Source organism: Ruegeria sp. B10 (assembly GCF_056539825.1).
In genome coordinates this window covers 1-115343 of record NZ_JBQFVP010000002.1, presented here as the reverse complement: position 1 = coordinate 115343, position 115343 = coordinate 1, and the positions used below count along the sequence as shown (strand labels likewise).

At 58.7% G+C, this 115343-nt stretch carries 104 protein-coding genes, 1 tRNA gene and 1 pseudogene (1 of these 106 running past the window's edge); 46 read left to right on the top strand and 60 right to left on the bottom strand.

Annotated features, from left to right (window positions below; translation table 11 throughout):
• The 5 genes from ACR0J4_RS02900 to ACR0J4_RS02880 form a co-directional block, all read right to left on the bottom strand.
• On the bottom strand, positions 1–1563 hold the 5' portion of the coding sequence (locus tag ACR0J4_RS02900) for a formate dehydrogenase subunit alpha (protein WP_170642134.1). 1332 nt of this gene lie to the left of the window's left edge; only the first 1563 of its 2895 coding nucleotides appear in the window; it begins with the start codon at positions 1561–1563; its stop codon lies beyond the left edge, outside the window.
• Between the two features lie 133 nt (positions 1564–1696).
• Positions 1697–1885 (bottom strand): ubiquinol-cytochrome c reductase iron-sulfur subunit N-terminal domain-containing protein, encoded by a 189-nt coding sequence (locus tag ACR0J4_RS02895; protein WP_170376587.1) that lies wholly within the window; start codon positions 1883–1885, stop codon positions 1697–1699.
• Positions 1886–1943: 58 nt separating this feature from the next.
• Positions 1944–2555 carry a TorD/DmsD family molecular chaperone gene (locus tag ACR0J4_RS02890; RefSeq protein WP_170551332.1) on the bottom strand — a complete coding sequence of 204 codons (612 nt, stop codon included), beginning with the start codon at positions 2553–2555 and terminating at the stop codon, positions 1944–1946.
• A gap of 3 nt (positions 2556–2558) precedes the next feature.
• Positions 2559–3131: a DUF3306 domain-containing protein gene (locus ACR0J4_RS02885; RefSeq protein WP_170551330.1), complete on the bottom strand. Its 573-nt coding sequence runs from the start codon at positions 3129–3131 to the stop codon at positions 2559–2561.
• The gene (locus ACR0J4_RS02880) at positions 3128–3682 is read right to left on the bottom strand and encodes a DUF3305 domain-containing protein (RefSeq protein WP_170469868.1); all 555 of its coding nucleotides are present in this window, start codon (positions 3680–3682) and stop codon (positions 3128–3130) included. The genes ACR0J4_RS02885 and ACR0J4_RS02880 overlap by 4 nt, the downstream gene beginning before the upstream one ends.
• Positions 3683–3944: 262 nt before the next feature.
• Here ACR0J4_RS02880 and ACR0J4_RS02875 point away from each other — a divergent pair, with 262 nt between their 5' ends.
• Positions 3945–5900 (top strand): 4Fe-4S binding protein, encoded by a 1956-nt coding sequence (locus ACR0J4_RS02875; protein ID WP_170642130.1) that lies wholly within the window; start codon positions 3945–3947, stop codon positions 5898–5900.
• Here ACR0J4_RS02875 and ACR0J4_RS02870 read toward each other — a convergent pair.
• Positions 5894–6622 (bottom strand): hypothetical protein, encoded by a 729-nt coding sequence (locus tag ACR0J4_RS02870; RefSeq protein WP_170642128.1) that lies wholly within the window; start codon positions 6620–6622, stop codon positions 5894–5896. The two genes, ACR0J4_RS02875 and ACR0J4_RS02870, sit on opposite strands and share 7 nt — an antisense overlap.
• A 108-nt stretch (positions 6623–6730) precedes the next feature.
• On the opposite strand from ACR0J4_RS02870, the gene ACR0J4_RS02865 reads away from it, so the two are divergent.
• The 3 genes from ACR0J4_RS02865 to ACR0J4_RS02855 are packed head-to-tail and all read left to right on the top strand — an operon-like array spanning position 6731 to position 8963.
• Positions 6731–7792 carry an Mrp/NBP35 family ATP-binding protein gene (locus ACR0J4_RS02865; protein WP_170642126.1) on the top strand — a complete coding sequence of 354 codons (1062 nt, stop codon included), beginning with the start codon at positions 6731–6733 and terminating at the stop codon, positions 7790–7792.
• Positions 7789–8484 (top strand): biotin/lipoate--protein ligase family protein, encoded by a 696-nt coding sequence (locus ACR0J4_RS02860; RefSeq protein ID WP_170642124.1) that lies wholly within the window; start codon positions 7789–7791, stop codon positions 8482–8484. The genes ACR0J4_RS02865 and ACR0J4_RS02860 overlap by 4 nt, the downstream gene beginning before the upstream one ends.
• Entirely contained in the window at positions 8484–8963 is a 480-nt protein-coding gene (locus ACR0J4_RS02855; RefSeq protein ID WP_170642122.1) for a DUF6505 family protein, read from the top strand. Before ACR0J4_RS02860 ends, ACR0J4_RS02855 begins: the two co-directional genes overlap by 1 nt.
• A 6-nt stretch (positions 8964–8969) precedes the next feature.
• Here ACR0J4_RS02855 and ACR0J4_RS02850 read toward each other — a convergent pair whose 3' ends face one another.
• From ACR0J4_RS02850 to acs, 8 genes are all read right to left on the bottom strand, one after another.
• Complete coding sequence (locus ACR0J4_RS02850; protein WP_170642120.1) at positions 8970–9470, bottom strand: flavin reductase family protein; 501 nt, start codon at positions 9468–9470, stop codon at positions 8970–8972.
• Between the two features lie 89 nt (positions 9471–9559).
• On the bottom strand, positions 9560–10972 hold the full coding sequence (locus tag ACR0J4_RS02845; protein WP_170642118.1) for an exonuclease domain-containing protein: 1413 nt from the start codon (positions 10970–10972) through the stop codon (positions 9560–9562).
• A gap of 2 nt (positions 10973–10974) precedes the next feature.
• Positions 10975–11493, bottom strand: coding sequence for a PRELI/slowmo family protein (locus tag ACR0J4_RS02840; RefSeq protein ID WP_170551312.1), 519 nt, complete (start codon positions 11491–11493; stop codon positions 10975–10977).
• 84 nt (positions 11494–11577) lie between these two features.
• Positions 11578–13401 (bottom strand): DUF294 nucleotidyltransferase-like domain-containing protein, encoded by a 1824-nt coding sequence (locus ACR0J4_RS02835; RefSeq protein WP_170551309.1) that lies wholly within the window; start codon positions 13399–13401, stop codon positions 11578–11580.
• A 102-nt stretch (positions 13402–13503) separates the two neighbouring features.
• On the bottom strand, positions 13504–15288 hold the full coding sequence (locus ACR0J4_RS02830) for a sodium:solute symporter family protein (protein ID WP_170551306.1): 1785 nt from the start codon (positions 15286–15288) through the stop codon (positions 13504–13506).
• A gap of 15 nt (positions 15289–15303) precedes the next feature.
• A complete protein-coding gene (locus tag ACR0J4_RS02825; RefSeq protein WP_170376639.1) occupies positions 15304–15588 on the bottom strand; it encodes a DUF4212 domain-containing protein in 285 nt (94 codons plus the stop codon).
• A 181-nt stretch (positions 15589–15769) separates the two neighbouring features.
• Positions 15770–16453: an adenylate kinase gene (locus tag ACR0J4_RS02820; protein WP_170376643.1), complete on the bottom strand. Its 684-nt coding sequence runs from the start codon at positions 16451–16453 to the stop codon at positions 15770–15772.
• Positions 16454–16460: 7 nt separating this feature from the next.
• Positions 16461–18425, bottom strand: coding sequence for an acetate--CoA ligase (gene acs, locus ACR0J4_RS02815; protein WP_170642116.1), 1965 nt, complete (start codon positions 18423–18425; stop codon positions 16461–16463).
• A 416-nt stretch (positions 18426–18841) separates the two neighbouring features.
• Between acs and dctP the strand changes: the two genes are divergently transcribed.
• Genes dctP through ACR0J4_RS02800 form a run of 3 tightly spaced genes read left to right on the top strand, consistent with a single transcriptional unit; the run spans position 18842 to position 21953 of the window.
• Positions 18842–19858 (top strand): TRAP transporter substrate-binding protein DctP, encoded by a 1017-nt coding sequence (gene dctP, locus ACR0J4_RS02810; protein WP_170551300.1) that lies wholly within the window; start codon positions 18842–18844, stop codon positions 19856–19858.
• A 58-nt stretch (positions 19859–19916) separates the two neighbouring features.
• Complete coding sequence (locus ACR0J4_RS02805; RefSeq protein WP_170642114.1) at positions 19917–20546, top strand: TRAP transporter small permease; 630 nt, start codon at positions 19917–19919, stop codon at positions 20544–20546.
• Between the two features lie 3 nt (positions 20547–20549).
• The gene (locus tag ACR0J4_RS02800; protein WP_170747286.1) at positions 20550–21953 is read left to right on the top strand and encodes a TRAP transporter large permease; all 1404 of its coding nucleotides are present in this window, start codon (positions 20550–20552) and stop codon (positions 21951–21953) included.
• Positions 21954–22210: 257 nt separating this feature from the next.
• Here ACR0J4_RS02800 and ACR0J4_RS02795 read toward each other — a convergent pair whose 3' ends face one another.
• Together ACR0J4_RS02795 and rocF are read right to left on the bottom strand one after the other, a co-directional pair.
• Positions 22211–23254, bottom strand: a complete 1044-nt coding sequence (locus tag ACR0J4_RS02795) for an ornithine cyclodeaminase (protein WP_170642110.1) — start codon at positions 23252–23254, stop codon at positions 22211–22213.
• Positions 23254–24174: an arginase gene (gene rocF, locus ACR0J4_RS02790; protein ID WP_170642108.1), complete on the bottom strand. Its 921-nt coding sequence runs from the start codon at positions 24172–24174 to the stop codon at positions 23254–23256. Before rocF ends, ACR0J4_RS02795 begins: the two co-directional genes overlap by 1 nt.
• 87 nt (positions 24175–24261) lie before the next feature.
• On the opposite strand from rocF, the gene ACR0J4_RS02785 reads away from it, so the two are divergent.
• Entirely contained in the window at positions 24262–24690 is a 429-nt protein-coding gene (locus ACR0J4_RS02785) for an Lrp/AsnC family transcriptional regulator (RefSeq protein WP_170469819.1), read from the top strand.
• Between the two features lie 87 nt (positions 24691–24777).
• Positions 24778–27381 carry a bifunctional lysylphosphatidylglycerol flippase/synthetase MprF gene (gene mprF / locus ACR0J4_RS02780; protein WP_170642106.1) on the top strand — a complete coding sequence of 868 codons (2604 nt, stop codon included), beginning with the start codon at positions 24778–24780 and terminating at the stop codon, positions 27379–27381.
• A 104-nt stretch (positions 27382–27485) separates the two neighbouring features.
• On the opposite strand, the gene ACR0J4_RS02775 is transcribed toward mprF, so the two are convergent.
• The 4 genes from ACR0J4_RS02775 to ACR0J4_RS02760 all read right to left on the bottom strand — a co-directional run bounded on the left by ACR0J4_RS02775 (position 27486) and on the right by ACR0J4_RS02760 (position 31456).
• Complete coding sequence (locus ACR0J4_RS02775) at positions 27486–29048, bottom strand: efflux transporter outer membrane subunit (protein WP_170642104.1); 1563 nt, start codon at positions 29046–29048, stop codon at positions 27486–27488.
• 11 nt (positions 29049–29059) lie between these two features.
• Complete coding sequence (locus tag ACR0J4_RS02770; RefSeq protein WP_170551281.1) at positions 29060–30205, bottom strand: HlyD family secretion protein; 1146 nt, start codon at positions 30203–30205, stop codon at positions 29060–29062.
• 21 nt (positions 30206–30226) lie between these two features.
• Entirely contained in the window at positions 30227–30583 is a 357-nt protein-coding gene (locus ACR0J4_RS02765; protein ID WP_170376673.1) for a DUF3302 domain-containing protein, read from the bottom strand.
• Between the two features lie 108 nt (positions 30584–30691).
• Complete coding sequence (locus ACR0J4_RS02760) at positions 30692–31456, bottom strand: DeoR/GlpR family DNA-binding transcription regulator (protein WP_170551278.1); 765 nt, start codon at positions 31454–31456, stop codon at positions 30692–30694.
• A 179-nt stretch (positions 31457–31635) separates the two neighbouring features.
• Here ACR0J4_RS02760 and glpD point away from each other — a divergent pair, with 179 nt between their 5' ends.
• A complete protein-coding gene (gene glpD / locus ACR0J4_RS02755) occupies positions 31636–33225 on the top strand; it encodes a glycerol-3-phosphate dehydrogenase (protein ID WP_170642102.1) in 1590 nt (529 codons plus the stop codon).
• Between the two features lie 36 nt (positions 33226–33261).
• Here glpD and ACR0J4_RS02750 read toward each other — a convergent pair whose 3' ends face one another.
• From ACR0J4_RS02750 to metG, 3 genes are all read right to left on the bottom strand, one after another.
• Entirely contained in the window at positions 33262–36399 is a 3138-nt protein-coding gene (locus tag ACR0J4_RS02750; protein ID WP_170642100.1) for an efflux RND transporter permease subunit, read from the bottom strand.
• Positions 36400–36402: 3 nt separating this feature from the next.
• Complete coding sequence (locus tag ACR0J4_RS02745; protein ID WP_170642098.1) at positions 36403–37581, bottom strand: efflux RND transporter periplasmic adaptor subunit; 1179 nt, start codon at positions 37579–37581, stop codon at positions 36403–36405.
• 247 nt (positions 37582–37828) lie between these two features.
• Entirely contained in the window at positions 37829–39547 is a 1719-nt protein-coding gene (metG, locus tag ACR0J4_RS02740; RefSeq protein WP_170642096.1) for a methionine--tRNA ligase, read from the bottom strand.
• Between the two features lie 257 nt (positions 39548–39804).
• On the opposite strand from metG, the gene ACR0J4_RS02735 reads away from it, so the two are divergent.
• Positions 39805–40539: an OB-fold-containig protein gene (locus ACR0J4_RS02735; protein ID WP_170642094.1), complete on the top strand. Its 735-nt coding sequence runs from the start codon at positions 39805–39807 to the stop codon at positions 40537–40539.
• 25 nt (positions 40540–40564) lie between these two features.
• Here ACR0J4_RS02735 and ACR0J4_RS02730 read toward each other — a convergent pair whose 3' ends face one another.
• The 6 genes from ACR0J4_RS02730 to ACR0J4_RS02705 form a co-directional block, all read right to left on the bottom strand.
• A complete protein-coding gene (locus ACR0J4_RS02730; RefSeq protein ID WP_170642092.1) occupies positions 40565–41785 on the bottom strand; it encodes an MFS transporter in 1221 nt (406 codons plus the stop codon).
• A gap of 83 nt (positions 41786–41868) precedes the next feature.
• Positions 41869–42462, bottom strand: coding sequence for a YceI family protein (locus ACR0J4_RS02725; protein WP_170642091.1), 594 nt, complete (start codon positions 42460–42462; stop codon positions 41869–41871).
• 60 nt (positions 42463–42522) lie between these two features.
• Positions 42523–43134, bottom strand: coding sequence for a hypothetical protein (locus ACR0J4_RS02720; protein ID WP_170642089.1), 612 nt, complete (start codon positions 43132–43134; stop codon positions 42523–42525).
• Positions 43135–43182: 48 nt separating this feature from the next.
• Positions 43183–43764: a TIGR02281 family clan AA aspartic protease gene (locus ACR0J4_RS02715; protein ID WP_170642087.1), complete on the bottom strand. Its 582-nt coding sequence runs from the start codon at positions 43762–43764 to the stop codon at positions 43183–43185.
• Between the two features lie 39 nt (positions 43765–43803).
• Entirely contained in the window at positions 43804–44424 is a 621-nt protein-coding gene (locus ACR0J4_RS02710; protein ID WP_170642085.1) for a MarC family protein, read from the bottom strand.
• Positions 44421–46274: an ABC-F family ATP-binding cassette domain-containing protein gene (locus ACR0J4_RS02705; RefSeq protein ID WP_170642083.1), complete on the bottom strand. Its 1854-nt coding sequence runs from the start codon at positions 46272–46274 to the stop codon at positions 44421–44423. Before ACR0J4_RS02705 ends, ACR0J4_RS02710 begins: the two co-directional genes overlap by 4 nt.
• A gap of 108 nt (positions 46275–46382) precedes the next feature.
• Here ACR0J4_RS02705 and ACR0J4_RS02700 point away from each other — a divergent pair, with 108 nt between their 5' ends.
• Both ACR0J4_RS02700 and ndk read left to right on the top strand, forming a co-directional pair.
• Positions 46383–47585, top strand: a complete 1203-nt coding sequence (locus ACR0J4_RS02700; protein ID WP_170551253.1) for a multidrug effflux MFS transporter — start codon at positions 46383–46385, stop codon at positions 47583–47585.
• A 115-nt stretch (positions 47586–47700) separates the two neighbouring features.
• Positions 47701–48123, top strand: a complete 423-nt coding sequence (gene ndk / locus ACR0J4_RS02695; RefSeq protein ID WP_170551250.1) for a nucleoside-diphosphate kinase — start codon at positions 47701–47703, stop codon at positions 48121–48123.
• A gap of 56 nt (positions 48124–48179) precedes the next feature.
• On the opposite strand, the gene ACR0J4_RS02690 is transcribed toward ndk, so the two are convergent.
• Entirely contained in the window at positions 48180–48527 is a 348-nt protein-coding gene (locus tag ACR0J4_RS02690) for a TfoX/Sxy family protein (RefSeq protein ID WP_170551246.1), read from the bottom strand.
• Between the two features lie 131 nt (positions 48528–48658).
• Between ACR0J4_RS02690 and ACR0J4_RS02685 the strand changes: the two genes are divergently transcribed.
• Genes ACR0J4_RS02685 through ACR0J4_RS02675 form a run of 3 tightly spaced genes read left to right on the top strand, consistent with a single transcriptional unit; the run spans position 48659 to position 51393 of the window.
• On the top strand, positions 48659–50170 hold the full coding sequence (locus ACR0J4_RS02685) for a CHAD domain-containing protein (RefSeq protein WP_170642081.1): 1512 nt from the start codon (positions 48659–48661) through the stop codon (positions 50168–50170).
• A 3-nt stretch (positions 50171–50173) separates the two neighbouring features.
• The gene (locus ACR0J4_RS02680) at positions 50174–50929 is read left to right on the top strand and encodes a ParA family protein (RefSeq protein WP_170642079.1); all 756 of its coding nucleotides are present in this window, start codon (positions 50174–50176) and stop codon (positions 50927–50929) included.
• Positions 50926–51393, top strand: a complete 468-nt coding sequence (locus ACR0J4_RS02675; protein WP_170642077.1) for a CYTH domain-containing protein — start codon at positions 50926–50928, stop codon at positions 51391–51393. The genes ACR0J4_RS02680 and ACR0J4_RS02675 overlap by 4 nt, the downstream gene beginning before the upstream one ends.
• On the opposite strand, the gene ACR0J4_RS02670 is transcribed toward ACR0J4_RS02675, so the two are convergent.
• The 9 genes from ACR0J4_RS02670 to ACR0J4_RS02630 form a co-directional block, all read right to left on the bottom strand.
• Positions 51390–52754 carry a sensor histidine kinase gene (locus ACR0J4_RS02670; protein WP_170642076.1) on the bottom strand — a complete coding sequence of 455 codons (1365 nt, stop codon included), beginning with the start codon at positions 52752–52754 and terminating at the stop codon, positions 51390–51392. The two genes, ACR0J4_RS02675 and ACR0J4_RS02670, sit on opposite strands and share 4 nt — an antisense overlap.
• Entirely contained in the window at positions 52747–53427 is a 681-nt protein-coding gene (locus tag ACR0J4_RS02665; protein WP_170376721.1) for a response regulator transcription factor, read from the bottom strand. Before ACR0J4_RS02665 ends, ACR0J4_RS02670 begins: the two co-directional genes overlap by 8 nt.
• A 180-nt stretch (positions 53428–53607) precedes the next feature.
• Positions 53608–55044 carry a Do family serine endopeptidase gene (locus ACR0J4_RS02660; protein WP_170642075.1) on the bottom strand — a complete coding sequence of 479 codons (1437 nt, stop codon included), beginning with the start codon at positions 55042–55044 and terminating at the stop codon, positions 53608–53610.
• Positions 55045–55793: 749 nt separating this feature from the next.
• A complete protein-coding gene (locus ACR0J4_RS02655) occupies positions 55794–56393 on the bottom strand; it encodes a nucleotidyltransferase family protein (RefSeq protein ID WP_170642074.1) in 600 nt (199 codons plus the stop codon).
• Between the two features lie 31 nt (positions 56394–56424).
• On the bottom strand, positions 56425–58842 hold the full coding sequence (locus ACR0J4_RS02650) for a GcvT family protein (RefSeq protein ID WP_170642073.1): 2418 nt from the start codon (positions 58840–58842) through the stop codon (positions 56425–56427).
• Positions 58843–58934: 92 nt separating this feature from the next.
• Entirely contained in the window at positions 58935–60242 is a 1308-nt protein-coding gene (locus ACR0J4_RS02645) for an HlyC/CorC family transporter (RefSeq protein WP_170376728.1), read from the bottom strand.
• 63 nt (positions 60243–60305) lie between these two features.
• Entirely contained in the window at positions 60306–61259 is a 954-nt protein-coding gene (locus ACR0J4_RS02640) for a tyrosine recombinase (protein WP_170642072.1), read from the bottom strand.
• Positions 61259–62782 (bottom strand): hypothetical protein, encoded by a 1524-nt coding sequence (locus tag ACR0J4_RS02635; protein ID WP_170642071.1) that lies wholly within the window; start codon positions 62780–62782, stop codon positions 61259–61261. Before ACR0J4_RS02635 ends, ACR0J4_RS02640 begins: the two co-directional genes overlap by 1 nt.
• Complete coding sequence (locus ACR0J4_RS02630) at positions 62772–62921, bottom strand: hypothetical protein (protein WP_170376734.1); 150 nt, start codon at positions 62919–62921, stop codon at positions 62772–62774. Before ACR0J4_RS02630 ends, ACR0J4_RS02635 begins: the two co-directional genes overlap by 11 nt.
• Before the next feature lie 79 nt (positions 62922–63000).
• Here ACR0J4_RS02630 and ACR0J4_RS02625 point away from each other — a divergent pair, with 79 nt between their 5' ends.
• Together ACR0J4_RS02625 and aroB are read left to right on the top strand one after the other, a co-directional pair.
• The gene (locus tag ACR0J4_RS02625) at positions 63001–63588 is read left to right on the top strand and encodes a shikimate kinase (protein WP_170642070.1); all 588 of its coding nucleotides are present in this window, start codon (positions 63001–63003) and stop codon (positions 63586–63588) included.
• Positions 63589–64701: a 3-dehydroquinate synthase gene (gene aroB / locus ACR0J4_RS02620; RefSeq protein ID WP_170642069.1), complete on the top strand. Its 1113-nt coding sequence runs from the start codon at positions 63589–63591 to the stop codon at positions 64699–64701.
• Positions 64702–64710: 9 nt separating this feature from the next.
• Here aroB and ACR0J4_RS02615 read toward each other — a convergent pair whose 3' ends face one another.
• On the bottom strand, positions 64711–65781 hold the full coding sequence (locus ACR0J4_RS02615) for a site-2 protease family protein (protein WP_170642068.1): 1071 nt from the start codon (positions 65779–65781) through the stop codon (positions 64711–64713).
• Between the two features lie 18 nt (positions 65782–65799).
• Positions 65800–66303 (bottom strand): single-stranded DNA-binding protein, encoded by a 504-nt coding sequence (ssb, locus tag ACR0J4_RS02610; RefSeq protein ID WP_170642066.1) that lies wholly within the window; start codon positions 66301–66303, stop codon positions 65800–65802.
• 203 nt (positions 66304–66506) lie between these two features.
• Here ssb and ACR0J4_RS02605 point away from each other — a divergent pair, with 203 nt between their 5' ends.
• Positions 66507–67085, top strand: a complete 579-nt coding sequence (locus tag ACR0J4_RS02605; RefSeq protein ID WP_170376744.1) for a lytic transglycosylase domain-containing protein — start codon at positions 66507–66509, stop codon at positions 67083–67085.
• Between the two features lie 81 nt (positions 67086–67166).
• Here ACR0J4_RS02605 and ACR0J4_RS02600 read toward each other — a convergent pair whose 3' ends face one another.
• The 5 genes from ACR0J4_RS02600 to miaA all read right to left on the bottom strand — a co-directional run bounded on the left by ACR0J4_RS02600 (position 67167) and on the right by miaA (position 74907).
• Positions 67167–69254: an ABC transporter ATP-binding protein gene (locus tag ACR0J4_RS02600; RefSeq protein ID WP_170642064.1), complete on the bottom strand. Its 2088-nt coding sequence runs from the start codon at positions 69252–69254 to the stop codon at positions 67167–67169.
• Between the two features lie 92 nt (positions 69255–69346).
• Positions 69347–70810, bottom strand: coding sequence for an ABC transporter permease (locus ACR0J4_RS02595; protein ID WP_170642062.1), 1464 nt, complete (start codon positions 70808–70810; stop codon positions 69347–69349).
• A 13-nt stretch (positions 70811–70823) separates the two neighbouring features.
• Positions 70824–71870 (bottom strand): ABC transporter permease, encoded by a 1047-nt coding sequence (locus ACR0J4_RS02590; RefSeq protein WP_170376750.1) that lies wholly within the window; start codon positions 71868–71870, stop codon positions 70824–70826.
• Positions 71871–71991: 121 nt separating this feature from the next.
• The gene (locus ACR0J4_RS02585) at positions 71992–73662 is read right to left on the bottom strand and encodes an ABC transporter substrate-binding protein (protein ID WP_170642060.1); all 1671 of its coding nucleotides are present in this window, start codon (positions 73660–73662) and stop codon (positions 71992–71994) included.
• A 351-nt stretch (positions 73663–74013) separates the two neighbouring features.
• The gene (miaA, locus tag ACR0J4_RS02580; protein ID WP_170642058.1) at positions 74014–74907 is read right to left on the bottom strand and encodes a tRNA (adenosine(37)-N6)-dimethylallyltransferase MiaA; all 894 of its coding nucleotides are present in this window, start codon (positions 74905–74907) and stop codon (positions 74014–74016) included.
• A gap of 85 nt (positions 74908–74992) precedes the next feature.
• Here miaA and pyrH point away from each other — a divergent pair, with 85 nt between their 5' ends.
• From pyrH to ACR0J4_RS02510, 14 genes are all read left to right on the top strand, one after another.
• Complete coding sequence (pyrH, locus tag ACR0J4_RS02575) at positions 74993–75736, top strand: UMP kinase (protein ID WP_170469717.1); 744 nt, start codon at positions 74993–74995, stop codon at positions 75734–75736.
• A 48-nt stretch (positions 75737–75784) separates the two neighbouring features.
• The gene (locus ACR0J4_RS02570; RefSeq protein WP_170642056.1) at positions 75785–77011 is read left to right on the top strand and encodes an aminotransferase class V-fold PLP-dependent enzyme; all 1227 of its coding nucleotides are present in this window, start codon (positions 75785–75787) and stop codon (positions 77009–77011) included.
• 48 nt (positions 77012–77059) lie between these two features.
• Positions 77060–78484: a cryptochrome/photolyase family protein gene (locus ACR0J4_RS02565; protein WP_170642054.1), complete on the top strand. Its 1425-nt coding sequence runs from the start codon at positions 77060–77062 to the stop codon at positions 78482–78484.
• Positions 78485–78553: 69 nt separating this feature from the next.
• A complete protein-coding gene (locus ACR0J4_RS02560; RefSeq protein ID WP_170642052.1) occupies positions 78554–79762 on the top strand; it encodes an SAM-dependent methyltransferase in 1209 nt (402 codons plus the stop codon).
• Between the two features lie 16 nt (positions 79763–79778).
• Positions 79779–80219, top strand: coding sequence for a TrgA family protein (locus ACR0J4_RS02555; protein WP_170551180.1), 441 nt, complete (start codon positions 79779–79781; stop codon positions 80217–80219).
• Between the two features lie 31 nt (positions 80220–80250).
• The gene (locus tag ACR0J4_RS02550) at positions 80251–81366 is read left to right on the top strand and encodes an NUDIX domain-containing protein (protein WP_170642050.1); all 1116 of its coding nucleotides are present in this window, start codon (positions 80251–80253) and stop codon (positions 81364–81366) included.
• A gap of 68 nt (positions 81367–81434) precedes the next feature.
• Positions 81435–82469 carry a cysteine synthase A gene (locus ACR0J4_RS02545; RefSeq protein WP_170642048.1) on the top strand — a complete coding sequence of 345 codons (1035 nt, stop codon included), beginning with the start codon at positions 81435–81437 and terminating at the stop codon, positions 82467–82469.
• Positions 82469–84883, top strand: a complete 2415-nt coding sequence (locus ACR0J4_RS02540; RefSeq protein ID WP_170642046.1) for a DUF3772 domain-containing protein — start codon at positions 82469–82471, stop codon at positions 84881–84883. The genes ACR0J4_RS02545 and ACR0J4_RS02540 overlap by 1 nt, the downstream gene beginning before the upstream one ends.
• Positions 84884–84991: 108 nt before the next feature.
• Positions 84992–85081 (top strand) — tRNA-Ser (locus ACR0J4_RS02535).
• Positions 85082–85218: 137 nt separating this feature from the next.
• Positions 85219–85809: a YrbL family protein gene (locus ACR0J4_RS02530; protein ID WP_170642044.1), complete on the top strand. Its 591-nt coding sequence runs from the start codon at positions 85219–85221 to the stop codon at positions 85807–85809.
• Between the two features lie 102 nt (positions 85810–85911).
• Positions 85912–86775: a DUF1989 domain-containing protein gene (locus ACR0J4_RS02525; RefSeq protein WP_170747287.1), complete on the top strand. Its 864-nt coding sequence runs from the start codon at positions 85912–85914 to the stop codon at positions 86773–86775.
• Positions 86776–86796: 21 nt separating this feature from the next.
• Positions 86797–87636 (top strand): glycosyltransferase family 25 protein, encoded by an 840-nt coding sequence (locus ACR0J4_RS02520; protein WP_170642040.1) that lies wholly within the window; start codon positions 86797–86799, stop codon positions 87634–87636.
• A gap of 125 nt (positions 87637–87761) precedes the next feature.
• Complete coding sequence (locus ACR0J4_RS02515; RefSeq protein WP_170551168.1) at positions 87762–88130, top strand: group I truncated hemoglobin; 369 nt, start codon at positions 87762–87764, stop codon at positions 88128–88130.
• Positions 88127–89185 carry an adenylate/guanylate cyclase domain-containing protein gene (locus ACR0J4_RS02510; RefSeq protein ID WP_170642038.1) on the top strand — a complete coding sequence of 353 codons (1059 nt, stop codon included), beginning with the start codon at positions 88127–88129 and terminating at the stop codon, positions 89183–89185. The genes ACR0J4_RS02515 and ACR0J4_RS02510 overlap by 4 nt, the downstream gene beginning before the upstream one ends.
• Positions 89186–89188: 3 nt before the next feature.
• Here ACR0J4_RS02510 and ACR0J4_RS02505 read toward each other — a convergent pair whose 3' ends face one another.
• The 9 genes from ACR0J4_RS02505 to guaA form a co-directional block, all read right to left on the bottom strand.
• Complete coding sequence (locus tag ACR0J4_RS02505) at positions 89189–89806, bottom strand: TetR/AcrR family transcriptional regulator (protein ID WP_170487400.1); 618 nt, start codon at positions 89804–89806, stop codon at positions 89189–89191.
• Between the two features lie 111 nt (positions 89807–89917).
• Entirely contained in the window at positions 89918–90787 is an 870-nt protein-coding gene (gene ppk2, locus ACR0J4_RS02500) for a polyphosphate kinase 2 (RefSeq protein ID WP_170551164.1), read from the bottom strand.
• 49 nt (positions 90788–90836) lie between these two features.
• Positions 90837–91790 (bottom strand): alpha/beta fold hydrolase, encoded by a 954-nt coding sequence (locus tag ACR0J4_RS02495; RefSeq protein WP_170639139.1) that lies wholly within the window; start codon positions 91788–91790, stop codon positions 90837–90839.
• Positions 91780–92697 carry a homoserine O-acetyltransferase MetA gene (metA, locus tag ACR0J4_RS02490; protein ID WP_170642036.1) on the bottom strand — a complete coding sequence of 306 codons (918 nt, stop codon included), beginning with the start codon at positions 92695–92697 and terminating at the stop codon, positions 91780–91782. The genes ACR0J4_RS02495 and metA overlap by 11 nt, the downstream gene beginning before the upstream one ends.
• Positions 92698–92732: 35 nt before the next feature.
• On the bottom strand, positions 92733–93605 hold the full coding sequence (locus tag ACR0J4_RS02485) for an ATPase (protein WP_170642034.1): 873 nt from the start codon (positions 93603–93605) through the stop codon (positions 92733–92735).
• A gap of 50 nt (positions 93606–93655) precedes the next feature.
• Complete coding sequence (locus ACR0J4_RS02480; RefSeq protein WP_170638851.1) at positions 93656–94552, bottom strand: DMT family transporter; 897 nt, start codon at positions 94550–94552, stop codon at positions 93656–93658.
• Positions 94553–94655: 103 nt separating this feature from the next.
• A complete protein-coding gene (locus tag ACR0J4_RS02475; protein ID WP_480554550.1) occupies positions 94656–95729 on the bottom strand; it encodes an OmpP1/FadL family transporter in 1074 nt (357 codons plus the stop codon).
• A gap of 220 nt (positions 95730–95949) precedes the next feature.
• Positions 95950–96855, bottom strand: a complete 906-nt coding sequence (locus ACR0J4_RS02470; protein ID WP_480668286.1) for a DMT family transporter — start codon at positions 96853–96855, stop codon at positions 95950–95952.
• Positions 96856–96952: 97 nt separating this feature from the next.
• Positions 96953–98512, bottom strand: coding sequence for a glutamine-hydrolyzing GMP synthase (gene guaA / locus ACR0J4_RS02465; protein WP_170642033.1), 1560 nt, complete (start codon positions 98510–98512; stop codon positions 96953–96955).
• Between the two features lie 170 nt (positions 98513–98682).
• On the opposite strand from guaA, the gene ACR0J4_RS02460 reads away from it, so the two are divergent.
• Both ACR0J4_RS02460 and ACR0J4_RS02455 read left to right on the top strand, forming a co-directional pair.
• A complete protein-coding gene (locus ACR0J4_RS02460) occupies positions 98683–99381 on the top strand; it encodes an MgtC/SapB family protein (protein WP_170470543.1) in 699 nt (232 codons plus the stop codon).
• Between the two features lie 135 nt (positions 99382–99516).
• On the top strand, positions 99517–101061 hold the full coding sequence (locus tag ACR0J4_RS02455; protein WP_170642031.1) for a trimethylamine methyltransferase family protein: 1545 nt from the start codon (positions 99517–99519) through the stop codon (positions 101059–101061).
• Here the strand turns inward: ACR0J4_RS02455 and ACR0J4_RS02450 are convergent, their stop codons facing one another.
• Positions 101062–101361, bottom strand: coding sequence for a DUF6477 family protein (locus tag ACR0J4_RS02450; RefSeq protein WP_170458051.1), 300 nt, complete (start codon positions 101359–101361; stop codon positions 101062–101064). It lies immediately after the preceding gene.
• Between the two features lie 241 nt (positions 101362–101602).
• Between ACR0J4_RS02450 and ACR0J4_RS02445 the strand changes: the two genes are divergently transcribed.
• Together ACR0J4_RS02445 and ACR0J4_RS02440 are read left to right on the top strand one after the other, a co-directional pair.
• Positions 101603–102685 carry a DUF6456 domain-containing protein gene (locus ACR0J4_RS02445; RefSeq protein ID WP_170642492.1) on the top strand — a complete coding sequence of 361 codons (1083 nt, stop codon included), beginning with the start codon at positions 101603–101605 and terminating at the stop codon, positions 102683–102685.
• 47 nt (positions 102686–102732) lie between these two features.
• Positions 102733–103656, top strand: a complete 924-nt coding sequence (locus ACR0J4_RS02440; RefSeq protein ID WP_170551147.1) for a LysR substrate-binding domain-containing protein — start codon at positions 102733–102735, stop codon at positions 103654–103656.
• 47 nt (positions 103657–103703) lie between these two features.
• On the opposite strand, the gene ACR0J4_RS02435 is transcribed toward ACR0J4_RS02440, so the two are convergent.
• Complete coding sequence (locus ACR0J4_RS02435; protein WP_170642029.1) at positions 103704–104252, bottom strand: peroxiredoxin; 549 nt, start codon at positions 104250–104252, stop codon at positions 103704–103706.
• A gap of 262 nt (positions 104253–104514) precedes the next feature.
• Here ACR0J4_RS02435 and lipA point away from each other — a divergent pair, with 262 nt between their 5' ends.
• Positions 104515–105465, top strand: coding sequence for a lipoyl synthase (gene lipA / locus ACR0J4_RS02430; RefSeq protein WP_170642027.1), 951 nt, complete (start codon positions 104515–104517; stop codon positions 105463–105465).
• Positions 105462–106604, top strand: coding sequence for an amidohydrolase (locus ACR0J4_RS02425; RefSeq protein WP_170642025.1), 1143 nt, complete (start codon positions 105462–105464; stop codon positions 106602–106604). Before lipA ends, ACR0J4_RS02425 begins: the two co-directional genes overlap by 4 nt.
• 8 nt (positions 106605–106612) lie before the next feature.
• Here ACR0J4_RS02425 and hpt read toward each other — a convergent pair whose 3' ends face one another.
• The gene (hpt, locus tag ACR0J4_RS02420; protein ID WP_170642023.1) at positions 106613–107149 is read right to left on the bottom strand and encodes a hypoxanthine phosphoribosyltransferase; all 537 of its coding nucleotides are present in this window, start codon (positions 107147–107149) and stop codon (positions 106613–106615) included.
• Positions 107150–107222: 73 nt separating this feature from the next.
• On the opposite strand from hpt, the gene ACR0J4_RS02415 reads away from it, so the two are divergent.
• Together ACR0J4_RS02415 and ACR0J4_RS02410 are read left to right on the top strand one after the other, a co-directional pair.
• The gene (locus ACR0J4_RS02415) at positions 107223–107669 is read left to right on the top strand and encodes a type II toxin-antitoxin system RatA family toxin (RefSeq protein ID WP_170642021.1); all 447 of its coding nucleotides are present in this window, start codon (positions 107223–107225) and stop codon (positions 107667–107669) included.
• Between the two features lie 38 nt (positions 107670–107707).
• Positions 107708–109003, top strand: a complete 1296-nt coding sequence (locus tag ACR0J4_RS02410; protein ID WP_170642019.1) for an MmgE/PrpD family protein — start codon at positions 107708–107710, stop codon at positions 109001–109003.
• Here the strand turns inward: ACR0J4_RS02410 and pyrC are convergent.
• Positions 109000–110037: a dihydroorotase gene (pyrC, locus tag ACR0J4_RS02405; protein WP_170642017.1), complete on the bottom strand. Its 1038-nt coding sequence runs from the start codon at positions 110035–110037 to the stop codon at positions 109000–109002. The genes ACR0J4_RS02410 and pyrC overlap by 4 nt on opposite strands.
• A 135-nt stretch (positions 110038–110172) precedes the next feature.
• Between pyrC and ACR0J4_RS02400 the strand changes: the two genes are divergently transcribed.
• Together ACR0J4_RS02400 and ACR0J4_RS02395 are read left to right on the top strand one after the other, a co-directional pair.
• Positions 110173–111081: an AAA family ATPase gene (locus tag ACR0J4_RS02400; protein ID WP_170642015.1), complete on the top strand. Its 909-nt coding sequence runs from the start codon at positions 110173–110175 to the stop codon at positions 111079–111081.
• Positions 111082–111139: 58 nt separating this feature from the next.
• Positions 111140–112399, top strand: coding sequence for a vWA domain-containing protein (locus ACR0J4_RS02395; RefSeq protein ID WP_170642013.1), 1260 nt, complete (start codon positions 111140–111142; stop codon positions 112397–112399).
• A gap of 3 nt (positions 112400–112402) precedes the next feature.
• On the opposite strand, the gene ACR0J4_RS02390 is transcribed toward ACR0J4_RS02395, so the two are convergent.
• Complete coding sequence (locus ACR0J4_RS02390) at positions 112403–112903, bottom strand: hypothetical protein (RefSeq protein ID WP_170642011.1); 501 nt, start codon at positions 112901–112903, stop codon at positions 112403–112405.
• 225 nt (positions 112904–113128) lie between these two features.
• Here ACR0J4_RS02390 and ACR0J4_RS02385 point away from each other — a divergent pair, with 225 nt between their 5' ends.
• From ACR0J4_RS02385 to ACR0J4_RS02375, 3 genes and pseudogenes are all read left to right on the top strand, one after another.
• Positions 113129–114097, top strand: coding sequence for an XdhC family protein (locus ACR0J4_RS02385; protein WP_170642009.1), 969 nt, complete (start codon positions 113129–113131; stop codon positions 114095–114097).
• The gene (locus ACR0J4_RS02380; RefSeq protein ID WP_170642007.1) at positions 114094–115095 is read left to right on the top strand and encodes a molybdopterin-binding protein; all 1002 of its coding nucleotides are present in this window, start codon (positions 114094–114096) and stop codon (positions 115093–115095) included. The genes ACR0J4_RS02385 and ACR0J4_RS02380 overlap by 4 nt, the downstream gene beginning before the upstream one ends.
• 148 nt (positions 115096–115243) lie before the next feature.
• Positions 115244–115343: pseudogene (locus tag ACR0J4_RS02375) on the top strand ((2Fe-2S)-binding protein); the annotation flags it as partial.

Genomic DNA, 115343 nt, shown 5'->3' with positions numbered 1-115343 from the left:
AACGGCTGAGACGGTGGGATACGGGTCGATCACGACCAGCATGTCCAGCTTCTCCATCGCCGTCTTCATTTCCGTCATCCGGGTCTGCGAGTTGGGCGCGTGGCCCCACAGGACCATGGCGCGGACGTTGTTGTCCTGATCCATGTTGGCAGGGTCTTCCAGAACACCGTCAATCCAGCGGGAGACCGGGATGCCGCGCTCGTTCTGGAGCGGTTTATCCTTGCCTTCCTTGTCTTTGATCGTGGCGAACTGACCGGCCAGCCATTCAGGATCTTCACCCCAGACACGGGCCCAGTGACCCCATGCCCCTTTCGACAGGCCATAGTAGCCGGGCAGGGTGTGAGACAGAACACCAAGGTCCGTCGCGCCTTGCACGTTGTCATGGCCGCGGAAGATGTTGGTGCCACCACCCGTGGTGCCCATATTGCCGAGCGCAAGCTGAAGCACACAGTAGGCGCGGGTGTTGTTGTTGCCGTTGGTGTGCTGAGTGCCGCCCATGCACCATACAACGGTGCCGGGACGGTTATTCACCATGGTCCGGGCGACGCGACGCAGCTGCGAGCCGGGTGTACCGGTGACGCGCTCGACCTCATCCGGGGTCCACTTGGCAACCTCTTCCTTGATCTGGTCCATCCCCCAGACACGGGTGCGGATGAACTCCTTGTCCTCCCAACCGTTGTCGAAGATGTGCCAAAGGATACCCCAGACCAATGCGACGTCGGTGCCGGGACGGAAGCGGACATATTCATCCGCATGCGCCGCAGTGCGCGTAAAGCGCGGGTCGCAAACGATCAGCGGCGCGTTATTCTGCTCTTTCGCACGCAGGATATGCAGCAGCGAGACGGGGTGCGCCTCGGCCGGGTTACCACCGATGATAAAGATGGCCCGGCTGTTGTGCATGTCGTTATACGAGTTAGTCATGGCGCCGTAGCCCCACGTGTTCGCAACGCCCGCAACAGTGGTCGAGTGGCAGATACGGGCCTGATGGTCCACGTTGTTCGTGCCCCAGTAGGCGGCGAACTTGCGGAACAGATAGGCCTGTTCGTTATTATGCTTCGCAGAACCCAGCCAGTACACACTGTCCGGCCCGGATTCCTGACGGATGTTCATCATGCCGTCGCCGATCTCGTTGATCGCCTCGTCCCAGCTGATGCGCTTCCACTCTCCGCCTTCCTTTTTCATCGGATACTTCAGGCGGCGTTCGCCATGGGCGTGTTCGCGGACCGCGGCGCCCTTTGCGCAGTGCGCACCCAGGTTGAACGGGCTGTCCCAACCGGGTTCTTGCCCGACCCAGACACCATTTTGCACCTCAGCAACGACTGTACAGCCGACCGAGCAGTGAGTGCAGACGGATTTGATATTCTCAACGGCTTGGTTTGCCGCTGTCTGGGCGCTGGCTTGCGTCACGGTTCCACCCGTAGCGCTGATCGCGGCAAGGCCGCCGATCGTCAGGCCCGAGCCACGCAGGAATGCGCGGCGATCGACGGTTTTCTCGCCGACCTGGGACAGGATACTTGTCCGCTGGGGGCGTCTCGCAACCCCGTTGGTCTTTTTCCTAAGCATTGTTTTCCTCCCTTGCGCGCCGTGTCAGCCACGGCTGGCTTGGTACTTCGCGAACCGACATCAGGGCCAATCGCAACCGTCCGTCGGGTAGATGACATCGTCCGGCGGCTAGGCCGGGCGCAGTCGAGGCGGCTTAGAAGCGCGCGCTTTCCAGATACGCGCGGGTATGCGCGGTGTCCTGCATGCGGGTCTCGTCCGTCGGCAGCTCGGCTGCTTCGGCTTGACCGCTCAGGCTGGCTGCGGCGACAGCAGCGGGCGCTGCGGTTCCGGCCAGTTTGAGGAAGTCGCGGCGGGTTGCGCCTTCTTCCTTGGTCTTGCTCATGGGTGTCTCCTCTCCCATTTGCGATCTAGCGCCGACTTGGGCGCTGGTGAGTGGCGGGTTATGCCGCCGTCATTCGGAAGGCCTCACGCTCGATCTCCATGAACACCCGACCGGCCGTCCCGACCGAGGCATAGAGAACCGAAGCTTCGGCAGCTTCCAAATCCGAATAGAAATGTGCGGCCCAAGGGCCGATATGTTTGTTCCAGAATGCTTTTTGATCGTCGAGAGGGGCAGCGGTTCCAAACCGGCCCACGATCATGCCAGCCATAATCTCCATCAGTGATGCGATGTTATCTTCGGGCTCGAACACGTTCTTGGCGCGGGTTATGCCGCGCACGGCCATATCATTGCGCAACTGAGCCAGAGGTTTTTCGTTCAGGAACCCGGTTAGGTAAAAGCTGGCATAGGGCAGCAGCTCACCACGGCCCAACCCGATGAACAGTGCGTTGAACTCGCGTTCTGCGGCCGCGGGTTTTGTCACCTTGGCCACCCGTGCCATGGCTTGAATGGCTTGGCCCAGATCGGTGTCATCGCCGCTTAGCCCCGCCATCTGATCCAATAGCAGCTGATCCGGCGGGCCAGCGAGCAGCAGGCCCAGAAAATTGTAGAAATCCGCGCGCAGCCGATCCTCGGCCGAGATATCCATGTGTTGCGCGTTGCTTGCGGTCATCCGTTATCCTTCGAATTCAAATCTCATGCGGCGCGGGGCCGGGATATAAGGCTCGTCCTCAGGCTCTTCCGCTGCGGCCAGAGCCATCGGTTCCAGGGCTGGTTCAGGTTCGGCGAGCGCGGCGGGTTCTTCTTCCTCGACAGGCTCGGGGGCGTCGATTTCAGGCTCATCCTCTTCGGCTGCCAAAGCCTCGATATGCGCCAACATCCCTTTGCCGACCTGATAAGCGGTTTGGAGGTTTTCGATCACACAGGCGGCATCGGTGTAGTCTTCGCCATAGTCGACCAGCCCGTCCACATTGGCCAATACAGGATTCAGTCGCCATAGCCGACGCAGGGCGCGGCGGCGCAAGCGGTCGGGGACTGCCTTAGCCATGAAGCCCGACACATCATCGCCAGCTTGTAACTGATCGGGGTCGGGCAGATTGAACTCGGCCAGAATTTCGGCGTCGCTCTTTTCTTCCAACTCGGCCTGTTGCGTCACGATGGTTTGTTGTTCCGCCGCGATCGCTTCGGCCTCGGTTTCTGCCTGAACGGCTGCCTTGCGGCGGGACCAGAAATCGCGGGGTTGGGTCATTGCAGCACCTTCCTCGGTGCGCGGTAGACGTCCGAGGTCTGCCGAATACGCGCATCTCCCTTGCCGTCCTCCACAAGGTCCGTCCGTTTCTTGTCACGACGGCGTTTGATGAAAACCTCATCCCGGTGGTGTTCCAAGGTAAAATCCCGAACCCAGGCGATCAGGCCTTCGGTCATCGGGATTTTCTCAACAATCTCTTCGCCTGTATCAGCATAATCCTGCCCTTCGAACGGAGAGGCGGTGATCAGCGCCGCATCCATCGGGCGGTTGCCGTCCAGATCGTTGCGCAGAACCAGATAAACGGAAGGCTGCCCATCAGACAGGTTGACCATGTAAGCTTCGGTCTCATCGGCCCAGAGGGTTAGGGGCAAGGTGGCGGCGTGATACTCCACCGCGTCGCCTTCGCGCCGAAGCTCCACCCAATCAGCAGGGCCTGCACCGGGCAGCACGGCAACTGCACGCCAGTTCCATTTAGCCCAGCGAGTTACCCCGGGTGTCTTGCGCACGATGACGCCAACAGGCATTTCAATACGGCTTGCGGCCTTGGCCACTGGCTCCTCCCCGTAAGGCTCTCCCCTGCCTTACCCTAAGTCTACTATGGTACACATAGGGCGGCTCTGCCAAGTCTCAATCGCGTGAAAAACCTCTTGTACGACTAAAGTTTAACAAGTGAAATTCCGAGCGTTTGTGTCAGGAAAAACAGGCGCTCCCAAAGAATTTAATGTGCGATCCTTAGTGTTTGACAAAGACTGGATTGCCAGCCGAGCGATACCATCTAAGGTAACAAGTCAGGAAGCTGTCCGGGGGAGGGACATGGCCACCAAACTTATTCTATGTAACTGCGAAGGCTCGCAGCAGGTGGACGCCGACCGCATTGGCGCGGCCACCGAGCTGGAGTGCAGCAAAACGCACACCGCCCTTTGCACGCGAGAGCTGGGTGTTGTTGCTGACTTTATGAAGGGGGATGAACAACTGCTGATTGCCTGCGGGCAGGAGCAGGAGGTGTTTCGCGATCTGGCCGAGGACCTTGAGGTTGAGGCACCCGCCTTTGTCGATCTGAGGGACCGCGCAGGCTGGTCTGACCAATCTGGCGATGCGGCCCCGAAGATGGCAGCCCTGGCGGCTGAGGCGTTGGTGCCCATGCCCATCTCGCCCAGTGTTGATGTGATCAGCGAGGGGACCTGTTGCATCGTTGGCCCGGCCGAGGTCGCCTTTGATCTGGCGGAGCGTTTGTCGACTACGCTGGCGGTGACTGTTGTCACTGGCGATGAGACCTCACCCGTCAGCCGCAGCTTTGACGTGGTGCGGGGGCAGGTCCGCTCGGTTTCGGGCGCATTGGGCGGGTTCGCCCTGCGGATCGACGGGTTGCAGCAGATTGCCCCGGGTGGTCGTGGGGCGTTTGGATGGACCGAGCCGCGTGACGGGGCGCAGTCGGCCTGCGACATCCTGATTGATGTGGCCGGAGACACGCCACTGGTTCAAGCCCCGGCTAAGCGAGAGGGTTATCTGCGGGCTGACCCGCGCGACCCGCTGGCGGTCTCCAAACTGGCGTTTGATGCAGCGCAGTTGGTAGGGACGTTCGAAAAACCACTCTATGTGCGTCTTGAGGAAACTCTGTGTGCCCATTCGCGGGCCGAGCAGGTCGCCTGTACCAATTGCCTCGATATCTGCCCGACTGGAGCAATCACGCCCGCCGGAGAGCATGTCGCCATTGACCCGATGATCTGTGCAGGCTGTGGGGCTTGCGCGGCGCTGTGCCCCTCGACCGCGATCACTTACGAAGACCCGCCTGTGTCGGCGGTGCTGTCGCGCATGCATGTCCTGGCCCGGACTTATCGCCGGGCTGGAGGCTCCGCGCCGCGTCTGCTGGTGCATGACGCCCATGGGGCCGAGATGATCCGTCTTGCCGCGCGGTTCGGACGTGGACTTCCCGCCGATGTTATCCCGATGGAGGTGAGCGTCATTTCCGGCTTTGGCCATGCCGAGATGCTGGCCGCTTTGGCCCACGGCTTTGCGAGGGTCGACATCCTGCTGGCCCCCACGACCGAGCAGGATGCTCTGGACCGCGAGCTGGAGCTTGCACAGGCGATCGCGCCGGAAGCGGGTCTTGGACTGATTGATGAGGCCGACCCGGATGCGATGAGCGATCTGCTCTATGCTCAAGACGTACCGGCGGCACTGACCGACCCGGTTCTTCCGTTGGGCAACCGTCGACAAATCGCCCGGTTGGCGGCGCAGGCATTGAACCCTAAGGCCGAGGAACCTCTGGCTTTGCCCCAAGGCGCACCCTATGGGGCCGTCGCGGTGGATACGGATGCGTGTACGCTGTGCCTAAGCTGTGTGTCGCTCTGCCCATCGGGGGCCTTGATCGACAACCCGGATAAACCTCAGTTGAACTTCCAGCAGGACGCCTGTCTGCAATGCGGTCTGTGCCGAAACATCTGCCCTGAGGATGCCATTGCGCTGGTTCCCCAACTGGACCTGAGCGATGCGGCGTTGTCTCAGCAGGTGCTGAACGAGGAAGAGCCCTTTGAATGTGTCGAATGTGGTGCCCCGTTTGGCGTGAAGTCAACGGTTGAGCGGGTCATGGAGAAGCTGTCGGGTATACACCCTATGTTTGCCTCGTCCGAGCAGGCGCGGATGATCCAGATGTGCGACAATTGCCGGGTGGGCGCGCAGTTCAACATGCAGGACAATCCGTTCCAGTCCAAGCCGCGGCCCAAGGTTGTGACTACGGATGACTATTTTTCAAAACGGAAGGATCATTGATGCTGCAGCGGCGCGCCGAGATCCGCTGCGCTGATGACCGAGACAAAGGCCAGAATGGCGTCCAGATCGTCCAGCGTCATCTCAACAGGGTGTATCGGCGACGGACGCGAAGGATCGAAAGGGGGCGTCAGGCCTTCGATCTGCGTGAAGGCCGGGTGGGGGTTCAGCGCGAAGAAGGCCTGGAACCTCTCATCCCAATCCGGCAATGTGCGCAACACAGCGAAAGACGGGGTCGAGCCGAGCCCATTCAGGCGGTTCTGCGGGCCGATCACATGGCAGCGTCCGCAATGGGTCATCGAGAGCTCCTCACCCAACGCGGTATTGCCATCAATGACTTCGGATGCCTCGGCGCTGGCAACCTCGAAACTGGCGCTAAAGGGCGGGCCTTGATCCGGAGCAAAGCTTTCGATCGTGCGTTTGCCGATATCCGACAGCAGCCAGTCACGAAACCGCTCCTGTTTCGGATCGTCCTGAATGCGCAGGTGATAGACGATCTCGCCACGTGCAAAGACCGGATCGCCCTCGGCACCGGTATTCAACGCCATAACGCCCTCAGCATCGCTGATTACCCGTATCCCGGTCTTGAGTGAAAAGCGCGGAAGAATATGTTGCAAAAGGCCCGAGTTCGAAACTTCGGTCGGGCTGGCCAAGCCAATCGCGTCTTGCGCCCCGGAAGGGGTGGCGGAGAGCGTCAGGCTGAGGCACAAAAGGAAAAAGCGCATGCCCAAGCCTAATCGCCAAAAGGCAAATGCGTCAAATGAACGAAAAGAAACGGAGACACATGCAATGAAAAGCAACCATGCGATGGGGCAGGTTATGGGGATGATGGCATGAGTGTCCGTGACGCGGTTCTTGCAAACTTGAAAAAGATCACTGACCCGGTTTCCGGTCAGGATATCGTCAGCGCTGGCGTTGTGCGCGCCCTCAATGTCGAAGGCGATACCGTGCGCTTCGTACTTGAGATCGACCCCAAACAGGCCGAGCGGATGGAGCCGGTTCGCGCCGCCGCTGAGCAGGCCGCGCAGATGGTCGAAGGGGTTTCGAAAGTGTCGGCGATGATGACCGCGCATTCCGACAAGGCTCCACCGGATCTCAAGCCAAAACCAAAGCCCTCTCAGACCGGTCCGCAGGCTGTGCCTGGTGTGGATCGTATTATCGCCGTTGCCTCGGGCAAGGGCGGTGTTGGGAAATCGACCGTATCCGCGAACCTCGCCTGCGCCTTGGCGGCCGAGGGGCGGCGCGTCGGGCTGCTGGACGCGGATGTCTACGGGCCGTCACAGCCTCGGATGTTGGGTGTCTCAGGACGCCCGGCCAGCCCGGACGGCAAGACGATTCTGCCTCTGCGCAATCATGGCGTCACAATGATGTCGATGGGCCTGATGACCAACGAAGGGCAGGCGGTTGTTTGGCGTGGCCCCATGTTGATGGGTGCGTTGCAGCAGATGATGAACCAAGTGCAGTGGGGCGCTCTGGACGTGCTGATCGTTGATCTGCCGCCTGGCACCGGCGACGTGCAACTGACGCTCAGCCAGAAGTTTCAGGTGGATGGGGCTATCGTTGTCTCAACCCCGCAGGACGTGGCGCTGATTGATGCCCGCAAAGGGATCGACATGTTCAACCAACTCAAGACGCCGATCTTCGGCATGATCGAAAACATGTCGACCCATATCTGTTCCAACTGTGGGCATGAGGAACATATCTTTGGTCATGGCGGTGTCGCGTCCGAGGCCGAGGCGCTGGGCGTGCCGCTCTTGGGTGAAATCCCGCTGCATCTGGATATCCGGATGGCCGCGGACGGGGGTGCGCCCATCGTGGTCAGCAAGCCCGACAGCCCACAGGCCGACGCGTTCCGCAAGATCGCGCGCGACCTGATCGCCAAAGCCAACGCATGAGCGAGCCGGTCTTTCCCCCTCTGTTGACAGGTCACCCCGCCAAGGGTGGGGAAGACCCGTTCGAAAAGGCCCAGGCCATGGCGGCGCTGGGCTGCGATTCCGGTTCGGTCGTGTACAATATTCAGGCCGATCGTCTGCGTGCGGCCATCGTATTCGCGCCCGAGGTCGCTTTGCACGACGCCATGGCGATGCTTCCGCTATGTGCTGTCGGGTTTCAGAACGCACTGGGCGCTTTGGCACCGCCAGAAGTGGCGGTGCATCTGGGCTGGGATGGCCTGATCTGCGTGAACGGCGCGAAATGCGGGCAGTTTCATGTTGCCGCGTCGACCAGCGATCCCGATCACATACCCGACTGGCTGGTCGTCGGGTGGGAATTGGTACTGCTGCAAACCAGCGACGCGCCCGGCCAAACGCCGGACGTCACCGCGCTCTATGATGAGGGCTGCGCCGAGGTTTCGGCAACCCAACTGGTGGAAAGCTGGTCGCGTCATATGCTGACATGGCTCAACCGCTGGTCCGAGGACGGCAACGCGCCGCTACATGGCGAATGGCTTGGCCTTCTGCGCGGCGTCGGAGAACCGATCGAGGAGCAGGGCGTGTTCCTTGGCACGGATGAGCGGTTCGGCATGCTGATCCGCGACAAGGATGAGACTCACCTGCGCCCGCTCACAAACTTATTGGAGGCGACCTGATGAAACTGGCCCGCGCGATACACTTCGACGAAAGCGACATGAACGTGTTCCACTCGCCCGCGCGTACGGGGGAATGGTGCATCTCGGGCGGCTTTGAGTTTTCCAACTGGGGGCAGGGCGATCTGGAAGGGAAAGCCCGTCAGGCCTTCGCCAATGGTTGGCTGGGGCTAGAGACCTTCGGGCGTGTGACCTTTGTGGCTGTCACCCAGATCGAACCGGCTGAAAAGGAGCAGATCGTCGAATATCTGGCTGAGCATTTCGTGAAATTCTACGGTGCACCATCGGTCGAGGCCGCGATGGGCGTGGCGCAATCGGAGATAGACCATATGTCCGAGCTATGCGACGAGCACGCCGCCAACACTCTGCTCACCGTTGCGCGTGAATTGACCGAAAGCGGCGTGCATGAAGCCTTCCGCGTGATCACTCCGCAAGAAACCCAGCTCGAGGCGCTGGCGGTTCATGGCTCACTTGAAGACTAAGGGTCGTCAGATAAGGTCGACAAACCCGCCAAACTGACCCCGCTTGAAGATCAGGCCTTGGCCTGTGCGGTACATGACCTGATCAACATGGCCAACCATGATCAGGTGGTCGCCTGCTTCGTGGCAGGCATGCAGATGGCAGTCAAACCGCGCCAGGCAATCGGCCAGTTGCGGCCGGCCCATATCATCTGCGCTCCAGTCTGCGTGAGAGAAATCTTCTCCGTCCCGAGCAAACCGCAGGCTTTGGTCCTGCTGCTCTTGTGCCATGACATGGATGGAATAGTGCTGGCAGTCCGAAAACGCCCCGAACCGATTGGATTCCTTGGCAAGACACCACAGGACCAGCGGTGGGTCTAGTGAAACCGAGGTGAAGGAGTTCACGGTGATCGCGCGCGGCCCAAGTGCCGTCTGGGTTGTGACGACCGTTACACCTGTCCCGAAACATCCCAGCGCTTCACGAAACGCGGTGCTTTGATCAGGGGTCGGGATAAAAATCTTCTCGGTCATTGCACATCTGTTCTCTGCCCGATCGTCAGGTGCCATGACCGTTCCGTATTGTCCATGGTAACTTTGGTTCATCACGTTGAAAAACTAGGTCAGTTCAGGTCCTCCAACAAGCGACCATGTTTGCGGGTTTCGGTGATGATTGCGCCGAAAGTGGTGATTTCCCGCGCTTTCAGCATGGGTAGCATCCGCACTAGCGCCTCAGCCGTGGCCACCGCATCCCCCAGCGCCGTGTGGCGGAGCGCTTCGGGAATTTCTACGTCCAAACGGTCACATAGCGCATCCAGTGTATGCGTCTCGCTGGCGCCAAACAGGACAGCAGACAGAAGCACGGTGTCCAGAATTGGGTGATCCCATTCAACACCCATCCGCTTGGCGTGACGGCGCAGGAATGCCATGTCGAATGGCGCATTATGGGCAACAATCACGGCATCCCGCGCGAATTGGTGAAAGATGCGGCCAGCCTCGCCAATGTCGGGCGCGCCTTGCACCATTTGGTCGCTGACCTTGTGAACCTTGGTAGAGGCCGCTGGGATGGGGATGCCGGGATTGACCAGCATGTCGATCCGTTCGCCCTCGACAATGCGCCCTTTCACAACCCGGACAGCGCCGATCTGGACGATCTCATCCTTGTGCGGCAACAGGCCGGTGGTTTCGGTGTCGAAGACAACAAAGCAAAGATCTTCAATCGTTTGGGCCTCGAAACTACCCGAGGCGGACACGTTCAACAGGTCGAAATCATAGACTAGTGGGCGCGCCGCGTCCGGGGCGATCTGCGCCGCGCTGTCGTCGAAAATCAGCATGTATCCGGGCGCATCTCCCAACGGTTTCACGCGCGCGGCGTAAGTCTGCGCTCCGTCGATGCTGGTCAACGTGCAGGTGACGTCCTGACCGGTTTTGACCAGCTTCGAATAGGCGGCATACAGCGAGTCAGGCTGTAGATAATCCTCAAGCGCGGCGTTCAGACGGGGATGTGCGATCTGGGCCAGAACCTCGGCCGCTTGCGCATCATAGAGGACGATCTTGTGGTTCGGGCTGGCGAGCAGCATGGCAACCGGAATCTCGGTCAGCAGGGCGGTGAGCCTGTTCTTTTCGGCAGCCAGTTGGGCGGTCTCGGATGCGACTGCCTCGGCCACGCTGAGCGTCTTGTGCGACAGTTGATCTGCCAGCCCAGCGGCGGCCGGGGCAAGGTCGCCCAGGTATTTTGCCGTCTGCACATCCATATTGCTGCTGACCCCGGCGTGGGCCCGCGCGCGCAATTCGGCAGACAGACGCTCAATCGGTTTTGCCACGTTGTCGTCAAACAGCAACCAGACCCCGGCGACCAAGGCCAACAGCCCAAAGGCAATCACGATCCCGGCAAAAAGGAACGTGTCGAAAAGGGCGGGGTTGCCCTCGCGGGCATAGCTGAACCAAAGCGCCAGAGCGCTGACCGCCAGCCCACCAGCCGCTAACAGGCAGAAGAACAGAAAGATTCTCAGACGCAGACTCAACTTGGTCAGCATGATCAAACTCCGCAGGTGGCCTCGATGATCGGATCGCCGTTCCCGGCTTTGATCCAGTCGGCATTCAGAACGCGGCCATCGTCGCCAAACTCGGCCCCGTCGGCCAGATTGGCCCGCAGGTTTTCGGCGCAGTTTACGACCACCGGTACCTTCGAGACCGGTGCCCAGCGGCCAAAGAAATAGAGCTCGACCAGCCTTTCATCCGGCACCTGTTCGTTCTTGCGCACCGAGTCGGTGTCAATGGCAGCGAACCTGTCCACGAAAGGCACGGCATAGGTCCAGGGGCGGTAAATCGCGCGGCTTTCGACCTCTTGGATGATGCTGACACTTTCGGGCAGCGTCTCGCGGGTGCGGTCGTACCACGAGTATTCGCTGGCGATCGTCATTCCGATCATGCCCAGCCCTGCAGCAACCGGCGTGGCCCACCGGGGCAACCTTCCGCCGGTTAGCTTGTTCAGCACCAGCACGATTCCGGCAAAGGCAAAGCCCGCAAATATCGTACCGATCAATTCCAGAAACATAGGTCTTCTCCAGCCTTCGGGCGTTCCTCGCCCAGTCTTTTCAATTCAAACACGGTCGCCGAGGGCGATCCTGATCTCACGTTTTTAACCCAGCATTCCTTTGCCGTGACCAACGGCGGATTGCATGGTTTTCACCACCACAAACGCGTCCCTCAGGTGGCTGCGCTCAAAGTCCGACAGGTTTGTAGGCGGCAGGTAATTGTCGGGTTTTTCCCCGGATTTGACCAGTGCGACCTGATGTTCCAGCCGAGTTTCCGCAATCAGATCATAGGCATCCAGCAAATCACGCGCACCAGAGGGGCTGAGGACACCGGCTGCCTCAGCCGCTTTCAGGCGGGCACGGGTGTTGGCCTCGGGCAGTTTGCCCTGCAGGCTGTAAATCCGCGCCAGATCAACCACCGGCACCACGCCGTTATGTTTCAGATCCAGCGTATTGCGATGCTCGCCCGAGCGGATGGTGGCAAACCCCCGCAACAGACCCAAAGGCGGCGTGTGTTTCAGCGAATTCGAGATCATATGCGCGACAAATATCGAATTCGCATTGGCTGCGTTTAGCGTATCGGCCTGAAGATCGGCGAATAGCTCGAACGAGCCGCCGATAGGGCGTAGGTCAAACATGACCGAGGCCAGCATCTGCGCTTCGGGGTTCGGTTTTGCGATCCACCCCTTGAAATAGTCGCGCCAGACATGCAGCGGCTGACACCAGCGCGGATTGGTCGCCATCATGTCACCGGGGCAGTAGAAATAGCCGCAGGTATCCAGCCCGACCGAGACATATTTGGCCAGTTGCGTGAAATAGGCCATGTCATCTTCGGTCACCGCATCGTCCAGTATCAGGCAGTTGTCCTGATCGGACACACCTGTCTGTTCCTGCCGTCCTTGCGATCCGCACGCCAGCCACAGGTATGGCACGGGCGGGGGCCCCAGTTCGGCTTCAGCAAGACTCAGCAGCCGACGCGTGGCAGTGTCGGCGATATCCGTGATCAGCCGTGTTACGATTTCATGCCGGTTGCCACCCGCAACCAACTGCACCAGCAGCTGAGGGATTTCTGCCGTGACCTTGGCCATTTCCTGGGCAGTGTCGGCATGGGCAATTCGGCGAACAAGCTCTGCCGAGTTCACGGCCTGATAATGGGTCAGGTCTGTCTGCGTAACGACGCCGACTAGACGTCCGCCCTCGCAAATCGGGATGTGGCCGATCCCTCGCTCCATCATCACGTGCAGCACATCCGAGCCGATATCCGATGGCGATAGGGTGGTTGGGTTCGGCGTCATGATCTGTGAGATCGGAGTATCCGCCGGCATTGCATCGGCCACAAACTTGCCCGAGATATCACGCAAGGTGGTGATGCCTACCAGATCGTCGGCCTCTGTCACGCATAGCGACGAAATCCCCTTGTCGCGCATCAGGCGCGCGGCGTCGCGTACGGTCGTGGCCGGAGGGCAGGTGGCCGGATTGTGCGCCATCAGGACATCAATGGCGCTGGTCGCAAGACTCTGCGGACCGCTTCGGCCTCCGCGAGAGCGATCGAAGAACTTCGAGACCACATCATGGTTGTCGATCAACTCTCGCACCAGTTCAGGTGGCAGTACGATCAGCACAGATGGGGTATGGGCGCGTGCCTTGGTCGCGGCTTTGCCGTCTTTAAGCAGCCCGCGTTCACCAAAGGAATTGCGCAAGCCCAGATGCGAAACGACCTCATCGTTCTCATCCGTGATTTCAACCTGTCCTTCATAGATCACGAATACGCCGGGCAGTTTGTGGCCCAGATCGTAAACTGGGTAGTCCTCGTCAACTTCCCAGACCTCGATCTGTTTTGCGACCTCATCCAGAACGTCGGCGGGTAGGGCGTCATAAGGATGTACGGATTCCAGAAACCGGGTGATCTGGTCATGGGACAGGGGCATCTAAATACTCCGTGGAACAAAAATCCCGCCCGGTGGTGTGCCGGACGGGAGTAGTGGATCGAAAGACGCGGCCATTGGCAAGAACCTCAGGCCGCATCAGGCTCATTTGTTCTGAGCTGCGCCCGCACCACGGGGAATACGTACGCTTTCGACCAGATCTTTGATCTCCTGCGGAGTCTCTTTGGTCATGCCGGCAACAACATACGCAACTGCGAAGTTGATCATTGCACCGATGGCGCCGAACGAGGTCGACTTGATCGGACCCAGAAGCGGATCAGCATCGGTGAACGAGTTGGTGCCTGGAATGAACAACCAGCCCTTGTGCAGGAAGATATAGACCAGAGTGACAACCAGACCAGCCAGCATACCAGCAACCGCGCCGGTGTTGTTGATGCGGGTCGAGAAGATCCCCATCATCAGCGCCGGGAAGATCGAGGCAGCCGCCAGACCAAAGGCCAAGGCCACGGTCTGTGCCGCAAAGCCCGGTGGGTTCAGACCCAGATAGGTTGCAACCAGGATGGCTACGGCCATTGCGATACGCGCGGCCAGCAGTTCACCTTTTTCCGAGATCTGCGGATTGATCGCACCTTTGACAAGGTCGTGGGACACCGCCGACGAGATCGCCAGCAACAGGCCCGCAGCGGTCGACAGAGCAGCCGCAAGACCACCGGCAGCGACCAGACCGATCACCCAACCCGGCAGGTTGGCAATCTCGGGGTTGGCCAGAACCAGGATGTCACGGTTGAACTTTGTCAGCTCGTTTCCGACCCAGCCTTTTTCTTCCGCGATAGCAGTCATCGCTTCGGACTTGTCGTTATAGTACTGGATCTTGCCGTCGCCGTTCTTGTCTTCCCAATCCAGAAGACCGGTTTTCTGCCACGTCTGCATCCAGTCATAGCGCGGATCGTTGTCGATTTCCTCGACCGAGACAGCGCCACCTTCGATGCCACCATTGGGCCACATCATGTCGGTGATGTTCAGACGGGCCATTGCGCCAACCGCAGGAGCGGTCAGATACAGCAGCGCGATGAAGACCAGCGTCCAACCCGCCGACCAACGTGCGTCAGACACTTTGGGAACGGTGAAGAAGCGCATGATGACATGCGGCAGACCCGCAGTACCGATCATCAGCGACAGCGTGAACAGAACCATGTTCAGCGTGTTCGAGTGGTGGGCTGTGTATTCGTTGAAGCCCAGCTCGGTCACGATGGCGTCCAGCTTGGTCAGCAGAGGCTCACCGCTTGCGGTGTCACCGAACAGACCCAGTGCGGGGATCGGCGTGCCGGTCAGCTGCAGCGAGATGAAGATCGCCGGGATGGTGTAGGCTGTGATCAGCACGCAGTACTGAGCAACCTGGGTGTAGGTCACACCCTTCATCCCGCCAAACACCGCGTATGCAAACACGACACAGGCACCGATCAGCAGACCGGAAGTGTTCGAAACCTCAAGGAATCGGCCAAAGGCCACGCCAACGCCGGTCATCTGACCGATCACGTAGGTCACCGACGCAACGATCAGACAGATCACGGCAACGACGCGTGCAGTCTGGCTGTAGAAACGGTCGCCGATGAATTCCGAGACGGTGTATTTGCCGAACTTACGCAGGTAGGGCGCAAGCAGCAAAGCCAGCAGCACGTAGCCACCGGTCCAACCCATCAGGAAGGTCGAGTTGTCATAGCCGGTAAAGGCGATCAGGCCCGCCATCGAGATGAACGAGGCCGCAGACATCCAGTCCGCCGCTGTCGCCATACCGTTGGTGACCGGGTGAACGCCGCGACCAGCAGCGTAGAATTCAGATGTGGAACCCGCACGGGCCCAGATCGCGATGCCGATGTATAGCGCAAAACTCGCGCCAACAAACAGCAGGTTGATGGTAAACTGATCCATTGTCCCCGCTCTCCCTTACTCTTCGTCTACGCCGTGTTCGGCGTCTAGCTTGTTCATGCGCCAGGCGTAGTTGAAGATCAGCACCAGAAAGACCAAGATTGATCCCTGCTGAGCGAACCAAAAGCCCAGATCGGTACCGCCAACAGAGATGCCGGACAGCAGCGGACGCAGCAGGATGCCGAATCCAAACGACACCAGCGCCCAGATCGCGAGGCTGATGTAGATGAGGCGCAGGTTGGCCTGCCAATAGCCCTTATCGGCTTCGGCAGTCTGCGCGGAGTTGGTAGATTGATCCGCCATTGCGGGTTCCTCCTTCGCTTCCTCGTTGGGCGGTCCTTTGCTTCGTTCCTCCAGCGCGCCGGACCGCTTCTCGAATGTGACAGATACCCCGTGGCATCTGACAAAACTCCTCTGTTCCGCCAAGGCGGTGCATCGAAGTATTCTGTTTAAGGATCAAGGCCTTACGGTCTGTCTCCCTCCCTTAGTTCACCGCGCTGGCGACGATGTCCTCCAAGTCGCGCGCGATGTCTTCAATCTTGCCCATGGCGTTCGTCCGCTTCAGAACGCTCTGACCGTCGTAGTAGGTGATCAGTGGGGCTGTCTGTGCGTGATAGGCGCTGAGGCGTGAGGCAACGGTTTCCGCGTTGTCGTCGGCCCGGCGCTTGAACTCGGTCCCGCCGCAATTGTCGCAAGTGCCGTCGACCGACGGTTTCTTGAACGTGTCATGGTAGCCTTCACCGCAACCGGCGCAGGTGTAGCGACCCGAGATCCGGATCACCATTTCCGCGTCCTCAACCTCAAGGCTGATCGCGGCGCTGATCTTCTGGTCTTTTTCAGCCAGAAGACCATCCAGCGCCTCGGCCTGAACGGTGGTGCGGGGGAAGCCATCCAGAATGACCCCTTTGGCACAGTCGGGTTCCGCCATACGGTCACGCAGGATGTCGATGACGATCTGGTCGCTGACCAGTTCACCGGCCTCCATCACGGCTTTGGCCGCCTTTCCGGCATCGGTGCCTGCGGCAACAGCCGCACGCAGAAGGTCACCGGTGCTGAGTTGCACTAGACCGAACTTGTCTTCCAGCATGCGCGCCTGAGTGCCCTTCCCGGCGCCCGGAGGGCCGAGAAGGATGAGAACAGCAGGAGTTGTCATGGTCGCAGCGTCCATCATGCCCTCACTTATTCGCTCGGTTTGCGATCAGGTCGTCGACGACCGACGGATCAGCCAGAGTGGACGTATCGCCCAGCGAGCCAAAGTCGTTTTCGGCGATCTTGCGCAGGATACGGCGCATGATCTTGCCCGAGCGTGTTTTGGGCAGACCGGGGGCCCACTGAATAACGTCAGGTGAGGCGATCGGGCCAATCTCGGTCCGAACCCAGGTGCGCAGCTCTTTGAGTAGCTCATCCGAAGGCTCACGATCATTCATCAGAGTGACATAGCAATAGATGCCTTGTCCTTTGATTTCATGGGGATAGCCCACGACGGCGGCCTCGGCCACTGCGGCATGCGCGACCAACGCGCTTTCGACCTCGGCAGTACCCATACGGTGGCCCGAGACGTTGATAACGTCATCGACGCGGCCAGTGATCCAGTAGTCACCACCTTCGTCGCGACGGCAGCCGTCGCCGGTGAAGTAGTAGCCTTTGTAGTCCGAGAAATAGGTCTTCTCGAACCGCTCATGATCGCCCCAAACGGTGCGCATTTGACCGGGCCAGCTGTCCTTGATGCACAGAACACCTTCGACACCGTTTCCTTCAATCTCGACGCCGGATTGCGGGTCCAAGACCACCGGTTCGATGCCAAAGAACGGTTTCATCGCCGAGCCGGGCTTCATCGCATGCGCGCCGGGCAGGGGGGTCATCAGGTGACCACCAGTTTCAGTCTGCCACCACGTATCGACGATTGGGCATTTGCCCTTGCCGACAACCTCGTTGTACCAGTTCCAGGCTTCGGGATTGATTGGCTCACCCACGGTACCCAAAACTTTGAGGTCGCTGAGATCGTGCTTTTCGACCCATTCACTTCCTTGTCCCATCAGGGCACGGATCGCGGTTGGGGCTGTATAGAACTGGTTGACCTTGTGCTTGGCGCAAACTTCCCAGAAACGACCTGCATCTGGGTAAGTCGGCACGCCTTCGAACATCAGAGTTGTGGCACCATTGGCCAGCGGACCATAGACGATATAGCTGTGGCCAGTGACCCAACCCACGTCTGCCGTACACCAGTACACGTCGCCTTCATGATAGTCGAAGGTGATCTCATGGGTCATTGCGGCATAGACCAGATAGCCGCCAGTGGTGTGAACTACACCTTTAGGCTGGCCGGTCGAACCCGACGTGTAAAGGATGAACAGCGGGTCTTCCGCGCTCATCTCGGCTGGGGCGCAGTAGTCATCGGCCTCAAGCGCCATTTCGTTGTAGTCGTAGTCACGCCCGTCAATCCACGTGGTCTGACCACCCGTGCGTTTGACGACCAGGCATTTGACGCTGTCCTTGCAGTGCAGCAGAGCCGCGTCTGCGTTCGATTTCAGCGGTGTTTTACGGCCACCGCGCGGGGCTTCATCTGCTGTGATGACGACTTTGGCGTCGCAACCGTTAACACGGGCCGCCAGAGCGTCAGGCGAGAAGCCTGCAAAAACGATCGAGTGAATCGCACCGATGCGCGCGCAGGCCAGCATGGCATAGGCGGCTTCGGGGATCATCGGAAGGTAGATGATGACGCGATCACCTTTGCGCACGCCCATAGATTCCAGAATATTGGCCATGCGACAGGTGCGGCGGTGCAACTCGGCATAGGTGATGTGCTGGGCCGCATTATTTGGATCATCCGGTTCCCAGATGATTGCGGTTTGATCACTGCGAGTTTCCAGATGGCGATCCAGGCAGTTGGCCGAGACGTTCAGAGTACCATCGGCATACCAGTTGATCTTGACCGAGCCGAAATCGTAGTTGACATCTTTGACCTGCATAAAGGGCTTGATCCAGTCGATCCGCTTGCCGTGTTCGCCCCAGAACGCGTCCGGGTCGTTAACCGATGCGGCATACATCTCTTCATACTTCGCGGCATCGACATGCGCCCGCTCAACGGTTTCTGCGGTTGGCGGATAGGTCTTGGCATCTGCCTGGGCAGCGGTGGTCATGTTGAGGCTCCTCCCTCTAGGCTGGATAACTATGGGACGTCTCTTGCCCGTTATTTGAGCATTGTCGATCCCGTTCCTCCCCAATCGAAGTATGGCCGGGTTCAGAAAATAATGAAATAAATTGCCGTATTCCTTGGATTTGTTTGTAAAGAAATTTTTCTGAACGAAGTAAATTAGTCAAAAAATTTCGACTTTCTGAAAAATAACGTGAAAAAACAACATTAAAGATGTAATTTTTTTGATCGGCCCATGAGGGGTGTTTCCGTGGTGATCCGCAGCTATGTCGTCGAACAACAAGAGTCAAAAGATGTGCTTGAAAATCACCTATCAGGAAGCAGGGGTTGGCACGTATACATGTTGGCGCTAGCATCTTTCCAAGCGCCTCGGGAGGGGGCGCATCAAAGGGAGAAGATATTATGAAAAAGATGCTGAGCGGTGCCGCCGTCGCCGCCCTTGGCGTTGCGTTCGTGTCCGAGGCCGCAGCCACCGAATGGAACGCCTCGGTCTGGGGCAAGCGCCGCGCCTTTACCGAACATGTCGAAAAACTGGCCGAGCTGGTCTCGGAAAAAACCGGTGGAGAGTTCACGATCAATGTCAGCTATGGCGGCCTGTCGAAGCCGCGCGAGAACCTGGATGGCATCGAGATCGGCGCATTCGAGATTGCGCAGTTCTGTGCCGGTTATCACCGCGACAAGAACCGCGCGATTACCGTGCTGGAGCTGCCGTTTCTGGGAGTGAACAATCTGGAAGAAGAGGTTGCCGTTAGCCATGCGGTCTATGATCACCCAGCGGTGGCTGATGAGATGGCGCAATGGAATGCGCGAATTCTGATGACCTCGCCTATGCCGCAGTACAATTTGGTCGGCACCGGCGATCCACGCGACAACCTGGCCGCGTTCGAAGGCATGCGCGTACGCGCAACAGGTGGTCTGGGCAAAGCGTTTGAGGCCGTGGGCGGCGTCCCAACCTCTGTCCCTGCGACTGAGGCGTTTAATGCTATGGAATCGGGTGTGGTCGATACCGTCGCCTTCGCCCAGCACGCACACCTGTCCTTCGGAACGATCAATGAGGCGGATTGGTGGACGGCAAACCTCAACCCCGGCACCGTGAATTGCCCAGTGGTTGCGAATATCGACGCCTATGAAGCGCTGTCGCCTGAGCACCGCGAAGCGCTTGATAGCTCAATTGATGAGGCCATTGCGCACTATTTGGCCAACTATGCTGGACTTCTGGAACAATGGGACAGCGTTCTGGAAGAAAAGGGCGTGCAGAAAGTTATGATCGACGACGCGGTCATCGAAGAGTTCCGCGCTAAGGCCGCCGATCCGATCCGCGAGCAGTGGATAGCAGATATGAGCGCGCAGGGCCTGCCAGCGCAGGACCTCTACGATCTGGTTCAGACCACACTGACGCAACAGCGCGGCGGCAACTGATCGCATTCACCGGGCGCGTCCTTGCGCCCGGTCTTTCTTGACAAAGGGGATCACCGGAATGGCGGGACAGGCCACGGTGCTGGAGGATGGCAGCCGCCTTAGCCAGATAGATCAGCAATTGCTGAGGTTGGAGCGGGCTCTCGCCTTGATCAGCGGAATAGCCGTCTTTGGACTGATGGTCCTGGCCGTCGTCTCGGTCAGCGGCCGCAACGCGATAAACGCGCCGTTGCCGGGCTATGTTGACTGGATCGAACAGGCGATGCCTCTGATCGCCTTTCTCGGCATCTCTTACGTGCAGCGCGATGGCGGCCATATCCGGATGGACATTGTGATCTCGCGTCTGCACGGACGGGCGCTGTGGTTGTTCGAGCTAATCTCGGTCATCCTGATCCTTGTCCTGATGCTTGCATTGGTCTGGGGCAGCTGGTCCCATTTTGACCGATCCTTTGATTTCGGCGCGCCGATGTGGAGCCGCGATAGCTCAATTGACATAGGCATTCCGCTTTGGCCCGCGAAACTGCTGGCCCCGGTGGCGTTCTCGGTCTTGTCACTCCGGCTGGTGCTGCAAATCTGGGGCTATGGTCGCGCGTTTGTTCTTGGGCTTGAGGCACCCGTGGCGGTGCCCTTGATCCAAGACGCCGCCGCACAGGCTGCCGCAGAGGCAGAGCAGTTCGAAGGGCAGGACTAACAGATGGACACGATTGACATCGGCCTTTGGGTAACGGCTGGGCTGCTTGTCCTTGTGGTCACAGGCATGCGAGTGGCCTTTGCAGCAGGTCTGGCCGGGTTGTTCGGCTTGGTTTGGATTTTCTGGGCCAAGTTCGGCTACGATCCCGACCGGTTTGGCAAAGCTCTCACCGTCGCCGTCAAAACTGCAGGGCAGGTGCCTCATTCTAAGGTCGCCGCCCATACGCTCAGCCTGATCCCGACCTTCATCCTGATCGGATACCTCGCCTATTACGCAGGCCTGACGCGCGCGCTTTTCGAAGCGGCCAAACGCTGGATCGCCTGGGTTCCCGGAGGCCTCGCGGTCTCTACCATATTCGCCACGGCAGGGTTTGCCGCCGTCTCTGGTGCCTCGGTCGCCACCTCGGCTGTGTTTGCCCGTATCGCGATTCCCGAAATGCAGAGCGTTGGTTACAACAAGCGCTTCGCCGCGGGCGTCGTCGCTGCTGGAGGGACGCTGGCCTCTCTGATCCCGCCGTCAGCCATCCTTGTGATCTATGCCATCATCGTTGAACAGGACGTCGGCAAGCTGCTGCTGGCGGGCTTCATTCCCGGAGCGTTTTCTGCCGTGATCTATGGCTTGCTCATTGTCGGTATCGCGGTTGTGTTCAAATCCGTTGGCCCTCCGGTCACCGGCTTCACTTGGAAACAACGGTTCCAAGCGCTGCCCGGGGCGATCCCGATCATTGCCGTCATCCTGATCATCATCTGTTTCGTCTACAACCCTTTCGGCGAACAGGCTTGGGGCACCCCAACTGAAGGCGGAGCCATAGGTGCGTTCATTGTATTCTGTTTCGCCCTGGTTCATGGCATGCGCTGGCCCGAGTTCAAATCAGCTCTGTTAGAGACAGCTAAGCTGACGGCCATGATCTTCTCAATCATCTGGGGCGTGCTGATCTACGTTCGGTTTCTGGGCTTCGCAGACCTTCCGGGCGCCTTCTCGGATTGGATCACCTCGCTTGAGATGTCGCCGATGCTGATCCTGATCTGCATCCTTCTGGCCTATGCCGTGTTGGGCATGTTCATGGATGCCATCGGGATGTTGCTGTTGACCTTACCCGTCGTCTACCCCGCCGTCATGGCCCTGAACGGAGGGGAAACCGTCAGCGCCGCAGACAGCGCTTTTGGCATGTCCGGCCCAATGTGCGCGATCTGGTTTGGGATATTAGTTGTGAAAATGGCCGAATTCTGTCTGATCACGCCACCCATTGGTCTGAACTGCTTTGTGGTTGCAGGGGTCCGGCCGGACCTGAGTGTTCAGGATGTGTTCAAGGGGGTCACCCCGTTCTTCCTGGCAGACGCGGCCACCATTGCGCTTCTTGTGGCATTTCCGGGCATCGTTCTCTACTTGCCGTCTTTGGCAGGCTAGGAGTTTGCGAGGCTCTGCCTCGCGCTCCGGGATATTTTTAGCCAGATGAAGCAGGGATTCGCTCTCCAACATCAACGTCGGAGAGCTTCACCTGGCGCGGTCATCGGCTCCGCCTGTACCACAAAGGAAGCGTACTGAGCCAAGGTTAACGATACGTTTCTTCATCTGGCTAAAAATATCCCGGGGGAGTCGCCCGGAACGAGCGGCGGGGCAGAGCCCCCAATTCGACATTGGCTCGGTGCGGGATCGGAAGGAAGTTAGCCCGCGCGCATGAGCATCCCGAACAGATCGCGGGGATCGTCAGGGTCGGCCAGCATGTCCAGCGGCTCGAAAAAGTCAGTCTCCGCGACCGCACTCTTGATGACGCGCAGAGCCGAAAAGTCCTCGATGGCGAAGCCTACACTGTCGAACAGAGTAATCTGCTTATCGTCTGTTCGACCGCGTGCCTGACCGGTCATGACTTGCCACAGCTCAGTGACAGGATGGTCATCTTCCAAAGCCTGAATTTCGCCTTCGATCCGGGTTTGCTCGGGGTATTCCACGAATATCTCCGAGCGCAGAAGGATGTCGCGATGTAGCTCAGTCTTTCCCGGGCAGTCGCCGCCAATCGCGTTGATGTGGACACCTGGGCCGACCATGTTGTCGGTCAGGATCGTGGCGTATTTCTTGTCCGCGGTGCAGGTCGTGATGATCTGCGCGCCCTCAATCGCCTCTTCGGCGGTTTTGCAGGGCACTACTTTTAGGCCTTTGCCTTGCAAGTTGGCTGCGCATTTAGTGGTGGCGTTCGGGTCCGTATCATAGAGCCGCACGGTGTCGATGCCGCACATGCCTTTGAAGGCCAGGCATTGGAATTCAGACTGCGCGCCATTGCCGATCATGGCCATGGTGGTGGCACCCTTGGGGGCCAGATAACGACCGACCAAAGCCGATGTCGCCGCCGTCCTTAGGGCGGTCAGGATGGTCATCTCGGTCAGAAGGGTCGGGTAGCCCGTGTAAACATCCGCGAGCAGTCCAAAGGCCGTTACTGTTTGCAGCCCTTCAGACGTGTTCTTTGGATGGCCATTGACGTATTTGAACCCGTAGGCCTCACCATCCGATGTCGGCATGAGTTCGATCACCCCATGCGGGGAATGCGCCGGAATCCGAGGGGTCTTGTCAAAGCTTTCCCAGCGTTTGAAATCGGCTTCGATCTGTTCGGCGATCCTTATGATCATCTTTTCGACGCCGACATGGTGAACCAGCCGCATCATGTTGTCGACGGAAACAAAGGGCACCAGGGCCTTGTCTGAGGGTACAGTCATCAGAAACTCCGAGTGGGGCGGTCAAAGATCCGGCGTCCCATCAGGGATGCGGCCAGATCGACCATGAGTTTTGCGGTGCGTCCGCGTTCATCCAGAAAGGGGTTCAACTCGACCAGATCGAGAGAGCAGACCAGCCCGCTTTCGTGCAGAAGCTCCATGACCAGATGGGCCTCGCGTTCGGTGGCCCCTCCGGGCACCGTTGTCCCAACGGCGGGCGCGATCGCAGGGTCGAGGAAGTCAACATCCAGCGACACGTGAAGGATGCCGTTCTCGGCGCTCACGCGGTCCAGAAAGGCCATGAGGGGCGCTTTGATCCCATGTTCGTCAATGCTGCGCATATCGGCCAGCATGGCGTGGTTCTTCTCAAGCGCGGCTCGTTCTGCGGGATCGACCGAACGCAATCCGATCATTCCAACGCGGTTTGTAGGAACCAAGGCGGGCAAGGGTGGAAAGTCTTCGAACCCAGGCTGGCCGGTGAAGTAGGCGACAGGTGTTCCATGCAGGTTGCCGCTGTCTGTACTGCCGGGGGTGTGAAAATCGCTATGGGCGTCCAGCCACAGAACGAACAGAGGCCGGTCGACGCGCTGTGCATGATCCGCCATTCCAGCCACGGTTCCCATCGACAAGGCATGATCGCCGCCCATGAAGATTGGCACACCTTGGGGCGAAACCTCAGTCGCGACCCGGGCCAAAGCCTGCGTCCACCCGATACACTCGGGCAGGGCGAAAAGGTGGGAATGGTCCGGGATCTCGACCGGATCTGGGGCGATATCTCCGTAGTCGGTCACCGTATGACCAAGATCCGAAAGGGCGCGATCCAGCCCGGCCACGCGGTAGGCATCGGGGCCCATTCGGCAACCCTGCCGACGCTTGCCCGCGTCCATGGGGGCGCCAACTAAAACTATGTTCTTCGTATCCATATGCTTCATGTAACGTGACAGTCTGTCTTGCGTGAAGAGAGCAAATTGCTCAATAAGAAAGGTGAATATCCGAAAAGGAAGCTATTCATGGACGATTTGGATAACAGGTTGCTCAGCGCGCTACATCGGGATGCGAGGGCGTCACTGTCTGAGCTGGCCGAGACGCTCGGCGTCACGCGTACCACTGTGCGCAGTCGGCTGCAGCGCCTCAAACAATCGGGCGAGATCGTGGGCTTTACCGTTCAGACCAAGCGCGATGTGGCGCAAAGCCCGGTCCGGGGCTTGATGATGCTTGAGATCGAGGGGCGCGGGACCGAACGCACAATGGCCCGGATCGGAGCGCTACGGCAGGTGCGCGCCGTGCATTCCACAAATGGAAGCTGGGACCTGATCGCTGAGATCGGCACGGACACGCTTGCGGAACTTGATGAGGTCTTGTTCCAGATCCGCCGCATGGAAGGGATCACCCGGTCTGAGACGAACCTTCTTCTGTCCACGCGCAAGGGAAGGTTCTGAAAACGCTGCGTGAAACGGGCCGTTACGCTTTGTCGGCCACGGAAATTGTGCGACAGTCGGCGGGGATACAGGCGGGATTTATCGAATATGACCACTCAGCAGCACGAACCACGGGCCGTGCAATTGGCCGAAAAGATAACCGCATTCCTTGAGAAGCCATGGGTCCGCATCGCCATCCCGATCTTTGTCACCCTGATCGCGCTGACGGTTCTGCATGAGCTGTCCTCGCATGTGAAATGGGCGGATGTTCAATCGGACATCTCGGAAACGTCTTGGCGCGTGATGTTTTATGCTCTGTGTTGGACGGCGGTCAGCTTCTTTTCGCTGTCTCTATACGATGTCTTCGCAGTTCAAAGCGTGGCAGATGGCGAGGTCCCTCTGCCGGTTGCAGGAATGGCCGGAGCCAGCGGCTATGCGGTGTCCAACTGTCTGGGCTTTTCCTACATCACCGGCACGGCCATCCGATATCGGATATATGCGTCTCTGGGCCTTGATCTAAGCCGCGTTGCCGGGGTCATCGCCACGTCCTGGGTGGCGTTCTGGACGGGGCTGGTTTTGGTCCTCGGCCTGCTTTTGACCTTTCATCCTGACGGTATCTCGAACGCTCTGCCGATCAGCGCGACGGTTGAAACCGTCATCGGGTTGGGGTTGCTTGGTGCGCTGATCACCGTTTTTGTCTGGCTCTCCACCGGTGGGCGTCGGTTAGAGGTTCTAGGGATTGGCTTCCAACTGCCGGGTGGCAAGCTGGCCTCTTGCTTAACGTTGGCGGCGATAGGCGATCTGGCAGGGGCCTCCATGGTCCTTTACGTGCTGATGCCGGACGACCTTGGGGTTGGGTATCCGTATTTCTTTACCATCTTCATTGCCGCGATTGCCGTGGGGATCGTCAGCCACGCGCCAGGCGGTATTGGCGTATTTGAGGCGACGCTAATCGCAGGACTGGGTGCCTCGGGTCGGTCGGATGTTATTGCGGCGCTGCTGCTTTACCGCGTCGTATATACTTTCCTGCCTTTCGCCATCGCCAGCCTCTCAATCGCAGTCGCCTCGGCGCTGACGCAGCGCCACAGGATCATCGGGGCGGGGACATGGGTGTACCGCGCCATTCGTCCCATTGTGCCGATGGTTGCGGCGGGGGTGACTGCGGTTGCTGGGATCATCCTGCTGGTCTCGGGAGCGTTGCCAACGAACAGCAAGAGCCTCGGCGCGTTGCGCGAGGTTTTGCCCTTGTCCTTTGTCGAGGCCTCGCATCTGGCTGGCAGCGCCGTGGGTGTTCTGCTGCTGCTTGTGTCGCGCGGGTTGTTCCGCAAGCTCTACCGCGCGTGGGTGGTCGCGATGTTGCTGATGGTCGCGGGCTTCGCCGCGTCTCTGGCCAAAGGGTTGGATACGCATGAGGCCTTGGGCATGTTGGCCACGATCGCCGTATTGGCGCTGTTCCGTGGTGCGTTCTACCGTGTTAGCGGCGCGTCGATCTTCCGGTTGAACATCCCTTGGCTGGTCAGCGTTGTGGCGCTGCTGGCCGTGATCTTCTGGATCGGCCTCTTTGCCTATTCCCACGTGCAATACCAGAATGCCTTGTGGTGGGAGTTCGCGTGGAACGGCGATGCCTCCCGGTTCCTGCGCTCCAGCCTCGTGGTGGCGGTCATCCTCGGGATTGTGGCGGTCACCTCCTTGTTCGGACGCGAGATCCCGGTGCCGGTGCGGACGGAAATCCCAAAATGCGTCGAAAAACTGGTTATGGAAAGCGAAGATACCGAGGCCCAGATTTCCCTGACCGGTGACAAGCAATTCCTGATCGCGCCAGATGAGTCCGCATTCATTGCCTATGCCGACACGGGCAATGCCATCATTTCGAAAGGTGAACCTGTGGGCAATGAAGCGGCGGGCAAGCAACTGGTCTGGCAGCTGCGTGAAATGGCAGATCGCGAAGGCAAGCTCTGCGCCTTCTACAGCGTCTCGACCAAGTACCTGCCGACCTTTCTGGACCTCGGCCTGTCAATCCTCAAGATCGGAGAGGTCGCGCGCGTACCGCTGAAAGACTTCTCTCTGGACGGCAAATCCCGCAAACGCTTCCGTCAGGCTAAGAACCGGGCCGAGCGCGAAGGCTATGTTTTTGAGATCATTCCAAAAGAAGAACTTGCGCCCAGTCTACCGGAACTGAGGGCGATTTCCGATCACTGGCTGGAGCAAAAAGCAGGGGCCGAGAAAGGCTTCGCCTTAGGTGGCTTTGACGATGACTACCTGTCTTACTTTGACCACGCCGTGTTGCGGAACGGAGAAACCGGTCAGATCATGGCCTTTGCCAATCTGTTCCAAGGCGGCAACAAGTCCGAGCTTTCGCTGGATCTGATGCGGTACGAGCCGGACAGCCCCAGCTTTGTCATGGATGCCTTGTTTGCCGAGATGATGTCCTGGGGGGCCGAGCAGGGGTTCCACTGGTTCTCACTTGGCGCGGCGCCGTTTTCGGGGATCGAGAACCGTCAGCTTGCCTCCCTTTGGAACCGGATTGGCGGGTTCGTCTATGAACATGGTGAGCAATTCTATCACTTCGAAGGGCTGCGCGCGTTCAAACAGAAGTTCGATCCGGAGTGGAGCCCGAACTATCTCGCCAGCCCCGGAGGGCTTGCCGCGCCGCGTATCCTCTATGAGGTGAACATCCTGATTTCGGGCGGCCTAAGGGGCCTAACCAAATAGCGCGAGCGTTTCGGGCTTAGTTTGAGACGCCAATACCCTACCATGCCTCCGGCATTCTCGGGACATTGGCGTCGCCCATTGATTTAAGTGAAACCCGAAACGCTCTAGTTCAGGCTGGCGCGGGTTGGTGTTTCCTGCAGCAGATCGCCCCAATCGGTGCGGTAAGCCATCTCGGCCAGAACGGTATCTGGCAGGAACTCTCTGTTCTCGCGAATTTGCCAACCGCCGCCAAGGCCTTTGTAAACGGCGACGAGATTGCTGGAGACCTGTTGACGCGCCTCGATCAGATTTGCCTGAGAGCGCAACAGGGCGGTCTGCGTGTTCAATATTCGGGAGTAATCGGCGATCCCGTCGGTGTACTGATTGACGGCGATTTCTGCTGCCTTGCGCGAGGCATCGACGCTTTGCTGATAGAACCCGACCTGCTTGCGCGCCTGCGCATAGGCAACCATGGCGCTTTCGACCTCGGAATAAGCGGTCAGAACGGTGTTCTGATAGTTGGCGATCAGCGCCTGATAGGCGGCATCCTGCGCCCGGACGTTGTTCTTGATGCGACCATAATTCAGCACGTTCCAAACGACGCCCGCACTTGCAAGGCCCGTTGTGCTGTTCGAACTAAACAAGTTCCGCCCGCCCGAGGCTTGCAACCCAACCGAGCCGGACAGAATGAACTGCGGATAGAGATCCGCCATGGCAATGCCAACCTCGGCCGATTGTGTGGCTGCGGCCAATTCGGCGGCTCTCACGTCCGGACGACGACGCAGCAGCTCAGCCGGGACACCAACCGCGACGTTGGACCGGGCCGAGGGGATGCGACCGGAATTCCCCAGAAGGCTGGACATGCGTGACGGGGTGGTCCCCAGCAAAACGGCCAGAGCATTCTTGGTTTGCTGCAGATCGCTCTCAAGCTCGGGCACCAGGGCCTTGGTGTTGTTCAGCAGAGCCGTCGATTCCTGCACGTCTAACTCGGTGGTGATCCCGTTGTTGAACCGCAATTGGGTCAGGTCTGCCGATTCCTGCTGTAGCTTGATGTTCTCACGCGCGACGCCCAGCGACTCCTGCAAGGCGCGGATATTGACATAGAGCGCGGCGACATCGCCCGTCAGCGTCACCAGCGCGTCATCATAGTTCGCCACCTGCAACGCCAAATTTGACCGCGCCGCCTGAACACCGCGACGCTGCGCGCCCCAGACGTCCAGCTCCCACTGCGCATCAAACCCGGCCTGAGAGGTCGAGAATTCGGTATCCAGAGGAATGATCCGGTTGATATCGGCAATGGGCCCGAGATTATCGCTGATCTGCCGCCGCTCGGTTGAGGCCCCGAGGGCCTGCGATTGCGGATACAACTCGCCAAAGGCGATGCCCAACTGCGCCCGCGCCTGCAGGACACGCGCGCCAGCGACCTGCAGAGACAGGTTCTGGGCATAGGCCTCAGCGATCAGTTTGTTGAGGGTGGGGTCATTGAATGTCTCCCACCATTTCACCACCGGCGCGCTGCGCGAGGTCAGGCCGCTTTGCCCGGTGCTGGGGCTGTTCACCTCGATCCACTGTTTCACGACCGGAGAGTTCGGGCGTACGAAATCAGGACCAACTGGAGTGCAGGCGACCAAAAACGCGGCGCAGAGGGCTGTTCCCATCAAGTGTCGAAAGGGGGTGGCCCGTGTCATGATGCGCGTCCTCAAATGTCTAGCGGTCGAATGAAATTGGCGAAGGAATACAGGCGGATATTGATGCGCCGCAGGAACTCAAAGCTTTTGCCCTGACCGGTGTAGATCGCCACCGCCGCGTGGCCGCCCGCCGGTAGGATGTGCTCTTCCGGCAGATCGACGGTGATCTGTACCGCAATTCGTCCCGGCAGCTTGGGTAGCTCAAAACCGGGCAGGCGGCCTGAGGGCAGGTACTGACCCTGACGGGTGGCCCACCAAATCGCCTCAACCTTGCCGGTTAGGATTTCACCGGGATAGAGGTCCAACGCGACCTCAACCTCTTGTCCTACTTCGACAAATTTAAGGTTCTGCTGGCGGAAGGTTGCCAGAAGATAGGGGCTGTCTTCGGTGACGAAACTGGCAATCGCCCCCAAACGGATGTCGCCCACTACCAAACCTGGACGGGCCTGTTGTGAGACGATCATGCCGTTTTCCGGGGCATAGATCGTGGTGTTATCCAGAAAGTACTGGGCCTCGGACAGCTGCGCCTGTGCTTGCAGGATGCCCGTGTTTACGCCATCGATCTGCGAGGCCAGTGCCAGATTTGCCTTCTCAAGATTGGCTTCGGCCTGTTTGACCGAGGCGGTGTCCTCGGATACCTGTTCGTTCCAGCGATCCAGCTCATCCTGACGAGCACCGCCTGCGGGCACCAGATTTTCGTACCGCGCCTGTTCGGTCAATGCATAGGCCAATTGTGCATTGGCGCGCTCGACGGCTTCGGTTTTGGCAATGACATCCTGTTCCAGAATCTTGGCATTCTGCTCGGCGGCAACTAGTTGTGCCTTGGCATTGTCGACGGCAAGCGAAAACACGGTATCGTCAAAACGATAGAGCGGTTCGCCCTTGGTGATCTGAGTGTTCGGCTCGACTAGAACCTCGGTCAGAATCGTAGGCTGCGTCAGTTTTGGTACGATCTGAATTGTCGATCGTACCACATGGCTGTCGACCGAGAAGGGTTGAAAGAAGCGCAGCGCGACGAGGAAGATCAGCAGCAAATGCGCCCCTACCCAGAAGGACACAATCCCCCAGGCAATGTTGAACTTGAGCCACTCCATCTTGAAGAAGATGAACCAGACGAAAATGATGTAGAACAGCGTAATGCCGAGCGCGACGAACATGTCTGAGTGTTTCCTTTGGCCTTAGCTTTTCTGCGTCTCGTCAGGCGCAGCCTGGTATTCTTCTTTAACCGTACCACCGAGGCGTTCGATATCCTTGCGAATGGCGTCTTTTTCCTCGTCCGGACCGCGACGCATGTCGACCGTAACACCATCGTGGAACGCCCACATGAAGGCATGAACCCACGGGACAACGGCCAAAAAACCCATCCATCCCATGATCTTGACCGCTTCGGCATGTGGATGATTGCGCTTGATCGCGATCCGTCCGGGCAGCCCCATGAGGAAGAGAAACAGCGCCATCACCGCTGCCAGAAGCAGGATCAGTGCCACGAATGTCAGATAGTCGTAGTAGCCTAGCGGCTGCCCCAAAAGTCCCATGCTCGATGCCTCCTGTCGGGAAGGTTATCTCATCCTCAGACGTAGGCCCCTGTCTCGTCAATGACTTTGTGTTGGGACCTAACGTTTCCGTGGTTGAGACACAGCGGATCAGTCAGAACAGACGATCAGACCAGTGCCCCATTCTGCACATTTCGCCGCGAGATCTGGGGCAAGCGGCTCATCGGTGTAGAAGCCATCAATCTCGGCCAGCGAGGTGATGCGGGCAGGGGCAAGTCGCTGGAATTTCGAATGGTCGGCCACCAGCAGCGTGCGCCGGGCTTGCGCTATGATCGTCTGGCTGACATGGACTTCCTGAAAGTCGAAATCCAGCAGATCACCATCAGGGTCCAGCGCGGAACATCCGATCACCGCATAGTCAAACTTGAACTGACAGATGGTCGAGACGGTAAGATTGCCCACCAGTCCTCCGTCAGAGCGGCGCAGGACACCACCGGCCATCACAATCTCACAATTGGGGTTTTCGACGAGAATATTGGCGACGTTCGTATTGTTCGTCACAACCATCAGGTCCTTGTGGTTCAGCAACTGCCGCGCCACGGCCTCGGTCGAGGTGCCGATATTCATGAAGACCGACGCGCCGTCCGGAATGTCATTGGCGCAGGCCTTCGCCATTCGGGTCTTTGCATCTGCATTCAGGGTACGGCGGTCCTCATACCCGATGTTGGAGACGCCGGAGCGTAGGACAGCCCCGCCATGGACACGGTCCAGCTTACCGGCATCGGCCAACTCGGACAGGTCCCGGCGGATAGTCTGGACCGTCACGCCAAACCGCTCGGCCAGACCATCAACGGTAACGCGGCCCTCGGTGCTGGCGATTTCAAGAATGTCGGATTGGCGAAAGGAGAGCGACATGGTTGTTCCCATTCAGGTGAGTCGCTTTCGTTTTTCTTCTTTTGGTCAAGATTAGCAAGCGGCCATGCAGAAATTTCATAGTTGTGTTGCAAAACGAAAATAAACGAACATAAACATTGATTGTACGAATGCAGTGCTGATTAATGCGCGCAACCAGATTGGATAGGGAATCACAAGCCATGCAAGCGACGGACGATCAGATCAGTGACCTGTTCATCATCGGCGGTGGGATCAACGGATGCGGCATCGCACGGGATGCTGCGGGGCGGGGGCTGTCTGTTACCTTGGCCGAGATGAATGATCTTGCTTCAGCGACGTCATCAGCGTCGACCAAACTGTTTCATGGTGGTCTGCGCTATCTGGAGTATTTTGAGATCCGCTTAGTGCGTGAGGCGCTGATCGAGCGTGAGACGCTGCTGCGAGCCATGCCTCATATCAGTTGGCCAATGCGCTTTGTGCTGCCCTATCACAAGGACATGCGCTTTGATTCTGAGACGCCGACATCGAAGCTGCTCAGCACCGTCATGCCCTGGATGCGCGGGCGCCGCCCCACGTGGCTGATCCGTCTAGGTCTGTTCATGTACGACAACCTTGGGGGGCGTAAAATTTTGCCGGGAACGCAATCGCTGGATCTGCGCAGCGCTCCGGAGGGTAGCCCTTTGCAGGGCAAGTTCGAAACAGCCTATGAATACTCGGACTGCTGGATCGAAGATGCGCGTCTGGTGGTTCTCAATGCGCGTGACGCCGAATCCCGCGGAGCGCGGATTATGGTGCGGACCGAAGTTGTCTCGGCCGAACGCGTTGACGAGTTGTGGCATGTCACCATCCGCGACCGGGCGACCGGGGAAAGCCAATTGATCCGGGCGAGAATGCTGATCAATGCGGGCGGCCCGTGGGTAGGGGACATTATCCAAACCAAGATCCGGGTGAACTCGCGCGAGGGTGTTCGTCTGGTGCGCGGCAGTCATATCGTGACAAAGAAGCTGTACGATCACGATAAGTGTTACTTCTTTCAAGGCGAAGATGGCCGGATCATCTTTGCCATTCCCTATGAGCAGGATTTTACCCTGATCGGTACGACGGATCAGGATCATTCGGATCCCTCTGAGCCTCCGGTCTGCACCGAGGCTGAGCAGAAATACCTATGCGCGTTCGCAACCAAGTATTTCAAGAAACCGGTGACGCAGGACGATATCGTCTGGACCTATTCGGGCGTACGGCCGCTCTATGATGATGGGGCCAGCAGTGCGACGGCGGCGACGCGAGACTATACATTGAAGGTCGATGCGCAAGGTGGGGCACCTGTTTTGAACGTGTTTGGAGGCAAGATCACGACCTACCGTCGTCTGGCGGAAAGCGCGCTTGAGAAAGTCGCCGAGCATTTCCCAAACCTGCCCGGACCCTGGACAGCGGGCGTGTCTTTGCCTGGTGGAGACTTTCCCGTCGATGGCGTGCAGGACCTCAAGCAGGTGTTGATCCAGGACTATCAGTTCCTCACTGAGAAATGGGCCTCCCGTCTGATCCGCGCATACGGGACAGAGGCGCGTGCCGTGTTGGGAGAAGCACAAGACGCTGCTGATTTGGGTGAAGACTTCGGTGCAACCCTCACCGCGCGAGAACTCGAATGGCTGATGGATAAAGAATACGCCCGCAGCGCCGAGGACGTGGTCTGGCGTCGCAACAAACTTGGGCTGCGTTTGAGTGCTGCCCAGATCGCGCGCATTGATCAGTGGATGTCAGAGCGGTTGAAAACGGACGACGCAGCTTGAAAACAATAAGCCCCGCCGATTTGGCGGGGCTTCTTCTTAGGCGGTTTCCTCGGACGGGCCGGGATCATTCTTGCTGCCCTTGATCCATTCCCGCAGCCCCTGCATCAGGGCGTAGAGGACTGGCACAAGGATCACGCCGACCAGCGTGGCGGCCAACATGCCGCCGAACACGGCGACACCAATGGCCTTCTGGCTCGCCGCCCCCGCGCCATTGGCGGCTAGCAGCGGAACAACCCCCAGAAGGAAGGATAGCGCCGTCATCATCACGGCCCGGAAACGCTGATAGGCGGCCTCGGCTGCGGCGTCCTTGATCGAAAGGCCTTTGGCGCGCTGCTCCATCGCGAACTCAACGATCAGAATGCCGTTCTTTGAGGCAAGCCCCACCAACATGATCATCCCGATCTGCGTATAGAGGTTGATGTCACTGCCCACGATCGCCACGGCAGCGACCGCACCGAACAGGGCGACAATCACCGACAGCAAGATCGACACCGGCAAGGTCCAGCTTTCATATTGGCCCACTAGGAACAGGTAGCCAAACAGGATCGCCAGCCCTAGGATCACGATGACAAGACCGCCCGAGGCCAGCTGCTGTTGTGCCGTGCCGGTCCATTCGAACGCATATCCGGGGGGTAGGGCGGTTGCGGATTCCTCGGTCATGACGTTGATCGCGTCACCCGTGGACAGGCCCGGGGCAGGCACAGCTGTCACCGTTGCCGAACGGAACAGGTTGTGCCGCTTCAGCAGGACCGGCCCCAACACGTTTTCCACATCAATCAATGTACCCAGAGGCACCATCTCACCCTGTTGCGAGCGGACATAAAGGTTCGAGATATCCTCGACATTATCGCGATAGGTACCATCAGCCTGAATCATCACGCGGTAGACACGACCGAACAGGTTGAAGTCGTTCACGTAGTAAGATCCCAGTTGCGCCTGCATCGTCTGGAATATCTCGGCGACCGAGACCTGCAGGGTCTTGGCCTTTTCCCGATCCAGATCAACAAAAAGCTGCGGAACGTTGGCGCGGAAGGTTGTGTAGGATTGGCCAATCTCGGGCCGCTGGTTCGCCGCGTAAACGAATGAGCCAACAGCCGAAGCCAGATCCTGAGGCGTACCACCACCAGTCTGCTGCACCTCCATCTCGACACCGGCCGACATGCCGAGGCCCTGAATGGGCGGCGGATTGAAGGCCACAATCGAAGCCGCGGATTCCCCATTCGCAATCGCAAGCACCTTCGCGAGGATGGCGTCGGCACTCAGGTCTTCTTCCTGCCGGTCGGCCCAGTTTTCGAGGTTGACGAAAATCGCCGCGCCGTTGGTCGTGGTGCCGTTCAGCAGCGAGAAGCCGTTGATCAGAACGGTGCTGGCAACGCCGGGTATTTCGCGGATCTGTTCGTCCACACGGGCCGAGATCGTTTCGGTGCGCTCCAGCGTTGCCGCATCGGGCAGTTGGATGTCGACGAACAGATAACCATTGTCCTCAAGCGGGATAAACCCGCTGGAGGTGTTGGACATGATCGTCCCGGTTCCCATGCCCAAGGCGACAATCACACCCAACGCGACAATCGGCAGGATCAGCAATTTACGCACGATGGCGACATAGCCGTTTCGGACGGTTCCGATCAGACCTTCGAACAGAGCCAGCAGTCCTTTGGGCGGACCGGAGCGTGCGCGCAGAACCAAGCCACACAGGGCAGGCGACAGGGTCAGAGCGTTAATGGACGAGATCACAACCGCCGTCGAAATCGTCACGGCAAACTGCGAATACAGCCTGCCCGAGATGCCCGGCATGAAGGTCACCGGTACGAACACGGCCAGCAGCACCAACGTTGTTGCGATAACGGGGCCGGTGATCTGGCCCATCGCCTTACGGGTCGCTTCGGCGGGGGGGAGCCCCTCATCCGCGATGATCCGCTCGACGTTTTCGACGACCACGATGGCGTCATCCACCACGATCCCGATGGCCAGAACCAAAGCGAACAGCGAAATCGTGTTCAGCGACATTCCGAAGGCCAGTAGGAAGGCGAATGTCCCGATCAACGAGACCGGGATCGCCACCGCTGGAATGATCGTCGCCCGCCAACTGCCCAGGAACACGAACACGACCGAGATCACCAGAATGAAGGTCAGAATCAGCGTCGAGACCACATCGTTCAGCGAGGCTTCGACAAAGTCGGTGGTGTTGAAGGGAACACTGTATTCCACGTCTGCGGGGAAGGACCGGGACAGGCGGTCAAGCTCGGCCTGCACCCGCTCGGACACGGCAAGCGCGTTAGCGCCGGGGGCCTGGTAAATGCCGATCACGGTCGCAGGCACCGCATCGAAATAGCCGGACGCCGCATAGTACTCGGCGCCCAATTCAACGCGTCCAATGTCACGTACGCGCACAATGGAACCGGCATCACCCGTTCGAATTACGATGTCGCCAAATTCGTCTGCCGATGTCAGACGACCTTTTGTTTTGATCGTGTACTGAAATGTCTGCCCCTCAGGCACCGGAGGCGCACCGATGGAGCCCGCAGAGACCTCGATATTCTGTTCGCGAATGGCATTGATCACATCGCCGGGCGTGATCGACAGAGCGGCCATCTGGTCGGGATCCATCCAGATCCGCATGGCGTATTCCAGATTGGTCAGAACATCCGCTTTACCCACACCCTGAACCCTCGCCAAAGCGTCTTTCAGGTTGATCGAGGCATAGTTGGACAGAAACACGCTGTCATAGGTGCCATTGGGCGAGGTCAGAGTGACCAGCAGCAGCATGTTGGTTGATGCTTTCTGCGTCACCACGCCGGATGAGGTTACCTCGGACGGAAGTGACGACATAGCCTGCGCCACGCGGTTCTGCACGTTGACCGAGGCGATATCTGGGTCAGTGCCGACCTCAAAGGTAACGTTCAACGAATAGGAGCCGTTGTCGGATGAGGTCGACGTCATGTAGATCATGTCGTCCACACCATTGACCTGCGCCTCGATGGGCGCGGCGACGGTGTTTTCCACGGTCTCTGCATTGGCGCCGGTATAGGTGGTCGAGACGCTGACAACCGGAGGTGTGATGTCCGGGAACTGGGCGACCGGCAGAACCATATAGCCGATACTGCCCATGATCGTCAGGACGAGAGAAATGACAAGCGCCAGCTTGGGCCGGCTGATGAACAGGGCTGAGAACATGCCTTATTCTCCCGGCTGCTCGGACGCGACAACCGCGTCCACCGCCACGCCGGGGCGCACGCGTTGCAGGCCCTCGACAATCACGCTTTCACCTTCGCGCAGACCCTCCGAGACGATTATGGCCGTGCCCACGGAGTCGCCGGTCGTGATATAGCGCTGTTCGACCATCTGCTGGTCATTGACAACCAGTACGAACTCGCCGCGCTGGTCACGCTGTAATGCTGCCTGAGGGATCAGGACCTGAAGGGTCGGCTCCAGTGCCTCGATCTGCACATTCACGAACGCGCCGTCGATGATCAGGCGATCTGCGTTGTCAAACTCGGCCCGCACCGTAATGGCGCCGGTCAGCGGGTCGATACGGTTGTCGACAAAGACGATCTCACCGGTTTCATCCAGCTCGGTTCCGTTCGGCAGAATGACATGCACATTGGGGCTTTTGTTGCTTTCCGCCAGAGAGGAAGCACTTTCACCAACCTGTTGAAGAACCGAGGTAAACTGTTTCTCGTTCAATGAGAAATTCACGTAGATTGGCGCTTCGCTGACCAAGTTAACCAGCGGTGGGTTCGTGGGGCCAACCACATCGCCTACACTCGTGGTGACTCGGCCTAGGCGACCGGTAAAGGGCGCGTGGATCTCGGTATAACTGAGGTCCAGTTCCGCTTGCTGGATGGCGGCGTTCGCGGCTTTGACCTCGGCCTCAGCGACAAGTTCATTGGCGCGTGCGATGTCGCGTTCCGACTCTGGCGTAGCATCGCGCCGGAAGAGTTCCTCTTTCCGCGCCAGATCGACCTTGGCCAGCTCCAAATTGGCTTCGGCGCGGTCAAGATCTGCTTTCCGCGCCTCAAGCGTTGCTTGATAGAGGTCTGGTTCGATCTTGAACAGCAGATCGCCCTCGGTCACCAGGGCGCCATCTTCGACCTCCTGACTATCAAGAAATCCGCTGACGCGCGCGACGATGTCGACCTTATTGATGGCTTCTGCACGGCCGATAAAGCTTGCCTCATCTGTGATCTCTTCGGTGTAGGCTGCTGCGATTGACACTTTTGCGGCGGGCGCTTCACTTTCGTCTTGCGCAAGTGCCGGATAGCCAAAACCGATGCATGACAAAACGACCAGAGGGCGGCACAGTGCGGTGACAGCACCACGAGACCGGTTGCGGGGCTGCTTCAGAGCGACGGACATGTCAAAAGCCTCATACATTTCAAAAAACTGAGCCAATACGCAGCGTTAAAAAGCGACGAGTCGGCAGAACTTGAAGGCAGGATGGCCGTTTTGCAAACATATCTCAAGGTGATTGAAGGGGCGGAGTGGTTGGCGGGTAGCGAAAATCCCGTGCAACCAGGCCGGTTTACGGGGTGCGTGCTGTTTGAAGGGCCCAAAAGAAAGGGGGCCGTATAGGCCCCCGTTTCAGAACTTCATGCAGCGGGTGTCAGTCGCGCGTACCCGCAAATTTCTCCTGCCACTCTTCACGGTCCTCGTCGGCGATCTTGGCGAACAGGACATCAGGTACCGAGAACGCATGACCTGCGGGCAGGGCGTTCAGCGCGGCCTCGACATCTTCGGGCCAGCTTGTATCCAGCGTATTCATTGCACTCAGCATCTTGGCTGAAGCGTCGGGAATAAAGGGCGCGCTCAGAACCGCATAGAGGCGGATCAGGTTGAGGCCAAGGCGCACCTGTGCTGCCGCCTGTTCGGGGTCTTCCTTAAAGGTCGACCACGGGGCTGCGGATTGCAGATATTCGTTACCGGCCACCCAGATCGCCCGAAGCTCTTGCGCGGATTTGCGGACTTCCATGGCCTCCATGTGGCCTTCGTATGCGCGGACGCGGCGGGTGATGTCGGCGATCAGTTCTTGTTCGCGCGCGCCAAATGTACCGCCTTCCGGCACAGCTTCGCCGAATTTCGAGCGGCAGAACTTGGTGATCCGGCTGACGAAGTTGCCCAGTACGTCGGCAAGGTCTTTGTTCACCGATTGCTGGAAGTTTTCCCACGTGAACTCACTGTCACTGCTTTCCGGGGCATGACTCAGCAGCCACCAGCGCCAGTAGTCGGCGGGCAGAATGGCCAGCGCCTGATCCATGAACACGCCTCGGCCCTGCGAGGTCGAGAATTGGCCGCCGTCATAGTTCAGGTAGTTGAAGGATTTCAGGTGATCGACCATCTTCCACGGCTCGCCCGAACCCAGAATGGTGGCCGGGAAGGACAGCGTGTGGAAGGGGACGTTGTCCTTACCCATGAACTGCACGTAACGCACGTCGTCCGCGCCTTTGTCGGTGCGCCACCAGCGTTCCCAATCCGCATCCGTCTTGCCATTGGCGTCGGCCCATTCCTTGGCGCAGGCAATGTATTCGATCGGCGCGTCGAACCAGACATAGAAGACCTTGCCCTCCATCCCCGGCCAGTCCTGATCGCCTTTCTTGACCGGAACGCCCCAATCCAGATCGCGGGTGATGCCGCGATCCTGCAGGCCATCTCCGTCGCGCAGCCATTTCTTGGCAATGGATGTGGTCAGGATCGGCCAATCGGTCTTGCTGTCGATCCAGGCATCCAGCTGATCCTTCATCGCCGATTGGCGCAGATACAGGTGCTTGGTCTCGCGCACTTCCAGATCGGTCGAGCCGCTGATGGCGCTGCGAGGTTCGATCAGGTCCGTCGGGTCCAATTGCTTGGTGCAGTTCTCGCACTGGTCACCCCGCGCGCGGTCGTAGCCGCAATTGGGGCAGGTGCCCTCGATATAGCGGTCAGGCAGGAACCGGCCATCGGCATTCGAGTAGACCTGTTTTTCACTGACCTCACGGATCAGACCGGCCTCATCCAACTTGCCAGCGAAGTGCTGCGTTAGGTGGCGGTTCTGTTCGCTGGACGAGCGTCCAAAGTGATCGAAGCTCAGGCCAAAGCGTTTGGCGATATCGGCCTGCACGGCATACATATCGGCGCAATACTCGGCGACGGGCTTGCCCGCTTTGGCAGCGGCCAGCTCGGCCGGGGTGCCGTGTTCGTCAGTGGCGCACAGGAACATGACCTCGTTCCCCCGGCCACGCTGGTAACGTGCGTACAGGTCGGCAGGCAATTGCGAGCCGATCAGGTTGCCGAGGTGCTTGATCCCGTTGATGTAGGGGATCGCCGAGGTGATGAGAATCCGAGCCATTTTGCGTGTCCACGTAACTGTCTGCGCGCCCGTCTACCTTATGTAACCGGTCAGCAAAAGACCGGGTTTGTCATGGATGGCACGAAAACCATGGTTGCGGTGAAAAAAGGCCCCACGACCAAATTGTCGATTGTATTCGGGCAAGGGCGCGCGATACCCTTTTGGTGGCCAATTTAATTTCGGCCTTTTGATTTATTTTTGCACGACGTTCTGCGCCCTTTTCATGCGAAAGAACTTCGATTTCATGGTGTTTGTTTATGTTCGATTTTCTTCTCCAAAGCGCATTCACGCCCTTTACTATGGCGCTTGCGCTGCTGTTTGGCCTGTTGGGGGGCGAGGTCATCGCCGCGCTTTTTGGTGGAAGTCTTCTGGCAAGCGAAGGTCTGGTCGAACTAAAGGCCCCCGGTCTGAGTGTTGCGGATTTCGATCTCGATATCGAAGCTGGCATTGATCTGAGTGCGTTGGAACTGGCCGAGATTGAGGCCGAGGCTCCGGCGGCCTCTGCAACAGGAACTCTGACGCGGTTGGGGATTGGCGATGTGCCGGTCATGATCTGGCTGGTGGTCTTGTTGGCCGGTTTTGCGATGTCTGGGATTGGCGTTCAACTGATCGTCGAGGATCTGTTGGGCTCTGATTGGCCTGTTGGGTTGGCCACCATCCCGGCGGGTATTTTTAGCCTTTGGTTTGCGCGCGGTTTCGGCCCGGTTTTTACTCGTTTGTTGACAAAAACCAAAACGGACGGAATGCCTGAACGGGAGCTGGCACGGCGCAGGGGTGTAGTGACCCAAGGCTCTGCGTCGCGCGGACGACCGGCTGAGGTGCGTGTCATGGATCGGTTCGGCAATGCGCATTACGTGAAGGCAGAGCCGTTGCAGGACCGGGACACGCTTGAGCAAGGCACGGACGTTCTTGTTCTGCGGGACAGGTTCCTTGACCGTTTCGTGCTGGTCGGACTGTCCGATAGAACAGATCTCCAATCCGTAGAACCATAGCACCAAGGGTGTCTCGTCGCTGCCTCTATTCCTCGCGCGAGCGTTTCAACAAACGCCCAATCGTGAAGGATGTTCTGGGGGCATAGACATAGTTCGTTCGCTCCTCTGGGGTGGGGCGAGAACGCATCCGGGCCAGACCGAAGGCGATCAGACCCAAATGACCAACAGCGACAAAGGCAAACAGCGCACCCGGGCCGAATTTCTCGATCAGAGTGGAGGAGATGTAGGGCGAGGCAATCGCGCCCAGCGCGTACCAGAACATCAGCGCTGCAGACAGCTCGACCCGTTGTTCAGTGGTTGCAAAGTCGTTGGCATGAGCCGAGGAAACCGAGAAGATCGGGAAGGTGGTGAACCCGAACACCCATGCCGCCAGCATGACCCCTAGCGTCCCAGTGTTGCTGGCCATCATGGTTATTCCACAACTCAGCACCGCAGAGGCAGACAGCCAGATCAATACCCAGCGCCGGTCGTATTTGTCCGCAAGCCACCCCATCGGATACTGCGCCATCGCGCCACCCAGAACAAACGAGGCGAGGAAGAAGGCGATCTGATCAATGCCCAGCCCGACCTCTTGTCCGTAGACGGGGCCGACCATGCGGAAAGAGGCAGAGCTGAGCGCTGCAACGATGACTCCGGCAACCGCCAAAGGAGAGCTGCGCCAGGCCAGTTTGGGGCGCAGGCGAGGCGCGTCTGGGGTTGCGGGTTGGCTGGCGCGTGTCAGGGTCAGCGGCAGCAAAGAGGCGCAGCACAGGATCGCCAGCAGATTGTACGAGACGTAAGAGGCGGGCGGCAGCACTGCGATGATCAACTGCGCGCACAGCGATGCACCCATATCGGCGATGCGATAGGTGCCCATGGCGCGCCCCCGGGTCTCATTGGTGACTTTTGCGTTCAGCCAGGCCTCGATCACAGTGTAACACCCGGCGACACAAGTGCCGGACGCGATCCTCAGGAAAGCCCAGACATAGGGGTTCTCGGTCAGGGTATGGCCAATCAGGCCCATCGCGCCCAGCGCGGTGCAGACGGCAAAGGCGCGGGAATGCCCGACGCTGCCCATCAGACGCGGAGCCCACCAGCAGCCGACGAAGAAACCGATGAAATGCGCCGAGCCTAGCAGACCGATTTGTTCGGTCGTGAAATTCAGCGTGATGCCGGAAATGGCATCAAGCGGCCCAACGCCGCCGGTCGACAGTTGCAGCAGAATGACAGAAAGGAATAGGGCGGCAAAGGAAATGATCGTGCGCATGATGGGTCCACCTTGGCGAGGCTTTTAGACAATGCGCGCAGCTATTCGACGTCAAGGAGTCGTTTTTGAACTTTCGCCTTTGGTCAAAGGCGGCTTATCTCGGCGCGAATGTCCAAAGTGACGGTGTCATTCACCAGATCAGGATAGCCCGAGGCGCCAAAGTCGTGCCGGTTCAGCGCCCCCTGCAGGCTGATCGACAGGCGGTCCAGATCACCCGCCGCTGTGCCCGGCGGCCGGTATAGGCTGGCTTGCAACGTGATCGGACGCGTCACCCCCCGAACTGTCAGGTCCCCGGTGATACGGGCTCCGCCCGAGATGCGCCCATCCTGCCCAAGCTCGATCCCGGTTGAGACGAAGGTGATGGTCGGATGGCTTTCGGCGTCCAGAACACTGGGGCTGAGCATCGGCGCGCGCGCGAAGGGCAGTCGGGTCTTGGCTTTGCTCACGTCCAATGCCACCTGCACCCGGCTGTTTTGCAGGCGTGTCGTATCCACTTGAACATCCGCTGTCCGGATCGGCATGGTGCCGTTTTGCGAAACGCCGGACAGATCGAAGCTAAAGCCAACCTTCGTGCCACTATCCGACAGCGCATAGGGTCTGAGCGCTGCATGCAGCGTTTGGGCGAAGGGTAGGGTCGCCAGCCCCGCAAGAACGGCACGTCGAGTCAAATCTCTCATGACCGGACGCTAGGGCGCGTAGCCCCTTGGACCAACAAAAAAATGCGTGATCAGGTGCGCTCAGTCCACGGCAGCGATCTGGTCAAGCTGCAGCCCGGCGCGCGGTTTGATCTGCGTGGCCGTCCAGCTGACCGGAGGCAAGGCACGGGCGCGGCGGCGGGTCAGGGTCCAGCGGCGGGCCTCGCCCTGATGCGTGGCGGCCATGTGCCAGCGGGTCTCGATCCCTTGCGCACCTCCATCACCGGGCGTCAGCAGCAGGCCCAGCGGGGCCCGCCCCATAGAGCCGCCCTGTTCGGCGGCCAGATGCATCCGACGCACGGGCGTCAGCCCCGGCGCGCCGGGCAGATCCCCGACGATCAGCGGGATGGCCCCGCTGCGCAGCGCTTCTTCCATGCACCACAGCAGGTCCTCGGCGCGGGTGGGGCGGACAAAGATGAACCGGGCGGGATCGGCAAAGGGCATCATCCCGTCTGGGTTCAACTGGCCGGGTTCCCACGCAGGGGAAATCCATAGGACAGGCCCTTGCATCTGACCGGCTAGCCACATGGTAAAGCTACGCCGCGCGGGGCCGCAGCCTTCATGCACGCGCCCCAGTTGCAGGGTGATCCCATCCTGTAGCGTAACCCCAGGCGCGGCGCGCGCAGGCTTTTGACCAAGAAGCTGAACAGACATGAGCAACTCATATCATGTTCTCATTTTGTTCTCAAGCGCTACACATGCCTAGCGGGACAGGATCATACGCCCGTCGGTGAACTGGATGTTCGAAAAACGATGCAGGTAGTCCATGCCCAGAAGCGACTTGTGCAACTCACCTTCGTTGATCCAGGCTGAGACGTTTTGATCTGTGATTGGCCCCACCGTCAGCGTGTCCAGCCGTACCGGAGCGGTCCGAACCTCTCCATTGGCGGTAAGGGCACGGCCAAAGTAGTTCAGCTGGTTCGGGTCAATCCCCGCGCGCCTGGCGTCTTTGTCGCTGAGAACAATTTGGCTGGCTCCGGTATCGACCAGAAAGGTGATCGGCTCTCCGTTCACTTGAACCGGCAGATAGTAATGCCCGTCCGCCGAGCGGGGCACCTCGATCGACTCACCTGTCACCGTCATCTGCGGAGCAGGGCCGACCGTTGTACGGATATCCTCCCACAGGCCAACCACGGCCACGACGCCCACAAAGATGAACACCCAGGCCATGACCTGCTGCAGGGTTTTGTTCAGCGATTGGCGGTTCTGTGCCAGGAACCAGAACACAACAGCCGTGCCCAGCAAGCTGAGGTAGACCAAACGCATTACATTGTCGGTGTCCATGCCGAAATCCTTACTCGCTACACAGCAGTATATGGGGGGTCAGGACACGAATCCAAAGGCCTTGAGGCCATCCAGAATGAACTGAACCGACAAAGCCGCCAGCAACATACCCAGAAGCCGGGTAAGGACGTTCAGCCCCGTCTTTCCCAGAATACGGCCGATCAACCCGCCAGCCAGAAAGAAGATCAGGACAACAGACATCACCGCCAGCATTACGATGCAAGCCTCGACAATGCCCAGCACGCCGGGATGCTGACCGGCCAGCAGGATGATCGTCGCGATCGAACCCGGCCCCGCGATCAGCGGAATGGCCAGAGGGAAGACAGACGGGTCAGGATGTTCCTCTTCCTCCGCCCGGTCTTCGCGGCGTTTGGTGCGGCGGTCGAACAGCATGTCCAGCGCGGTCAGGAACAGCAAAGCTCCGCCTGCAACGCGAAAGGCGGCCATCGAGATCCCGACAAAGCCCAGCAGTGCCTCGCCAAAAGCGGCAAAGGCGATCAGGATGAAGACGGCGGTCAGGCAGCTACGAAAGGCGGTCTTGCGCCGAGTCTTCGCATCCATGTCCTGCGTCAGCGCCACGAATATTGGCGTGGTGCCGAACGGGTCAATCACCACGAACAAGGTGGTGAAGGCTGTAATGAAAAAGGCCAGATCCATCATGCGGCATTCTCGGCTTGTTCAAGGCGTTCCGCTGCGGCCACCCATAGGGCCTCGGCTTTTTGCATGGCTTCCGAGACCTCGGCGTATTTGCGGTTCCAGGTCTCAAGATCGTTGATCCTGTCATCCTCGTACAGCGCTGGATCCGCCAGCTTGGCCGAGAGTTTCTCATGCATATCCGTCAGCCTTTCGATCCGGTCTTCGCATTTGCGCAGATCGGCGCGCAGGGCCAGCATCGCCTCGCGAGACGGGCGTTTGGGCTTTGCAGCCTGCGGCTTTGTTTTGACTGGCTTGTCCCGCGCCAGCAGCATGGTGCGATAGGCCTCAAGGTCGTCGTCGAACGGCTTGACCGTCCCGTCCGAGACCAGCCACAATCGATCCGCTACCAGCGACAGCAGGTGCATATCGTGGCTGACCAGCACAACCGCACCGGAATAGGCGGTCAGCGCCTCAACCAGCGCCTCGCGGCTTTCGATATCGAGGTGGTTGGTCGGCTCGTCGAGGATCAGCATGTGCGGCGCATCAATGGTGGCGAGCAGCAGCGACAGACGGGCTTTTTGCCCACCGGACAAGCGCCCAACCTCTGTCTCGGCCTGATCGGCGTTCAGGCCAAACCCGGCAAGACGCGCGCGCCATTTGCCCGGCGCCTCATCCGGGCGCAGACGGCGCAGGTGGTCCAGCGGAGTTTCGTCCACATACAGTTCATCCACCTGATGCTGCGCGAAATACCCGATGCGTAGCTTGTTGCTGCGGCTCATCTTGCCCGCCATCAGGGGCAGACGATCGGACAGCAGCTTGGACAGGGTCGATTTACCCTGACCGTTCTTACCTAGCAGCGCGATCCGGTCGTCCTGATCAATGCGCAGGTTCAGGCGACGCAGAACCTCGACCTCGCCATAGCCGGTTACACCACCTTCGATCTGAATGATGGGCGGCGACAGTTCCTCGGGCTCGGGGAAGGAAAACGCGCGCAAAGCGGCCTCTTGCGGGGTAGAGACCAGCTGGATGCGTTCAATCATCTTCAGGCGGGATTGGGCCTGAACAGCTTTGGACGCCTTGTAGCGGAAGCGATCCACAAAGCTTTGCAGATGCGCGATGCGGGCTTTGGCCTTGGCATTCTCGGACTCCGCTTGCGCCAGACGTTCGGCACGGCGTTCGGCGAACTTGTCATAAGGAACCGCGTAATAGGTGAGCTTGCGATCTTCCAGATGCAGGATCGAACCGACGGCCCGGTTCAACAGCCCGCGGTCGTGGCTGATGATGATGACCGTATGCGGATACTTCGCCAGATAGCTCTCCAGCCACAGCGCGCCTTCGAGGTCGAGATAGTTGGTCGGTTCGTCCAGTAGCAGCAGATCGGGCTGCGAGAACAGCACTGCAGCCAGCGCCACGCGCATCCGCCAACCGCCCGAGAAATCCGAGCAGGGGCGCAGTTGGTCGTCGTCATCAAATCCCAGACCTTTGAGGATCGAGGCCGCGCGCGCCTCGGCCGACCAGGCGTCGATATCAGCCAGACGGGTCTGGATCTCGGCAATGCGGGCGGGGTCCTCAGCGGTCTCAGCTTCGGCCATCAGGGCGCCGCGTTCGGTATCGGCGGCCAGAACGGTATTGATCAGCGACACGTCGGACGAGGGCACCTCTTGCGCCACACCGCCAATCCGCGCGCGTTTCGGGATCGAGATATTGCCCGATTCCAGTGCCAGCTCCCCCCGGATCAGGCGGAACAGCGTGGTTTTCCCGGTGCCATTGCGGCCCACAAGACCAACCTTGTGGCCATCTGGAATGGTTGCGCTGGCCCCATCAAAAAGGGGACGGCCCTCAACGGCATAAGTGATGTCTTCGATCCGTAGCATGACGCGCTCTTAGCAGAGCCGTGATGCCGCCGCCAGCGGCTAAGCATGTTCAACTGACCAGCGATGTGTTAGCGCTTTCTCGTTTGCCAATTTGAAACGGTTTTGACCATGCGCGCCGCCCAGACGCCTCCAACTTTGATCACGCTGATCTTTGCTACGGCGCTGTCGGTTCTTTCGCTGAATATGTTCCTACCTTCGCTGGCGCATATGAGTGAGGATTTCGCGGTCGACTATGGCCTCGTGAATCTGTCAGTCGCGGGGTATCTGGCGGTTTCAGCCATACTTCAGCTGATCATGGGGCCGCTGTCGGATCGCTACGGACGCAGACCTGTCCTGTTGATCTGCATGACGATCTTTGTTTGCGCTTCAATCGGTTGCGCCCTCGCTGAGTCGATCTGGCTATTCCTTGGCTTCCGCTTGTTGCAAGCCGCTGTAGTAGCGGGCTCAGTCTTGTCCAGCGCGTCGATCCGGGATCAATACCCGCCGAATGAGGCCGCCAGCAAACTTGGCTATGTCGCTATGGCGATGGCCTTGGCGCCGATGCTCGGGCCGATGCTAGGCGGGGCGCTCGATATGCTTTTCGGGTGGCGGGCAGGCTTCGTTTTGTATTCGCTGTTGGGGGCGGGACTGTTGACCTTGCTTTGGTTCGACATGGGCGAAACCAACATCAATCGCTCCTCAACTTTCGCTGCACAGCTGAGAGAATACCCGCACTTGTTCCGCGCCCGCAGGTTCTGGGGCTATGCCCTTTGCGCGGCGTTTTCGATTGGGGGGTTCTACAGCTTTATCACTGGCGCGCCGCTGGTCGCTGCAGCGTGGTTCGATCTGAGCCCCGCGATGCTGGGCCTAGGCATTGGCATCATCACCGGCGGCTTCATGGTGGGCAATTTCATCACAGGACGCATTGCTGCACGGACCCGGCTGACCACGATGATCCTGATCGGACGGATCGTGGCCTCGACCGGCCCTATGCTCGGGTTGCTTTTGTTTCTGGGCCAGATGGGCTCGGTCTGGGTATTCTTCGGTTCGGCCATTTGCGTAGGGTTTGGCAACGGCTTGACCAACGCCAACGCGTCGGCTGGCGTCATGTCGGTGCGCCCGAAACTGGCAGGCAGCGCCGCAGGTCTTTCGGGCGCGATGATCGTCGCGTTGGGGGCTGCGCTGACCTCTATCACCGGAGCATTCGTCAACGCCGAAAACGGCCCGTATCTGGTTCTGGGCATGATGAGCGGCAGCAGTTTCATCGGCCTGCTAGCGGTGCTCTACGTCCGCCGTGTCGACCGTCTAGAGCCTTTGCCTGACACAATCTGAACCGCAAAGCGCGGGGCAACGCATCATAAGACTTTTCATGAGCCACAGACCATGTTAGGCGGCGCGCGATGGATTTCGGCGCACACCCCGCGCCACATTGTAAGGAGAGGCCGACATGGCACTGGAACGCACATTCTCGATCATCAAACCCGATGCAACCCGCCGCAACCTGACTGGCAAAATCAACGCCAAGTTCGAAGAAGCTGGCCTGCGCATCGTTGCGCAAAAGCGCATCCACATGACCAAAGAACAAGCTGGCAAGTTCTACGAAGTCCACTCCGAGCGTCCGTTCTATGACGAACTGTGCGAATTCATGTCGTCGGCTCCGGTCGTTGTTCAGGTTCTGGAAGGCGAAGGCGCCATTGCAAAGAACCGTGAAGTCATGGGCGCAACCAACCCCGCAGACGCAGCGGCCGGCACCATCCGCGCCGAGTTCGCGGAATCGGTTGGCGAAAACTCGGTCCACGGTTCGGACGCACCTGAGACAGCAGCGGTTGAGATCGCCTATTTCTTCTCGGGCATCGAACTGGTCGGCTAAGCCGCCGCTTTGGTGAACAGATTGGGCCGCTCCTGATTGGGGCGGCCTTTTTCGTTTCAGATCTGCTTCAGATCGTGGGCTGCAACCCGCACTCCGATGGCATCCAAATCTGAGACCATTTGGCTTTCCGGGGCCGCCTTGGTGCCGGACTTGATCGTGTCAAACCGTTGTCTTAATGTCTTTTTTTCCTCGCCTTTACAGTCGTTCCAAGGGCGGCCCTGCAGCCCCATCACCAGCACATAGTAGCCGATGAAATGCGGTCTTGTGCCTGCTGCCAACAGCTTGGCATAGGCGGCATCGGCGCCCAGTTCGCGTAGCTCCTGCGCCGAATGGATGCCCGCGCGGGTGCAGGCCTGTTCGAAGGCGGGGCCGAGATTGCGGATGGAGGAGACCGGATCAGACATGCCTTGGTTTTAGCCGGACGGTTTTGACCTGTCACCCGCACAAATCCCCGGTTTGGTTGATCTTGTTCTTGATGCAGGGCGAGATTCACGGTCTCATGACTTTGTGTAGAGGGATCGGGCAGGGGTAAGACGTGTCTCAGGGAACAAACGGATTCTTCATCCTCCCTGGCGGGCTTGATCAGGCCGCGCTAGAACACGCTTTGCCCAATCACACGGTCGATATTCAGATGGGCACCGCCGCGCCGGTGCTTTTGCTTGATTGTCACGAACAGTCGCTGCGCAGCTCTGGCCGGGTATTGCTTGAGAGCAAAGAGGGACTGCGGCTGGTCTCGATGCAGGGGCAGGTCTCAGAGCAGCAGGCAAAGGGCAAGAGAGAATTCGTTCAGAACCTGCCTGACGGGCCGGTGAAGGCGGCGCTGAGCGGCTTTCCCATCCTGCGTGCCTTGACGCCGATTGGATCGGGTGAGGTTGAGGACGGCACGTTCGCGATCCTCGACGATCTGCAAAAGACGCAAGTTCGGGGGCATATCCTGACCTTGCGCACGGATCGCGGGCAGGTAGCGCTTGTCTGGCTGCAACAACTGCGCGGCTATGATCGCGCTTTTGCTGCGGCTTGTGAGAGTCTTGAGGGGATGACTTCGGGCGGCGTCGACGACTTGTTCGACGCATTGTTTCCGGACATGACGCGTTATCGTGCCAAACCGGAGATTGCGCTTGGCACGCAAGAACCTTCCTTGGAGGTCGCGGCCGACCTGATCCGAACCTCTCTGGGCGTCGCGCGTCAGAACGAAGCTGGCATAGTGGCGGATGTCGATACCGAATTTCTGCATGACTACCGGGTGTCTTTGCGGCGCATCCGCTCGGTCGTGAGCTTGTTCAATGGGGTGTTTTCAGACCAGCAGACGGCAGAATTGAAACGCGTCTTCTCGGACCTTATGGCCCCAACCGGGCGATTGCGGGATATGGATGTATATCTTCTGGAAAAAGATATGTATCTCAGACTTGTACCGGAAAATCTTCATGCGGGTGTGATGACTATGTTCGACCGGTTCGAACAAGAGCGTACCAAGGAACTGTCCCGTCTGACCCGCCATTTGCGCAGCGCGACCTATGAAACTGCGATGACTGATCTGGCGCAGAAATTCTCAAGTCCAGAAACCCTGGTGCCGGGGCCGAGCGCTGATCGCGGAGCCTATAGTTATGCTTGCGCGCTGATATGGAAACGCTATCGCAAGACCTGCAAACTCGCCCGCAGCATCAGTGAAGAGACGCCTGATCAAACCGTCCACGACCTGCGGATCGACTGCAAGAAACTGCGCTATCTGATGGAGTTCTTCGGGCCTCTGTTCAATGCGAAGGATTTCAAAACGATCCTCAAGCCTCTGAAAAAGTTGCAGGATAACCTGGGTCTGTTCAACGATTACTCGGTCCAGCAAGAGGCGCTACTGGCGTTTGTTGCTGACCAGAGCACCGCCCAAGGCCGCGTGGACGCGCAGCTTGGTTTGGCGGCAGGAGGGTTGATCGCCGTGCTGGATCAGCGCCAAAAGGCCGAGCGCGCGCGTGTGATCTCAAACTTTCAGCATTTCGACAGCCCAAAGATCCGGCATCTGTTCCGTAGCCTGTTTCATCACACAAAGGAGTGAGGAATGAAGATCATTGCCTGCTACAGTAACAAGGGCGGTGTCGGGAAGACCGCGACCTCGGTTAACCTTGCCTATGCCTACGCGCAGGCGGGTCAGCAGGTGCTTTTGTGCGATCTGGATCCGCAGGGGGCCTCGGGGTTTTATTTCCGGGTCAAGCCTTCGAAAAAGCTGACAGACGCGCGTTTTTTTGAGGATGTTGAACGGTTTACCAAGGCTATTCGGGCCAGTGACTTCGAAGGCCTGGATGTGTTGCCCGCTAACCTGACATTCCGTGACTTCGACGTGTTCCTATCCCGGATGCGCAACAAGCGCTCACGTTTGAAGAAGGCTCTGGTCGCGGCAGGCAGCGATTATGACGTGATTATTCTGGATTGCCCGCCGAACTTCTCGACCCTGTCCGAGAACATCTTCCGCGCTGCTGATGAGATCGTTGTGCCGGTGATCCCGACGACACTTTCGGAACGCACATTCGATCAGCTGGTTAGCTTTTTCGAAGAACACAAATTGCGGAAAAAAAAGCTGAGGGCGTTCTTCTCGATGGTGCAGAAGCGCAAGATTTTGCATCAGGACACAATGGAGAAGATGCGCGGGCTATACCGCAAACGGTTTCTGCAGACCTCGATTCCCTTTACCGCGGATATCGAGAAAATGGGCCAGCACCGCGCTCCGGTCAGCACTTATGCTGCACGCAGTGCGGCCGGTGCGGCGTATCAGGCGCTCTATGATGAATTGGAGAACGGGGTGATTGCATCCAAATGAGCATCGAAATCGAACGCAAATTCCTGGTCGCTGAGCTGCCCGATTTGGCTGGAACCAAAAAGGCCGTGGTGCGGCAGGGTTATCTGACGGCCAGTGAGGACTCGGTTGAGATGCGTCTGCGGCAGAAGAACGACAGCTATTTCCTGACCCTCAAAGGCGCGGGCGGTCTGGTCCGGATCGAGCGGGAGGTTGAGCTCTCAGCCGATCAGTTCGAAACCTTCTGGCCCGAGACCGAGGGGCGGCGGGTTGAGAAGGTGCGATACACAGGCACGCTGCCGGATGGGCATGTGTTTGAATTGGATGTGTTCGAAGGCGATCTGGCACCGCTGTGTCTGGTTGAGGTCGAATTCACCTCGGAGCTAGATGCGAAAGGCTACACGCCGCCTGCGTGGTTCGGTGCGGATGTGACCGAGGATAAGCGCTACAAAAACAAGAACATGGCGATCAAGGGACGTCCGAGTTAGCGTGCCAGTTTCAGTGTAGTTTCGAGGCCGGGATCGCAGTTGCGAGCCTCGAACGCGCCACCATGCATCCGTGAGATTGCAGCCACCAAGGCAAGGCCCAGTCCGGCATTGCGCTCAGTCCGTGCAGGGTCGAGCGTTACGAAAGGTTGTTGCAGGCGAGGTAGGTCCTGTTCCGGAACGCCGGGTCCCTCATCGCGCACGCTGACGCGGGTGCAGGTGGTGTCCTCTGCAAGGGATACGGTGATGGTCGAATCCTCTGGCGCATAGCGCAACGCGTTGTCCAGCAGGTTGGACAAGGCTTGCGACAGAAGAGGGCGGTGGCCCTGAATGGGCTTGGCCTGTCCTGTCACCTCAAGTCGGACATTCTGATCCGCCGCGACCGGCTCATAAAGGTCCACGACATCCGCAACCAGTTGGTGCAGATCAACATCCTCAAACTGTTCGCGCCCCAGCCCGGCCTCGGCGCGTGAGATTTCGGTCAGTTGCCCGAGCACACGCAAGACATGATCAACCTCGGTGGTGGCCCGGGCGATGTCGATCTCGCGATCCAGATCGCTTTTGTCCGGGTCGGACAGCGCCTCAACCCGTTGTTTCAACCGGGAAAGGGGCGAGCGAAGGTCATGCGCGATCGAGTTCGAGGTCGTGCGCAGGTTGCTGATCAGCTCTTCAATCCGGTCGAGCATGGTGTTCAAGGTCCCGGCGACCTGATCGAATTCATCTCCGGTGCCGCGTATCGGCATCCGACGGGACAGATCACCCGAAACGATATTCTCCGCCGTGCTGGCAATGTCGGACAGGCGCGAAAACACCAGTCGGGTGAACAGCCATCCGGTCAGCAGGCTGAGGAGCAGGGCAATCCCGAGCGCCAGCGCGACCGAGCGCAGCAGGACGCGGTCAAATTGCTGACGGGCAACGGCATCACGCCCAACGATAAGGCGCTCGCCACCGGGCAGGCGGATTGAGGCGGCAGAAACGGGCACCAGCTCGTCATTGTCGGCGCGGCGGACCTCAAGATCGACCCAGCCACTGCCCGCCGTGATGTCCTCGGGCCAATGTTTGAGATTGCCCGCCAGTTTGTTGCCGAACCGGTCGGTCAAAAGATAAAGCGCGTCGCGTTCCGAGGCACTGGGCAGGCGGCGCTCGATTGCGGTGATGAGGCCAATAAGACCGCGCCGCTCATATTCATCGGCAAGCCCGGTCAGTTCCGCCGAGACGACCGAGCGTGTTTCGGATTCGATGCTGCGATTGGCCGTCACATAGACCAAAGCCAGCACCGTCGCCGTCAGAATGGTGCTGAGAACCATGCTGGCGACGACAAGTCTTGTTCTGGAATTATTTACCGAAAGCCGAAGGTTATCCATCAGACATCATGTAACCCGCGCCCCGGACGGTTTCAATCAGCGGTACATCTCCGCCTTCGTCCAGTTGACGCCGCAGTTTCGAGATGTGGACGTCCACTACGTTTGTGTTCGGGTCGAAGTGATAGTCCCAAACGCCCTCAAGCAGCATGGTGCGCGACACAACTCGGTTCTTACGACGCAGGAAGAATTCAAGGATCTGGAACTCGCGCGGTGTCAACGAGATCTCGTGCCCGTCGCGTGTGACCTTGCGGGTCAGCAAATCCATCTCAAGGTCTTTGCAGGTAAGGGTCGGTGTTTCTTCGGCGTCCTGCGGGCGGCGCAGCAGCGCCTCGATTCGCGCATGAAGTTCCTGGAACGAGAAGGGTTTGACCAGATAATCATCCGCGCCCGACCGTAGCCCTTTGACACGTTCATCAACAGCGCTCATGGCGGTCAGCATTAGAACCGGCGTTTTCAGCCCGGCAGCGCGCATGGATTTGATCAGGGACAAGCCATCCAATCCGGGCAGCATCCTGTCCAGAACAATAGCATCAAAACCTCCGTCAGTGGCGTGATACAACCCTTCGCGGCCATCTGCGGCAACCTCGACCACATAGCCTTCTTCGCTGAATCCTTTCGCGATGAAGTCCCGTGTATCTGCGTCATCTTCGACGATCAGCAGGCGTCTGCTCATGATGGAGGCTCCTTTTTATTCGAATTTAAACACAATTTATGGCCAAAGCACATGGCCTGAGGAAAACACGAGCCGGGTGCGTCCTTGCGCACCCGGCACGCCCGGCGAATTGCGGACAAACCAATCCGCCAGGAGGCGCGCACCAGATCTCCCCATCATGTGGCGCGCGCGGGCCTGAGGTCAGACGATTTCAACCGCCACGAAGATCTGGTTGCCACCGCGGTTGATCAGCACGAGAGCGGGGTCTGTCTTCTCGCTGTCCAAAGCCGCCTTAAGGGCGTCCGGCGAAGCGGTCTCCTGGCTGCCCAGTTTGACGATCACGTCGCCCCGCTGCAGTCCGGCCTTGGCCGCAGGGCTGTCGGGCTTCAGATCGGTCACGACGACCCCGTCGATCCCTTCGCCAACGCCCATTTCGGCACGTGCAGTTTCAGTCAGAGGGGCAACGGTAACACCGAGCGATGTGCCCGAGACCTCGGCCTCGACGGGCGCGTCGGTCTGAGCAGATGCAGTCTGGTGTTGGCCGATGGTCAGCTCCATCTGCTGCTCGGTGCCATCCCGAAGGACGGTCAGAACGCTGTCAGTGCCCACTTTGGTGGTGCCCACAAGGATCGGCAGGTCGCTGCTGTTGTCCACGGGCTCATTGTTGAAGCTCAGGATCACATCGCCTTGCTGCAACACACCATCCGCCGGGCTGTCGGTCACGACATCGGACACCAGTGCGCCGGTTGAAGCGTCGATGCCCAGTGCGGCCGCCAACTCGGGGCTGACATTCTGGATCGAAACACCCAGCCAACCGCGGCTGATTTCCCCGTCATCGCGCAGATCAGCCGTGATGTGATCCACGATGTTGGAGGTGACGGCGAAACCCAACCCGACCGAACCGCCGCTTGGCGAGTAAATGGCTGAATTCACGCCGATAACCTCGCCCTCCATGTTGAAAAGTGGGCCACCCGAATTGCCTTTGTTGATGGCGGCATCGGTTTGGATGAATTCGGCGTATGGTCCTTGCGAAATATTGCGCCCTTTGGCGGACACGATGCCGGTGGTGACGGTGGAACTCAGACCGAAGGGATTGCCGATGGCCACGACGTCTTCACCGACACGGATCACGTCGCTGTCACCCAGAGTCACCGCTTGCAGCTCAGCCTCAGGCTCGATCTTCAGGACGGCGATATCGGTTAACGGGTCGGTGCCGACGACCTCGGCGTCATAAGTGCGGTCGTCGCTCAGACGGACTGTGATGGTCGAGGCATTGTCGACCACGTGATGATTGGTGACGATGTAGCCCTCGGCATCCAGTACAAAGCCGGAGCCCAGACCCTGGGACGGACCGCGCTTCGGCATGTCGAAGCCTTCGGGCGCGCCGAACCTTTTGAAGAACTCACCAAAGGGATGGTTTTCCAGATCAAAGTCCTGACCCCGAGCAGGCGTCGCGACCGCGTCCTGTTCGGCAATAATGGTCACGACCGAAGGCGAGACCGTCTCGACCAGATCGGCCAGCGCTTCATCAGCCATCGAGGGCAGGGCCGTTGTGGCCAGAAGGGCTGCGCCTAAGGCACTGGCGCCAACCCAGCTGGATTTGCGCGGAAAAAGTACTGAGGATTTACGGATGCTCATTTTTTGTCTCCTGTTCACGTCGCGCGAATTGAGGCGCGCGTTGAAACAGCAAATGAACCCTCAATCTGTGTCTTTCCTGACTGGTGAATTAAGAAAACTTAATTTTGCCACAAAGCAATTGTTCCGTGTCGGCGGAGCGCTGTTGGGATTCGCGGATTCAGGCCTGCTGACGCACTGCGAATCGGAGGATTGTTGCTGAATTGGTTGTCAAACTTTGAATTTGGTTGAATTGAATATTGATGATGAACAAACGGCGTGTCGTTTGGCGGTGTTTTTAGGCGTTCTACCTAAAGTAGAAGGTGGCCGAAAAATATTCTGACGATGTAAACTATATTCTTGCAATTGCATGGTTATTATCGAATAAGACCATGTTTAACGGGACGGTTTTAAATGCCTCGGCCAACGGAAATCCACTTAAGGTTGATCTTGACGCGACGGGATGTTGCCCAAAAACCAAACTGAGACGTCCCTAGTTAACCGTTTCTTCCAATTTTACGTTGTTTCGAAGGATCGGATCAGCAAATATAAACATGCCCAAGTGAGGGGGAGCCAAAGGCACTAGGGGGTGCCCGTGGCTTGCTCAGTCTTAAAGCGCTGGTGGCATGTTAACGAGGGGGTCTTGTTTAGGTTTTAGCTGCTGTACGCCTGTCCACCTGTATAGGTGATTTGGTTTAGCTTTATTGATTGCTGAAAGTGGTAGTCCTGTTTTGGGCACACGACCCGGTCTTTAACGACCGGGTCGTGTTCATTTACGACCCTCGTTTTCTGAGCCAGTCCGCCCATGCCTCGGGTGTGTCGAGGTCTAACAGAGCATTGTCGCCGGGAAGACGTGTGAGGTGAGCCTTGTCCTTGTGCGCGCGAATGACGGATTGGGCACCTTGATCTCCAGTCAGCTTCCGAAGTTCTGGAAAAATCTGGCGATCAAAAAGCACTGGATGACCGGGCTTGCCAGCCGACGTGGCCCCGCGCCAAATCAGATTATCGGGATTGGCGCGTCTCGCGTTCTTCACAGCTCTTAGGTCGTTCGAGGTTAGCTCAGGTAAATCCGCCAGAAGAACCATGACAGCCGGCGCAGCGTCATCCACCTGGGCCAGCGCACCGCGTAGGCTGGCGTTCATGCCTTCTGCCGCATCCGCAATTGGGACCTTCTGCACATCCAAACCGTCCAGCGCGCCGTAGCGAGCATGAGGGCGGGGAGGAAGCGCAACGATCACCGGTCCGACCTCCAAGGCCGTCAAAGTAGATCGCCGCAAAAGGGGTATGCCGTCGACCGCCTGTAGCAGCTTATCTGCACCGCGCATGCGCCGAGATTGGCCTGCCGCAAGCAGTATGATGGGTATGTCTGTCATAGGGGCAACATGCCGTCCGGTTGCAGCGTTGTCAGCCCCTCATTCGGTCTCCCTCAGGATCAAACAGGGGGGTCGAGATCACCCGTGCGGTCCGCATCTGGCCGAGAATTTCGATCTGAACCTCCAGCCCGTCCTTGATACGGTCCGTCGGAAGGAACCCTATCGCGACGGAGGTTCGGGCATAGTGGGAATAGCCACCAGAAGTGCAAAAACCGACGACCTCTCCGTCTAGCCAGATCGGCTCGTAAGCGTTCATATCCGCATCTTCAGCCTCAACCTCGAAGGCGACCAGTTTGCGAGCCGTACCACTATGCCGCTCTGCCTCGGCCGTTGCTCGACCAATGAAGTCGGTGTTTTTGGAGAATGAAATGAAACGGTCAAGCCCTGTTTCTGCGGCTGTGTAGTCTGGTGAGAACTCCCGCATCCATGAGCCAAAGAACTTGTCCAGACGCAAGGACATCATGGCGCGCATTCCGAAAGGCACTATCCCGTGGGGCTGTCCGGCCTCCCACAAGGTCCACCAGAGCTGTCGTTGCGCCATCGGATCGCAATAGATCTCATAGCCCAGATCGCCGGTGTAACTGACCCGCTGCACGAGGCAATCCGTCATACCGATCGTCATCGGGCGCACGTCGAGGAACCGGAGGGTCGAGACATCTTCGCGCGTGCAAGCGGCCAGAACCTCAGTTGCTTTAGGGCCAGCGATTTGGAAGCCATTCAGCTGGTCGCTGATATTGCTGACTGAGACGCCCTCGGCTGCGTTCTGCTGGAACCAACGCATGTGGTAGGCTTGGCTGCCGTATGAGGCAGTCAGGCGGAAGTCAGTCTCACTCAGGCAAGACACGGTAAAATCACCGATCAGCTTACCTTTGGACGACAGCATCGGGGTCAGGGAGACGCGGCCCGGCTGAGGGATGCGCCCCGCCATGATCCGATCCAGCCACGCGCGGGCATTCGGGCCCGATATGCGATACTTACCGAAATTGTGGACCTCGTTGATTCCTACGCCTTCGCGGACAGCGCGGACTTCGCGCCCCGTGGCGTCAAACGCGTCCGAGCGCCGGAACGAGGGCGTCTCATAACCCGGCTCATCACCTTGCGCGAAATAATTCGGCACCTCCAGCCCATATTGCTGACCCCACACCGCGCCCAGATCGCTGAAGATGTCATACATTGGCGTGGTGCGATTGGGACGCGCGGCGGGCAGTTCCTCGTTCGGGTAGGCGACGCTGAACCGTTTCTGATAGTTCTCAATGACCTTCGGGCGGGTATAGCCCGGGCTGATCCAGTCGCCGAACCGGGCCACGTCCATGGCGAAGACGTCGCGCTCCGGCTCGCCTTCGATCATCCATTGCGCCAGCGTCAGGCCGACGCCGCCGCCCTGGCTGAATCCGGCCATGACACCGCAAGCAGACCAATAGTTGCGCGTCCCCGGCACCGGCCCGACCAGAGGATTGCCATCGGGCGCAAAGGTGAACGGGCCGTGGATCACCGATTTCACCCCGGCCTCGGCCAGAACAGGGAAGCGCTTGTAGGCGAACTCGATACTGTCGGTGATCTTGTCAAAATCATCGGGCAGCAGCTCATGCCCGAACTCCCACGGTGTTCCGTCGACGGCCCAGGGCTTGCAGGGTTGTTCGTAGAACCCGATGCACAACCCACGCCCCTCCTGCCGCAGATAGCTCTCTCCAGCAGGGTCCATCACATGCGGATGCTCTCCGCCCGCGTCGATGATGGCCTCGATCTGAGGGATCGAGTCGGTGACCAGATATTGATGCTCCATCGGGTGCAGAGGGAAATAGATGCCCGCCATTGCACCGACCTCACGCGCCCAGAGGCCTCCCGCGTTGACGATATGCTCGGCATGGATCGTGCCCTTGTCGGTGACCACATCCCATGTGCCATCCGCGCGCTGGTTGGTTTCGCGCACCATGCAATGGGTTTCGATGGTGGCTCCGCCCATCCGAGCGGCCTTGGCATAGGCGTGGGTCGTGCCCGAGGGGTCCAGATGCCCGTCCAGTGGATCATAAAGCGCACCGATGATGCCGTCGGTGTTGGTGATGGGCGCAATCTTCTTGATCTCATCCGGGCCGACGATTTCAGTTTCCAGCCCCATGAACCGGTGCTTGGCGCGTTCGGCCAGCAGCATGTCGAACCGATCCTGATTGTCGGCCAGCGTAACCCCGCCAACATGGTGTAACCCGCAGGACATGCCGGTGATCTCTTCCAGCTCTTTATACAGACGGATCGTATAGCCCTGCAGCGCCGCCATGTTGGTGTCGCCGTTCAGAGTGTGAAACCCGCCCGCCGCGTGCCAAGTCGAGCCCGAGGTCAGCTCGGACCGTTCCAGAAGCATGACGTCGGACCACCCCAGTTTGGTCAGGTGATACAGAACCGAGCAGCCGACAACGCCGCCCCCAATGACCGCCACGCGGGTTTGCAGTTTCATGAAAGACTCCCAGATTTTCTGGAAGTCTGACCGGAGACACCGGGGGCGCAAGTATAAAAACGACAAATAATGTCGCGCACGTCGTCCCGCGCTTAGAGCGGTCTGATCTTCAGCTCCGTCACCCGGTTGCCCTCGCGCGCGGTAACCTCGAACCGGAACCCGTGGAAGGAAAACACCTGACCGACCACAGGGATCATCTGCGCCTCATGTATAACAAGGCCAGCGACGGTGTTCGCCTCTTCATCCGGCAGGGACCAGTCTAGGGCACGGTTGACGTCGCGGATGGTCATGGCCCCTTCGACCAGAAACTGGCCGTCCTCGGTGCGGGTTACGGGAACCTCTTCTTCGATATCGAACTCGTCGGCGATTTCACCAACGATTTCTTCGAGAATATCTTCGAGCGTGATCAGGCCGCGCAGCGATCCGTATTCGTCGACCACTAGGGCAAAGTGGCTGCGAATGCGCAGAAACTCTCGCATCTGGTCGTCCAGAGTGGTGGTTTCCGGTACGAAATAGGGATCGTTAGCCACTTTGGTGATGTCGAACCCGGCCAAACGGTCCGAATTGCTTTCGGATCCTCCGACCTGCGCGTACATTGCACGGAACAGGTCTTTGGCATGGACCACGCCGATGATGTTCTCGGGCTCGTCACGGAAGACCGGCAGGCGGGTGTGGCGGCTTTGCAGGCATTGCTCCAGAATGGCATCCGGCTCTGCATCGGCGTCGATCATCTCGATGTTCGAGCGGTGGAGCATGATCTCCTCAACCGCGCGATCCCCCAGATCAAGCGCGCCCAGAATGCGGTCGCGGTCTTCTTTCTCGACCACGCCTTCCGAATGGCCCAGCTGCAACGCACCGGCGATTTCCTCGCGCACGGCGAGGATGTTGCTGTCGGGGTCGATCTGGACACCGAAAATGCGCAAGACGCCGCGCACCAACAGGCGTACCGCGGCCACAATGGGTGAGAAAACGGTGACGACAACGCTGATGATCGGGGCCACGGCAGAGGCGGCTTTTTCCGAATTGGTGATGGCATAGGTCTTGGGAAGAACCTCGGCAAAGATCAGAACCAAAAGGGTCATGACCAGCGTCGCCAACGCCACGCCGCTTTCACCGAACAGTCGGGTGAATAGGGCCGTCGCCAGCGAGGCCGCGAGGATGTTAACCAGGTTGTTGCCCAGCAGGACCGAGCCGATCAGCCTCTCATTGTCGTCGGTGATATCGAGCGCCTTTTGCGCCCCGCGAGAGCCTTTGTCGGCCTGTGCCCTCAGCTTCCCTCGGGATGATGCGGTCAGCGCTGTTTCTGAGCCTGAGAAAAAGCCCGAAAGGACAAGCAAAAGCAGGATAGCGCCAGTGGTAAACCAGAATGCGCCGTCGATCAGAGAGGATGTGGGTTCCATCGGTCCTTGGTTGTTCGTGTTTCTGCACCCGTTATGGGGATGCGCACCCTTGCAATCAAGGGGTTAGCCCTTGCTAACCTTGTCTTTCGCCAGCGGGTGATGTTCCAGCACCAGTTCTGACAGCCGTTCATCCAGCACGTGGGTGTAGATCTCGGTCGTCGCGATGTCTGCGTGGCCCAGTAGGGTCTGGATAGAGCGCAGGTCGGCCCCGTTTGCAAGCAGATGGGTGGCGAAGGCATGGCGCAACGTATGCGGCGTGACCTTTTCGGGCGAGACACCGCCCTGAACCGCCAATTCTTTGACCAGCAAAAAGAACCTGTGCCGGGTCAGATGCCCGGATTTGCCCCGTGACGGGAACAGGAATTTTGATCGGGTGCCGCCTTTTTCAACACTTGCATCCTCGGCCTTGTCTCGTTCTTCAAGCCAAACGGCCAGCGCATCGCGGGCCGGTGGGGACAGGGGGACCATTCGTTCCTTACCGCCCTTGCCTAGAACCAGCAACATGCGGGGATCGCCGCGGGCCGACGAGACGGGCAGGGAGACCAGCTCCGTCACCCGCATACCAGTCGCGTAGAGAAGCTCCATCAGGCAGGTGTTGCGGATACGGTCGGCAGGGCTGCGTCCGGTCTGGCGGGCGGCCTCGAGCAGACGGTCGACCTCGGGCACATCCAACGTTTTGGGCAATTGCTTCTTGCGCCCCGGGCCTTTGATCTGAATGGCCGGGTTCGCCTCGCGCCAGCCTTCTTCAAACGCGAACCGGTACAGCTGCTTGATCGCCGACAATCGCCGGGCGCGGGTCGCGCGGGACAGGCCCTGCGCATCGCAGTCGATCAGATAGGCCTCGATCCGATCCCGATCCGCTTGCTCGAAACTGGTTTTTCGATGCTCCAGCCACGTGGCGAAATCCTTCAGGTCGCGACCATAGGCCAGGAGAGTGTTAGTGGCCGCGCCCAATTCGGCGGCCTGCGCCTGCAGGAAGGTTGAAATCCACAGCTTATCTGATCCCGGGCCGCTCATTATCCGCGCTCATTCAGGATCAGCAGGTTCAGCGCGGCGCGGCGGGCGGTTTCCTCCAACCCGACACGGCGGAAGGCCGCGATGGCTGCAGTCATGTCCACCAGATTGCCGCGCGCGCCGTGGGCAAACAGCTGCATTGCCTCCAAAATCGACTCGCCGAGTTGACCATTGTCCAGCAGGGCCTCGATGTCCGAAGGCACCGGCGCGGCCCAGGCGAACCCTTGCGCGACCGCATCCGCCAAAGGCGATGGCGAAACAGCGCGACCAGGATCACCCTGCGCCAAAGCTGCCAGGAACTGCGTCTCAACCGCTGTGTTCGGCGCTTGCATCGCGGCGCGTTCATAGAAATCCGAGAGCATCAGGATACGCCAGCGTAGGGCTTCCACATCGGCCCCCTGCAATTCGACCCTATAGAGGCGTTCGGAAAAGAGATCGGCAAAGGGCACTTCAAGCCCGACGCTGCGCATCTGTTTCCAGACGAGGGGGAGGGTCTTGCTAATCGCCTCGATATTGCCGGTTTCAAGGGCGGTTTCGAACTGCTGCACAGCGGCCACCCGATCCCAAACGGCACCCGAAGCTGCCGGAGAACGTTCGGTGTAAAGACCAAGCAACTGGTTCGGGGTCAGCGCGCCAATGCGGGTCAGGCGTTCAGCGGCTTCGATCTGCGCCTTCCAGCCTGCCACATCGCGCAGGTCGGCATTGGCGAAGGCCCGCGGCAGAGGGGCTGAGGGCAAACGCTCCCCAATGGCCTCAAACAGCCTGAAGCTCAGCGGATCCGGGTCCTCGGGCTGCGGCAGGTAAGGCGCGTCCTCAAAAATGTCGGGGTTGAGGAAACGGTCGAGCAGGTCCAATTCCTCGGGCGGCAACAGCTCCAGCGCGTGGGCAGCCTCAAGCGTCAAAGCGGCAGAAGGCCAATCTCCCCGGCGGGCCTTGCAGAAGATCTGGGCCGCATAGTCTTTGGACAGGTTTGGCTGGGCAATCAAAGCCGTGCAACTGCGATCTTCGTCTCCAGTCAAAAGCGTCGCGTCAAACCAGCGTTCAAACCTGGCCTGCGTGTCCGTTGGACCGGCGAGTTGCACCAGCGACTGCGCCGGGTCCGCCGCACCGAGCTGCATCAGCCGATCCAGGCGCGCCAGTAACAGTGTTTCTTCTCCAGATGCACCGCCGGGCGCGCGGGCCTCGGACAGCAGAAGCGTGAATAGCAACCGCTGCATCGCGGGGTTATGCTTGACCGGGATGCGAGCAATCAGTTCTGAAATCCGCTCGGGGTCGCTGCCATGCCAGAGGTCGACGGGTAGCCCGGTTACACTCGACGACACCAAACCAATCGGCTGAGACAGCGCGTCCAGAGGCGTGACCTCAACCACGGGCCGGCCTCCGTTCTGTGCGACCGGAGGTTCCAGCAGCACAGTTCCCGGCAGGTTCTCGGGCGGGTCGTTCAGCCAATCAATCGCAGTCAGCGGCTGCTGTGCCTGCGCTGCTCCGGCCAGAGACAGCGCAACCAACACGTGCTTAATCGACATCCAACGTGACCGGTTCACGGATTTCGCTTTGCGGGGCCGAGAAATCGGCACCGAAATAAGGACCCACATAGGCGTAGGCCACCAGCCCGATGAAGGCCAGGCAAACAATATATATCAGGAACTTGATCAGACGGCCCATTGCGCCACGCTGCCTCAATTTTTGGTTTTGACCAAGTTATAACTGGCATTTTTCTTAAGATCACGTCATTCACGGTTAAATGAGCGAAATTAAGCATAACACACACGCGGCAGGCACACAGGGCGGGTTTGATCTGCACAAAACCGTTGTTCTTGTGGGCATGATGGGGGCCGGAAAGACCGCTGTGGGCCGCGCACTAGCGGCGCGGCTGGGTGTTCCTTTCCTCGATAGCGACGCCGAGATCGAATCAGCCGCCAATATGACCATCCCTGAGATTTTCCAGCGCGACGGAGAGCCGTTTTTTCGCGCCAAGGAAACCCAGGTTATCGGCCGCTTGCTGGATGAGCAGAAAGGTATCCTGTCGACGGGCGGTGGCGCGTTTCTGTCCGAGGGCAACCGCGACATGATCACCGAACGGGGTGCCTCGGTCTGGTTGCGCGCGGATCTTGATGTGTTGTGGACCCGGGTGCGGCACAAGAATACTCGACCATTGCTGAGAACCGATGATCCCTATGCGACGTTGAAGGCGCTGTACGAGGCGCGTGTCCCGGTCTATGCCGAGGCCGATCTGACGGTGGCCTCGGATGGTGAGACCTCGATCGACAATATGGTAGACCGCGTGGTCGACGCCCTTCTGGCGCGACCCGATGTTTTGGAACGAAATTAGATGCATCAGACCGTACATGTAGAATTGGGCGAACGCTCGTATGATGTCGAGATTGGCCCCGATCTGCTGGCGCAATCCGGTGCGCGGATCGCGCCTTTACTGCACCGTCCGAAAGTTGCCGTTCTGACCGATGAAAACGTCGCCGCCCTTCATCTGGAGGCCCTGCGCGACGGTTTGGCGGCTTCGGGGATTGAGATGTCCTCACTGGCTTTGCCTGCAGGAGAAGCGACCAAAAGCTGGCCGCATTTTGAACGCGCGGTTGAATGGCTGCTGGCCGAAAAGGTCGAACGTCGGGACATCGTCATCGCCCTTGGTGGCGGAGTGATCGGGGACCTCGCAGGTTTCGCTGCCGCTGTGCTGCGCCGTGGCGTGCGTTTCGTTCAAATCCCGACCTCTTTGCTGGCGCAGGTCGACAGCTCGGTCGGAGGCAAAACCGGGATCAACGCGCCGCAGGGTAAGAACCTGATCGGAGCGTTTCATCAACCCTCCTTAGTACTGGCCGACACCTCGGTTCTGGGCACCATGACCCAGCGTGATTTCCTGTCTGGCTATGGAGAGGTGGTCAAATACGGCCTGCTCGGCGACGCCGATTTCTTCGAATGGCTTGAAGGGAATGGGACCAAGGTCTCCTCAGGCGATATGGCCGCGCGGGTGCGTGCTGTGACACGCTCGGTTCAGATGAAAGCTGACATTGTCGCACGTGACGAGACCGAGCAGGGCGATCGCGCGCTTTTGAACCTCGGGCACACGTTCTGCCACGCGTTGGAGGCCGCGACGGGGTATTCCGACCGGCTGCTGCATGGCGAAGGCGTGGCAATCGGTTGCGCGCTGGCCTTTGAATTGTCGGCCCGGCTGGGCCTATGTTCGCAGGAAGATCCAAGCCGAGTGCGGGCGCATTTGAAGGCTATGGGGATGAAAACCGATCTGACCGATATTCCCGGTGATCTTCCCGGAGGCGAGGCGTTGGTGGACCTGATGGCGCAGGACAAAAAGGTGATCGACGGTCAGTTGCGTTTCATTTTGGCGCGAGGGATTGGTCAGGCCTTTGTCACCTCGGATGTCCCGCGTGAGGCCGTTCTGTCGGTGCTGGAAGATGCGTTGGCAACCGTCTGACGAAGGCGATCAGCGCCCTCGGATAACCATCAACTCACCGATGTTTTCACGGGTGATATAGCCGATCATAAGCCCGGTGCGATTGATCACGGCGACCGCTGGCGCGCCTTTGTGCAACCCGTCCAGAACCTTTGCCAATCCGGCGGTCAAGCCGACCTGCGGGATGTTACGCTCCATGATCGAAACGGCGGGGTCAGAGCGTGGGTGGTCGCCTGCCAGCGCCTTGAACAAGTGATCTCGGGTTACGAAGCCCTGAAGGTGGCCTTTGTCGTCCAGAACCGGAAACTCATGTTGCGTTGTATGGATCACGGCCTGTGCGGCTGTATTCAACGTGTCCTGAGGTGACAGCGCGTGAAATTCAGTGATCATCGCGTCGCGCGCCAAAACGTGCCGCGTGGCCGAGCGCAGTGCCACATCCTGACTTTCTGCATTGGCTGCGAAGAACACAAAAACCGCAATCACGACGAGGATCGGATTGCCCGAACTGAGTCCGTAAAACCCGAGCCCAACGGCAAGCATCTGACCGCTCAGCGCCGCGATGCGCGTGGCTGTGACGCGGTCCAGACGAAGGCAGAGGAGGGCTCGGAAAACGCGACCTCCATCCATCGGGAAGGCGGGGATCATGTTGAACGCGGCCAGCAGAAGATTGATGTAGGCGAGACGGTCCAGCATCCCGATGTTTGCGGATTCTATCTGGCTGATCGTCTCAAAGGGTTTACTGGCACCAAACGCCACCAGAACCAACCAGATCGCGACATTGACGGCCGGACCGGCGAGGGCCACCCAGACCTCTTGCATCGGTTTTTCCGGCATACGCTCTAACCGGGCCAGACCGCCGATGGGCAACAGGGTGATGTCAGGAGTTTTGATGCCAAAGCGGCGCGCCATCAGGGCGTGGCCGAACTCATGCGCCACTACGCAGGCAAACAGGGCCAACACGAAGATCAGGTTTTCGATCGCGGCCGGCCAACCTCCGCTGGAATAGGCCGCGAATCCGACCCAGGCCAACAACAGGAAAAAGGTGACATGGACCCGCAGTTCGGACCCGAGAAGTCGGCCGAGAGCGAAGGACCATGCCATATTGTGTCTCCGTTTCGTTTAGAACGGAATCTCGTCGTCGTCGATTCCCCCGGAAGCGGGGGCAGGTGAGCCGGACGGTGCGCCATAGGGATCGCCGTAGCCGCCGCCAGCCTGACCGCCGCCGTAGCTGCCCGATTGGCCACCGCCGTAGCCGCCGCCGCCACCTTCGCTACGGCTGTCCAGCAGAGTCAGTTCACCGCGATAAGGGCGCAAAACAACCTCGGTCGAATAGCGATCTTGGCCGGACTGGTCCTGCCACTTGCGAGTTTCCAACTGGCCTTCGATGTAGACCTTGCTGCCTTTGCGTAGGTATTGCTCGGCAATGCGGGCCAGAGGTTCCGAGAAGATCGCGACCGAGTGCCACTCGGTCCGCTCCCGGCGTTCGCCCGTGTTGCGGTCTTTCCAGTTCTCTGACGTCGCAATCCGCAGGTTGCACACTTTACCGCCGTTCTGAAACGACCGAACCTCGGGATCTCGGCCGAGATTTCCGACCAGAATGACCTTGTTAACTGAACCCGCCATATAGTTCCCCGCTTTGTTCTCACTTGAATGCGCCGAATCTGGCGCTGAATATGCCAGAGACCCTATACGGCCTGCATCAGGGTGAAAACACGTTGATGACACAGTGTCGGACAAGAATCTGCTTGCCCCGTTCTGCACACTTTTAATTCAAGCGGCGGGACCATATACTCCGCTTGTTTTCGGATCGGGCAGGATAGGCATTTATGCGGTCTTTGGTTTTAGGTTTTGTCGGTGTGTGTCTGCTGCTGACCACGGCCCCGGTGCAGGCTCAGACACTGTCTACCAAGAATAGAAAAGACATTTTCCTCAAGCAATCCAAAGTGTTGGATTCGCGCGCGGCGACGCAATATCGCGGGTCCGAGCGGCTTAAGCCGAAAGTGGCGCAGGGCCGGTTCGACAAACGCTATACTGGGAAGTATCGAGGAGAATACCTGAAGCTTGCCAGGCAAGCAGCCCGCCAGCATAACATCCCGGAAGAGCTGTTTTTGCGCCTGGTGCAGCAGGAAAGTGGCTGGAACCCCACAGCGAAATCTCACAAAGGGGCCCTTGGTCTGGCTCAGCTAATGCCGCAGACGGCCCAGCTCTTGGGCGTCAACCCACATGACCCCAAGCAGAACTTGGAAGGGGGCGCGCGGTATCTGTCATGGCAATACCGCAAGTTCAAGTCATGGCCCTTGGCGCTTGCGGCATATAATGCGGGACCCAAGGCCGTTGAGAAACACGGCGGCATTCCGCCTTACGCGGAGACCCAGAATTACGTGAAGGTGATCTGGGGCGGTTAAGGCGCACAACAGTTAAATTCGATAGTAGTATTCAACGAAAAAGGCCGGTCTGTGACCGGCCTTTCAAGTTCGTACAAGCGCCTATTCTGCGGCGATTTTAATCACAGGCTCCATACGGGCCAGAACATCTTCGGCCAGGTGACATTTGACCTGATGGCCGTCGGCCAGAGTTTTCACAGGCGGTACATCTGATTCACAACGCCCGTCCGGCACCTCGGATTTCCAACGACAACGCGTCTGGAACGGGCAACCCGGCGGCGGGTTCATGGCCGACGGAATATCGCCCTCCAGCACGATATGCTGTTTCTCGATCGAGGTATCTGCAATCGGAACCGCGCTCAGAAGCGCTTCGGTGTAAGGGTGATACGGGGGCGAGAAGACCTGATCGGTCGTGCCCAGTTCGACCACGTGGCCGAGATACATCACCATCACCCGGTCGCTCAGATAGCGCACGATCGACAGATCATGGCTGATGAATAGCAGCGTGGTCTTGTGTTCGCGCTGGATCTCCATCAGCAGATCGGTCACGGCCGCCTGAACGGATACATCCAAGGCCGAGACCGGCTCATCCGCGACCACGATCCTTGCATCACCCGCAAAGGCGCGCGCGATACCAACACGCTGTTTCTGACCACCCGAGAGCTGTCGCGGCATCCGGTCCGCGAAAGCGCGGGGCAGTTTCACCAGGTCCAAGAGCTCCAGCATGCGCTTCTTGCGCTCAGCCTCGGAATTGCCGACCCCGAAGATCTCGAGCGCCCGGATGATCTGGCGCCCAACAGTCATGGAAGGGTTCAGAGTGTCAAACGGGTTCTGGAACACCATCTGAACTTCACCCACTGTCTTGGCGTCGCGCTCCTCAATCGGCACGGCCTCGATATTGCGGTTGTCCAGCAGGATTTGCCCGTCAGTTGCCGTCTCCAGACCCATCAGAACCTTGGCGAAAGTGGATTTACCGCAACCGGATTCACCCACAATGGCCAACGTCTCAGACTCATGCGCCTCAAAACTTAGGGTCTCGTTGGCCTTGACCACTTTGGTCGTCCCGCCTCCGAACAGGGCGTTGGCCGCCACCTCATAGTACTTCTTGAGGTTGTCCATCTTCAGAACGGTCCGCCCGATCTCGCCCTTTTCCTTTTGCTCGCCAACGGTGATCGGCGCGTTCCAGTCAATCTCTCGGAACTTCAGGCAGCGCGTATGGTGGCGATCATTGCCCGGCACAGCCTCCATCAGGATGTTCTGGGCGTCGCAACGGCCTTCTTCGAAATAGTCGCAACGCGGGCCAAAGTTACATCCCGGCGGGCGTTCATGCGGCAGAGGGAAGTTCCCTGGAATGGCTACCAGCGGACGCGCGTTCTTGTCGGCACCGGGCAGGGGGATCGACCGGAACAGCGCCTGTGTGTAAGGGTGCTGCATCTCATCGAATACATCGTGGATCGAGCCGCGCTCGACAGCTTCGCCCGAATACATCACGCACAAGCGGTCGCAGGTTTCCAGAACCAGCCCAAGGTTGTGCGAGATAAACAGCATCGAGGTGCCGTATTTCTTGCCCAGATCTTTAACCAGTTCGACCACGGCCGCCTCGACGGTCACATCCAGCGCCGTTGTGGGTTCGTCCAAAATCAACAGGGCAGGCTTCGACATCAACGCCATCGCGATGACAATCCGTTGCTGCTGACCGCCTGATAGCTGGTGCGGGAATGAGTTCAGCATCCGTTCAGGGTCGGGCAGGCGGACGTCTGTGACAACCTCCAAAGCACGGGCAAAAGCTTCTTCCTGACCGACGCCCTCATGGATCATCGGCACTTCCATCAACTGTTTGCCGATCTTCATTGCCGGGTTCAGCGAGGCCATCGGCTCCTGGTAGATCATTGCGATCTCATTGCCGCGAATGTCGCGCAATTCCTCGGTAGTCATCTCACCGAGATCGCGCCCCTTGAACTTGATCGAGCCGCCGACGATGCGCCCGTTCTTGCCCAGATCCTGCATGACACCCAGCGCCACCGTAGACTTACCGCAGCCGGATTCACCAACCAATCCTACAGCCTCACCCGGCTGCACACTGACCGAGAAATCCATAACGGCGGGAATTTCCCTCAGTCGGGTGAAAAACGAAATCGAAAGCTTGTCGATCTCCAGAATAGGCCCGTCATAGTCCGCCAGTTTGTTCATCTTGTTACTCCTCGCGAGAGTCCGGGGGATCCCCTTCATCTGGCTAAAAATACCTCGGGGGTCCGGGGGCAGAGCCCCCGGCCTAGATCACATCAGTCCTTCAGACTTTCTTCGCGCAGACCGTCTGCCAGCAGGTTCAAACCCAGAACCAGTGACAACAGGGCCAAAGCGGGCGGAAGGGCAGGGTGCAGATAGATCGAGAGCAGCTTGCGCCCTTCGTTGATCGTCGAGCCCCAGTCCGGGCTTTCGGGCGGCAAGCCCAGCCCGAAGAAACCCAAGGTCCCCAGAAGGATGGTGGTATAGCCAATCCGCAGACAGAAATCGACGATCAGCGGACCACGCGCGTTGGGCAGGATCTCCCAAAGCATGATATACCACGGACCCTCACCACGCGTCTGGGCCGCAGCGACGTAGTCGCGGGTTTTGATATCCAGCGCCAACCCGCGCACGATGCGGAACACCGTGGGAGAGTTCACGAAGACCACCGAAACGAACACGACCAGAATACCGCCCGGAATGTCGAACAAATCCAGATAGGTCGGCAAACCCCAGACGCGGTAGCTGTCGGTGCTGATGATGTAGCCTTCGGTCGAAATCAGTGACAGGTAGAACCACAGCGCCACGCCCAGAACCCCGATCAGCAGAGGTGTTCGGAAATTCGGACGCGTGTAATAGCGTGAATTCAGTAGGACACCGAGGAAGATGATCGGGAAGACAAACAGGATGGCTGCCATATAGTTCGGCACTCCGGTCGCCACGATCTCGGGTGTCACCAACAGGTAGAACAGCAGGATCACGGGGAAGGCGAGGATCAGGTTTGCTAGGAACGACAAAAGCGTATCCAGACGACCACCGTAGTACCCAGCGGGCAGGCCCAATGTGATCCCAACCATAAAGGCAAACATCGTGGCCAGCGGCGCAATTTGCACCACGATCCACGCGCCTTTTACCATCCGGCTGAATACGTCGCGGGCCAGATTGTCTCCGCCCAGAAGGTACCAGGCATATTGGCCGTCCTCCAGATTAGGCAGCGGCGTTCCGGGCACCTTGTTTTTCATCCCCGAGACCTGTGCAAGCGGGTCATGTGTTACGATCAGATCAAGCGCGCCGAAGATGCCGGTAAAGACCCAGAACATCACAAGGCCAAAGCCGATCATGCCGATTGGGCTATCGAAAAGTTTGCCGTAAAGACCAAGCTTGCGTTTGAACGCGATTGACATTGCATACAGGATGATAAGCGACAACCAGACGGGCAGGAATTGCTGCGAAATCGCACCAATGATCCCGGCGCTGGTGCCCATCAGGATGCCCAACACGACATAGGCGACCGCGATCGCGACGCTGGCCATGAAGCTATAGCGCAGCGCGGCCTGTATCATGTTTCGCAGGCCCGAGCTTGAGGTCAACGTACCGTCAGGGTTCACCGTCATCTGATCCTCGGGCAGCACAATGCTGGCCAGCATCCAGACGACGATGGACAAGGCCATGACACCCAGTGCCAGCGCGAGTAGCGGGTTGAGGAAGGCGATAGAGCCGGTCCAGGTAAGTGGTTCCATGATCTGCCCTCCCTTAAGAAATGCGAATGCGCGGGTTGAGGTAGACATAGCCGATATCCGATATCAGCTGCGTCACCAGAACCACAAAGACCGACACGACAGAGATCGCCAACAACAGCTGGATGTCATTGTTCCCCGCCGCCTGCACCAGCGCCCAGCCAAAGCCCTTGTAGTTGAACAGGGTCTCGACGATCACCACACCATTCAGCAGCCATGGGAACTGCAACATGATGACGGTGAACGGCGCGATCAGAGCGTTCCGTAGCGCGTGTTTCATGACGATGTTCGGGAACGAGACACCCTTCAGGCGCGCGGTGCGGATATATTGCGCCGTCATCACCTCGGTCATCGAGGCACGGGTCATGCGGGCGATATAGCCCATCCCATAAAGCGCAATGGTCAGTACCGGTAAGAAGAAGTTCTCGAACGTCGGGTTCTCCATCGCTTGCGTCGCCGTGCCCTTGAACCACTTTAGGCCCACAGCGGATGACGTGAAGATCGCGATGAAGATCACGCCCGAGACGTATTCCGGCGTCGCGGTGGTTGTAATAGCAAAGGTAGACAGGGTCCGGTCCGTAGCCGACCCTTCTTTCATTCCAGCCAGAATGCCAAGGATCAGCGCCGAGGGGACCATCAGCAGCATCACCCAGAACATCAGCCGGCCTGTCAAAGCCAGCCGGGTGCCGACAACGGTCCCGACTTCCTCTTTGAAGACCGTCGAATACCCCCAGTAGCCCTGAAGGATACCGCAGAAATTAGGAGACTCTTCGGCGGTTTTGCCCGGTAGAATGCATCGGCCCTGAACTGTGCCGTCCTCATTCGTGTGCCGGTATGAAGGCAGAACGCCCAGCCATTCACCGTATTTTATGGGCGTCGACTGGAGGTATCCGCCTTTTTCCAAAAAGCTCTCGACCTGCTCATCCGACATCCGGAAATTGCCCTGCGTTTTCGCAAGCTTTTCCAGGTTCGGGTAGAGATTGGTGAGGAAAAAAACCAGGAATGTCAGGCACAACGCTGTCAACAGCATAATCCCCACACGCCTTAAAATGAAAAGTCCCATGTTAGCCCCTGTTGGTCGGCTGGCGTGGACGGCATTCCGCCTCACGCGTTGCTATTCTTATGGTCGCCGTATTGAGGACGAAGGGCCGCGCCAGTGCGGCGCGGCCCTTGTGTGTTTTGGGTCAGGAGGTCAGGCCGAACTTGTAAAGTTGCGGCAGGTCCGCGATGTGCTTTTCGACACCGACCATGTTGTCGCGATGATGGCGCATTGCCGTCCGCCAGTATGGCTGAATGACGACACCTTCTTCGATCATGATCGCCTGCAGTTTCGCCATCACCTCGCGGCGCATGTCGACATCAGCGAGCGAGTTTGCCTCGGCCAGCAGCGTGTCGAACTCTTCATTAGAGAAACCGGATTCGTTCCAAGCGACGCCCGATTTGTACGCGAGGGCTAGGATTTGCGTACCCAGCGGGCGGTGGTTCCAGTTGGTCGAGGAATACGGGTACTTGGTCCAGTCATTCCAGAAGGTCGAGCCCGGCAGAACCGTGTGCTTGGCCTTGATTCCTGCGTCGTTCAGCTGGGCCACAACGGCAGCAGTCGTGTTCCGGCGCCAGTCATCGTCGATGGACTGCACTTCGTGCTCGAAGTCAGCCATGCCCGCTTCTTCCATCAGGGCCTTTGCTCCGGCCGGATCGTAGGGGATGCGGGTGATCGACGAGTCATATTCCGGATGCATCGGGCCGACATGGCTGTTTTCAGCTGGGATGCCGTAACCGGACATACCGAGTTCAAGACAAACCTCGTTGTCGACCGCCATGGCAAGGGCCTGACGGACCCGCTTGTCGCCGTAGATTTTGTTGCCGTCCGCATCTTCAGCCAGCTGGTTCGGGCGGATGACGATGGTAAAGCCCGACGGGATTTCCGAGCGAACAAGCCCAATGCCGTCAAAGATATCGACGAATTCACCGACCGACTCCCAGTTCATGTCGATCTCTTCGGCCTCATAGGCGGCCAGGAAGGCGGCAGGGTCGGTGCCGTAGTCGATGAATTCGATGCGGTCGATATAACCGCCTTTGCCCGCTTCGTAGCCCCACCAGTCGAAGCCCTCGTTGCGGACCAGAACGCCTTTCACACCGACCTCGTGGCTTTCGGGGATCATGAAGCCTGTGCCAATCGGGTTCGACAGCATGTCATTCGGGTCAAAGCTGCCGTGGACGATAGCACCCGGATAGTCCGCCATGCCTGGGATGATGGTGATGTCCGGCGTGTTGCACTTCAGTTTAACGGTGTGCGAATCAACAACGGTAATAGCGCCATCAGAGGCTTTTTGGGTGCTTTCATCGACCAACGACGCCATGCGCGAGGCCATCGAGTTGCCTTCCAGCGTTGCGTCACACCAGCCTTCGATGTTGCGCGCCACATCTTCGGCAGTGAAATCGTCACCGTTGTTCCACTTGACGCCTTTGCGGACGTTCAGCGTGTATTCGGTGGCGTCGTCGTTGGCTTCCCAGCTTTCCAGCAACATCGGTTTGAACGTACCGTCGTTGTTGTACTCGACAAGATACTCCAGCCAGCCCGCGGTGAAGGTCGCGATCTGCGTCCAGTCATAGGTGCGCGGGTCTTTGAGTGCGCGAACTTCCATCTGATAACGGATAGTACCACCTTGTTGCGGCTCAGCTGCGGCTGCGGGTGATTGCAGACCGATCATGCCGTAGGCGACCGGAGCGGCAACGCCCAGTGCGGTAACGCGGGCCAGAAACTCGCGGCGGTTCAGCTTGCCGTCGCGGTATTCCTGGGCGTGCATCTCTGCGGCCCAGTGCACCGACGTTCCCTTTGTTGTATGGTTAGTCATGAATGTCTCTCCCTGTGACATATTTGTTTTTTTGCATGGAATGAACGAGCCTAGCCGGCGTTTTTCAGGCCAAGTCGAAGGTCGAAGGGTTCGGTATTTTGAACGTTGGAATTCCCCATGTCGGTATTCGGCAACAGAATCCGAAGGACGTCAATGTTCGAATGCGGCATGAAGAGCAAAAAAACGACATGTCTGGGCTGTTGTTGCGCGTCACTTGCCCAGTGTTTCTTACCCAGTCCCGACGCGGGGCATGACGCCAACTCATGGAAGCCAAGCGCCGTAAGTACTGGAAATATTGGTTCAATCCTACGGGCAGCCAGATTGGATGCGGGGAATCAACCGCGTTTCGTATCAGTTTGATAAATCAAGGTGATTCCACGCCTTCATTCGTGCGCGAAACCATGTGCGCTGGCGTTTGGCAAACTGACGGGTCGAGATCGTGGCCAGTTCGCGAGCCTGCTCCACTGTCATTGCGCCATCCAGATAGGCCATGAGTTCCGGAACCCCGATGGCCTTGCAGGCCGGCAGCGACGGATCGTAGCGGTCGCGCATGGCCGCAACCTCGTCCAAAGCGCCGCTCTCTAACATGTGATCGAACCGCAGGGTGATACGGTCCAGCAGCCATGTTTTGTCGACGTCAAAGACAATAGGCACCGCGTCCTTCAGGGCCAGAACAGGCGGCGGCGTGTTGTCTTGCCAGGATGCCAGACTGCGTCCGGTTGCCTGCTGAACCTCCCACGCGCGCTGAACGCGGGCGCGGTTGTTGGTGTCCAGCCGGGTCAGGGTTTCAGCGTCCACACCCGACATCAGCTGGGCCAAGTCCATCTGATCGGCATCCTGGCGCACATGCGGGGGAGTCGGTGGTATCTCGGCCATTCCTTCCGTCAGAGCGGTGAAATACAGCCCCGTCCCGCCGACGATGATCGGGCGCGGGCTGGCCGTCAGCAGCGGAGTGATCTCACGCAACCAGTGGCCGGTGGAATACTCCTGATCAAACGCGACGTGACCATAAAGGCGATGCGGCGCGCGCGCTTCCTCGTCCGGCGAGGGGCGCGCCGAGATCACCTGCCAGCAGTCGTAAACCTGACTGGCATCGGCGTTGACGATCACCCCTCCGAACCTTTCGGCAATGCGCAACGCCAACTCAGACTTGCCCGAGGCCGTCGGGCCAGCGATCAGAACCGGCTTGTCCTCTGGTATCTCGGGGATCCGGTCCCAAATCGATGCGGTGGGGTGATTGGTCATGGTCCCTCAGTATCCGCATTGAACCTGCGGTCGTTTTGCTTCATTTTGCGCTGGAAAATAAACCCGTGCCAGCCCGGAGCGCAATATGAGCCTGACCTCGTCCCCCAACACCCAAAAACCCAAGTATGATCGCGTGATGCTGAAGATTTCCGGCGAGGCGTTGATGGGTGATCAGGGATTCGGCCTACATCCGCCCACCGTCCAGCGCATCGCGCAGGAGGTGAAATCGGTCCATGATCTGGGCGTTGAGATTTGCATGGTGATCGGGGGCGGCAATATCTTCCGCGGCCTCAGCGGCTCGGCCCAAGGGATGGAGCGGACTACGGCGGATTATATGGGGATGCTGGCCACCGTAATGAACGCGCTCGGGATGCAGTCGGCGCTGGAAGAGATCGGGGTATTTACCCGCGTGATCTCGGCCATTCGTATGGATGAGGTCTGCGAGCCCTATATCCGCCGCCGCGCCGTGCGCCACCTTGAAAAGAAACGGGTTTGTATCTTTGCTGCTGGGACGGGCAACCCGTATTTCACCACAGATACGGCCGCGACGCTGCGTGCGAATGAGATGGCTTGCCAGGCGATCTTCATGGGGAAAAACGGCGTGGACGGGGTGTATGACAAGGACCCGAAAGAACATGCCGATGCAAAGCGCTATGACACGGTTTCCTACGACGACGTACTGGCCAAACGGCTGCGGGTCATGGATGCTTCGGCCATTGCGCTGGCGCGTGACAACAACCTGCCGCTGATCGTGTTTGGTCTGGATGAACCGGGTGGTTTCCGGGGCATTCTGGCCGGTGAGGGGACCTATACCAAGGTTGAAGGCTGAGGCGCGCACTTAGCTATTACTGTTCTCCACTCATCGAAAGGCTTGTCCATGACAGCGTTGGATATTGATTTCGTTCGGGCTCAGTTTCCGGCCTTTGCCGAACCCAGCCTTCAGGGGCAGGCCTTCTTCGAGAACGCAGGTGGCTCCTACACCTGCCAGCAAGTGATCGACCGGCTGACGCGGTTCTACACTCAACGCAAAGTTCAGCCTTACGCGCCCTATGAGGCCAGCCGCCTCGCGGGTGCCGAGATGGACGAAGCCCGCGCCCGGATGGCCGCGGTTCTGGGGGTTGAAACTGACGAACTGAGTTTTGGTCCCTCGACCACCCAGAACACATACGTTCTTGCACAGGCCTTCCGGCAATGGATGAGCCCCGGCGAAGCAATTATCGTTACCAATCAGGATCACGAGGCCAATTCCGGCCCTTGGAGACGCCTCGTCGAGGCCGGGATCGAAGTGCGCGAGTGGAAGATTGATCCCGAAACGGGATCTCTGAACCCGCAGGATCTGGAAAACCTACTGGATGAAAAAGTTCGGCTGGTCTGCTTCCCGCATTGCTCGAACGTGGTGGGTGAGATCAACCCGGTGACCGAGATCACCGCCATTGCCCATGCTGCTGGCGCTTTTGTGTGCGTGGACGGCGTGTCCTACGCGCCGCACGGGTTTCCGAATGTGGGTGATCTGGGGCCGGATATCTATCTTTTCTCGGCCTACAAGACCTACGGCCCACATCAGGGTTGCATGGTCATCCGGCGTGCTCTGGGTGAGTTGCTGCCCAATCAGGCGCATTATTTCAACGGCGATACTCTTTATAAACGGTTCACTCCGGCAGGCCCGGACCATGCGCAAATAGCGGCCAGCGCGGGGATGGCGGATTATATCTCGCTGCTCAGCACCCACCATGGCGGCCCAACTGAGGGTGCCGCCGCGCAAGGCGCTTTCGCCCATGACCTGATACGCGATCACGAAGTGGCGCTGCTGCAACCGGTGCTTGATGCTGTTAAAAACCGAAACGCAGTGCGATTGCTCGGCCCGTCCGAGGCGACGCGGCGCGCGCCCACCGTTGCCTTGGCTTTGGGTCGACCGGCCGCTGCTGTGGCGGCTGAGCTGGCGGCGCATGGCGTGATGGCCGGCGGTGGTGACTTCTATGCTGTACGCGCCTTGCAGGCGATGGGGGTCGATCCGGATCAAGGCGTGTTGCGGGTCAGCTTCACGCACTACACGTCCCAACAGGAAATTGATCAGTTATTGAATGCACTTGACCGGGTTTTGTGATCCAGTTTTCGATATGCTCCGTAGTGGAAAGAAAACGGCGGGGCGAATATGGAAGACGGGCAACCTCCGATCATTTTATGGTTCAGGCGTGACCTGCGGCTAAGCGATCATCCGGCGCTTTCTGCCGCGGTCGCGACGGGGCGTCCCTTGGTGCCGGTGTTCCTGTGTGATGATCTGGTGCACACCCTTGGCGCGGCCCCGAAGTGGCGGCTTGGGCTGGGGCTTGAGGTCTTTGGTCGCGCGCTGAACGACATTGGCAGCCGTCTTATCCTGCGGCGGGGCGATGCGTTGGCACAGTTGCAGCTGCTGATCGCTGAAACCGGAGCGACGGATGTGTATTGGTCGCGCGCTTACGATCCGGCCTCGATTGCGCGGGATACTAAGATCAAATCGGCGCTGAAAGAGCAGGGGATCGAGGCCAAATCCTTTGCCGGACATCTTCTGTTCGAACCTTGGACGGTTGCTACCAAGGCCGGTCAGCCCTTTCGCGTCTTCACCCCAATGTGGCGCGCTGTGCAGGGGCGTGAGGTCCCTCCGCCCGAGGCCGCTCCGACGCGATTGACCGCCCCCGCGCACTGGCCCGCCTCGGACGATCTGGCGACATGGCACCTTGGCGCGGAGATGAACCGAGGGGCGGAGGTCGTCAGACCCTATGTGCAACCGGGGGAGCAAGCGGCGCTTGATCATCTGGAGGGGTTCCTGAACCGGATCGCGAATTACGGCGCCGACCGTGACAGGCTGGATCTTGATGGGACTTCGAACCTGTCCGAATACCTCTCATTGGGTGAGATCGGCCCGCGTACCGCTTGGCATCGCGTGCAACGCGCGGCTTTCGAAGGGACCCAAGGCACTGGTTCATTTCTGCGACAGCTTGTCTGGCGCGAGTTCGCCTATCATCTGATGTACCACACGCCTCAGCTGGTGTCGGGCAACTGGAAGCCAGAATGGGACGCTTTTCCATGGAACGAGGCCCGAGATGCGCCCGAGGTGAAGGCTTGGCTGCAAGCCAGAACCGGCATTCCGGTTGTGGATGCGGGTCTGCGGCAGATGTATGTGACCGGGCGGATGCACAACCGTGCCCGGATGATCGTGGCAAGTTACCTGACCAAGCATCTGATGACCCATTGGAAAATCGGGATGGAGTGGTTCGAGGATTGCCTGATCGACTGGGACCCGGCTTGCAATGCGATGGGCTGGCAATGGGTCGCGGGGTCCGGACCGGATGCGTCTCCGTTCTTCCGCATTTTCAATCCCGTTACACAGCAGGAAAAGTTCGACCCCAAGGGTGCCTACTTAAAACAGTGGGTTGCCGAAGGCAGGCCAAACCCGTCCGAGACGGCCTTGTCCTACTTTGAAGCCACGCCCCGTTCCTGGGGCCTGAACTCCAAGACAGACTACCCGCCACCAGTGGTCGATCTGCCAACAGGGCGCGCCCGTGCGCTGGCCGCGTATGAACGCCGAAAAAACCAGTAAGGAACTGAAAACTTGCCACAAACACAATTGCGTCCTAGCCTGCATCAACCACCGCAGAGGGGAAAGCGGATGATCTTGACAACGACCGAAGGCCAAAAAGGTCTGCCCAGATATTTCGCGCAGGTTTTCAAGATGCTGAGCAAAATGGAAGCCGGGCGATTGGAAATCACTTTGTCCGACGGTCGGACCTTCCGTGTTGAGGGCTCAAAGCCAGGACCGGTTGCCGAGGTCGAAATTCACGATCCAGACGTGTTTGCCCGCCTGATCCGGGAAGGTGAGCTTGGCTTTTCTGACGCGTATCTGGAAGGCCATTGGAGCACGCCTGATTTGCGCGCCTTCATGGATTTGGTCCATATGGGCAGTGAGACGGCCTACGATGGCTTCACAGGCAAGTTTCTCGTGCAGGCCTATGAGCGTCTGCGGTTTTGGCTGCATCGAAACAACCGTAGACAGGCCAAGAAGAATATCTCGTATCACTACGATTTGGGGAACGATTTTTATGCGCTCTGGCTTGACGATACGATGACTTATTCCAGCGCCATTTTCGAGACAGGGCAAGAGAGCCTCGAGAAGGCGCAGACCGCCAAATACGCCAGCATGGTCGATGAGATGGGCGTCAAACCCGGCGATCACGTACTTGAGATCGGCTGTGGCTGGGGCGGCTTCGCCGAATATGCCGCGAAAGAGCGGGGCCTGCGTGTGACGGGTCTGACTATCAGCCAAGAGCAGTTGAAGTTCGCGCAGCAACGCATTGAGAAAGCTGGCATATCGGATCTGGTTGATCTGAAACTTCAGGATTATCGCGACGAACAAGGGCAATACGATGGCATTGCCTCGATCGAGATGTTTGAGGCCGTGGGTCAGAAATACTGGCCGATCTATTTCGATACTGTCCGTGATCGGTTGAAGCCGGGGGCGCAAGCCACGTTGCAGATCATCACCGTGGGCGATCATCGCTGGGACTACTACAAGAACGGCGTTGATTTCATTCAAAAATACATCTTCCCAGGGGGGATGCTGCCATCGCCGACGATCTTACGACAGCAGATTAATCAGGCGGGGCTGGATGTTGTGCGCTCGAAGGAGTTCGGTAAGAGCTATGACCTGACCCTGCGGCGATGGTTTGATACGTTCAACGACAAGTGGGACCAGATCTCGGAGATGGGATTTGATGAGCGTTTCCGCCGCATGTGGAATTATTATTTGACGGCTTGTGGCGCAGCCTTTGACACGGGCAATTGCGATGTGACACAGATCACCATAGCAAAGCCTAGTTAACGAACGGAATTCATACATGCCCACCGCCAGTCGCCTTGTCGCCGCCGCTTGTCTTGTGGTGTTGGCGTTCATCGTGTCCAGCATGGTTATCGCAAACGGAGAAGAGGGGAAGGACTATGGGTATTTTACCGTGGTCAACATCGCCTTGGGTTGGATCTGCGGTTGGAAAATCATGGGCAAGCGCGCTGGCCGAGGCTGGACGGCCGGGATTAACAACGGCCTGACCGGCGTGGCTTCACTGGTGTTTTGGGGCCTTTTCGTTCAGGGCACCTATGAAATGTTCCGGCTGGCCATGCGCCACCGCTATGACGGTCCCTTTGAGGCGCTGATTGCGATCTTCAAGATTGGCGTCGAATTCGGTGAACAGTTACTCGCACCCGAAATCCTGATCACCTTGGGTGTTGGCGCCATCGCCACCGGTTTGCTGACAGAAATAGCAAGCCGCCGCTGGCGCTGAATGTAAACACTTAACGAAAGCCTGTCCTCTCGTGTCCGATTTGTTCTTCTATGGAACCCTGCGGCATGTGCCGCTGTTGGAGGCCGTTCTGGGGCGCTCTTCGTCTGAGCTATCGCTGACACCTGCCATCCTGCGAGGCCACTTCGTCTCTGCGGTTCAGGGACAGGACTTCCCAATGATTCAACAGGCAGATGATGAACAGGCTTTGGGATTGTTCGTGCAAGGCCTCACGCAAGCGGATCTGGATCGACTGGCTTATTACGAGGGCGGGTTCGACTATGATCTGAGGCCTTTGGCAGTGACGCTAGAGGATGGAACCTGGGCGCAGGCTCAGGTGTTTTTTCCCGAACCTACGGCCTGGGTGGCGGATGGGCCTTGGTCTCTGGACGGGTGGGTTGAACGCCTCGGTGACGTCACCGCGCTCGCCGCCGAGGAGGAAATGAGCTATCTCGGGCGGGTTGCGCCTTCGGATATGGCGCGCAGCATGCAGGCGATTCAGACGCGGGCCTGGGCAAAACTCTTCGCACGGCAGCGGCAAACGGGGGATGCGCGCGATGTGTCCAAGGACGTGATCGTGCATCGCCATCATCGGGCCTATGTCAACTACTTCGCGATGGAAGAGATCGACCTGCAACACCGTCAATACGATGGAGCCATGGGGCCGACGCTGAACCGAAGCGCGCTGTTGCAAGGCAGCGCGGTAATCGTTCTCCCCTATGATCCGGTGCGAGACACCGTATTACTTGTCGAGCAGTTCCGCGCCCCAGTCTATCTGATCGATGATCCCGAACCTTGGATGTGGGAGCCGGTTGCAGGCATGATCGACCCTAGTGAAACGCCAGAGCAGGCCGCACATCGTGAAGGAATGGAGGAGGCAGGCATCGCTTTCGATGCTCTGCATAGCGCAGGAGGAGGTTATTCCTCCAGCGGGTCGTCGACCGAGTACGTCTATCTCTATGTCGGGCTTGGTGATTTGACAGATCCCGCAATAACCGCAGGGCTGACCACCGAAGGTGAGGATATACGCTCTCGTGTTCTACCTTTTGACATGTTTATTGCCATGGTGGATCGCGGTGAATTCAAAGACTTACCGCTGTTGACTCTGGCCCATTGGCTGGCGCGTCACCGCGACCGCCTGCGTGGGTGACTATCGCGCTTGTGGTTGGCGCAGAGCGGCTGTAAATCTGCAGTATTACGTAATGAAATGAGGGTGCCATGCGCATTGCACGAGATCTTGCCGACGCAGTCGGAAAAACGCCGCTGATCCGGTTGAAGCGCATCAGTGAAGAAACCGAGTGCGAGATCCTCGGCAAGGCGGAATTTATGAACCCCGGCCAGTCGGTCAAGGACCGTGCTGCTCTCTACATCATCCGCGACGCAGTTGCGCGGGGTGAGTTGAAGCCCGGTGGCACCATAGTGGAAGGCACCGCAGGCAATACAGGCATCGGGCTGGCTCTGGTCGGTGCATCGATGGGGTTCAAGACGGTGATCGTTATCCCGGAGACCCAGTCAGAAGAGAAGAAAGACATGCTGCGTCTTGCAGGCGCGCAATTGGTTCAGGTTCCGGCGGCACCGTATCGCAACCCCAACAACTTCGTTCACTACTCCCGCCGTCTGGCCGATGAACTGGCGCAAACTGAACCCAATGGCGCGATCTGGGCAAACCAGTTCGACAATGTTGCCAACCGTCAGGCCCATGTGGAAACCACCGGCCCCGAGATCTGGGAACAGACCGACGGCAAGGTCGATGGCTTTGTCTGCGCGGTCGGCTCGGGCGGAACGCTGGCGGGCGTGGCCGATGCGCTGCAGCCAAAAGGCGTGAAGATAGGCCTGGTCGACCCGATGGGCGCGGGGCTGTATTCCTACTACACAACTGGCGAAATCGCGATGGAGGGCGGCTCGATCGCAGAAGGTATCGGACAGGTGCGGATCACCAAGAACCTCGAAGGGTTCAAGCCGGACTACACCTATCAGGCGACCGACAACGAAGCCCTGCCGTACATCTTTGACCTGCTTCGTGAAGAAGGTCTGGTCATGGGTGGTTCGACCGCGATCAACATGGCTGGTGCGGTGCGTTTGGCCAAGGACCTTGGGCCGGGGCATACGATTGTGACCATCCTGTGTGACTATGGCACACGCTATCAGTCCAAACTGTTCAATCCCGAGTTCCTGCGCGAAAAAGAACTGCCGGTACCGGATTGGATGACAGACGCCCCGCGAAAGATACCGGGCGTGTTCGAGGACGTCTGATGCTGCGACAGGTCCGCCTGTTTCTGACAATTGCTGCGCTTATCTTAGTCGGGTTGGCGGGGGTAGCCTCGGCGCAACTGACTGATCGGCAGAGCGAGTTCTATAAGGGCTGGCTCAGCACTGCGGACCGTGCCGAAAGCGTTGTTGAAGCCGACAGGGCGTCGGACGCCGCGATGGAGCAGTTGCGAACTGAGATCGACGGCTATCGCAATACGTTCAATACGGCTCGCAACGCCAATGCCGACCGCATCCAGACGCTGGAAAGCCAGGTCAAGGCGCTGGGTCCCGCGCCCGAAGAAGGGGTCACAGAGCCGGAGGATATCGCGCAACTTCGCGAGCATCTGGACGAACAGCTCAACGCCTTGCGGGTGCCGCGGATTATCTCTGAGGAGGCCTTTAGCCGCGCCAACGGTCTGATCAGCGAAATTGACCGTATCCTGCGAGAACGTCAGAGAAAGCAGTTTTTGGAACGCGGTCCATCGCCGCTGAACCTGTCGACATGGCCCGCCGCGTGGTCCGATATCCGCGAGGCTCTGTTCGGACTGTTCAACGAGACGACGGCCAGTCTGACATCTGACGTCACTAAAGAACGCGTTCAGAATCAGGCCCCCGCGATACTGGCCTTGGTGGCGCTAGCCGTCATCTTACTGGTTTACGGACGCCATTGGTCTGAACGAGGAGGCGACTATCTGCGTCGTTTCGGTGGGCGCGGAACCGGTGCGTGGACCTTTGTGATTTCCCTTCTGCGCATCATCCTTCCCTGGATTGGCGTGGTGGCTCTGACAGCTGCGATTGACCTGACCGGAGTACTTGGTCTTCGCGGCACGCTTCTACTGCAGCAGGTGCCGTATTGGGCGGCGATCGTGCTTGTTTTCGACTGGGTCGGACGGCAGGTCTACCTGATGGCCGCGGCACAGAATTTCCAAAGATTCTCGGCGGGGCAGATCACCGAAATACGTATCTATGTCGATATTCTGGCAGTGATGCTGATCCTGCACGACATGGTTGGCCTGTTCGAGAGGATTGAGAACATAGCGGATTCCACCCGCGCCGTTGTTATCTTCCCGGTCATTGTCGTCACCTCTCTTCTTCTGCTGCGCATTCGTCAGATCAGACAATCAGATCCAGCGACCGAGGGCGGCGAGATCCCACGTGCCAGTGGATTTTCGCAGGTTGTCGAGGTTGTCCGGCGCATCGTGTTCCTGCTGGGTGTCAGCGCGCCTGTTCTGGCCTTGTTGGGCTACACCAACGCGGCCGAAGCGATTGTGTTTCCTGCAGTCAACACGCTGATCCTGATCGCCATTCTTGTGATCGTGCAGCGCTTTATCAGCTCGCTATACGGCTGGTTTACGGGGCAGGGGGATAACGCCCGCGATTCTCTGTTCGCGGTTCTGGTGGGTTTCTTCCTGGCCTTGATTTCGATCCCTATCCTGGCCCTTTTCTGGGGCGCGCGCGAAGCGGATCTTAGCGAGATCTGGTCGCAGATCCTGCAAGGGTTCAGCTTGGGCGGGGTTACGATCTCTCCGTCCAATTTCCTGACTTTTGTCGCCGTGTTTGCCATCGGATATGGCCTGACACGACTGCTGCAGGGAGGCTTGCGCAATTCGCTGCTGCCCAAGACAAGTATTGATCCAGGCGGGCAAAATGCGATCGTATCGGGCACTGGTTACGTCGGCATTTTCCTCGCCTCACTGGTTGCAATCACGGTGGCTGGGTTTGATCTCTCATCTCTCGCGATTGTAGCCGGTGCACTGTCTGTCGGTATTGGTTTTGGTCTTCAGACCATCGTTTCGAACTTCGTTTCTGGCATCATTCTTCTGGTCGAGCGTCCCATCTCGAAAGGGGATTGGATCGATGTGAACGGCATGATGGGCTACGTCCGCGATATCTCGGTCCGATCCACGCGGATTGAGACGTTTGACCGGACGGATGTCATTGTTCCGAATTCGGATCTGATCAGCGGCGTCGTCACCAACTATACCCGTGGCAACACGATTGGCCGGGTGATCGTGCCTGTGGGAGTGGCCTATGGGACCGATACGCGCAAGGTCGAGACCATTCTGGGCGAGATCGCGAATTCTCATCCCATGGTCTTGGCGAATCCAGCCCCCAGCGTGGTGTTTCAGGGGTTCGGTGCGGATTCGCTGGACTTTGAAATCCGAGGCATTTTGCGCGACGTGAATTGGGTTCTGTCGGTCAAATCCGACATGAACCACGAAATCAACCGCCGTTTCGTGGAAGAAGGTATAGAGATCCCGTTCGCACAACGCGACGTTTGGCTTCGTAACCCCGAAGCCTTGCGCGCTGAAGCACAAGACCACACCGCGACAGCCCCGGAGCAACGAGCACCCAGCACCGAACCCGCAGCCATGACCGAGGGAGATCTGGACGGCGATGCTGGGGACGAAGTCTGAGCATTGCTCGCGCGGGGAATGGTCCGCGAACTAATCTGCAAACGGGTGTGAATTCGCGCTATTGGGGCCTTGCAAATCCTTTTGCATTGCGTCACATATCGCGCTCACGGAGAGGTGGCCGAGTGGTCGAAGGCGCACGCCTGGAAAGTGTGTAGGCGGGAAACCGTCTCCAGGGTTCGAATCCCTGTCTCTCCGCCACAATCCCCCTGATCAGTTTATGCCGCACCTAGATATGACCGTTCTGTGTGGCGAGATCTGGTTGCATTGTATCAGTTCCATGACAGCCATATAGTGCCGGTCGACGCGAATTTTCTGCACAGGACAGACGGACGAACATGATTGACCTGACCAGGCAGGTGCCTCTGCGTACAAGCCAGAATTATGAGATTTTCCAGCATCCCGAAATGGATGGCGCCCTGTTGAAAGTCCGCGTGGATGAGCCGAAGCGAAACCACCTCATACCGCGCTATGCGCAATGGCGTTACGGCAATTTGCGACAGTGGAACCGCGAAGCGAACGAATACCTTGCCGCGCTGCACCGTGGCTGCCCTGAGATCGAGCGTCTGGCGAAGTTCATGGGCTATGCACCAACTTCGCAGGGGCCTGCAATCGTGGTAGAAAAGATGACCGGCCCGGATGGGGATCTCGCCCCGTCCCTGCATGCCGAGATGATGGCTGCAAATGGTGACCCGGAAGTGGCTCAGAAGCTGCGGGCCGACTTGCTGGAGTTGCTGGATGATCTGGAGCGCGGACGTATCATCGTTGGTGACATGGGGATCGGAAACATCGTGCGCGCGCAGGAGCGCGGTGGCAGACTTGTCGTCATTGACGGGTTGGGTGAGAGGGTCCTGTTGCCTCTGACATTGTTCAGCGATTGGGCGTTTCGCAAATCTATGGCGCGGCGGCGCGCGCGCATGGCGGGTTAGTTGCGTCAGAATGGACCAATTTGAGCATTGGCTGCTGTCCTGTATTTGCTTTATGTCTGGCGGTGTTAGGTGCAAGACAGCCCAAATTGGCGGAGGTGCTAAGTGAAACTCTCAACCCCAAATTTCCCGGCCCCAACTGATGCCGAGGACCGCAAGGCCATCCGCCCAGTCATCTGCTACCCGCCCGAGACTCTGCCCAGCCCCGACCTAGATGGGCTGACCCGCTCGCGGGACACATCCGTGAAAACTGCAGGGGTCACCGCCGCGCCGCGCGATGCCGCCTGTATCGACGTGCCAGCCGGTGCTTTTTTCCGCATCACATCTGTCGAAGGCGCTCAAGTTGGCGATCTGAACTTGTGGAACAAACACGATCTGACCGAAAGGTTCTATTCCGGTAAAACCCGCGCCCTGCACGGTACGCATCTTTCGACCGGAGACCGCATGTGGTCGACTTTCCCAAATATGCGGCCTATGGCGACGATCACGGCTGATACGCTGGACTGGTACGGCTTTGACGCCTTTGGGGGCTCCGTTCATGACGTGATCGGCACCCGCTGCGACCCATATACCGGGCGGTTGCTGTCGGGGGATGACTACCACTATTGCTGTCATTCGAACCTGACCCGGGCCTTGGCGCAGCATTGCGATCTGCCTCTGCACGAGGCGGAGACCCATGTGCATGACGTTCTGAACGTCTTCATGTGTACTGGGTTCACGCGCGATACCGGCCAGTATTTTATGAAGGCCAGCCCAGTGCGTCCGGGTGACTACCTTGAATTCCACGCCGAGATCGACCTGATCGTCGGCCTCTCAGCCTGTCCGGGTGGGGATTGTTCCTCAGAGCATTCCTCGGACACCGCTGCGTGCTATCCCTTGCTGATTGAGGTCTTTGACCCTGGTGAGGCCGCGCGGCAGGTGCATGTTCAGCCCAGCGTCTCGGCCTATGACCGGTCGCATGGGACATAAAAGGCAGCGAAAGGACAGCGCGTGACGCAAGCGGATGAGCAGCTTAGTACGGCTGTGTTCTACATAAACCTTGACCGGGTTCCCGAACGCCGCGCGTTTATGGAGGCGCAGTTCGCAAAAGCTGGCGTGATCGAACCGATCCGCTTCAGCGCGGTTGACGCACGTCAGGCGGATGCTCTGGAGGGGAATGGGTATGTGCCGGGCGTTGGTTCTCGCTGGGGTTTGAAGCAAAGCGAGATCGCCTGTTTTGAAAGCCATCGCACCGTCTGGCAGCAAGCAGTGGATCAAAATCTGAAGGCGGCCGCAATTTTCGAGGATGATGTCGAGATGTCGTCCCGACTGGGGCAGGTGATCGACAGCCTCGTCGAGAACGCGGACAGGTTCGATTTCGCAAAGATGGACTACTCGCCGCGCAGCCTGCGTTTTGGAGCAGAGGAAGAGATAGGCAGAGTTACAGTTCGCCCAATGCTGGAAATGGCCCCAAGTGCTGCGGCCTATGTTCTGTCGCAGGAGGGGTGTCGCAAACTGCTGGCCTGGTCTCAGCAGTATTCCGACCATCTCGATGATTTCGTATCGATCCCCCGGCCAGATTGGCGGATGTATCAGGTGTTCCCGGCTGTCGGTGTGCAGATGATCTGGTCGAAGCAGCAGCAAGATCTCGAACAGGTCAAGACCAGCGAGCGGGAAGGTGATCAATCCACCAATACCGGCTTGGACAAAGGCCCGTTCTGGTTCCGGGCTCGGCGCGAGCTGTTCGCGGCAAAACGCAAGCTTGGTTGGCGCTTTGGAGGGCAAAAAAAATTGCTCGACCAGGGTGGGTTTGTTGGGTTCATTCCAACTGATACCGACCTTCTTGTCTGAAGCCTGTTTCGAGCACCCTAGTGGCAAACCGAGGCTGAAGAACTCAAGTTTTCAAAAGCATTAACAAAAATACCAATTTGATATAAGGTTGTGGCGTTATTTCTAGTTATTGACTGGGTGTTGGGGTGTCACAAACGCTTTACGAGAAATACGGCGGCTTCAAAACCATCAGCCGTGTGGTGATGAGTTTCTACGAAATAGCGCTTGATTCCGACGAAATCGGGCATTTCTTCGAAGATATCGACATGCCGCGCCTGATTGACCATCAGACCAAGTTCGTCTCTTCCCTGGTCGGTGGTCCTGCTGCGTTCAGCGACGATAGGATCGAGGCTGTGCATCGCCACCTTGGCATTTCTCATGACCATTTTGATGTCATGGCGGAGCTATTCGGCGAAGCGCTTGAGATGCATGGCATGTCCGAGCGCGATATCAAAACGGCCCTTGGCGCGATTGAAGGCAAGCGCTCGATCATCGTCAGCCGTGACGCGGCATGAGCATCCTTGCCATCAATGAACAGCTCCTGCGTGCCATCGGCGTTGGTGTTGCCGTTGTGCGTGCCTCGGATCTGAAATTCGTCTTTCACAACAGTCCTTTCGCTGAGTGGTTTGGCAAGCCCGAGATAAAGCAGTCTCTGTTGGATATCCTGCCCGACCTTGACGTGAGAGAGCTGGAGGACGTCAAGCAATCCGGCCTGCGGTATTCGGTCGAGCTTCAGATCAAACCCAAACGCCGGACGCTGATCTTTGCGGTCACTGTCTCACTGGCCAGTGGGTTGTCGGAACAGGTGCTGATCGTAGAATGCCAGAACATCACGCGCATTCGCGAACTGGAGAGCATGATTGACAGCTACTCGACCATGGTCGAGCGCAACACGCGTGAATTGGAGCGCGAGAAGGAAAGGGTTGAACGTCTCTTGCTGAACGTGATGCCCCGCGCTGTGTATGAAGAGTTCAAGACGTTTGGCGTCGTGACCCCTCAGCTGTTTGACGAAGTCTCGGTGGTGATGTTGGATTTCGTCGGGTTCACGGATTTTGCTGCCAAAACCGATCCGACAGTCACGTTGAGCGAGTTGAATGATATCTTCACGGCCTTCGACCGGATCGTTGAGCAGTATGGATGCGAGCGGATCAAAACAATTGGGGACGCCTATTTGGCCGTCTCTGGCATGCCGGATGCGACGCCCGACCATGCCACGGCGGTCGCCCATTGCGCAGTGCGCTTCCTGCGGTATCTCGAGCGGCGTAACGAAAGCCACCCGCACAAATGGCAGGCCCGGATCGGCTTGGGCATGGGGCCGGCTGTCGGGTCGGTCGTGGGCATTCAGAAATATGTCTATGACGTGTTTGGCCCAGCCGTGAACATCGCCGCGCGCCTGCAAGTCTTTGCAAACCCGATGAACATCGTCGCGCCGGAGGCGATGAAATATGCGTTAATCGACGAGTTTCAGGTCTCGGATCTGGGACGGGTCGAGATCAAGGGGATGGGGGAGATGGATCTGATCAACGTCTCGTCAGGCCTCAGCGCTAATCAGGGAAGCCGATTGTTCTGAGGATCAGTCATCCTGCGGCACCAGACCCAGCCCGCGCAGGTAAATCCCAATCCCGCTTTCGAGAAGGTCCTCGGGCGAAAAGGGCGAGGTCGCACCGGTCGCGTTACGCGCATAGAGTTCAACCACACCGTGACTCATTGCCCAAATATGGGCCGAGAACATGGACGCGGGAGGCCGCTTTTCCGGTGGGATATGTTGCGACAGGTCCGCAGCTGCCTTCTCCAGAACCGTTTTGGCCCGGTTTGACGCCAAAGACAGCTCGGGCGTACGGTTCGGGGAAATCCCGCTTTCGAACATGGCGATGTAATGGCCGGGATGCTTGCGGGCAAAGGCCAGATAGGCGCGCCCGGTGGCCTCAAACGCGGCCAGAGCGGATGGCTGACCCTCGTCATAGGCATATTGCATCAAGTCGGCGAACATCTCGAACCCTTGGCGGGCGGCCTCGGCTATCAGGTCCTCCCGCCCGTGATAGTGCCGGTAGACGGCAGCAGGAGTGACCCCGGCGGTCTTGGCGGCCTCGGACAGGGTGAAACCGGTGGGGCCTTTTTCTTCGATCAACGAAAGCGCGGCCTCAATCAGGGCCTGCTTCAGGTTTCCATGGTGATACCCACGCTTCGTCATTCCGGCCTCAGGTTATTGGTTTTTCACGTGTTCGGGTGCCAAGAGATAGTCCAATTTCAACCAATGGTCCAACGCCCAAGCGATCAATTCTTAGCCTTTCCGATATTTGCGTCAGGACTCCCAGACATCCGGCCCGCCGCAGATTTTCGGATCATTATCGCCGATGGCTTTTTCGTCTTTCTCATCATAGTCCAAAGCCAGCAGCACCGTTCGGATCGCTGCAAGGCGCGCGCGTTTCTTGTCGTCAGACCGCACGATGGTCCAAGGACAGTTTTCCGAATGTGATCGGGTCAGAGTTTCAGAAATCGACTGAGTGTATTCATCCCATTTTTCCAATCCGGCGATATCGATTGGGCTGAGTTTCCACTGTTTGAGCGGATCCGTCTCACGCGCCAAAAAGCGGTTCAGCTGTTCCGCCCGGCCGACATTCAGCCAGAACTTGAACAGACTTATCCCGTCGTTCACGAACCCGGTTTCCAGCGGCAACACCTGACGGAAGAACCGTTCGCGTTCCTCCTGATTACAGAACCCAAAGACGTTTTCCACGACACCTCGGTTGTACCAACTGCGGTCGAAAAACACGATCTCACCTGCCGAGGGCAGGTGCTGGATATAGCGTTGGAAATACCATTGGCTGCGCTCGGAATCCGAGGGCTTGCTGAGCGCAACATTCCGAGCCCCGCGTGGGTTCAGGTTCTCGCGGAACCGCTTGATGGTGCCGCCTTTTCCCGCCGCATCTCTGCCTTCAAAGATGATCGCGACCCGTTGGCCGGTTTCTTTGACCCAGGATTGCATTTTGACCAGCTCGATTTGCAGCGCCTCGATCTGCTGCTCGTAGTCCTTTGTCTTCATTTTTTCGGCGTAAGGGTAGCTCGGGTTCAGGATGTCGCCCTTGTTGGCCTTTTCGATCATTTTACGCACGTCGCCGGGCGCTTTCTTGCGGTAATACTTCTCGATTGCACCTTTTTCTGACCGGGCCATGAGCTACCTCGCGATAAAATCCATATCTAACTATGAATTAGGTGCTGGCCTAACGCAAACCCGCCCGCTGTGCGGCGCGGTCTATGGCGGCGGCGACCTCTTCGGCTGCGACGACCTGGGGCATATGGCCGATGCCCGGCAGCTCGATCAGCTCGGCACCGGGGATTTGTTCGATCAAGCGGGTTGAGTGCCAATCCAGCTTGACGGTCGTGTCTGCCGTGCCGTGAATGATTTCGGTAGGCACAGAGATTTCACCGTATCGGGGCTGCAGACGCTCAACCTCTTCCAGCAGCCGGACCCGTTGTTTTGCGTTGGCGTGCATCGAGGCGCGGCGCATTGTCAGGGCGGGGCCGAAATGCTCGGCATAGCCTTCGGGCGCAGTTTGGGGGGCAAACACTTTGTCGAGGGCCGTTTCGACATAAGATTCCGGCACGTAGGAGGTGATCAGGGGTAGGGCGAGCGCGCTTCCTAGGTTGGTCGCCGCCAATCGGTTGAAATTGTCCAGCGGCGTCTCCCACGGGATGGCGGCCGGGGCGATCAGCACAAGGCCCGAGAGATTGTTGGGACGGGTCACCGCCCAGGCCAGTGCTACTGACCCTCCAAGACTTTGTCCCGCGACAATGGGTTTCTCTGCGCCAAGTTGGGCAGCGGCGCGTTGCAGGATATCCGCCTGCTCCTGGATGGTTTCGCCCTCGGGATTGAAACTGTCCGAATAGCCAAGGCCGGGACGGTCAAACACGATCACGCGGTAGGTTTCGGCCAGAATAGGGGCCAAGGCGAAGGTCATGTCGCGGGTATTGCCGCTGGAGCCATGGATCAAGACCACATCAGGGCCGTCCCCCATGACAACCGCATGCACGGCAATTCCATCCACGTCGAGTATCTGGCCTTCGGGCGGAAACGCCTGGGCAGCGCGGGCCTCGCTCTGGGCGGCGCGCCACAAGGTAAACGCTGCGAAGCCGATCAGGCCCAGCGTCAGGAGTATCCAGATCTTAGCGGCCAATTTCACTCATATCGAATGGTGTGGACTGATATATTTCATTGATCCAGTTACCATAGAGCAGATGCGCATGGCTGCGCCACCGGTTCTGCGGCGCCTGCGTCGGGTCATCATCGGGATAGTAGTTCATCGGCACGTTGATCGGTGTGCCATTTGCGACGTCCCGATCATATTCCTGCTTCAACGTATCGCTGTCATATTCGAAATGGTTGAAGATATAGAGCGCACGATGCGCCGGATCCTCGACAAGGCAAGGACCTGCTTCATCGCTGCCAAGCAACGTGACGAGACCGTCCGCGTTGTCGATCTCGGCCTGTTTCATCTCGGTCCAGCGGCTGACAGGAATAACGCAATCATCCGAGAATCCCCGCAAAAACGGAGAGGACGGGAGAAGGTTCCGATGCCGGAAACAGCCAAAGGCCTTGGCGTCCAGCATGTGTTTTTTCACGCCGTGGAAATGGTTGATCATCGCCATACCTCCCCAGCAGACCCCGAATGTGGAATGGACATTGGTCTGTGTCCACTCAAACACCTCGCGGAGTTCTTCCCAATAGGTGACATCATCGAATTCCAGATGTTCGATCGGCGCACCGGTGATGATCAGGCCATCGAACTTATGATCCTTCACGTCTTTGAACGGCTGATAGAATTCGGCCATATGCGCCGCGGCGGTGTTCTTGGTCCGATGCTCGGTCATGCGGATCAGAGACAGGTCAATCTGCAGCGGAGTGGCACCGATCAGACGCGCGAACTGGTTCTCGGTCTGGATCTTCTTGGGCATCAGATTCAGCAGCCCGATCCGCAGAGGGCGAATATCCTGCCGCATTGCCTGATCCGCAGCCATGACCATGACGCCTTCCTGGGTCAGGACGTCAAAGGCGGGCAGTTCGGATGGGATTTTGATCGGCATCGGGTCAGACTTTTGAGTAGGTTAGGAGGAGGTAGTTAGGCGCGATCGCGCCCGGTCTCAAGGGTGCGTTCGATCAACCCATCGAAATCAGCCGCATCGCGCACTTTTCCGATGTCTTTGGCCGTTATCGTAACGCCCCAGTTCTTCGCCATCGCCTCGTACCGGGGCTGACGATGGGCAAGCGCCTGAGCGTAGGTCCACCGGATGAACGCGTCCGGGTCCACGTCAGACCCGGAGCAGCCGTGTTGATCTAGATATTCGGTCCAGACGCGGGTCAGGAATTCAGCCTGGTAGGACATCGGCTTGGGGGCCTTGTCAAAGCGTCGGACCAGTTCGGCCGTGTGGTCGTCGTCACCCTTCAGCCAGATCATCAGCGCCTGTTTTGACAGCTCGGACATCAGTTGATCTGCTGGGTCGTTCGGGTCGACCCACTCGCAAATCGACCCGCCTGTGTCGCAGATGAAATGCGGATAGCCATAGAGGCGCTCTGCCCGGTCCACGAAATATTCGGTGTCCAGAAGGGCGTGAATTTCAGCCAGTCGGAATTGCTCCTGTCGGCGGCGGTACTCGGACATCTCCAACCCGCCAAGCGCCGGATTACCGGGTTTGCCAAGATAGGATGCGACAGGGGTCAGGTTCTCGAACGAGATGTTCGAGCCGATATATATCGAATCCGACAGCAGAAGGTCCCTCAGGAATGGGACTTTCATCGCCTCAGCCTTGGCGTTATCGGCGATGTATTCGCCCATGTAGCGGGTGCCGATCCGGTAGTCGACCGAGTAGTGAAACCAGCCACCGCTGTCCCGCAGGATGTTGGATACATAGGTCTTGCCCAGCCCCGACATGCCAAAAAACAGCACCTTCTTGCGTGCAGCCCCACGCCAATCTCTTGCCGAGCCGTAGATCATCTTCTGCTGTCCCTTGTTTTTGCCTTTGCTAAATCGGGCAGGCGGCGGCGTCAATCGCGTGGGGCGGCTCGGTTGAGGATCAATAGTCCCGCAGCCAGCACGGCAAAGCCAATATAGGCGCGCGAATCCAGTGCCTCGTCTCGCAGCAAGGCGCCCAAAACGATCGCGACAGGTGGGATGATCAGGGTCACAAGTAACAGATTGCCACTGCCCGCCATTGCTAGGACCCGGTAGTAGAGAAGGTAAGCGCCCGCCGTCGCAATCAGGGAATAATACGCGATTGCCGCCCATGTGGCCGCAGGCAGGTTGAGGCTTGGTATACCGTCCGTCATGAGGGCGATCGGGATCATGAAGAGGGTCGAGCCGGTTAGCATCCCTGCAGCCGCAACAATAGGGGGCAGGGAGCTTAGGTGTTTGCGCGCCCAAGCGCCGGCAAACGCGTAGGAGATAGTGCCCGCGAGGATGGCAAGTTGAGCTGTGTTTTGCAGGCTAAAGCTGGTGAGATTGCCGATACCGATTGCGATTGAGACGCCAAAAAAGCCCAGTCCAGCGCCCAGAAGGCGCGGTGCTGTCAACCGCTCGTCAGAAAAGAAGAGGGCAGCAACGAGAACACCAAAGATAGCCGTTGCCGCGTTCAAAATCGCCGTGAGGCCGGTGTCAATGTACAACTGCCCCCACGCCATCAGCGAGAACGGAATCACGTTATTGAGCAGTCCCATAACCAGAAATCCCAACCAGAGGCGAGGTGAGCTCGGGACGCTTAGACCCCTGATCCAAACCACCAACCACAAGGCCAGCATTGCCCAGAATGTTCGATGCAGGACCGAGGTCAACACTGGTATCGTGTCCAGCGCAATGCGGATCGAAACAAATGACGCGCCCCAGATGATACCCAGCAGCGAAAGCTCAGCCCATGCGCGGGGGGATAGGTGTTTTTGCTGTTCCATGAACAGGTTGTGGCACCTTTGAGTTAATGCGGCGACCCGAAAGATGCGGAAACAAAAAGACCCCACCAAAAACGGCGGGGTCTGACTGGTTTGTGTGGGGCGATTAGTCCAGAGCGTAGGTGATCTGGAAACCGACACTCCAAGCGCTGTTGCCCGAGAAGTCAGCTGTTTGGCCAAACCCACCGTCAGCCGTTGCGTCACCAATATCGGTGTAGCGAACGCCCGCCGAGATTTTGGCTTTTTCCAGAGAGTATGTGCCGCCAAGACCGATGCTCCAGAAACCGTCTGTGGGACCCAGGTTGGTCACCGGTTCTCCTTCGTCGGTTTCATAGCCCAACGTCACAGCGCCCGAAAACTCTTCAGAGAACTGGTATCCCAAACCTAGAGTGTAAGTGTAGGTGGCATTGCCATAGCTAACCAGTGCGGTGGTCGGCGGATAGTTTGGCGGATCATACTCCAATTGCGGCCAATCAACCCACCTGATCGAGCCGAATAGCAGTGTTTTGGGTGCTACGCCGGTTTGGAAATCCAGATTGATCGACTGTGGCGTTTCGACCTCAGAATCCGTATCAAAGGTCGCTACTGTTCCAGGTGGAATACCAGCGCCCGGAATTGGATTTACCGACTCTGTTTGAGACAAATCGTGGCTGATCTTGGAGTTGTAGGTAAGCGCAACCCTCGCTGCAATTTCCGGTTTTTCCCAAGCGACGCCTACGACATACCCAAAGGCCACGTCTGCATCAGTACTCACTTCGTAGCCTGCGGCGGCCGGGACCGTGACGCTGGCGCTCACTCGCTGGGCCCTGACCCCGCCGATCGCACTAAAGCCGCCATCAAACTTGTAGCGAAGCAAAGCCGTAATTGCTTCGGTATCCGCTTTCGCTTCTAGTACGCCTGTTCGTCCACCCGGGATTGGGTTGATAGAAAGAGGATAGTTGGGGCCATACGCGATATCGGCACCGAAGGGCTCGTCATACATAATCGCAAAGTCGAGCTTCTCGGTTAGAGAAGTTTTGTAGCCGAGATGTGGCGTGAAGAAGTCGTTTGCTACGTTTCCAGAGTCGATAACCTGCCCCTGCGTTGGGCTGCCGGGGTTCGCATCAAGTAGTGAGCCGCTCACCCTAGGCTTCGTATATCCCAGCCGGAACTGCACTACCGATCCTTCTTCGAAAATCAAGTTTATGCCCTGACCGCTTCGGTCCAGGCCGCCAGCGTGGCCAGCCGTTGTCCCCACGCAAAGCGCGCACGCTGATAGTAGCGCCTTTCTCATGTATTCCTCCCTTACTGTCCCTTGAAGGCCTGTATGGCATCGTGTGAGTGTACGGATGCCGACCCGCTCGATTTGAATGCCCGATACTGTCTCGGTGTCTATTTTATCGTCAACTAGTGACCGTGCGTTACTTCTTATGAGTGTCGGCACGAACTGTTGCTAAACTGTTACGATTTTCGGACCAAACATTCAGAAAGATACCTGAAAAGATCACGGCTGCTCCGAGCTGCGTCCAGTGATCCAGTGGTTCATGATAAAGAAGCATACCGACAACCGCGATTGTCGGCAGGCGGGCAAAGTCGAATGGCACCACCACGGTCGCGGGGGCGATTGCAAGCGCGTTTGTGATACAGAAATGCGCCAAAAGACCGGCCAGACCAACCAGCAACAAAAAGGGTGCAGTCTGCAGCGTTGGCAATGCGATTTGCTGGTCTATCCCTGCCGCAATGGTGCCCAGAACCGCCTGCATCACAGTCAGCCAAAACACGATACATCCGATACTTGCATGGTGGGTGAGCTGTTTCGTCGTGATTGTTGTAAACGCGAAGAAAATCGCGCTTCCAGCAGCCATGAGAATGCCCGTAGAAAGGCTTGAGGTTCCGGGTCTTGTCACCATCAGGACGCCAGCAAACGCGATCAGTGCCGATGTCATTCGGATCGCGGTCAGGCGCTCTTTCAAAAGAAGCGGAGAAAGCAGGATAACCCAGATCGGTTGGGTGAATTCAAGCGCGAAAACCTGCGCCAGAGGGGCCACTCCGACGGCGTAGAACCAAAGGTTTTGGCCGGTGAAATGGAACGTGTTGCGAATGGCGTGCAAACCAAGACGCTCGGTTGTGACCTGATGCCATTTGCGGGTCGCCGTCAGTACTAGCGCTACGATGAGCACGCCGACAAAACTGCGATACATCATGATCTCGAAAGTATCGTGATGCAGGCTCAGTTCTCGACCAGCGACGGCCATTGAGGAGAACGAGGCAATGGCGCCGGTCATCCACAGAGCGGCCTTACCAAACTGCGTTTTGTCGCCCTGCACGCTGCGCCTCTTAACGATTGGTTTAGATGTCTGACTTTAAATCACTTTTCTCAGTGTCGGAGAAATAAAAAAGCCGGGTCAGAACCCGGCTTTTTTCTCATTCCCACTCAATCGTTCCCGGAGGTTTCGAAGTGATATCGTATGTGCACCGGTTGATGCCCTTGACCTCGTTAATGATCCGTGTGGCGGTTTCGCCAAGGAACTCGTGGCTGAAGGGGTAATAGTCGGCGGTCATGCCATCAACTGACGTTACGGCACGAAGCGCGCAGGCGTAGTCATAGGTACGGCCATCGCCCATGACGCCAACGGTTCGGACGGGGAGAATCGCCACGAAAGCCTGCCAGATTTCATCATAGAGCCCATGTTTGCGAATCTGGTCGATGTAAACCGCATCGGCTTCCCGCAGGATTTCGAGCTTCTCGCGGGTGATCTCACCTGGGCAGCGAATAGCAAGGCCCGGTCCGGGGAAGGGGTGGCGGCCGATGAAGCTGTCGGGCAGGCCCAGTTCGCGACCCAGCGCGCGGACCTCATCCTTGAACAGCTCACGCAGGGGTTCGACCAGCTTCAGGCCCATCTTCTCGGGGAGGCCACCGACATTATGGTGCGACTTGATCGTGACCGAAGGGCCTCCGCTGAACGAGACGGATTCGATGACGTCAGGGTAGAGCGTGCCTTGGGCCAGGAACTCGGCCCCGTCGATGGTATCGGCGTGTTTCTGGAAGACGTCGATAAACAGCTTGCCGATGATCTTGCGCTTGGTCTCGGGGTCGCTTTGACCGTCCAGCTCGCCCAGGAACAGATCGCTTTCGTCCGCGTGGATCAGCTGAATATTATAGTTGTCGCGGAACATGCCCACGACTTCCTGCGCCTCGTTCTTGCGCAACAGACCGTGGTCAACAAAGACACAGGTGAGCTGATCGCCAATCGCCTCGTGGATCAGGATCGCGGCCACCGAGCTGTCGACACCGCCGGACAGGCCGCAGATGACTTTCTTGTCACCAACCTGCTCGCGGATCTTCTCGATCATCTGTTCGCGATAGGCACCCATCGTCCAGTCGCCGCTGAACCCGGCGAGCTTTACGAAATTCTCATATAGCTTGGCGCCCTTGGGGGTGTGATGCACCTCGGGGTGGAACTGCACAGCGTAGAAATGGCGCTTTCTGTCTGCGGTGATGGCAAACGGCGCGTTGGGGGAGGTGCCGTAGACCTCAAACCCCGGAGCAATTTCGCTGACATGGTCGCCATGGCTCATCCAGACCTGTTCATCACCATCCGCGAACCAGTCTTTCAGGATGTCCAACTGACCTTTCGGAGTGACAAAGGCGCGGCCAAACTCGGCAGTACCATGGCCGCTTTCGACCTTGCCGCCCAGTTGGTGCATCATCACCTGCTGGCCATAACAGATGCCCAGGATCGGAACGCCATAGTCGAAAATCGCTTGCGGCGCGCGCGGAGAGCCCTCGCGCGTGACACTGTCCGGCCCACCCGAAAAAATCACCGCTTTGGGCGCCATTTCGCGCACAAATTCCATGGTGACATTCTGGTAGGGCTGGATTTCGCAATAGACATTCAGCTCGCGTAGTCGGCGTGCAATCAACTGCGTCACCTGGCTGCCGAAGTCGATGATCAGAAGGCGGTCGTGGGATGTATCACTCATGTGCGGGCCATAGGCCAAGCGTGACGAATTCGCAAGAGAAAGGTCTTTGCTGAAGGGCAGATACCCGCATTTCTGCGAAACTGCGCTTCGGCTATTGTAAAAGTTTTGTAACAAAAATATGACGATTTTTCCGTCTGTGTGAAGCGGACACCCGAATAGGAGAGATGCGTTTGCCCATAGCTGTTGAACTTGCCGCTTTGAATTTGGCTCTGGCCATGTTCTGTGGGGCGCTGATCGGGTCCGAGCGTCAAGTACGCCAACGTATGGCTGGTTTGCGCACAAATGCGCTGGTGGCCTTAAGCGCCGCGGCTTTTGTGGTGTTCTCTGCGCTCTATCCAGATGAGGTGAGTCCCACTCGTGTGGCCGCGCAGGTCGTTTCGGGGATTGGGTTTCTTGGCGCTGGCATCATCTTTCGGCATGGGTTCACCATTCACGGCCTGAATACGGCGGCGACCTTGTGGTGTTCGGCGGCTGTGGGGATGATGGCCGGAAGTGGTGCTTGGATCTTTGCGATCATGATGACGGGTTTCGTTATTTTCGTGAATCTGGGGCTGCGGCCACTGGTGAAGTGGTTGAAAAAAACGACACGCGCCGGGGTTCCGTTGACGCAGGAGTTCCGCATTCTCGTGCAGTGCGCGGCAGATGCTCAGGCGGAGGTCCGTGCGGCGGCACTACAGGCTTTGGCGCAAAACGGGGTGCGCATTGTCGGGTTTCAAAAGGGAGATGCAGACGACAAAGGTTTGCAAACACTGGAAATTCTCGTTTCCACCGAAGATCATCCCGAAAACGTGCAACACAAAATCGCAGCGCCACTTATTCTTGAACCGGGGATTCTGAGTGTTGAGTGGGAAGACGCGAACGAGACCTGAAACCGTTATTTTAAAGGGTCACGTCGCGGCGTAATGTCGCTTTTATGTGCCAATAGCCGTTATCTTCCAATAGTAGCGAGTGTTGGCGGGCTAGATAGAACCCCAATCAACACATCCAAAGTATGGTGAGGAAAAATGGCTGAAGCATCAGCACGTCGTCGAGGTCGCGGTGGTGGCGGAGCCGCCCGCCGGGCAGAACGCACTGCGGTTCGGATCGACACCGCAAAGTACATTGAGCGGAACATTCCGAACTTTGAGGTCCTCAACGAAGAAGCGTTGGAGATCATCGAGTACAACGCCGAAACGATTCTGGAAGAGGTTGGCGTCAACTTTGTCGACAATCCCGCCGCGCTGGAGCGTTGGCGCAATGCGGGTGCGGATGTTGATGGTGAACGCGTGCGCATCCCGCGTGGTCTGGCGCGTCAGCTGGTCAAAACAGCCCCAAGCCAGTTCACTCAGCACGCCCGCAACCCTGAGAAATCGGTGGTGATCGGTGGCCGTAACCTGGTTCTGGCGCCTGTCTATGGCCCTCCGTTTGTGCGTGATGCGCAGGGTGGTCGTCGCTATGCGACCATGGATGACTTCAACAAGTTCGTGAAGCTGGCCTACATGTCCAAGTGGCTGCACCACTCGGGCGGTACCGTTTGCGAACCGACCGATATCCCGGTGAACAAACGCCACCTCGATATGCTGATGGCGCACATGACGCTGTCTGACAAACCCTTCATGGGTTCCGTGACCGACCCCAGCCGGGCGCAAGATTCGGTCGAGATGTGCGAGATTCTGTTCGGCAAGGACTTCGTTCAGAACAACACCGTGATGACCTCGCTGACCAACATCAACTCGCCGATGACCTTCGACGATGTGATGATGGGCGCGCTGGAAGTTTACGCGAAGAACAATCAGGCTTGCATCGTCTCGCCCTTCATTGTCGGTGGTGCGATGGCGCCGGTGTCGGTAGCAGGGACGCTGACGCAGGTTCTGGCCGAGGTTCTGGCGGGCATCGCCTATAGCCAGATCATCCGTCCGGGTGCACCCGTGATCTTTGGTGCGTTCGTGACTTCGATTGACATGAACTCGGGCGCGCCGACCTTTGGTACACCCGAGGCCGCGCATATCACCTATGGTGCAGGTCAGCTGGCCCGCCGCCTCAACTTGCCCTACCGCTCTGCGGGGTCGTTCTGTGGCTCGAAACTGCCTGATGCGCAGGCGGCATATGAGACCGCGAACTCGCTGAACATGGGTCTGATGTCGGGCGTGAACTTCATGCTGCACTCGTGCGGCTGGCTCGAAGGCGGTCTGGTTGCAGACTTTGAGAAGTTCGTGATGGATGCCGATCAACTTGGTGTTCTGCACGGTCTGGCCAAAGGTGTCGCCTATGATGAGAACGCGCAGGCGATGGGTGCGATCCGTGAAGTGGGACCGGGCGGTCACTATCTTGGCTGCGAGCACACGCAGGCCAACTTCAAGGAAGCCTTCTGGAAAACCGAAGTGCTAGATTACAAACCGTTCGAGACCTGGCAGGATGAAGGTTCGCGCGATACGCGTCAGTTGGCCTCGGCCCGGGTCGAGCATCTGCTGGCCAACTACCAGCAGCCGCAGATGGACCCGGCCACCAAAGAGGCGCTCGAGGCTTATATTGCCGACAAGAAAGCCTCGATGCCGGACGCGTTTACCTGATCACTCGAACTGTGCGGCGCGGCTGGCTTGGTACAGCTGCGCCTCACCCAAAAGCGCAATCAGAAGATCAAGATGCCTGACCAGAGAATAGGCGGCATCCTCCTCTTTTCGCAGCGTATTTTGCTCTCTCTCCATATCCATAAGCCGCATCAGAGCGGCCCCGTTTCCGGGCAGTCGACCATAGCCCAGGATGCGCTGAAGATGCCGGTCACGATTGTAGTCCTGCGCCCCGAATTTTGCGGCGCGTGCCAATAAGCGGGGGCGGCGGAGTGTCGTGATCATGGTCATCAGGTCTTGCATTTCAGGTGCCTCTTGTTCGGGGAATTGTCGCCCTGTTTGTCACACAACCTAGGCGGGTGTTGCGCTCTCAAGGATCGCCCCGAACGTTGGTTTCACGACTGTTTATCTTTTTGAATCAAATCTGGTTGCTGCGCTTCGGGGTTAACGAACGAGTAACGAAACCACCTCTAGTTAGATTTGGTTAACTTTAATTTCGAGGGGCAAAAGTGGCAGTCTGTTTTGTCGACGAGGGCAAATGAATATGGAAAACAACGTGGCATTCTCTATTCCGGCATGGGTTCCCGAGGGGGCACAGCGTTACCTTGCGCACACGGAAACCGGTCAGTCGATCCGGGATATCGCAAGATCGGCCGGGTGCCATGCCTCTACCATTCTCAGACAAATCCGACGCGTCGAAATGCGCCGCGATGATCCTTTGGTCGATGCGGCTCTGCAATCGCTGGCCGAGACACATTTCTCGGTCTCTGATCGGACGCGCCGCTTTGACGCAAGCGGACAGAATGACCAAGAAGACGGCTCATTCGAGGGCGAAGCGCTGCGTGTGTTGCGACGCCTGTGTGAGACAGGAGCGGTTCTGGCGGTGGCCGAGGATATGGAGAAGGCCGTGGTCGTGCGTGACACCGGTGAGGCCGGGACCACAAGGACGGCCGTTGTGGATTGCAAAATCGCGCAGGCGATTGCCTTGCAGGACTGGATTTCCTGCGACAATCCGGGCCGTATTTCGCGGTACCGGATCTCGACATCAGGGCGCGCGGCGCTCAACAGGTTGGTGGCCGAGGCGGAAAACAAGGCCCGGTCGCGCAACGAATTCGGCATGGCCGAGGCACAGGCGGCGTTCCAGCCTAAGTTGAGTGGAGACGCACCGGAACGCTCCCGACGCGTGCGCTATAGCGCCGCGGAAAGCCCTTTGATCGCCTTGGCGCGGCGGCGGGACCGAGACGGCAAACCCTTTCTCGATGAAACGCTTCTCCGTGCCGGGGAACGTTTGCGCGAAGACTTTGAACTTGCGCAGATCGGTCCGCAAGTTGCGCAGAACTGGGATCGCTTTCTGACCGGGGGCGGGCGCGGTAATTTCGACAGTGAATCTCACGGAGGGCGAGGGGCCTCAGACGCGAAAGACCGTGTGGCGCGCGCGTTGTCGGACCTTGGACCGGGGTTGAGCGACGTTGCGCTGCGCTGTTGTTGCTATCTTGAGGGGCTGGAGCTGGCCGAAAAACGCATGGGATGGTCGGCGCGTTCGGGCAAGATCGTTCTGCGCATCGCGTTACAGCGCCTGAAACGACACTATGAGGGCCTCTCTGGGCAAGATCGCATGATCGGCTAGGGATAAGTCTCTCTTGTGGTTTTGGCCCTTGGTGATAATCAAGGGCTATGAACTTCACACTCAAGCAGTTGCAGTATTTTCAAGCCGTGGCCGAGCAGCGCAATTTCGGGCGCGCTGCGCAGGTTTGCAATGTATCGCAACCTGCTCTGTCTGTGCAGATCAAATCGCTTGAAGAAACACTGGGCGGTGTACTGTTCGAGCGTCAAGCGCGGGACATCCTGCTGACGCCGCTGGGGCGAGACGTTCTGGAATATGCCCGTCAGGTACTGGGTGCAGCTGTGCGGCTGGACCAGTTCGCGCGGGATCATTCTGGCGGCCATCGGTCGCTGTCGATCGGGATCATCCCGACGATTGCACCGTACCTACTGCCCGGCGTTCTGGGTGGTCTACGCGCCGCAGATGTTTCGCTGCGCGTGCAGATCCGCGAGGCGAGGACCGAACGGTTGCTATCATTGCTCCGCGAAGGTGAGATCGACGCTGCGGTCCTAGCCCTGCCAGCGGGTGGCTCAGAATTCCGCGAAACGCCTCTGTTCCAGGATCATTTCCTGCTGGCAGGCAGCGCCGCGCGGCTGCAACGTGTGAACACCAGCCCCGAGATGCTGCGCCCTCTGGATTTGCAATCAGCACAGTTGATGCTGTTGGAGGATGGCCATTGCCTGACGGATCAAGCGCTTGAGGTCTGCGGGCAGGATCGGGGTAGTGGGCAGATCAACATGGGGGCCTCCTCGCTTGCGACGCTTTCCCGGCTGGTTGCCGAGGGGTTCGGCCTGACCCTGATGCCCGAATTGGCCGCAAAATCGGAATCAGAGGCTGTTCCGGGCATGAAGCTTTTGCGTTTTGGTGCCCCGCAACCGGCGCGCACGGTGGGGTTAGTCCGGCGCGCGTCAACAACGGATGACGGCTGGGTGGATCGTTTGGCCCAGGTGATCCGGGACGTGGGGGAGCAGATCGTTTCGGCCACGCGGTCATGAAAAGGCCCGCCAGTGGCGGGCCGGTATTCAGCGCCTAAGCACCGGGTTTACGCCAAAGCAGGTTCGGCGGCAGCTTCCAGATGCTGGATCAGAGTCTCGGGCGACGACACGCCATATGGGTCTTCGGGACAGTTGTCCATCAGGCCAGGTTCTTCGAACCAGGCTTCGACAACGCCGTCATTGATGATGGCCGCATAGCGCCACGAGCGCATGCCAAAGCCCAGATTTTCCTTGTCAACCAGCATGCCCATCTTGCGGGTGAACTCACCCGAACCATCAGGGATGACCTTGACGTTATCCAGGCCTTGATCCTGCGCCCATTTGTTCATGACAAAGCTGTCATTGACGGACATGCAGTAGATCTCGTCGATACCCTTGGCGGTGAAGTCGGCGTAGCCGTTTTCAAATCCGGGCAGCTGGTAGGTCGAACATGTGGGGGTGAAAGCGCCGGGCAGCGAGAACAGGATAACCCGTTTGCCAGCGAAATAGTCGGCGGTTGTCTTGTCTTCCCAGCGGAACGGGTTGGGGCCTTCGACGGCCTCGTCGCGAACGCGCGTGTGGAAGGTCACATCGGGCAGTTTTGCTCCGGTCTTCATGTTCAAGTTCCTGTGATTCAGTTGTGACTTTCTGGCGATTTAAATCAGTTCTAAATTGCCTGCAATCCATGAAATGCTGCATCTGCAAGATCGGTTTGATTGGCTTGTCTATTGATTTTTCGTGCGAAAAATATAGTTTAAGGTTAAACTAATTTGACGCTCGCGAGATATGTGCATAGCGGCTATGCGTCGCTGGTGTAACAGGCGTGAGTGTTTTATGTTATGGGTACACAAAGTTGACCCAAAGTTAGGAAAACTGCCCGTGCGCGATCTGAAAATCCCAGAACAACGTCACCCCGAAAAGGCGCATCGCCCGGACAACTCCCAGCCCAAGAAACCGAAATGGATCAGGGTCAAGGCGCCAGGCGGCAAGGGCTATGCCGAGACGCACAAGATCATGCGTGAAAACAATCTGGTGACGGTTTGCGAAGAGGCCGGATGCCCCAATGTGGGCGAGTGCTGGAGCCAGGGCCACGCCACTATGATGATCATGGGCGAGATCTGCACCCGCGGCTGTACCTTCTGCAACATCGCCACGGGACGTCCGGACTCGCTTGACGCGTTTGAGCCGGGTCGTGTTGCGCATGCGGTGCAAAAATTGGGTCTGAACCACGTTGTGATCACCTCGGTCGACCGGGACGATTTGAAAGACGGCGGAGCGGATCATTTCGCGCAGACTATTCGCGCCGTCCGTCACCGCTCGCCGAAGACAACGATCGAGATTCTGACGCCGGACTTCCTGAAATGTGAACCCGAAGTGCTTGAGACCGTGGTCGAGGCCAAGCCGGATGTGTTCAACCACAATCTCGAAACCGTCCCGGGCCTCTACCCTGAGGTTCGCCCCGGCGCGCGGTATTTCCACTCGCTGCGCCTTTTGCAGCGGGTGAAGGAACTGGACCCGTCGATCTTCACCAAATCCGGCATCATGGTCGGTCTGGGTGAGGATAAACAGCAAGTAGGTCAGGTCATGGACGACATGCGCGCCGCTGACATAGATTTCCTGACCATTGGCCAATATCTGCAACCGACGCCCAAGCACCACGCGGTGGACCGTTTCGTGACGCCTGAAGAGTTCGCCTCCTATGAAAAAGCCGCCTATGGCAAGGGTTTCCTGATGGTCTCGGCGACACCGCTGACGCGCTCGTCCTACCACGCGGGGGATGATTTCGCGCGTTTGCGTGCGGCACGGCAGGCGAAGCTGGGGCAAGCGTGACGCCTGATAGATTGGCGCAGCTGACAGCGCTGCGCCGCAGTTTGCATCAACATCCCGAACTTTCTGGGCAAGAACTTGAAACCGCCAAGCGTATGGCTGATGAGCTGCGTCGCGCAGGGGCGGACACCGTGGTGACCGACCTCGGCGGGCACGGAGTTGCGGCGGTCTTCGACAGCGGCACAACCGGTCCCACCGTCGCCATTCGGTGCGAGCTCGATGGGTTGCCGATCAAGGAACTCTCGGAACTGCCGTATGTCTCGACCGTGCCGGGTAAAGGGCATCTGTGCGGGCATGATGGCCATATGTCGATGGTTCTCGGCGTGGCGCTTGCGTTGCAGGAACTGCGCGCGACGCGCGGACGGGTGGTTCTGATTTTCCAACCTGCTGAAGAAACCGGTCAGGGGGCCAAGGCGATCCGAGACGATCCTGCGTTCGCTAAGCTTGCGCCGGATTACGTGTTTTCTCTCCATAACTTGCCGGGGCTGGAACTGAGCGAGGTTGAACTGTGTCAGGGTCCAACCAATTGCGCCTCTCGCGGTATGCGGATTGCGTTGACCGGAAAGACCTCTCACGCCGCTGCACCGCAGGACGGGGTTTCTCCGGCGGGCGCTTTGTCCGCGTTGATCCCGGAACTTACCCGGCTTGGCGCGGCTGGCGCCCTGAACGCCGACTACGCGCTTACCACGATCACGCATGCCAGCCTCGGAGAGCAGACCTTTGGCGTCGCCCCCGGTCAGGCCCAGCTGTGGGTGACATTGCGCACCGTGTCAGACGACCGGATGGCAAAGCTCATTGCCGATTCTGAGGCTTTGGTTCAGCAGGTCGTTAAGTCGGAGAACCTGAGTGCCGAGATCACCTATGAGGATGTCTTCGAGGCCTGCACCAACGACGCTGAGGCGGTGACTATTCTGGCCGAAGCCTGTGCGGATCAAGCCGTTCCATGCAAGTTGACCAATGAACCGCAGAGGTTTTCGGAAGATTTTGGCCAGTTCGGCAAAGTCGCAAAGTCGGCGATGTTCTGGTTGGGAGCCGGGAGAGACCACCCCCAACTTCACAATCCCGACTATGATTTCCCAGACGCGCTGATTCCAGTTGGCACAGGCGTCTTTCTGGCGGCGATCCGGCAGGTGCTGGGCTGAGGCCGTGTTCAGGTAAATCGAACCTTGCCGATAAACGGCAGGTTGCGATTGCGCTGCGCGTAGTCGATTCCGTAGCCCACGACGAACTCGTCAGGGATTTCGAACCCGATCCAATCTGAACGAAAATCGACCTCGCGCCGGCTTGGTTTGTCCAACAGGGCAATGGACTTAAGCCGTTTTGGCTCACGACTGCGTAGCAGGTTGGTGACGTGGTTCAGAGTATGGCCCGTATCGACGATATCTTCGACAACCAGCACATCTCGACCTTCAATCGCGCCACGCAAGTCCTTGAGAATGCGCACTTCCCGGCTGCTCTCCATCGCGTCACCGTAGGACGAAGCCTCCAGGAAATCCACCTCGATCGGCAGGTCCAACTCACGGACCAGATCAGCGATGAACACGAAAGAGCCACGCAGTAGGCCAACGACAACCAGCTTGTCAGTATTGCCGAATTCTTCGGTAATTTCGCGGCAAAGCTCTTCGATTCTGGCTGCAATTGCCTTGGCCGAGATCATCTCATCTATCACATAAGCGCGGTCAGTCATCGCAGCCCCCTTGATCTTTGGCGCGCAACATACGACATGACGCGCCATTGTCACCTTCAAATGCCGGATTGCCATGCCTATCCACTCGGAAACGCGTCACCTGCCTTATACGGCCCAACAGATGTATGACCTGGTTGCTGACGTGGCGAACTATCCCAAGTTCCTTCCCTGGTGCGCCGCCGCGCGTATCCGCCGGACCTATGCGGCTGGCGAGGCCGAGGTGATGGAGGCGGATCTGGTGATCTCGTTCAAAGTGTTTCGCGAACGGTTTGGTAGCCGGGTGACTTTGTTTGCCGGTCAAAAGAAGATCGACACTGAATATCTGGACGGCCCGTTCAAATACATGAAATCGGACTGGCAGTTTGAAGACGCGCCCGAAGGTGGGTGCAACGTATCGTTCCATGTGGATTTCGAGTTCAAGAACGCCATCCTGCAAGGGATCATTGGTGTCGTCTTCAACGAGGCCATGCAGCGCATCGTGCGCGCATTCGAGGCCCGCGCCGCCGAGCTGTATAGCTAAGGCTTTACCAACGACCGGCGCGCGTTAGACTGCGCGCTATGTCTGGATTCACCTCAACGCTTGCGAGTTTTGCCGCCAGCCCCGTCAACACAACCGCGCAGGCGCGGGCTATTACGTCTCTGTCCGTTCTCGACTGGATCGCCGTGGGTCGTGCCGGTGTGTCCGAACCCGTGTCGGTCGCCGTTCGGGACATGGTGCAGGAGGAGGGCGGCGTAGCACAGGCCCATCTGTTTGGCGGCGGGGCAGCACCTCTGCGTGCTGCGGCACTGGTCAACGGAACGGTGTCTCACGCGCTGGACTATGACGACACCCATTTCGCCCATATCGGCCATCCGTCGGTTGCCATCCTGCCTGCGGCCTTGGCGGTTTCAGAATGGGATGACCGTATCCTCGTTGATCTGTTGGAGGCGGCCTTGATCGGGATGGAGGTTTCGATCCGTATCGGCCTCTGGCTCGGTCGAGACCACTATCAGGCTGGGTTCCACCAAACGGCGACTGCGGGGGCCTTTGGCGCTGCGGTTGCAGCGGGTCGGGTGCTTGGGTTCGATGCCAACCAGATGCAGGAAGTTCTGGGCTTGACGGCCACGCGCGCGGCCGGTCTGAAAGCTCAGTTCGGCACCATGGGCAAACCCTACAATGCAGGATTGGCCGCATCAGCCGGGATCGAGGCCGCGTTGCTGATCAAACGGGGCTTTGAACCCAATGCGAGTGCGCTAGAGGGTCAGTACGGCTTTGGTGCGACCCATCAGGGCGCGGCGGATACGTCGGCGGCGCTGGACGGGTTAGGAGAGGAATGGCTGTTCGAATCGGTCAGCCATAAGTTCCACGCATGCTGCCACGGTTTGCATGCCGCGCTTGAGGCTGCTCTGCGTCTTGATATTGCCGAACCTGAAGTGGCTGAAATCAAGGTCAAAACCCATCCGCGCTGGATGAGTGTCTGCAACCAGATGTCTCCGACCACAGGGCTGGGGGCGAAGTTTTCCTATCGCACGGTGATCGCCATGCAGGCGCTCGGCTACGACACCGCTTTGCCAAGCAGTTACACCGAAAAGGTCTGCGCTGATCCTCGCATTCGCTCTTTGCGAGACCGCATCACGGTCGAGGCGGATGAAACCCTCACCGAGACCCAGGCCCGCCTAGAGCTTCTGCGGCGCGACGGCGTGCGACGCGAGGTTACCCATGATCTGATGGCTCCGATGTCTCTGGCGGATCGGGAAGACCGTGTCCGGGCCAAAGCGTCGAAACTGATTGGAGGGGACGAGGCAGACGCGATCTGGTCGATGCTGCGCACCGGAGGTCGCGCCCGCGATCTGGCTGCAAAACTGGCGGGTTAAACCACGCGCCAGTGCAGGGGGAAGCCGGGGTCGAATACGGTGACGGGGCCGTCGCCACTTTCGATCTTCGACGGGTATTCGACCGGGTCACCCTTGGTCAGCGTGATCGAACTTTCGTTCACCGGCAGGCGATAGAAGGCCGGACCATTCAACGACACGAACCCTTCCAAATTGTCTAGGGCACCTTCGCGGTCGAACATCTCGGCTACTAAGGACATGGTGTTTGTTGCCGTGAAACATCCCGCACAGCCACAGGCCATTTCCTTGTTGTCATCCGTATGCGGTGCGCTGTCCGTGCCCAGGAAATAGCGCGGGTCGCCCGAGGTCGCGGCCTTCAACAGTTCCAACCGATGCTCTTCACGCTTGGCGACGGGCAGGCAGTAGTAGTGAGGTTTGATCCCGCCCACCAAAATGTGATTGCGGTTGATGATCAGGTGGTGCGCCGTGATCGTCGCTCCTAGATCGGCCTCGTTGGCGGCAACATACTGAACCCCGTCGCGGGTCGTAATATGCTCCATCACAACGCGCAGGCCCGGCGTGGCCTTGCGGATTGGATCCAGAACGCGGTCGACGAACACGGCCTCGCGGTCGAAAATGTCTATCTCGGCATCGGTGACCTCGCCATGAACACACAGCGGCAGGCCGATCTCGGCCATCTTCTCCAGCACCGGGCGCACATTGTCGAAATTCCGAACACCCGAATGCGAATTGGTCGTTGCACCTGCCGGGTAGAGCTTGACCGCCTTGACCAAACCACTTGCATGCGCAGCGGCGAGGTCTTCTGGATCCGTATCTTCGGTCAGATACAGGGTCATCAGCGGCTCGAACGTCATCCCTTCGGGCAGCGCAGCCATGATACGCTCGCGATAGGCGGCGGCGTGCGCGCCGGTCACCACCGGGGGCACCAGATTGGGCATGATGATCGCACGGCCAAAATGGCGGGCGGTTTCGGGAAGGACGGCCTGCAACATCGCGCCATCGCGCAGATGCAGATGCCAGTCGTCGGGGCGGCGGATCGTGATGCTATCGGTCATGCGCCTCCGCTAACACAGAGGCCGCCGCCGTAAAAGCCCTTGTCAACTCGTTCGAACGTCGTAGCTCAGAAACGGGTGATGGCCTTGACGCACAGGCGCGGCCATGACCTTTTGTGGCAAGGGAGAATTCAGCACATGACACAGCCAGATTCCATAGACGCGGTTCAAACCATGCTAAGCGCGCAGGGCTATGTTTGCGGCCGTGCGCTGGCAACGGTCGTCTTCCTGTCGCTGAAACTCGGCCGGCCGCTGTTCCTGGAAGGCGAGGCCGGTGTCGGCAAGACCGAGATCGCCAAGGCACTGGCCGCAGGGCTTGGTCGCCGCCTGATCCGCTTGCAATGCTACGAAGGGCTTGATGCGTCCTCTGCCGTTTATGAATGGAACTTTCCCGCGCAGATGGTCGCCATCCGAACCGCCGAAGCTGCAGGCGGCGCAGATCGTTCTGCCCTGCAGACCGAGCTGTTCTCGGATGACTACCTCGTCGAACGCCCATTGCTACGAGCCATGAGGCCCGATGAAAACGGCGCGCCGGTGTTGCTGATCGACGAGCTTGACCGCACGGATGAACCCTTCGAGGCCTTCTTGCTGGAGGCGCTTAGCGATTTTCAGGTCACAATCCCGGAACTCGGCACCGTTAAAGCCCCGGAACCGCCGTTGGTGATCGTCACGTCCAACCGCACGCGTGAGGTGCATGATGCCCTCAAACGCCGCTGCCTTTACCACTGGGTCGACTACCCGGATTTCGACCGAGAGATTGAAATCCTGAACGCCCGCGCGCCCGAAGCGGCCCAGTCCCTCAGTCGTGAGGTCGTAGCCTTCGTGCAGCGTTTGCGCACCGAAGACCTGTTCAAGAAACCCGGCGTGGCCGAAACCATCGACTGGGCCAAATGCCTGCTGGCGCTGGACGTCATCAACCTCAGCCCCGAAGTGATCGGAGATACCCTCGGCGCGATTCTCAAATACCAGGACGACATCCAGAAACTGCAAGGGTCCGAGGCCAAACGCATTCTTGACGAAGCCAAGGCCGATTTAGAACCGGCCTGATGTTTCTTCTGTTTGAAAATACCTCGGGGGTATGGGGGCAGAGCCCCCATGAGCGCTGATGGCCGAACAGATCCCGCTCGACATTCCCGAAAACCCGAAGCTGGCGCAGAACATCACACATTTCGCCCGCGCCCTTCGAAAAGCCGGGCTGCCGATCGGCACCGGTCGTGTGGTGGATGCCATTCGGGCCGTTGAGGCCGCAGGCTTCTCTGAGAAGCAGGATTTTTACTGGACCCTGCACGCTTGTTTCGTGAACCGCCCCGAACATCGCACTGTCTTCGCGCAGGTCTTTCGCCTTTATTGGCGCGACCCAAGGTATCTGGAACACATGATGTCCATGATGCTGCCCGCCATTCGCGGTGTGCAGGAAGAACGCAAAGCCGACGCCGGTGAAAAACGCGCGGCTGAGGCGTTGCTTGACGGGGTTGAACGCGATCAGCCTGAAACCTCCGAGGAGCAGGAGGGAGAGACCGAGCTTGAGATCGACGCTTCGCAAACGGCTTCGTCCGAGGAGCGTTTGCGCAGTCTGGATTTTGAACAGATGAGTACTGATGAGATAGCGCAGGCCAAGCGCCTCCTGTCGCGCCTCAGCCTGCCGGTCAAGCCGATCGAAAGCCGCCGCAGCCAGGCCAGCTATATCGGCCACCGGATCGACCGGGCGAGAACCCTGCGCGCCGCCATGCGTCAGGGCGGTGAGCTGCACGATATCGCGAAACAAAAACCCCGGCCGCGCTGGCCCAATCTGGTCGTGCTCTGCGATATCTCCGGCTCGATGAGCCAGTATAGCCGCTTGATCTTGCACTTCCTGCACACGGTCTCGAATGCCAAAGGGGCCGGTTGGGCCAAAGTCCATGCCTTCACCTTCGGCACCCAACTGACCAATATCACCCGTCACCTTCACCAGCGCGACGTGGATGCCGCCCTAGCTGCCGCCGGGGCCGAGGCGCAAGATTGGGAAGGGGGCACGCGGATCGGAGACTGCCTGCACGCCTTCAACCGAGACTGGTCGCGGCGCGTCATGGGGCAGGGCGCGGTGGTTCTGCTGATCTCGGACGGGCTGGATCGCGGCGCGCCCGAAGCTTTGGCGAAAGAGACCGAGCGTCTGCATCTTTCGGCCCGGCGTCTGATCTGGCTGAACCCACTGCTGCGTTGGGATGGGTTCGCCCCCAAAGCACAGGGCGTGGCCGCCATGCTGCCCCATGTCGACAGCTTCCGCGCAGGCCATTCGATTGCGTCACTCGAAGACCTCGCCACTGTCATCTCTGCTCAGGACGACGTCGGAGAGAAAGCGCGGCTCATGTCCGCGCTTTCCGGCTAGGATTTAGCCCAGCTGTTTTTCGTTGCACTCACGCGCCATTTCCATGGCCTTGTAAGTGCCAGTCAGATCGACGGTGAAAGCAAATTCCTTTTCGGGGAAGACGATCATGACCTGTTTCTTGGCTAGGTCATCCGCAAATTGAGGGTCGTCGGACAGGACATAGCCACCGGAATAGCCCTTGGTGATATTGCCCTTCATGCCAGTGGCTTCACCCACATACAGGTTTTCACCCAGCAGGATCGCCACGGCTTCTTTCTCGCCGCGTTTGATATTGGTTTCCGCCTTGGTGAAAACGCCAACGTAGCCCACTCCGCGATCCTCGGTCAGGCCCATCTGAACAACGTTTTCCGCGTCATCCACGGCCTCAATCAGGCAAGATTTCTTTTCATTGTCGATGAAGACTTTCCAGCCTTCAACCTCACCATAGCGTTCGAATGTATCAGCCCATGCAGCGGTCGAGGCCAACAGGCCAACCGCCGCTCCCAGTGTAAGAATGCGTTTCAACTCTTCGTCTCCGTTGAGAAATTTATTGAGAGCGCCCAATCCAGATTCAGGCACAGTTTCAACTTAAGACGTGGGGTATTCGCAATCAATCCTTTGAGAGTGTGAATATCAAATCGGCCTTTTACTGCCCACATAAACGCGAATTGACTGCCGTCTCCGACTAACGTTCGCTTTTCATTGGTCCAAGGCTGCCTATGTTGGTTTGCAACAAGCCAGGAGGATTCGATGGATCGATTCGACAGCAGCCCGGAACGCGCTTTGGAATGGCACCGCAGCGGTCGCGGTGCCGCGCTGGCCACTGTTGTCGAAACCTGGGGCAGCGCACCGCGCCGTGTGGGGGCACAGCTGGTGATCGGCGGGGACGGGCGGATCGAAGGCTCGGTCTCGGGCGGTTGCGTCGAAGGCGCCGTGATCGTCGAAGCCATTGAGGCCATTGATGAGGGCGAGGCGCGCCTGCTTGAATTCGGTGTCAGCGATGAAGACGCCTTTGCCGTCGGTTTGGCCTGCGGCGGCACCATTCGGGTTTTGGTCGAGCCGGTTGGCTCTGTCCTGCCTGAGCCGATGCTGGCCGAGTTGGTCGCCGCCCGTGCGCGCCGTGAACCGCTGGCCTATGAAGTGAATACAGACAGCGGACACAGGGCCTTGCGCCGCAATGCTTACGTGGATCGGTTGCGTATGGATCGGTCTGGGTTCGAGGAAGACGGCAAGACCTTCGTCGCCGTTCACAACCCGCCGTTGCGGTTGATCATCGTCGGTGCGGTTCACATCGCGCAGGCCTTGGTGCCGATGGCGCGGATTGCGGGCTACGACCCGGCCATCATCGACCCGCGTGAGGCCTTTGCCTCAGACAGCCGCTTCCCCGGAGAGACCCTGTTGACCGATTGGCCGGATGAAGCAGTCGCCAAGCTGGGTCTGGATCAGCGCACGGCCATTGTCCTGTTGACCCACGATCCAAAGCTGGATGATCCGGCCCTGCAGGCCGCGTTGGATGCGGATGTGTTCTACATTGGCGCCCTTGGGTCGACCCGCACCCATGCCAAAAGGGTTGAGCGGATGACCGAGGCGGGGTTCACCCAAGCTCAGATCGCGCGCATTCATGGCCCTATCGGTCTTGATATCGGTGCCGCCGGCCCCTCCGAGATTGCCGTGGCCATCCTAGCCCAGATGACGGCGGTACTGCGAGGTAAGGCATGAAATTCGGCCCTGTGCCCGTGACCGAAGCCGCCGGAGCCATTCTCGCGCATTCCGTCAAAGGCTCGGACCAAAAGATGCGCAAAGGGCTCATGCTAACTGCCGAGCATGTCTCGCAATTGTCCAGCGCGGGGTTTGACGAGGTCATCGTTGCCCGTCTTGAGCCCGGTGACTGTCATGAGGACGAGGCCGCTGAAATGCTGGCCAGTGCTCTGGTTCCCGATCCCACCGACGCCAATCTACGCTTGACCGAGGCGTTTACCGGCCGTGTGAACCTTCTGGCTGAGGGACCGGGCGTGGTGGTGCTGGATGTGGCGGCGCTCGAGCAGTTCAACCGCATCAATCCGATGATCACAGTCGCAACGGTCCCGCAGCATCAGCAGATGACAGCGGGCGGTATGGTCGCGACGATCAAGGTGATCTCTTACGCCGTTCCCAAAGCCGATGTTGAACGCGCGGCCGCCTTGGCGCAGGCCTCGGTGCGCCTTGTCGCGCCGGTCTATCGCAGCGCGGGATTGATCGTAACGGACATCGCCGGAGGGCCGCCCAATGAGAAGGGCATAGCTGCCATGCGCGGGCGTGTCGAAGCTCTGGGCATGGACCTGTGCGATGTGCAGATCGTCCCGCATAAAACCGATCAACTTGCATCGGCCATTGATCGTGCCGAAGGCGATGTGCTGATGATCCTGACGGCATCGGCCACGTCGGATGTGAACGACGTGGCCCCGTCCGCCGTGCGCGCCGCGGGCGGGGAAGTTGACCGGTTCGGCATGCCGGTCGATCCGGGCAATTTGCTGTTTCTGGGGGCGCTGAACACACGCCCTGTGATCGGCCTGCCAGGATGCGCGCGCTCTCCGGCGTTGAATGGCGCCGATTGGGTTTTGTCGCGGGTCGCCTGCGGGGTTGAGACTACTGGTGCTGATATTGCTGCGATGGGTGTGGGCGGTCTGCTCAAGGAAATCCCGACCCGGCCGCAACCTCGCGCGCAACGGAAGAAATAGTTCAGAGGCCCACAGGTGGCGCCGATGAGTTTATGGCTTCGGCCTTTTGCGTCCCTCTGTTGTCAAAAAGCAACAAATTCCTGTTCTCAAGTCAGACCTCCCGTGTTTAACTCGCCCCAAGCGAATGAGCTAAAGAAGGGGAGGTCTTATGCCAAATATATCGCTGACTGTGAATGGGATGTCTGTGAGCGGTGATGTTGAGGGTCGGACGTTATTGTCTGGTTTTTTGCGGGATCATTTGTCTTTGA

Excerpts from the sequence above, each read along its gene's own strand:
- ACR0J4_RS02895 (WP_170376587.1), bottom strand. The coding sequence starts at position 1,885 with ATGAGCAAGACCAAGGAAGAAGGCGCAACCCGCCGCGACTTCCTCAAA.
- ACR0J4_RS02890 (WP_170551332.1), bottom strand. The coding sequence starts at position 2,555 with ATGACCGCAAGCAACGCGCAACACATGGATATCTCGGCCGAGGATCGG.
- ACR0J4_RS02885 (WP_170551330.1), bottom strand. The coding sequence starts at position 3,131 with ATGACCCAACCCCGCGATTTCTGGTCCCGCCGCAAGGCAGCCGTTCAG.
- ACR0J4_RS02875 (WP_170642130.1), top strand. The coding sequence starts at position 3,945 with ATGGCCACCAAACTTATTCTATGTAACTGCGAAGGCTCGCAGCAGGTG.
- ACR0J4_RS02870 (WP_170642128.1), bottom strand. The coding sequence starts at position 6,622 with ATGCGCTTTTTCCTTTTGTGCCTCAGCCTGACGCTCTCCGCCACCCCT.
- ACR0J4_RS02865 (WP_170642126.1), top strand. The coding sequence starts at position 6,731 with ATGAGTGTCCGTGACGCGGTTCTTGCAAACTTGAAAAAGATCACTGAC.
- ACR0J4_RS02860 (WP_170642124.1), top strand. The coding sequence starts at position 7,789 with ATGAGCGAGCCGGTCTTTCCCCCTCTGTTGACAGGTCACCCCGCCAAG.
- ACR0J4_RS02855 (WP_170642122.1), top strand. The coding sequence starts at position 8,484 with ATGAAACTGGCCCGCGCGATACACTTCGACGAAAGCGACATGAACGTG.
- ACR0J4_RS02850 (WP_170642120.1), bottom strand. The coding sequence starts at position 9,470 with ATGACCGAGAAGATTTTTATCCCGACCCCTGATCAAAGCACCGCGTTT.
- ACR0J4_RS02845 (WP_170642118.1), bottom strand. The coding sequence starts at position 10,972 with ATGCTGACCAAGTTGAGTCTGCGTCTGAGAATCTTTCTGTTCTTCTGC.
- ACR0J4_RS02840 (WP_170551312.1), bottom strand. The coding sequence starts at position 11,493 with ATGTTTCTGGAATTGATCGGTACGATATTTGCGGGCTTTGCCTTTGCC.
- ACR0J4_RS02835 (WP_170551309.1), bottom strand. The coding sequence starts at position 13,401 with ATGCCCCTGTCCCATGACCAGATCACCCGGTTTCTGGAATCCGTACAT.
- ACR0J4_RS02830 (WP_170551306.1), bottom strand. The coding sequence starts at position 15,288 with ATGGATCAGTTTACCATCAACCTGCTGTTTGTTGGCGCGAGTTTTGCG.
- ACR0J4_RS02825 (WP_170376639.1), bottom strand. The coding sequence starts at position 15,588 with ATGGCGGATCAATCTACCAACTCCGCGCAGACTGCCGAAGCCGATAAG.
- ACR0J4_RS02820 (WP_170376643.1), bottom strand. The coding sequence starts at position 16,453 with ATGGACGCTGCGACCATGACAACTCCTGCTGTTCTCATCCTTCTCGGC.
- acs (WP_170642116.1), bottom strand. The coding sequence starts at position 18,425 with ATGACCACCGCTGCCCAGGCAGATGCCAAGACCTATCCGCCAACCGCA.
- dctP (WP_170551300.1), top strand. The coding sequence starts at position 18,842 with ATGAAAAAGATGCTGAGCGGTGCCGCCGTCGCCGCCCTTGGCGTTGCG.
- ACR0J4_RS02805 (WP_170642114.1), top strand. The coding sequence starts at position 19,917 with ATGGCGGGACAGGCCACGGTGCTGGAGGATGGCAGCCGCCTTAGCCAG.
- ACR0J4_RS02800 (WP_170747286.1), top strand. The coding sequence starts at position 20,550 with ATGGACACGATTGACATCGGCCTTTGGGTAACGGCTGGGCTGCTTGTC.
- ACR0J4_RS02795 (WP_170642110.1), bottom strand. The coding sequence starts at position 23,254 with ATGACTGTACCCTCAGACAAGGCCCTGGTGCCCTTTGTTTCCGTCGAC.
- rocF (WP_170642108.1), bottom strand. The coding sequence starts at position 24,174 with ATGGATACGAAGAACATAGTTTTAGTTGGCGCCCCCATGGACGCGGGC.
- ACR0J4_RS02785 (WP_170469819.1), top strand. The coding sequence starts at position 24,262 with ATGGACGATTTGGATAACAGGTTGCTCAGCGCGCTACATCGGGATGCG.
- mprF (WP_170642106.1), top strand. The coding sequence starts at position 24,778 with ATGACCACTCAGCAGCACGAACCACGGGCCGTGCAATTGGCCGAAAAG.
- ACR0J4_RS02775 (WP_170642104.1), bottom strand. The coding sequence starts at position 29,048 with ATGACACGGGCCACCCCCTTTCGACACTTGATGGGAACAGCCCTCTGC.
- ACR0J4_RS02770 (WP_170551281.1), bottom strand. The coding sequence starts at position 30,205 with ATGTTCGTCGCGCTCGGCATTACGCTGTTCTACATCATTTTCGTCTGG.
- ACR0J4_RS02765 (WP_170376673.1), bottom strand. The coding sequence starts at position 30,583 with ATGGGACTTTTGGGGCAGCCGCTAGGCTACTACGACTATCTGACATTC.
- ACR0J4_RS02760 (WP_170551278.1), bottom strand. The coding sequence starts at position 31,456 with ATGTCGCTCTCCTTTCGCCAATCCGACATTCTTGAAATCGCCAGCACC.
- glpD (WP_170642102.1), top strand. The coding sequence starts at position 31,636 with ATGCAAGCGACGGACGATCAGATCAGTGACCTGTTCATCATCGGCGGT.
- ACR0J4_RS02750 (WP_170642100.1), bottom strand. The coding sequence starts at position 36,399 with ATGTTCTCAGCCCTGTTCATCAGCCGGCCCAAGCTGGCGCTTGTCATT.
- ACR0J4_RS02745 (WP_170642098.1), bottom strand. The coding sequence starts at position 37,581 with ATGTCCGTCGCTCTGAAGCAGCCCCGCAACCGGTCTCGTGGTGCTGTC.
- metG (WP_170642096.1), bottom strand. The coding sequence starts at position 39,547 with ATGGCTCGGATTCTCATCACCTCGGCGATCCCCTACATCAACGGGATC.
- ACR0J4_RS02735 (WP_170642094.1), top strand. The coding sequence starts at position 39,805 with ATGTTCGATTTTCTTCTCCAAAGCGCATTCACGCCCTTTACTATGGCG.
- ACR0J4_RS02730 (WP_170642092.1), bottom strand. The coding sequence starts at position 41,785 with ATGCGCACGATCATTTCCTTTGCCGCCCTATTCCTTTCTGTCATTCTG.
- ACR0J4_RS02725 (WP_170642091.1), bottom strand. The coding sequence starts at position 42,462 with ATGAGAGATTTGACTCGACGTGCCGTTCTTGCGGGGCTGGCGACCCTA.
- ACR0J4_RS02720 (WP_170642089.1), bottom strand. The coding sequence starts at position 43,134 with ATGTCTGTTCAGCTTCTTGGTCAAAAGCCTGCGCGCGCCGCGCCTGGG.
- ACR0J4_RS02715 (WP_170642087.1), bottom strand. The coding sequence starts at position 43,764 with ATGGACACCGACAATGTAATGCGTTTGGTCTACCTCAGCTTGCTGGGC.
- ACR0J4_RS02710 (WP_170642085.1), bottom strand. The coding sequence starts at position 44,424 with ATGATGGATCTGGCCTTTTTCATTACAGCCTTCACCACCTTGTTCGTG.
- ACR0J4_RS02705 (WP_170642083.1), bottom strand. The coding sequence starts at position 46,274 with ATGCTACGGATCGAAGACATCACTTATGCCGTTGAGGGCCGTCCCCTT.
- ACR0J4_RS02700 (WP_170551253.1), top strand. The coding sequence starts at position 46,383 with ATGCGCGCCGCCCAGACGCCTCCAACTTTGATCACGCTGATCTTTGCT.
- ndk (WP_170551250.1), top strand. The coding sequence starts at position 47,701 with ATGGCACTGGAACGCACATTCTCGATCATCAAACCCGATGCAACCCGC.
- ACR0J4_RS02690 (WP_170551246.1), bottom strand. The coding sequence starts at position 48,527 with ATGTCTGATCCGGTCTCCTCCATCCGCAATCTCGGCCCCGCCTTCGAA.
- ACR0J4_RS02680 (WP_170642079.1), top strand. The coding sequence starts at position 50,174 with ATGAAGATCATTGCCTGCTACAGTAACAAGGGCGGTGTCGGGAAGACC.
- ACR0J4_RS02675 (WP_170642077.1), top strand. The coding sequence starts at position 50,926 with ATGAGCATCGAAATCGAACGCAAATTCCTGGTCGCTGAGCTGCCCGAT.
- ACR0J4_RS02670 (WP_170642076.1), bottom strand. The coding sequence starts at position 52,754 with ATGGATAACCTTCGGCTTTCGGTAAATAATTCCAGAACAAGACTTGTC.
- ACR0J4_RS02665 (WP_170376721.1), bottom strand. The coding sequence starts at position 53,427 with ATGAGCAGACGCCTGCTGATCGTCGAAGATGACGCAGATACACGGGAC.
- ACR0J4_RS02660 (WP_170642075.1), bottom strand. The coding sequence starts at position 55,044 with ATGAGCATCCGTAAATCCTCAGTACTTTTTCCGCGCAAATCCAGCTGG.
- ACR0J4_RS02655 (WP_170642074.1), bottom strand. The coding sequence starts at position 56,393 with ATGACAGACATACCCATCATACTGCTTGCGGCAGGCCAATCTCGGCGC.
- ACR0J4_RS02650 (WP_170642073.1), bottom strand. The coding sequence starts at position 58,842 with ATGAAACTGCAAACCCGCGTGGCGGTCATTGGGGGCGGCGTTGTCGGC.
- ACR0J4_RS02645 (WP_170376728.1), bottom strand. The coding sequence starts at position 60,242 with ATGGAACCCACATCCTCTCTGATCGACGGCGCATTCTGGTTTACCACT.
- ACR0J4_RS02640 (WP_170642072.1), bottom strand. The coding sequence starts at position 61,259 with ATGAGCGGCCCGGGATCAGATAAGCTGTGGATTTCAACCTTCCTGCAG.
- ACR0J4_RS02635 (WP_170642071.1), bottom strand. The coding sequence starts at position 62,782 with ATGTCGATTAAGCACGTGTTGGTTGCGCTGTCTCTGGCCGGAGCAGCG.
- ACR0J4_RS02630 (WP_170376734.1), bottom strand. The coding sequence starts at position 62,921 with ATGGGCCGTCTGATCAAGTTCCTGATATATATTGTTTGCCTGGCCTTC.
- ACR0J4_RS02625 (WP_170642070.1), top strand. The coding sequence starts at position 63,001 with ATGAGCGAAATTAAGCATAACACACACGCGGCAGGCACACAGGGCGGG.
- aroB (WP_170642069.1), top strand. The coding sequence starts at position 63,589 with ATGCATCAGACCGTACATGTAGAATTGGGCGAACGCTCGTATGATGTC.
- ACR0J4_RS02615 (WP_170642068.1), bottom strand. The coding sequence starts at position 65,781 with ATGGCATGGTCCTTCGCTCTCGGCCGACTTCTCGGGTCCGAACTGCGG.
- ssb (WP_170642066.1), bottom strand. The coding sequence starts at position 66,303 with ATGGCGGGTTCAGTTAACAAGGTCATTCTGGTCGGAAATCTCGGCCGA.
- ACR0J4_RS02605 (WP_170376744.1), top strand. The coding sequence starts at position 66,507 with ATGCGGTCTTTGGTTTTAGGTTTTGTCGGTGTGTGTCTGCTGCTGACC.
- ACR0J4_RS02600 (WP_170642064.1), bottom strand. The coding sequence starts at position 69,254 with ATGAACAAACTGGCGGACTATGACGGGCCTATTCTGGAGATCGACAAG.
- ACR0J4_RS02595 (WP_170642062.1), bottom strand. The coding sequence starts at position 70,810 with ATGGAACCACTTACCTGGACCGGCTCTATCGCCTTCCTCAACCCGCTA.
- ACR0J4_RS02590 (WP_170376750.1), bottom strand. The coding sequence starts at position 71,870 with ATGGGACTTTTCATTTTAAGGCGTGTGGGGATTATGCTGTTGACAGCG.
- ACR0J4_RS02585 (WP_170642060.1), bottom strand. The coding sequence starts at position 73,662 with ATGACTAACCATACAACAAAGGGAACGTCGGTGCACTGGGCCGCAGAG.
- miaA (WP_170642058.1), bottom strand. The coding sequence starts at position 74,907 with ATGACCAATCACCCCACCGCATCGATTTGGGACCGGATCCCCGAGATA.
- pyrH (WP_170469717.1), top strand. The coding sequence starts at position 74,993 with ATGAGCCTGACCTCGTCCCCCAACACCCAAAAACCCAAGTATGATCGC.
- ACR0J4_RS02570 (WP_170642056.1), top strand. The coding sequence starts at position 75,785 with ATGACAGCGTTGGATATTGATTTCGTTCGGGCTCAGTTTCCGGCCTTT.
- ACR0J4_RS02565 (WP_170642054.1), top strand. The coding sequence starts at position 77,060 with ATGGAAGACGGGCAACCTCCGATCATTTTATGGTTCAGGCGTGACCTG.
- ACR0J4_RS02560 (WP_170642052.1), top strand. The coding sequence starts at position 78,554 with ATGATCTTGACAACGACCGAAGGCCAAAAAGGTCTGCCCAGATATTTC.
- ACR0J4_RS02555 (WP_170551180.1), top strand. The coding sequence starts at position 79,779 with ATGCCCACCGCCAGTCGCCTTGTCGCCGCCGCTTGTCTTGTGGTGTTG.
- ACR0J4_RS02545 (WP_170642048.1), top strand. The coding sequence starts at position 81,435 with ATGCGCATTGCACGAGATCTTGCCGACGCAGTCGGAAAAACGCCGCTG.
- ACR0J4_RS02540 (WP_170642046.1), top strand. The coding sequence starts at position 82,469 with ATGCTGCGACAGGTCCGCCTGTTTCTGACAATTGCTGCGCTTATCTTA.
- ACR0J4_RS02530 (WP_170642044.1), top strand. The coding sequence starts at position 85,219 with ATGATTGACCTGACCAGGCAGGTGCCTCTGCGTACAAGCCAGAATTAT.
- ACR0J4_RS02510 (WP_170642038.1), top strand. The coding sequence starts at position 88,127 with ATGAGCATCCTTGCCATCAATGAACAGCTCCTGCGTGCCATCGGCGTT.
- ACR0J4_RS02505 (WP_170487400.1), bottom strand. The coding sequence starts at position 89,806 with ATGACGAAGCGTGGGTATCACCATGGAAACCTGAAGCAGGCCCTGATT.
- ppk2 (WP_170551164.1), bottom strand. The coding sequence starts at position 90,787 with ATGGCCCGGTCAGAAAAAGGTGCAATCGAGAAGTATTACCGCAAGAAA.
- metA (WP_170642036.1), bottom strand. The coding sequence starts at position 92,697 with ATGCCGATCAAAATCCCATCCGAACTGCCCGCCTTTGACGTCCTGACC.
- ACR0J4_RS02485 (WP_170642034.1), bottom strand. The coding sequence starts at position 93,605 with ATGATCTACGGCTCGGCAAGAGATTGGCGTGGGGCTGCACGCAAGAAG.
- ACR0J4_RS02480 (WP_170638851.1), bottom strand. The coding sequence starts at position 94,552 with ATGGAACAGCAAAAACACCTATCCCCCCGCGCATGGGCTGAGCTTTCG.
- guaA (WP_170642033.1), bottom strand. The coding sequence starts at position 98,512 with ATGAGTGATACATCCCACGACCGCCTTCTGATCATCGACTTCGGCAGC.
- ACR0J4_RS02455 (WP_170642031.1), top strand. The coding sequence starts at position 99,517 with ATGGCTGAAGCATCAGCACGTCGTCGAGGTCGCGGTGGTGGCGGAGCC.
- ACR0J4_RS02450 (WP_170458051.1), bottom strand. The coding sequence starts at position 101,361 with ATGCAAGACCTGATGACCATGATCACGACACTCCGCCGCCCCCGCTTA.
- ACR0J4_RS02445 (WP_170642492.1), top strand. The coding sequence starts at position 101,603 with ATGGAAAACAACGTGGCATTCTCTATTCCGGCATGGGTTCCCGAGGGG.
- ACR0J4_RS02440 (WP_170551147.1), top strand. The coding sequence starts at position 102,733 with ATGAACTTCACACTCAAGCAGTTGCAGTATTTTCAAGCCGTGGCCGAG.
- ACR0J4_RS02435 (WP_170642029.1), bottom strand. The coding sequence starts at position 104,252 with ATGAAGACCGGAGCAAAACTGCCCGATGTGACCTTCCACACGCGCGTT.
- hpt (WP_170642023.1), bottom strand. The coding sequence starts at position 107,149 with ATGACTGACCGCGCTTATGTGATAGATGAGATGATCTCGGCCAAGGCA.
- ACR0J4_RS02415 (WP_170642021.1), top strand. The coding sequence starts at position 107,223 with ATGCCTATCCACTCGGAAACGCGTCACCTGCCTTATACGGCCCAACAG.
- ACR0J4_RS02410 (WP_170642019.1), top strand. The coding sequence starts at position 107,708 with ATGTCTGGATTCACCTCAACGCTTGCGAGTTTTGCCGCCAGCCCCGTC.
- pyrC (WP_170642017.1), bottom strand. The coding sequence starts at position 110,037 with ATGACCGATAGCATCACGATCCGCCGCCCCGACGACTGGCATCTGCAT.
- ACR0J4_RS02400 (WP_170642015.1), top strand. The coding sequence starts at position 110,173 with ATGACACAGCCAGATTCCATAGACGCGGTTCAAACCATGCTAAGCGCG.
- ACR0J4_RS02395 (WP_170642013.1), top strand. The coding sequence starts at position 111,140 with ATGGCCGAACAGATCCCGCTCGACATTCCCGAAAACCCGAAGCTGGCG.
- ACR0J4_RS02385 (WP_170642009.1), top strand. The coding sequence starts at position 113,129 with ATGGATCGATTCGACAGCAGCCCGGAACGCGCTTTGGAATGGCACCGC.
- ACR0J4_RS02380 (WP_170642007.1), top strand. The coding sequence starts at position 114,094 with ATGAAATTCGGCCCTGTGCCCGTGACCGAAGCCGCCGGAGCCATTCTC.